Annotated in this window: 119 protein-coding genes, 1 tRNA gene and 1 other annotated feature (2 of these 121 only partly in view); of the genes, 98 read left to right on the top strand and 22 right to left on the bottom strand. The window is 37.3% G+C overall.

Annotated features, from left to right (window positions below):
- On the bottom strand, positions 1-39 hold the beginning of the coding sequence (gene rpsT, locus LS684_RS14920) for a 30S ribosomal protein S20 (RefSeq protein ID WP_233807088.1). 228 nt of this gene lie to the left of the window's left edge; the window shows 39 of its 267 coding nt (coding positions 1-39); the start codon lies at positions 37-39; its stop codon lies beyond the left edge, outside the window.
- 252 nt (positions 40-291) lie between these two features.
- Here rpsT and gpr point away from each other — a divergent pair, with 252 nt between their 5' ends.
- The 13 genes from gpr (at position 292) to deoC (ending at position 15,911) form a co-directional block, all read left to right on the top strand.
- Positions 292-1,416 (top strand): GPR endopeptidase, encoded by a 1,125-nt coding sequence (gene gpr, locus LS684_RS14915; RefSeq protein WP_233807087.1) that lies wholly within the window; start codon positions 292-294, stop codon positions 1,414-1,416.
- Between the two features lie 99 nt (positions 1,417-1,515).
- Positions 1,516-2,715 carry a stage II sporulation protein P gene (spoIIP, locus tag LS684_RS14910; protein WP_233807086.1) on the top strand — a complete coding sequence of 400 codons (1,200 nt, stop codon included), beginning with the start codon at positions 1,516-1,518 and terminating at the stop codon, positions 2,713-2,715.
- Between the two features lie 245 nt (positions 2,716-2,960).
- Complete coding sequence (locus LS684_RS14905; RefSeq protein WP_432418777.1) at positions 2,961-3,287, top strand: DUF3679 domain-containing protein; 327 nt, start codon at positions 2,961-2,963, stop codon at positions 3,285-3,287.
- A gap of 182 nt (positions 3,288-3,469) precedes the next feature.
- A complete protein-coding gene (gene lepA / locus LS684_RS14900; RefSeq protein ID WP_233807084.1) occupies positions 3,470-5,305 on the top strand; it encodes a translation elongation factor 4 in 1,836 nt (611 codons plus the stop codon).
- 174 nt (positions 5,306-5,479) lie between these two features.
- Positions 5,480-6,628 carry a radical SAM family heme chaperone HemW gene (gene hemW, locus LS684_RS14895; RefSeq protein ID WP_233807083.1) on the top strand — a complete coding sequence of 383 codons (1,149 nt, stop codon included), beginning with the start codon at positions 5,480-5,482 and terminating at the stop codon, positions 6,626-6,628.
- 135 nt (positions 6,629-6,763) lie between these two features.
- A complete protein-coding gene (hrcA, locus tag LS684_RS14890; protein WP_233807082.1) occupies positions 6,764-7,795 on the top strand; it encodes a heat-inducible transcriptional repressor HrcA in 1,032 nt (343 codons plus the stop codon).
- A 101-nt stretch (positions 7,796-7,896) separates the two neighbouring features.
- Positions 7,897-8,490 carry a nucleotide exchange factor GrpE gene (gene grpE, locus LS684_RS14885; protein WP_233807081.1) on the top strand — a complete coding sequence of 198 codons (594 nt, stop codon included), beginning with the start codon at positions 7,897-7,899 and terminating at the stop codon, positions 8,488-8,490.
- 44 nt (positions 8,491-8,534) lie between these two features.
- Positions 8,535-10,367 carry a molecular chaperone DnaK gene (dnaK, locus tag LS684_RS14880; RefSeq protein WP_233807079.1) on the top strand — a complete coding sequence of 611 codons (1,833 nt, stop codon included), beginning with the start codon at positions 8,535-8,537 and terminating at the stop codon, positions 10,365-10,367.
- Positions 10,368-10,567: 200 nt separating this feature from the next.
- The gene (gene dnaJ, locus LS684_RS14875) at positions 10,568-11,689 is read left to right on the top strand and encodes a molecular chaperone DnaJ (RefSeq protein ID WP_233807077.1); all 1,122 of its coding nucleotides are present in this window, start codon (positions 10,568-10,570) and stop codon (positions 11,687-11,689) included.
- 21 nt (positions 11,690-11,710) lie between these two features.
- Positions 11,711-12,649, top strand: a complete 939-nt coding sequence (gene prmA / locus LS684_RS14870) for a 50S ribosomal protein L11 methyltransferase (RefSeq protein ID WP_233807076.1) — start codon at positions 11,711-11,713, stop codon at positions 12,647-12,649.
- A 127-nt stretch (positions 12,650-12,776) separates the two neighbouring features.
- Positions 12,777-13,526, top strand: a complete 750-nt coding sequence (locus LS684_RS14865) for a 16S rRNA (uracil(1498)-N(3))-methyltransferase (RefSeq protein WP_233807075.1) — start codon at positions 12,777-12,779, stop codon at positions 13,524-13,526.
- 7 nt (positions 13,527-13,533) lie between these two features.
- Positions 13,534-14,883: a tRNA (N(6)-L-threonylcarbamoyladenosine(37)-C(2))-methylthiotransferase MtaB gene (gene mtaB / locus LS684_RS14860; protein WP_233807074.1), complete on the top strand. Its 1,350-nt coding sequence runs from the start codon at positions 13,534-13,536 to the stop codon at positions 14,881-14,883.
- A gap of 356 nt (positions 14,884-15,239) precedes the next feature.
- Positions 15,240-15,911, top strand: coding sequence for a deoxyribose-phosphate aldolase (deoC, locus tag LS684_RS14855; RefSeq protein WP_233807073.1), 672 nt, complete (start codon positions 15,240-15,242; stop codon positions 15,909-15,911).
- Positions 15,912-15,951: 40 nt separating this feature from the next.
- Here the strand turns inward: deoC and LS684_RS14850 are convergent, their stop codons facing one another.
- A complete protein-coding gene (locus LS684_RS14850; RefSeq protein WP_233807072.1) occupies positions 15,952-16,875 on the bottom strand; it encodes a Na/Pi symporter in 924 nt (307 codons plus the stop codon).
- 328 nt (positions 16,876-17,203) lie between these two features.
- Between LS684_RS14850 and rpsU the strand changes: the two genes are divergently transcribed.
- From rpsU to LS684_RS14715, 28 genes are all read left to right on the top strand, one after another.
- Entirely contained in the window at positions 17,204-17,377 is a 174-nt protein-coding gene (rpsU, locus tag LS684_RS14845) for a 30S ribosomal protein S21 (RefSeq protein ID WP_003152957.1), read from the top strand.
- 17 nt (positions 17,378-17,394) lie between these two features.
- Positions 17,395-17,838, top strand: coding sequence for a GatB/YqeY domain-containing protein (locus LS684_RS14840; RefSeq protein ID WP_233807071.1), 444 nt, complete (start codon positions 17,395-17,397; stop codon positions 17,836-17,838).
- A gap of 241 nt (positions 17,839-18,079) precedes the next feature.
- The gene (locus LS684_RS14835) at positions 18,080-19,390 is read left to right on the top strand and encodes an NfeD family protein (protein ID WP_233807070.1); all 1,311 of its coding nucleotides are present in this window, start codon (positions 18,080-18,082) and stop codon (positions 19,388-19,390) included.
- Positions 19,391-19,420: 30 nt separating this feature from the next.
- Positions 19,421-20,410 (top strand): flotillin-like protein FloA, encoded by a 990-nt coding sequence (floA, locus tag LS684_RS14830; protein WP_233807069.1) that lies wholly within the window; start codon positions 19,421-19,423, stop codon positions 20,408-20,410.
- Positions 20,411-20,451: 41 nt separating this feature from the next.
- Entirely contained in the window at positions 20,452-20,931 is a 480-nt protein-coding gene (locus LS684_RS14825; RefSeq protein ID WP_233807067.1) for a YqfB family membrane protein, read from the top strand.
- Between the two features lie 77 nt (positions 20,932-21,008).
- The gene (gene yqfC / locus LS684_RS14820) at positions 21,009-21,293 is read left to right on the top strand and encodes a sporulation protein YqfC (protein WP_233807065.1); all 285 of its coding nucleotides are present in this window, start codon (positions 21,009-21,011) and stop codon (positions 21,291-21,293) included.
- A 25-nt stretch (positions 21,294-21,318) separates the two neighbouring features.
- A complete protein-coding gene (gene yqfD, locus LS684_RS14815; RefSeq protein ID WP_233807064.1) occupies positions 21,319-22,512 on the top strand; it encodes a sporulation protein YqfD in 1,194 nt (397 codons plus the stop codon).
- Positions 22,509-23,468 carry a PhoH family protein gene (locus LS684_RS14810; protein ID WP_233807063.1) on the top strand — a complete coding sequence of 320 codons (960 nt, stop codon included), beginning with the start codon at positions 22,509-22,511 and terminating at the stop codon, positions 23,466-23,468. Before yqfD ends, LS684_RS14810 begins: the two co-directional genes overlap by 4 nt.
- 236 nt (positions 23,469-23,704) lie before the next feature.
- Entirely contained in the window at positions 23,705-25,888 is a 2,184-nt protein-coding gene (locus LS684_RS14805; RefSeq protein WP_233807062.1) for an HD family phosphohydrolase, read from the top strand.
- Positions 25,885-26,355, top strand: a complete 471-nt coding sequence (gene ybeY / locus LS684_RS14800; protein ID WP_233807061.1) for an rRNA maturation RNase YbeY — start codon at positions 25,885-25,887, stop codon at positions 26,353-26,355. The genes LS684_RS14805 and ybeY overlap by 4 nt, the downstream gene beginning before the upstream one ends.
- A complete protein-coding gene (locus LS684_RS14795; RefSeq protein WP_233807060.1) occupies positions 26,333-26,719 on the top strand; it encodes a diacylglycerol kinase family protein in 387 nt (128 codons plus the stop codon). The genes ybeY and LS684_RS14795 overlap by 23 nt, the downstream gene beginning before the upstream one ends.
- A gap of 358 nt (positions 26,720-27,077) precedes the next feature.
- Positions 27,078-27,476, top strand: coding sequence for a cytidine deaminase (locus LS684_RS14790; protein ID WP_233807059.1), 399 nt, complete (start codon positions 27,078-27,080; stop codon positions 27,474-27,476).
- Entirely contained in the window at positions 27,469-28,386 is a 918-nt protein-coding gene (gene era / locus LS684_RS14785) for a GTPase Era (protein ID WP_233807058.1), read from the top strand. The genes LS684_RS14790 and era overlap by 8 nt, the downstream gene beginning before the upstream one ends.
- 164 nt (positions 28,387-28,550) lie before the next feature.
- Positions 28,551-28,694, top strand: a complete 144-nt coding sequence (locus LS684_RS14780; protein WP_233807056.1) for a YqzL family protein — start codon at positions 28,551-28,553, stop codon at positions 28,692-28,694.
- 31 nt (positions 28,695-28,725) lie between these two features.
- Complete coding sequence (recO, locus tag LS684_RS14775; protein ID WP_233807054.1) at positions 28,726-29,478, top strand: DNA repair protein RecO; 753 nt, start codon at positions 28,726-28,728, stop codon at positions 29,476-29,478.
- Positions 29,479-29,524: 46 nt separating this feature from the next.
- Positions 29,525-29,696, top strand: a binding site (T-box leader).
- A 142-nt stretch (positions 29,697-29,838) separates the two neighbouring features.
- Positions 29,839-30,729 (top strand): glycine--tRNA ligase subunit alpha, encoded by an 891-nt coding sequence (gene glyQ, locus LS684_RS14770; RefSeq protein ID WP_233807052.1) that lies wholly within the window; start codon positions 29,839-29,841, stop codon positions 30,727-30,729.
- Entirely contained in the window at positions 30,722-32,794 is a 2,073-nt protein-coding gene (gene glyS, locus LS684_RS14765; protein WP_233807050.1) for a glycine--tRNA ligase subunit beta, read from the top strand. Before glyQ ends, glyS begins: the two co-directional genes overlap by 8 nt.
- A 306-nt stretch (positions 32,795-33,100) precedes the next feature.
- A complete protein-coding gene (ccpN, locus tag LS684_RS14760) occupies positions 33,101-33,736 on the top strand; it encodes a transcriptional regulator CcpN (protein ID WP_349293065.1) in 636 nt (211 codons plus the stop codon).
- Positions 33,737-33,762: 26 nt separating this feature from the next.
- Entirely contained in the window at positions 33,763-34,581 is an 819-nt protein-coding gene (locus LS684_RS14755) for a pyruvate, water dikinase regulatory protein (protein WP_233807046.1), read from the top strand.
- A 451-nt stretch (positions 34,582-35,032) separates the two neighbouring features.
- On the top strand, positions 35,033-35,503 hold the full coding sequence (locus LS684_RS14750; RefSeq protein ID WP_432418828.1) for a YaiI/YqxD family protein: 471 nt from the start codon (positions 35,033-35,035) through the stop codon (positions 35,501-35,503).
- Positions 35,504-35,543: 40 nt separating this feature from the next.
- A complete protein-coding gene (dnaG, locus tag LS684_RS14745) occupies positions 35,544-37,355 on the top strand; it encodes a DNA primase (protein WP_233807045.1) in 1,812 nt (603 codons plus the stop codon).
- A gap of 32 nt (positions 37,356-37,387) precedes the next feature.
- Positions 37,388-38,512 (top strand): RNA polymerase sigma factor RpoD, encoded by a 1,125-nt coding sequence (gene rpoD, locus LS684_RS14740; RefSeq protein WP_233807044.1) that lies wholly within the window; start codon positions 37,388-37,390, stop codon positions 38,510-38,512.
- Positions 38,513-38,641: 129 nt separating this feature from the next.
- Positions 38,642-39,169: a hypothetical protein gene (locus LS684_RS14735; protein WP_233807043.1), complete on the top strand. Its 528-nt coding sequence runs from the start codon at positions 38,642-38,644 to the stop codon at positions 39,167-39,169.
- A gap of 96 nt (positions 39,170-39,265) precedes the next feature.
- Positions 39,266-40,405, top strand: a complete 1,140-nt coding sequence (locus tag LS684_RS14730; protein ID WP_233807042.1) for an acyl-CoA dehydrogenase family protein — start codon at positions 39,266-39,268, stop codon at positions 40,403-40,405.
- A gap of 566 nt (positions 40,406-40,971) precedes the next feature.
- Positions 40,972-41,181: a group II intron maturase-specific domain-containing protein gene (locus LS684_RS24230; protein WP_349293064.1), complete on the top strand. Its 210-nt coding sequence runs from the start codon at positions 40,972-40,974 to the stop codon at positions 41,179-41,181.
- 448 nt (positions 41,182-41,629) lie between these two features.
- Positions 41,630-41,989 (top strand): cytochrome c550, encoded by a 360-nt coding sequence (gene cccA, locus LS684_RS14725; RefSeq protein WP_233807041.1) that lies wholly within the window; start codon positions 41,630-41,632, stop codon positions 41,987-41,989.
- Positions 41,990-42,121: 132 nt separating this feature from the next.
- On the top strand, positions 42,122-42,829 hold the full coding sequence (locus LS684_RS14720; protein ID WP_233807040.1) for a tRNA (adenine(22)-N(1))-methyltransferase: 708 nt from the start codon (positions 42,122-42,124) through the stop codon (positions 42,827-42,829).
- The gene (locus LS684_RS14715; protein WP_233807038.1) at positions 42,826-43,941 is read left to right on the top strand and encodes a Nif3-like dinuclear metal center hexameric protein; all 1,116 of its coding nucleotides are present in this window, start codon (positions 42,826-42,828) and stop codon (positions 43,939-43,941) included. The genes LS684_RS14720 and LS684_RS14715 overlap by 4 nt, the downstream gene beginning before the upstream one ends.
- A 50-nt stretch (positions 43,942-43,991) precedes the next feature.
- On the opposite strand, the gene LS684_RS14710 is transcribed toward LS684_RS14715, so the two are convergent.
- Both LS684_RS14710 and LS684_RS14705 read right to left on the bottom strand, forming a co-directional pair.
- A complete protein-coding gene (locus LS684_RS14710; RefSeq protein WP_233807036.1) occupies positions 43,992-44,939 on the bottom strand; it encodes a 4-hydroxy-3-methylbut-2-enyl diphosphate reductase in 948 nt (315 codons plus the stop codon).
- 255 nt (positions 44,940-45,194) lie between these two features.
- Positions 45,195-45,860, bottom strand: coding sequence for a YqfQ family protein (locus tag LS684_RS14705; protein WP_233807034.1), 666 nt, complete (start codon positions 45,858-45,860; stop codon positions 45,195-45,197).
- 495 nt (positions 45,861-46,355) lie between these two features.
- On the opposite strand from LS684_RS14705, the gene LS684_RS14700 reads away from it, so the two are divergent.
- Both LS684_RS14700 and LS684_RS14695 read left to right on the top strand, forming a co-directional pair.
- Positions 46,356-47,666, top strand: a complete 1,311-nt coding sequence (locus LS684_RS14700; RefSeq protein WP_233807033.1) for a DEAD/DEAH box helicase — start codon at positions 46,356-46,358, stop codon at positions 47,664-47,666.
- A 23-nt stretch (positions 47,667-47,689) separates the two neighbouring features.
- On the top strand, positions 47,690-48,586 hold the full coding sequence (locus tag LS684_RS14695; protein ID WP_233807032.1) for a deoxyribonuclease IV: 897 nt from the start codon (positions 47,690-47,692) through the stop codon (positions 48,584-48,586).
- A 122-nt stretch (positions 48,587-48,708) separates the two neighbouring features.
- On the opposite strand, the gene LS684_RS14690 is transcribed toward LS684_RS14695, so the two are convergent.
- Positions 48,709-48,963: a DUF2624 domain-containing protein gene (locus LS684_RS14690; protein WP_233807031.1), complete on the bottom strand. Its 255-nt coding sequence runs from the start codon at positions 48,961-48,963 to the stop codon at positions 48,709-48,711.
- A 181-nt stretch (positions 48,964-49,144) separates the two neighbouring features.
- Between LS684_RS14690 and LS684_RS14685 the strand changes: the two genes are divergently transcribed.
- The 4 genes from LS684_RS14685 to zur all read left to right on the top strand — a co-directional run bounded on the left by LS684_RS14685 (position 49,145) and on the right by zur (position 52,248).
- Positions 49,145-50,026 carry a YitT family protein gene (locus LS684_RS14685; RefSeq protein WP_233807030.1) on the top strand — a complete coding sequence of 294 codons (882 nt, stop codon included), beginning with the start codon at positions 49,145-49,147 and terminating at the stop codon, positions 50,024-50,026.
- A gap of 180 nt (positions 50,027-50,206) precedes the next feature.
- On the top strand, positions 50,207-50,980 hold the full coding sequence (locus tag LS684_RS14680) for a metal ABC transporter ATP-binding protein (RefSeq protein WP_233807029.1): 774 nt from the start codon (positions 50,207-50,209) through the stop codon (positions 50,978-50,980).
- Complete coding sequence (locus LS684_RS14675; protein WP_233807028.1) at positions 50,980-51,825, top strand: metal ABC transporter permease; 846 nt, start codon at positions 50,980-50,982, stop codon at positions 51,823-51,825. The genes LS684_RS14680 and LS684_RS14675 overlap by 1 nt, the downstream gene beginning before the upstream one ends.
- Before the next feature lie 12 nt (positions 51,826-51,837).
- Positions 51,838-52,248: a zinc uptake transcriptional repressor Zur gene (zur, locus tag LS684_RS14670; RefSeq protein ID WP_233807027.1), complete on the top strand. Its 411-nt coding sequence runs from the start codon at positions 51,838-51,840 to the stop codon at positions 52,246-52,248.
- A 326-nt stretch (positions 52,249-52,574) separates the two neighbouring features.
- Here the strand turns inward: zur and LS684_RS14665 are convergent, their stop codons facing one another.
- Positions 52,575-53,150, bottom strand: coding sequence for a 5' nucleotidase, NT5C type (locus LS684_RS14665; RefSeq protein ID WP_233807025.1), 576 nt, complete (start codon positions 53,148-53,150; stop codon positions 52,575-52,577).
- A 153-nt stretch (positions 53,151-53,303) separates the two neighbouring features.
- Between LS684_RS14665 and LS684_RS14660 the strand changes: the two genes are divergently transcribed.
- A complete protein-coding gene (locus LS684_RS14660; protein ID WP_233807023.1) occupies positions 53,304-53,663 on the top strand; it encodes a hypothetical protein in 360 nt (119 codons plus the stop codon).
- A gap of 53 nt (positions 53,664-53,716) precedes the next feature.
- On the opposite strand, the gene ispG is transcribed toward LS684_RS14660, so the two are convergent.
- Complete coding sequence (gene ispG / locus LS684_RS14655) at positions 53,717-54,799, bottom strand: flavodoxin-dependent (E)-4-hydroxy-3-methylbut-2-enyl-diphosphate synthase (RefSeq protein ID WP_233811672.1); 1,083 nt, start codon at positions 54,797-54,799, stop codon at positions 53,717-53,719.
- Positions 54,800-54,957: 158 nt separating this feature from the next.
- The gene (locus LS684_RS14650) at positions 54,958-55,275 is read right to left on the bottom strand and encodes a hypothetical protein (protein WP_233807021.1); all 318 of its coding nucleotides are present in this window, start codon (positions 55,273-55,275) and stop codon (positions 54,958-54,960) included.
- A gap of 88 nt (positions 55,276-55,363) precedes the next feature.
- Between LS684_RS14650 and LS684_RS14645 the strand changes: the two genes are divergently transcribed.
- Complete coding sequence (locus LS684_RS14645) at positions 55,364-56,572, top strand: MFS transporter (protein ID WP_233807019.1); 1,209 nt, start codon at positions 55,364-55,366, stop codon at positions 56,570-56,572.
- Between the two features lie 61 nt (positions 56,573-56,633).
- Here the strand turns inward: LS684_RS14645 and LS684_RS14640 are convergent, their stop codons facing one another.
- A complete protein-coding gene (locus LS684_RS14640; RefSeq protein ID WP_233807017.1) occupies positions 56,634-57,407 on the bottom strand; it encodes a DUF1189 domain-containing protein in 774 nt (257 codons plus the stop codon).
- 322 nt (positions 57,408-57,729) lie between these two features.
- On the opposite strand from LS684_RS14640, the gene LS684_RS14635 reads away from it, so the two are divergent.
- Both LS684_RS14635 and LS684_RS14630 read left to right on the top strand, forming a co-directional pair.
- Entirely contained in the window at positions 57,730-59,340 is a 1,611-nt protein-coding gene (locus LS684_RS14635; RefSeq protein ID WP_432418827.1) for a Na/Pi cotransporter family protein, read from the top strand.
- A gap of 141 nt (positions 59,341-59,481) precedes the next feature.
- A complete protein-coding gene (locus LS684_RS14630) occupies positions 59,482-59,964 on the top strand; it encodes a DUF456 domain-containing protein (RefSeq protein ID WP_233807015.1) in 483 nt (160 codons plus the stop codon).
- Between the two features lie 94 nt (positions 59,965-60,058).
- Here LS684_RS14630 and LS684_RS14625 read toward each other — a convergent pair whose 3' ends face one another.
- The gene (locus LS684_RS14625; RefSeq protein ID WP_233807014.1) at positions 60,059-60,748 is read right to left on the bottom strand and encodes a Crp/Fnr family transcriptional regulator; all 690 of its coding nucleotides are present in this window, start codon (positions 60,746-60,748) and stop codon (positions 60,059-60,061) included.
- A gap of 384 nt (positions 60,749-61,132) precedes the next feature.
- On the opposite strand from LS684_RS14625, the gene sodA reads away from it, so the two are divergent.
- From sodA to rpmG (LS684_RS14610), 3 genes are all read left to right on the top strand, one after another.
- Positions 61,133-61,741: a superoxide dismutase gene (gene sodA, locus LS684_RS14620; protein ID WP_233807013.1), complete on the top strand. Its 609-nt coding sequence runs from the start codon at positions 61,133-61,135 to the stop codon at positions 61,739-61,741.
- Between the two features lie 306 nt (positions 61,742-62,047).
- The gene (locus LS684_RS14615) at positions 62,048-63,235 is read left to right on the top strand and encodes a GTP-binding protein (protein WP_233807012.1); all 1,188 of its coding nucleotides are present in this window, start codon (positions 62,048-62,050) and stop codon (positions 63,233-63,235) included.
- Positions 63,236-63,257: 22 nt separating this feature from the next.
- The gene (gene rpmG, locus LS684_RS14610) at positions 63,258-63,407 is read left to right on the top strand and encodes a 50S ribosomal protein L33 (RefSeq protein WP_233807011.1); all 150 of its coding nucleotides are present in this window, start codon (positions 63,258-63,260) and stop codon (positions 63,405-63,407) included.
- A 396-nt stretch (positions 63,408-63,803) separates the two neighbouring features.
- Here rpmG (LS684_RS14610) and LS684_RS14605 read toward each other — a convergent pair whose 3' ends face one another.
- Complete coding sequence (locus LS684_RS14605) at positions 63,804-64,844, bottom strand: metal ABC transporter solute-binding protein, Zn/Mn family (RefSeq protein WP_233807010.1); 1,041 nt, start codon at positions 64,842-64,844, stop codon at positions 63,804-63,806.
- 334 nt (positions 64,845-65,178) lie between these two features.
- Here LS684_RS14605 and LS684_RS14600 point away from each other — a divergent pair, with 334 nt between their 5' ends.
- The 10 genes from LS684_RS14600 (at position 65,179) to phoU (ending at position 77,728) form a co-directional block, all read left to right on the top strand.
- On the top strand, positions 65,179-66,198 hold the full coding sequence (locus tag LS684_RS14600) for a permease (protein ID WP_233807009.1): 1,020 nt from the start codon (positions 65,179-65,181) through the stop codon (positions 66,196-66,198).
- A 2-nt stretch (positions 66,199-66,200) separates the two neighbouring features.
- Positions 66,201-67,109: a TIGR03943 family putative permease subunit gene (locus LS684_RS14595; protein WP_233807008.1), complete on the top strand. Its 909-nt coding sequence runs from the start codon at positions 66,201-66,203 to the stop codon at positions 67,107-67,109.
- Positions 67,110-67,188: 79 nt separating this feature from the next.
- A complete protein-coding gene (locus tag LS684_RS14590; protein ID WP_233807007.1) occupies positions 67,189-68,427 on the top strand; it encodes an MFS transporter in 1,239 nt (412 codons plus the stop codon).
- A gap of 244 nt (positions 68,428-68,671) precedes the next feature.
- Entirely contained in the window at positions 68,672-70,783 is a 2,112-nt protein-coding gene (locus LS684_RS14585) for a peptidoglycan D,D-transpeptidase FtsI family protein (protein ID WP_233811671.1), read from the top strand.
- Between the two features lie 297 nt (positions 70,784-71,080).
- Positions 71,081-72,934: a methyl-accepting chemotaxis protein gene (locus LS684_RS14580; RefSeq protein ID WP_233807006.1), complete on the top strand. Its 1,854-nt coding sequence runs from the start codon at positions 71,081-71,083 to the stop codon at positions 72,932-72,934.
- 309 nt (positions 72,935-73,243) lie between these two features.
- Positions 73,244-74,230, top strand: coding sequence for a PstS family phosphate ABC transporter substrate-binding protein (locus tag LS684_RS14575; RefSeq protein ID WP_233807005.1), 987 nt, complete (start codon positions 73,244-73,246; stop codon positions 74,228-74,230).
- A gap of 114 nt (positions 74,231-74,344) precedes the next feature.
- Entirely contained in the window at positions 74,345-75,253 is a 909-nt protein-coding gene (gene pstC / locus LS684_RS14570; protein WP_432418826.1) for a phosphate ABC transporter permease subunit PstC, read from the top strand.
- Complete coding sequence (gene pstA / locus LS684_RS14565) at positions 75,253-76,131, top strand: phosphate ABC transporter permease PstA (RefSeq protein ID WP_233807001.1); 879 nt, start codon at positions 75,253-75,255, stop codon at positions 76,129-76,131. Before pstC ends, pstA begins: the two co-directional genes overlap by 1 nt.
- A gap of 49 nt (positions 76,132-76,180) precedes the next feature.
- Positions 76,181-76,996 (top strand): phosphate ABC transporter ATP-binding protein PstB, encoded by an 816-nt coding sequence (gene pstB, locus LS684_RS14560; protein ID WP_233811670.1) that lies wholly within the window; start codon positions 76,181-76,183, stop codon positions 76,994-76,996.
- A 75-nt stretch (positions 76,997-77,071) separates the two neighbouring features.
- Positions 77,072-77,728 carry a phosphate signaling complex protein PhoU gene (phoU, locus tag LS684_RS14555; protein ID WP_233806999.1) on the top strand — a complete coding sequence of 219 codons (657 nt, stop codon included), beginning with the start codon at positions 77,072-77,074 and terminating at the stop codon, positions 77,726-77,728.
- Positions 77,729-77,965: 237 nt separating this feature from the next.
- Here phoU and LS684_RS14550 read toward each other — a convergent pair whose 3' ends face one another.
- Entirely contained in the window at positions 77,966-78,469 is a 504-nt protein-coding gene (locus LS684_RS14550) for an endolytic transglycosylase MltG (protein WP_233806997.1), read from the bottom strand.
- On the bottom strand, positions 78,459-78,851 hold the full coding sequence (locus LS684_RS14545) for a hypothetical protein (RefSeq protein ID WP_233806995.1): 393 nt from the start codon (positions 78,849-78,851) through the stop codon (positions 78,459-78,461). Before LS684_RS14545 ends, LS684_RS14550 begins: the two co-directional genes overlap by 11 nt.
- A gap of 350 nt (positions 78,852-79,201) precedes the next feature.
- On the opposite strand from LS684_RS14545, the gene LS684_RS14540 reads away from it, so the two are divergent.
- From LS684_RS14540 to LS684_RS14500, 9 genes are all read left to right on the top strand, one after another.
- Complete coding sequence (locus tag LS684_RS14540; RefSeq protein WP_233806993.1) at positions 79,202-79,876, top strand: DUF4912 domain-containing protein; 675 nt, start codon at positions 79,202-79,204, stop codon at positions 79,874-79,876.
- Positions 79,877-82,291 carry a glycosyltransferase gene (locus LS684_RS14535; protein WP_233806991.1) on the top strand — a complete coding sequence of 805 codons (2,415 nt, stop codon included), beginning with the start codon at positions 79,877-79,879 and terminating at the stop codon, positions 82,289-82,291.
- A gap of 50 nt (positions 82,292-82,341) precedes the next feature.
- Positions 82,342-82,974 (top strand): hypothetical protein, encoded by a 633-nt coding sequence (locus tag LS684_RS14530; RefSeq protein WP_233806989.1) that lies wholly within the window; start codon positions 82,342-82,344, stop codon positions 82,972-82,974.
- 58 nt (positions 82,975-83,032) lie between these two features.
- Complete coding sequence (rpmG, locus tag LS684_RS14525; protein WP_082197029.1) at positions 83,033-83,182, top strand: 50S ribosomal protein L33; 150 nt, start codon at positions 83,033-83,035, stop codon at positions 83,180-83,182.
- A gap of 168 nt (positions 83,183-83,350) precedes the next feature.
- Positions 83,351-83,917: a 5-formyltetrahydrofolate cyclo-ligase gene (locus LS684_RS14520; protein ID WP_233806988.1), complete on the top strand. Its 567-nt coding sequence runs from the start codon at positions 83,351-83,353 to the stop codon at positions 83,915-83,917.
- A complete protein-coding gene (locus tag LS684_RS14515) occupies positions 83,910-84,704 on the top strand; it encodes a DUF92 domain-containing protein (protein ID WP_233806987.1) in 795 nt (264 codons plus the stop codon). Before LS684_RS14520 ends, LS684_RS14515 begins: the two co-directional genes overlap by 8 nt.
- Positions 84,705-84,874: 170 nt before the next feature.
- Positions 84,875-85,822: an L-lactate dehydrogenase gene (locus LS684_RS14510; RefSeq protein WP_233806986.1), complete on the top strand. Its 948-nt coding sequence runs from the start codon at positions 84,875-84,877 to the stop codon at positions 85,820-85,822.
- A gap of 136 nt (positions 85,823-85,958) precedes the next feature.
- On the top strand, positions 85,959-86,147 hold the full coding sequence (locus LS684_RS14505; protein WP_233806985.1) for a hypothetical protein: 189 nt from the start codon (positions 85,959-85,961) through the stop codon (positions 86,145-86,147).
- Between the two features lie 154 nt (positions 86,148-86,301).
- Complete coding sequence (locus LS684_RS14500; protein WP_233806984.1) at positions 86,302-87,858, top strand: rhomboid family intramembrane serine protease; 1,557 nt, start codon at positions 86,302-86,304, stop codon at positions 87,856-87,858.
- Here LS684_RS14500 and LS684_RS14495 read toward each other — a convergent pair.
- The gene (locus LS684_RS14495; RefSeq protein ID WP_233806983.1) at positions 87,821-88,717 is read right to left on the bottom strand and encodes a hypothetical protein; all 897 of its coding nucleotides are present in this window, start codon (positions 88,715-88,717) and stop codon (positions 87,821-87,823) included. The two genes, LS684_RS14500 and LS684_RS14495, sit on opposite strands and share 38 nt — an antisense overlap.
- A 231-nt stretch (positions 88,718-88,948) precedes the next feature.
- Here LS684_RS14495 and LS684_RS14490 point away from each other — a divergent pair, with 231 nt between their 5' ends.
- From LS684_RS14490 to LS684_RS14440, 11 genes are all read left to right on the top strand, one after another.
- On the top strand, positions 88,949-90,409 hold the full coding sequence (locus LS684_RS14490) for a spore germination protein (RefSeq protein ID WP_233806982.1): 1,461 nt from the start codon (positions 88,949-88,951) through the stop codon (positions 90,407-90,409).
- A 1,077-nt stretch (positions 90,410-91,486) separates the two neighbouring features.
- On the top strand, positions 91,487-91,696 hold the full coding sequence (locus tag LS684_RS14485) for a YqgQ family protein (RefSeq protein ID WP_233806980.1): 210 nt from the start codon (positions 91,487-91,489) through the stop codon (positions 91,694-91,696).
- Between the two features lie 14 nt (positions 91,697-91,710).
- Positions 91,711-92,703, top strand: a complete 993-nt coding sequence (locus tag LS684_RS14480; protein WP_233806978.1) for an ROK family glucokinase — start codon at positions 91,711-91,713, stop codon at positions 92,701-92,703.
- Between the two features lie 515 nt (positions 92,704-93,218).
- The gene (locus LS684_RS14475) at positions 93,219-95,087 is read left to right on the top strand and encodes an LTA synthase family protein (protein ID WP_233806975.1); all 1,869 of its coding nucleotides are present in this window, start codon (positions 93,219-93,221) and stop codon (positions 95,085-95,087) included.
- A gap of 268 nt (positions 95,088-95,355) precedes the next feature.
- The gene (locus LS684_RS14470) at positions 95,356-96,543 is read left to right on the top strand and encodes a M14 family metallopeptidase (RefSeq protein ID WP_233811669.1); all 1,188 of its coding nucleotides are present in this window, start codon (positions 95,356-95,358) and stop codon (positions 96,541-96,543) included.
- 276 nt (positions 96,544-96,819) lie between these two features.
- A complete protein-coding gene (locus tag LS684_RS14465; RefSeq protein ID WP_233806973.1) occupies positions 96,820-97,980 on the top strand; it encodes a YqgU-like beta propeller domain-containing protein in 1,161 nt (386 codons plus the stop codon).
- A gap of 490 nt (positions 97,981-98,470) precedes the next feature.
- Complete coding sequence (locus LS684_RS14460; RefSeq protein WP_233806971.1) at positions 98,471-99,505, top strand: FtsX-like permease family protein; 1,035 nt, start codon at positions 98,471-98,473, stop codon at positions 99,503-99,505.
- Positions 99,506-99,512: 7 nt separating this feature from the next.
- Positions 99,513-100,211: an ABC transporter ATP-binding protein gene (locus LS684_RS14455; protein WP_233806969.1), complete on the top strand. Its 699-nt coding sequence runs from the start codon at positions 99,513-99,515 to the stop codon at positions 100,209-100,211.
- Positions 100,212-100,255: 44 nt separating this feature from the next.
- A complete protein-coding gene (locus LS684_RS14450; protein ID WP_233806967.1) occupies positions 100,256-100,936 on the top strand; it encodes a response regulator transcription factor in 681 nt (226 codons plus the stop codon).
- Complete coding sequence (locus LS684_RS14445) at positions 100,933-102,312, top strand: sensor histidine kinase (RefSeq protein ID WP_233806965.1); 1,380 nt, start codon at positions 100,933-100,935, stop codon at positions 102,310-102,312. The genes LS684_RS14450 and LS684_RS14445 overlap by 4 nt, the downstream gene beginning before the upstream one ends.
- 101 nt (positions 102,313-102,413) lie before the next feature.
- Positions 102,414-102,734 (top strand): MTH1187 family thiamine-binding protein, encoded by a 321-nt coding sequence (locus tag LS684_RS14440; protein ID WP_233806963.1) that lies wholly within the window; start codon positions 102,414-102,416, stop codon positions 102,732-102,734.
- A gap of 97 nt (positions 102,735-102,831) precedes the next feature.
- On the opposite strand, the gene LS684_RS14435 is transcribed toward LS684_RS14440, so the two are convergent.
- The 3 genes from LS684_RS14435 to LS684_RS24145 all read right to left on the bottom strand — a co-directional run bounded on the left by LS684_RS14435 (position 102,832) and on the right by LS684_RS24145 (position 103,856).
- Complete coding sequence (locus LS684_RS14435) at positions 102,832-103,005, bottom strand: DUF2759 domain-containing protein (protein ID WP_233806961.1); 174 nt, start codon at positions 103,003-103,005, stop codon at positions 102,832-102,834.
- A gap of 105 nt (positions 103,006-103,110) precedes the next feature.
- Positions 103,111-103,518 carry a hypothetical protein gene (locus LS684_RS14430; protein WP_233806959.1) on the bottom strand — a complete coding sequence of 136 codons (408 nt, stop codon included), beginning with the start codon at positions 103,516-103,518 and terminating at the stop codon, positions 103,111-103,113.
- Positions 103,519-103,724: 206 nt separating this feature from the next.
- Entirely contained in the window at positions 103,725-103,856 is a 132-nt protein-coding gene (locus LS684_RS24145) for a hypothetical protein (RefSeq protein ID WP_267930271.1), read from the bottom strand.
- Positions 103,857-103,946: 90 nt separating this feature from the next.
- Here LS684_RS24145 and LS684_RS14425 point away from each other — a divergent pair, with 90 nt between their 5' ends.
- A complete protein-coding gene (locus LS684_RS14425) occupies positions 103,947-104,105 on the top strand; it encodes a hypothetical protein (RefSeq protein ID WP_233806957.1) in 159 nt (52 codons plus the stop codon).
- A 317-nt stretch (positions 104,106-104,422) separates the two neighbouring features.
- Here the strand turns inward: LS684_RS14425 and LS684_RS14420 are convergent, their stop codons facing one another.
- Positions 104,423-104,746 carry a hypothetical protein gene (locus LS684_RS14420; protein WP_233806955.1) on the bottom strand — a complete coding sequence of 108 codons (324 nt, stop codon included), beginning with the start codon at positions 104,744-104,746 and terminating at the stop codon, positions 104,423-104,425.
- Positions 104,747-105,424: 678 nt separating this feature from the next.
- Here LS684_RS14420 and LS684_RS14415 point away from each other — a divergent pair.
- Complete coding sequence (locus LS684_RS14415; RefSeq protein ID WP_233806953.1) at positions 105,425-105,796, top strand: hypothetical protein; 372 nt, start codon at positions 105,425-105,427, stop codon at positions 105,794-105,796.
- A 336-nt stretch (positions 105,797-106,132) separates the two neighbouring features.
- Here the strand turns inward: LS684_RS14415 and LS684_RS14410 are convergent, their stop codons facing one another.
- Positions 106,133-106,393, bottom strand: coding sequence for a hypothetical protein (locus LS684_RS14410; RefSeq protein WP_233806950.1), 261 nt, complete (start codon positions 106,391-106,393; stop codon positions 106,133-106,135).
- Positions 106,394-106,476: 83 nt separating this feature from the next.
- On the opposite strand from LS684_RS14410, the gene LS684_RS14405 reads away from it, so the two are divergent.
- On the top strand, positions 106,477-107,112 hold the full coding sequence (locus LS684_RS14405) for an MBL fold metallo-hydrolase (protein WP_233806948.1): 636 nt from the start codon (positions 106,477-106,479) through the stop codon (positions 107,110-107,112).
- A 155-nt stretch (positions 107,113-107,267) separates the two neighbouring features.
- Positions 107,268-108,359: a class I SAM-dependent methyltransferase gene (locus LS684_RS14400; protein WP_233806946.1), complete on the top strand. Its 1,092-nt coding sequence runs from the start codon at positions 107,268-107,270 to the stop codon at positions 108,357-108,359.
- A 245-nt stretch (positions 108,360-108,604) separates the two neighbouring features.
- On the opposite strand, the gene LS684_RS14395 is transcribed toward LS684_RS14400, so the two are convergent.
- Positions 108,605-108,847 carry a DUF2626 domain-containing protein gene (locus LS684_RS14395; RefSeq protein WP_233806944.1) on the bottom strand — a complete coding sequence of 81 codons (243 nt, stop codon included), beginning with the start codon at positions 108,845-108,847 and terminating at the stop codon, positions 108,605-108,607.
- Between the two features lie 81 nt (positions 108,848-108,928).
- Complete coding sequence (locus LS684_RS14390) at positions 108,929-109,630, bottom strand: helix-turn-helix transcriptional regulator (RefSeq protein ID WP_233806942.1); 702 nt, start codon at positions 109,628-109,630, stop codon at positions 108,929-108,931.
- A gap of 337 nt (positions 109,631-109,967) precedes the next feature.
- Between LS684_RS14390 and LS684_RS14385 the strand changes: the two genes are divergently transcribed.
- Positions 109,968-110,348 (top strand): Spx/MgsR family RNA polymerase-binding regulatory protein, encoded by a 381-nt coding sequence (locus LS684_RS14385; RefSeq protein WP_233806940.1) that lies wholly within the window; start codon positions 109,968-109,970, stop codon positions 110,346-110,348.
- Between the two features lie 89 nt (positions 110,349-110,437).
- Here LS684_RS14385 and LS684_RS14380 read toward each other — a convergent pair.
- Positions 110,438-110,509 (bottom strand) — tRNA-Gln (locus LS684_RS14380).
- A gap of 131 nt (positions 110,510-110,640) precedes the next feature.
- On the opposite strand from LS684_RS14380, the gene comGA reads away from it, so the two are divergent.
- The 9 genes in view from comGA to LS684_RS14335 are tightly spaced (at most 43 nt apart) and all read left to right on the top strand, a layout consistent with a single transcriptional unit that may run on beyond the window.
- Positions 110,641-111,708 carry a competence type IV pilus ATPase ComGA gene (gene comGA, locus LS684_RS14375; protein ID WP_233806939.1) on the top strand — a complete coding sequence of 356 codons (1,068 nt, stop codon included), beginning with the start codon at positions 110,641-110,643 and terminating at the stop codon, positions 111,706-111,708.
- Positions 111,698-112,729 (top strand): competence type IV pilus assembly protein ComGB, encoded by a 1,032-nt coding sequence (gene comGB, locus LS684_RS14370; RefSeq protein ID WP_233806938.1) that lies wholly within the window; start codon positions 111,698-111,700, stop codon positions 112,727-112,729. The genes comGA and comGB overlap by 11 nt, the downstream gene beginning before the upstream one ends.
- Before the next feature lie 15 nt (positions 112,730-112,744).
- Positions 112,745-113,059, top strand: a complete 315-nt coding sequence (gene comGC, locus LS684_RS14365) for a competence type IV pilus major pilin ComGC (protein WP_233806937.1) — start codon at positions 112,745-112,747, stop codon at positions 113,057-113,059.
- A complete protein-coding gene (gene comGD / locus LS684_RS14360) occupies positions 113,059-113,502 on the top strand; it encodes a competence type IV pilus minor pilin ComGD (RefSeq protein WP_233806936.1) in 444 nt (147 codons plus the stop codon). The genes comGC and comGD overlap by 1 nt, the downstream gene beginning before the upstream one ends.
- A complete protein-coding gene (locus LS684_RS14355) occupies positions 113,483-113,809 on the top strand; it encodes a hypothetical protein (RefSeq protein ID WP_233806935.1) in 327 nt (108 codons plus the stop codon). Before comGD ends, LS684_RS14355 begins: the two co-directional genes overlap by 20 nt.
- 13 nt (positions 113,810-113,822) lie before the next feature.
- Entirely contained in the window at positions 113,823-114,233 is a 411-nt protein-coding gene (comGF, locus tag LS684_RS14350; protein ID WP_267930264.1) for a competence type IV pilus minor pilin ComGF, read from the top strand.
- Positions 114,230-114,607 (top strand): competence type IV pilus minor pilin ComGG, encoded by a 378-nt coding sequence (comGG, locus tag LS684_RS14345; RefSeq protein WP_233806932.1) that lies wholly within the window; start codon positions 114,230-114,232, stop codon positions 114,605-114,607. Before comGF ends, comGG begins: the two co-directional genes overlap by 4 nt.
- A gap of 17 nt (positions 114,608-114,624) precedes the next feature.
- Positions 114,625-115,122 (top strand): shikimate kinase, encoded by a 498-nt coding sequence (locus LS684_RS14340; RefSeq protein ID WP_233806930.1) that lies wholly within the window; start codon positions 114,625-114,627, stop codon positions 115,120-115,122.
- Positions 115,123-115,165: 43 nt separating this feature from the next.
- Positions 115,166-115,343: the 5' portion of a YqzE family protein gene (locus tag LS684_RS14335; protein ID WP_233806929.1), read on the top strand. 2 nt of this gene lie beyond the right edge of the window; only the first 178 of its 180 coding nucleotides appear in the window; it begins with the start codon at positions 115,166-115,168; its stop codon straddles the right edge of the window (only 1 of its three bases is visible, at position 115,343).

Genomic DNA, 115,343 nt, shown 5'->3' with positions numbered 1-115,343 from the left:
AGTTTTCACACGTTTAATAGCAGATTTGATATTTGGCATTCCGTTCACCTCCTATAAAGAATCGAGACCTTATATAAAACTCGATTTTCACTACATAACATAATTAGAGAACAAGAGATATTCTATCAAACACCTGCTCATATTGCAATACTCTCCGTGAATTTCGCGAGCTAGTTTATCAAATTTCATTATGAATGATTTTCGGATAAACAGGCAAAGATAGGAAAAAAGCGATTTATGTGCTCTGTTTGTACTTTTGGCTAACAATAATAAGAAAAATGGGGGATATTCATGGACCAACCAATCGACTTAAGCAAATACTCTGTTCGAACAGACCTAGCTATTGAAGCGAGAGAAATGGTGTTAACTGATCGAGGGAAAAATGTGCATGATACCGAAAACCTCTCGCAAATTGAAGGTGTCATAATAAAAGAAAAAGAGGAAAATGACTTAAAAATTTCGCTAGTCCAGATTACGAAAGATGGTGCTGAAGCAATGGGGAAAAAGGAAGGAAATTACCTAACCATTGAGGTACTTGGAATACGTCAGCAAAACACGGAGCTTCAGCAAAAAGTTGAGGAAGTTTTTGCAAGGGAATTCTCACATTTTATTAAGCAAAAGGGGATTGGTGAAGATGCATCTTGTTTAGTTGTAGGCTTAGGGAATTGGAATGTCACTCCTGACGCATTAGGTCCCCAAGTTTGTGAGGAAATCTTGGTGACTAGACATCTTTATCAGTTACAACCGGAGAGTGTTGAAGAAGGCTATCGGCCAGTTAGCGCTATTGTGCCGGGGGTGATGGGGATTACAGGTATTGAGACGAGCGATATAATATTTGGAATCGTCGAAAAAACAAAGCCAGACTTTGTAATTGCCATTGATGCGTTAGCTTCCCGTTCAATCGAACGGGTGAATTCAACCATCCAAATCTCAGACACAGGCATACATCCTGGATCAGGAGTAGGGAATAAACGAAAAGAACTTAGTCAAGAAACATTAGGTGTTCCTGTATTTGCAATAGGTGTCCCGACGGTTGTAGATGCAGTATCAATAACGAGTGACACCATTGACTTTATTTTAAAGCATTTTGGAAGAGAAATAAGAGAAGGAAATAAGCCTGCAAATGCACTTACTCCTGCTGGCATGACATTCGGAGAAAAGAAAAAGCTGACAGAAGAAGACCTTCCAGAAGAACATCACCGAAAAACATTTCTAGGCATGATTGGAACATTACCAGACGAAGAAAAGCGGAAATTAATCTATGAAGTCCTCTCTCCAATTGGACATAATTTAATGGTGACACCGAAAGAAGTAGACGTGTTTATGGAGGATATGTCAAATCTAATTGCAAATGGGCTCAATGCTGCTTTACATGTTGCAGTCAACCAGGACAATGCTGGTTTTTATACGAGGTAGTTTTCCTTTCTAGTAAAGATCGATAAATTGGTTTTCATCGGTTCTATCTTCTCTAGTAAATGCATATCTTTTACTAGACTTGCCAAAGAGGTGGAACCGATGAAATCTTATAAACCTACTGGGATGATGATATCCATAAAAGGGACAAGCATTGTAAAGGTACTAATTGGCTTTGCTCTGTTTCTCTTTATGATTTTTTCGATTAGCGGTGTCATTACTTCGTTAAATCCAAAATATCGAATTACATCTTCTTCTGTTAATCAAGCATCAACGAATATTTCAGGAGAAATGCTGTATCAACTGTTAGGCTGGGAAAATCATCACTTTCTACACGTAATACCGAAATCCGATGAGAAGGCCTCCCCTCCATTAACTAACTTCATATTTAAGCTCTCCACGAATGTTAACTTAGATGATCCGAGAAGCTTATTAGGAAGAGAATTACCTGGCTTTTCTTTGTTCGACGGAAAAATTTTAGTTGCGGGCGATGGGACAAATTATACGAATATGCCTATTGAATCTGCTCCCCCAGCTGAAGTATTAAAGGCAGAACAGGAAGCCTCCTTGCAAAATACAGAAGGGATTAGCGAACAAGGGGATCGTGAAAAATCATCAGACCCTAAGCCTTTAACGACTGGCGATCGTAAAGTAGTATATATCTATTTCTCACATACGAGAGAGTCATTCCTTCCATATTTAAAAGGTGTCACAGATCCAAATCTTGCCCACCATTCAAAGATGAATGTGACGAAAATTGGGGATAAGCTAAAGGAATCATTAGAAACAAAAGGAATTGGAACAACTGTAGACAAAACAGACATCATGACCACGCTAGGTCAGAAAGGATTATCGTATGGTAGCTCTTACCAAGAATCGAGAGCTGTTGTTCAAACCGCTATGTCTAATGATCGAAATTTAAATTATTTCATTGATATTCACCGCGATGCTAGAAGAAAAAAGGATACAACGATGTCAATTAATGGGCAATCTTACGCTAAATTAGCATTTGTTATAGGAGCGGAGCATAAAAACTATGAGAAAAATTTAAAATTTGCTACAGATCTTCACAATCATCTGCAAGAAAAATACCCTGGCTTAAGTAGAGGAATTATTCAGAAGCAAGGAGCATCAACGAATGGGAAATTCAACCAGGATCTATCGAGCAATGCCATACTAATTGAGTTTGGTGGGGTTGATAATACGTTTGAAGAATTAGACAGGTCAGCAGAAGCACTAGCAGATGTATTTAGTGAAATGTATTGGCAGGCAGCAGAAGTGAGTGGTACGACTAGCAATTAGGCGGAAAGACTATAAACCTTATGAAATCGGGTTTTCTTTGTTATAAATAGTATAAAATTGATCAATAGTTGATAAGCACTTTGACGTCGTTCGGCTAGCCCTTCCAGGTCATAAGCCAATTTAGAATGGAAGGCAAAAACGTCTTCTATTCTAAAGTCTTACTTACCCTAGCCTGACTAAAGCGTAGCTTTTATTTATAGAGCTTAATGATTAATTAAGATAGGTGATGAATGGTGAAGAGGTTTATGTTAAAAAGTGTATTACTCGCTGCGTTCATGTTTCTAGCTGTATTGTTTGGAATGCAATTAGCAAGTGAAGGCATTGGCAAAATGAAGGGGTATGATGATGCGAATTTTAAAGGTGCCTTTTCTTTTGAAGAAGGAGAAGAAGGGGAGCTCCAGGCGTCATTACTTGGAAATGAAGTGACTAGTCATGATTTGGAACAAAAGAAAGCGGAGCTAGAAGGAATGAAAACCTATAACTTTTTTTCGTCGGTTGGCAAAAAGCTTGCAGATACAGTGACAGCGATAACAGATCGAACGATCCAATTCATTACTGATCTAATCAATTAATCATTGAGCTTTGAAGAGTACCAATGAACGTGTTAATTTACAAATGGAGTGTTAATTTTAAATTTCACTCTCCATCAACTCTTGATAAACAATTATTAATTCTACTTTTCGTTGAATCTTCATAGGGCTACTGCTATAATCAAAAATAGTGTATACGTGCGAGTATAGTAGGAGTGAACGATATGAACAAAGAAGATAAACTATTAAGACAGTCAAAAATCCGTAATTTTTCCATCATCGCTCATATCGATCATGGTAAATCCACATTAGCTGACCGTATCTTAGAAAAGACGAATGCTCTAACAGCTCGTGAGATGAAGGATCAGTTATTAGATTCCATGGATCTAGAAAGAGAAAGAGGAATTACGATTAAATTGAACTCGGTTCAATTGAAATATAAAGCAAAGGATGGAGAGTTATATACTTTTCACCTAATTGATACTCCGGGACATGTTGACTTTACGTATGAAGTGTCTCGAAGTTTAGCGGCATGTGAAGGGGCAATTCTTGTTGTAGACGCGGCTCAAGGAATTGAGGCACAAACATTAGCCAATGTTTATTTAGCGCTAGATAACGACTTGGAGATTTTGCCTGTAATTAATAAAATTGACCTTCCAAGTGCAGATCCTGAAAGAGTACGTAAAGAAGTAGAGGATGTCATCGGGTTAGATGCATCTGAGGCCGTTTTAGCTTCTGCTAAAGCAGGAATCGGGATAGAAGAAATTTTAGAGCAAATTGTTGAGAAAGTACCTGCACCAACAGGAAATCCAGGGGCACCTTTAAAAGCCTTAATTTTTGATTCGCTTTATGATGCATACCGTGGAGTTGTTGCTTATATCCGAGTAGTCGACGGGAGTGTTAAAGTCGGAGATAAAATTAAAATGATGGCTACAGGGAAAGAATTTGAGGTAACAGAAGTAGGTGTCTTTACACCCAAAGCAGTCCCTCAAGATGAATTATCAGTTGGAGATGTTGGTTTCTTAACAGCTGCTATTAAAAATGTAGGAGATACACGCGTTGGGGATACCATTACAAATGCGAAAAACGGTGCAACTGAACCACTTCCAGGTTACCGAAAGCTGAACCCAATGGTATATTGTGGTCTATATCCAATTGATAGCTCGAAATTCAATGATCTTCGTGAAGCATTAGAAAAACTTGAATTGAACGATTCGGCTTTGCAATTTGAACCAGAAACATCTCAAGCTTTAGGTTTCGGATTCCGTTGCGGATTCTTAGGGCTGCTTCATATGGAGATTATTCAAGAGCGTATTGAGCGTGAATTTAAAATTGATTTAATTACAACCGCACCAAGTGTAATATATCATGTAATTATGACAGACGGCACTGAGATTAAAGTAGATAATCCTTCAAATATGCCTGATCCACAAAAGATCGACAGAATTGAAGAGCCATATGTCAAAGCGACAATGATGGCACCTAACGACTATGTTGGGGCTATTATGGAAATTTGCCAAGAAAAGCGTGGAAATTTCATAAATATGGAGTACTTAGATGAAACGCGTGTAAGTATTGTTTATGAAATTCCCCTTTCCGAGATCGTATATGATTTCTTTGATCAATTAAAGTCATCTACAAAAGGATATGCTTCTTTTGATTACGAGTTAATTGGATACAAAGAATCAAAACTTGTGAAAATGGACATTCTTCTAAATGCTGAAAAAGTGGATGCGCTAAGTTTTATTGTTCACAAAGATTTTGCATATGAGCGAGGCAAAATTATTGTTGAAAAGTTAAAGGAATTAATTCCTCGTCAACAATTCGAAGTGCCTATTCAGGCAGCTATAGGCCAAAAAATCGTTGCGCGTTCTACAATAAAAGCGATGCGTAAAAACGTATTGGCGAAATGTTACGGGGGAGATATTTCTCGTAAACGTAAACTATTAGAAAAGCAAAAAGAAGGTAAGAAGCGAATGAAGTCTGTTGGGTCGGTTGAAGTACCACAGGAAGCATTTATGGCAGTCTTGAAAATGGACGACAGCGCTACTAAAAAGTAAAATAGGGAGGGTTAGAGGAATTCAATTGAATTGTCTCTAACCTTTTTTTCATATATGTTTGGATCATTAATATTGGCTGAAGTACTAGAAAAAGTGCTTTGATTAATCCTTTTAAAGATATCCTTCAAGCGATATGAGAAAAGGGCGAAATTGAGTCGATTAATAGAGGTGTAAATGAAATTGAAAGCAGCATATATCCATATTCCATTTTGTGAGCATATTTGTCACTATTGTGATTTTAATAAGGTGTTTATGAAAGGGCAGCCCGTAGATGAATACCTGGATGCTCTAGAACAAGAGATTAATTTGACCTTGAAAGAATCCCCTACTTCTGGTTTACAATCAATATTTGTCGGTGGAGGTACTCCAACGGCTTTGAGTGAGTCTCAGCTTGCTCGATTGTGTGAAATCATCCAAACGAATCTTCCATATAATGGTCAGACGGAATTTACGTTTGAAGCGAATCCAGGTGATTTATCAGAGGGAAAGCTAGAGGTATTGTACAAGGCTGGAGTAAACCGTTTAAGTTTTGGGGTACAAACGTTCAACGATCAGCTACTTGAGAAAATCGGCCGATCTCACAGAGCAAAGGATGTTTTTCGCTCAGTGGAAGCTGCGAAGAAAATGGGGTTCGAAAATATTAGTCTCGATCTCATTTATAGTTTACCAGGTCAAACGGTCGAAGATTTTCTAGAAACATTGTCAACCGCATTCTCATTAGATGTTGTTCATTATTCTGCCTATTCATTAATCATTGAGCCAAAGACGGTCTTCTATAATCTAATGAGAAAAGGGAAGCTTCCTGTACCTGGTGAGGATCTGGAAGCGAAAATGTATGAACTAGTGATGAATGAAATGGCTGCAAATGGATTTCACCAATATGAAATTAGTAATTTTGCGAAAGAAGGGTTTGAAAGCAAGCATAACCTTACGTACTGGAATAATGACTTTTATTATGGTTTTGGAGCAGGAGCACATAGCTATGTGAATGGAATTAGAAAAGCTAATTATGGTCCGTTGAAAAAATATATGGAGCCTATCCTGAATGGCGATCTACCAACAATGGAAGAGCATCAAGTAACAAGAACGGATCGATTAGAAGAAGAAATGTTTCTTGGCTTACGAAAGTCAGCCGGAATCAAAGTTGCTCAATTTATGAAGAAATTTGGCGACTCGCCGTATTCTATTTTCCAAAAAGAAATATCGGAATTAACGGAATTGGGCTTGTTAAAAGCGAATGAAAACGAAATTGCATTGACAAGAAAAGGGCGATTACTTGGAAACGAAGTATTTGAGAAATTTATCGGAGTCATAGAAGAATAATATTCACTGTTAGGGAATGACAAAGATATAAGTTAGATTTCATGTATCAAATCGTTGACAGCTTGCGGTGAAATTTGATAATTTATTATTAGATTTAGCACTCATATAACAAGAGTGCTAACAGAGGTGATTATCGTGTTAACGAATCGTCAATTGTTAATTTTCCAGGTGATTGTTGATGATTTCATTCGATCTGCTCAACCAGTCGGTTCCAGAGTGTTGTCGAAAAAAGAAGAAATTACTTTCAGTTCTGCAACGATTCGAAATGAAATGGCTGATTTAGAAGAACTAGGGTTTATTGAAAAAACACACACCTCATCGGGGAGAATTCCTTCCGAGAAAGGCTATCGTTACTATGTGGATCATTTGTTATCTCCTCAAAAGTTAACGAAGAAAGAAGTTCTAACCATTAAATCTCTGTTCGCCGATAAAATATACGAACTCGAGAAAGTGGTTCAACGGTCAGCCAAAATCCTTTCAGAATTAACGAATTACACATCTATTGTCCTTGGTCCAGCAGTGAATGATCACAAGCTCAAGAAAATCCAAATTGTACCGTTAAACCATGATACGGCGATAGCGATTATTGTGACGGACACTGGACACGTCGAAAATAAGATGATCGAACTTCCTACTTCGATAAACGCAAGTGATTTAGAGAAGATGGTGAATATCTTAAATGAGCGTTTAGTAGGTGTCCCATTGGTTGATTTGAAGGGTAAAATTTACAAGGAAGTTGCACAGCTTCTTAGTCAACATATCCGAAATTATGACACTATGCTACATTCCTTTGCTGACTCACTATACATTTCCAATGAAGAGAAACTGTTCTTTGGAGGGAAAACGAATATGCTTGGCCAACCTGAATTTAATGATATTCAAAAGATTCGTGATTTATTGAATATGATTGAACAGGAAAAAGGTTTCTATGAGCTAATCCGTAAAAACCCTGCTGGGATTAACGTGAGAATTGGACGGGAAAACAATAATACCGTCATGGAAAACTGTAGTTTAATCACCGCAACCTATTCTGTTGGAGCCGAGCAGTTAGGCACCATAGCGATTTTAGGACCAACAAGGATGGAGTATTCTCGAGTGATTAGCTTGCTGCAATTCATTAGTCATGATTTAACTGATGTATTAACAAAACTGTATCAAAATAACTAACGCTGGTAATATTGATAAGGGTGGAAACCTCCATCCTTCTGGCGTTTACATAAGTATGCTAGCCCAAATAGTCTAGCAATTATTTAAGGGAGGTGAGTAAGTTGGCAGAAGAAAAAAACATCGTAAGTGAGGAACATGAAACGATCGAACAAACTTCAAATCCTGTTGAAGATGAAATGATAGAGCCAGTATTTGCAGAAAGTACAGAAGAGCCAGCTTCAAACGAAGAGGGTGAAGATGATAAGGACGCGAAAATAGCTGAATTAGAGGCGAAGCTAGAAGAAGCAGAAAATCGTTATCTTCGGTTACAAGCAGATTATGATAATTCAAGAAGAAGAGCCAAGCTCGATCTAGAAGCTACCCAAAAATATCGTGCTCAAAGCTTAATTTCAGATCTTCTTCCTGCATTAGATAACTTTGAGAGAGCTATGAAAATTGAAGCAGATAGCGATCAAGTGAAGTCTCTACTACATGGAATGGAAATGGTGTATCGCAACATTTCAGACGCCCTTCAAAAAGAAGGAGCAGAAGTAATTGAAGCGGTAGGAAAAGAGTTTGATCCTCATCTCCATCAAGCAGTTATGCAAGTGGAAGATGCAAGCTACGATTCAAACATTGTTGTGGAAGAATTTCAAAAAGGCTACAAGCTAAAGGATCGTGTCATCCGTCCATCGATGGTAAAAGTAAACCAATAAAATGAAAATTTAACATTACATAAAGTACTAGGGAGGATAAAAACATGAGCAAAATTATCGGGATTGACTTAGGAACAACAAACTCATGTGTTTCTGTTTTAGAAGGTGGAGAACCAAAAGTTATTCCAAATCCAGAAGGAAACCGCACAACTCCTTCAGTTGTTGCGTTTAAAAACGGAGAGCGACAAGTTGGAGAGGTTGCGAAGCGTCAATCGATCACTAATCCTAACACAATCATGTCAATTAAGCGTCATATGGGAACAGACTACAAAGTTGAGGTAGAAGGTAAAGAATATACACCTCAAGAAATGTCAGCAATTATTCTTCAACACTTAAAAGCATATGCTGAAGACTACTTAGGAGAAAAAGTAGAAAAAGCGGTCATTACAGTTCCTGCTTACTTCAATGATGCAGAGCGTCAAGCAACTAAAGATGCTGGGAAAATTGCTGGGCTAGAAGTGGAGCGTATTATTAATGAGCCAACTGCTGCTGCGCTAGCATACGGTCTAGATAAAACAGAAGAAGATCAAACGATTCTAGTATATGACCTAGGTGGAGGAACGTTTGACGTTTCTATTCTTGAGCTAGGCGATGGCGTTTTTGAAGTAAAATCTACTGCTGGAGACAATCGTTTAGGTGGAGATGATTTTGACCAAGTCATCATCGATTATTTAGTAGAGCAATTTAAAAAAGAAAACGGCATTGATCTTTCAAAGGATAAAATGGCTCTTCAGCGCCTAAAGGATGCGGCTGAAAAGGCGAAGAAAGACTTATCTGGTGTAACATCTACTCAAATTTCATTGCCATTTATCACTGCTGGTGAAGCTGGACCACTTCATCTAGAAGTTACTCTTTCTAGAGCGAAATTCGATGAGCTATCATCTGACCTTGTTGAAAGAACTATGGGGCCTACTCGTCAAGCATTGAAAGATGCTGGTTTATCTCCATCTGAAATTGATAAGGTAATTTTAGTTGGTGGTTCAACGCGCATTCCAGCTGTTCAAGAAGCGATTAAGAAAGAAATTGGTCAAGATCCACATAGAGGAGTAAACCCAGATGAAGTAGTAGCAATGGGTGCAGCTATCCAAGGTGGAGTTATTACAGGAGATGTTAAAGACGTAGTACTTCTAGATGTAACTCCACTCTCACTAGGTATTGAAACAATGGGCGGAGTGTTTACAAAGTTAATTGAACGGAATACAACGATTCCAACATCAAAATCTCAAGTATTCTCAACTGCTGCAGACAATCAAACAGCTGTTGATATTCACGTACTTCAAGGTGAACGTCCAATGGCAACTGATAATAAAACACTTGGTCGCTTCCAATTATCGGATATTCCACCAGCACCACGTGGAATTCCACAAATTGAAGTATCATTTGATATCGATAAAAACGGAATTGTAAACGTACGTGCAAAAGACCTTGGAACGAACAAAGAACAAGCAATTACCATTAAATCATCTACAGGATTATCAGATGAAGAAATTGAAAAAATGGTAAGAGAAGCAGAAGAAAATGCGGATGCTGATAAAAAGCGAAAAGAAGAAGTAGAACTTCGTAATGAAGCAGATCAATTAGTATTCTCTACAGAAAAGACGCTTAAAGAGCTCGAAGGTAAAGTTGAAGAAGCAGAAGTAACGAAAGCAAACGAAGCGAAAGATGCTTTAAAAGAAGCTATCGAGAAAAATGATCTTGAAGAAATTCGGGCAAAGAAGGATGCTCTTCAAGAAATCGTTACTGCTCTTACGACAAAGCTATACGAAGAAGCAGCCAAGCAAGCACAAGCAGCTCAAGGCGCAGAGGGCCAAACTGGTACAAAGCAAGAAGACAATGTAGTTGATGCAGAATACGAAGAGGTAAAAGACGACAAATAAGCTTTAACTCACAACAAAAAGTCAAAGTCAGGTCCTTCTTGGCTTTGACTTTTTACATTTACGGATCAATAATCGTTTGATTCTTTTGATACATCAAGTAGATTAGTAAGAATTTATGTAAAACATACGACAATGATTGCTTAATAATAGTTCAGGATGTTAAAATAATCTTTATGTGAAAAGATCGGGGAGTGGTAATCATGAGTAAAAGGGATTACTATGAAGTTCTAGGTGTTAGTAAAGGTGCTTCAAAAGATGAAATTAAGAAAGCATATCGTAAGCTTTCAAAACAGTACCATCCAGATATAAATAAAGAAGCAGATGCAGATGTGAAATTTAAAGAAGTGAAAGAAGCCTACGAGCATTTAAGTGATGATCAAAAGCGTGCTCATTATGACCAATTTGGACATACAGATCCGAATCAGGGCTTTGGTGGAGCAGGGGATTTTGGCGGCTTTGGCGGTTTTGAAGATATTTTTAGTACATTCTTTGGCGGCGGTGGAAGACGTCGTGATCCAAACGCACCAAGACAAGGGGCAGACCTTCAATATACAATGACACTTTCCTTTGAAGAAGCTGTCTTTGGAAAAGAAACAGATATTGAAATCCCACGCGAGGAAGAATGTGAAACATGTGATGGCTCTGGTGCAAAGCCAGGTACAAAACCAGATACATGTCAGCACTGTAACGGTTCAGGTCAATTAAATGTAGAGCAAAATACACCATTTGGTAGGATCGTAAACCGCCGTGTATGTCACCACTGTAGTGGGACAGGAAAAATGATTAAGCATAAGTGTTCGACTTGTGGTGGAACAGGCAAGGTGAAGAAACGTCGTAAAATTCATGTGAAAATCCCTGCAGGAATTGATGATGGTCAGCAGCTACGTGTGTCTGGTCAAGGTGAACCAGGAATAAATGGTGGACCTCCAGGGGACTTATATGTTGTATTCCATGTTCGTACACATGAGTTCTTCGAAAGAGACGGCGATGATATTTATTGTGAAATGCCTATTACTTTTGTTCAGGCAGCTCTTGGCGACGAAGTAGAAGTTCCTACGTTGCATGGGAAAGTGAAACTAAAGGTACCTGTTGGAACGCAAACAGGTACAAAGTTTAGATTAAAAGGCAAAGGTGTACCAAATGTAAGAGGTTATGGTGTTGGAGATCAACATATTATTGTGCGCCTTATTACACCTACGAAATTAACGGAAAAACAAAAGCAGCTTCTTCAGGAATTTGCAGAGGTTAGCGGTCAAGTTCCTCAAGGAGAGCAAGAAGAAGGTTTTTTCTCAAAAGTAAAACGGGCCTTTAAAGGCGAATAATGAAAATGGAGTTGGTAGATAGTGAAATGGTCTGAAATCAGTATTCATACAACAAATGAAGCAATTGAGCCGATTTCAAATATTTTACACGAAGCTGGAGCGAGCGGAGTTGTAATTGAGGATCCTTTGGAGTTGACAAAAGAGCGAGAGGACCAGTTTGGCGAAATCTACCAACTTAATCCCTTAGACTATCCAGAAGAGGGTGTCATTGTCAAAGCCTACTTGCCAGTTAATAGCTTTTTAGGTGAGACGGTTGATGAAATTAAAGAAGCGATAAATAGCTTAATCGTACACAATATTGATATTGGCTTGAACAAAGTGACCATCAGTGAAGTAAATGAAGAAGAATGGGCAACAGCTTGGAAAAAATATTACAATCCGGTCAAAATATCCGAGAAGTTTACAATCGTTCCTACTTGGGAAGAGTATACCCCTGTTCATAGTGATGAATTAATCATCGAATTAGATCCAGGAATGGCATTTGGGACAGGTACACATCCAACAACTGTTATGTGTATTCAAGCATTAGAAAGAACGGTAAGAAAAGACGACCAAGTTGTTGATGTTGGAACAGGATCTGGTGTATTAAGTATTGCTGCAGCCATGCTAGGGGCTTGGCATGTAGAAGCATTAGATTTAGATGAAGTGGCTGTACAATCTGCAAGATTGAACATCAAGTTAAACAAAGTGCACGAAACTGTAACTGTTTCTCAGAATAATTTATTAGATGGAATTAGTGAGCCAGCAGATGTGGTTGTAGCAAACATTTTAGCTGAAGTCATTTTACGTTTTACAGACGATGTAGCAAAAGTCGTGAAAAAGGGTGGTTACTTTATTGCATCAGGCATCATCCAACAAAAGAAACAGGATGTTAAAGATGCTATACTCGCAGCAGGATTTGAAATCGAAGAGACGATTCAAATGGAAGACTGGGTAGCCATTATTGCAAAGCACAAATAGGTTATTGGATGAAAAGGGGGCTTTATGCTGATACCCCCTTTTTGTACGTATAAAATTAACGACAAGTCCAATTTTGATCGGGAATAATGAATAAATATTCTTAAGATTAGGAAAGAAGGTGCAACGTTTGCAAAGGTATTTTGTTAATGAATGGTCTTGCGATCAGTCGCTTATCATTAAAGGAGACGATTTTCATCATATTACTCGGGTGATGAGAATGAAAGAAGGCAGTCAAATTTATTGTGTGAATTCCAAGGGGCAAAGTGCGATTTGTACAATTGCAGAAATTACCGATGAATCTGTTCTAGCAAACGTTGTAAAATGGGAAGAAGGGTCATCCGAATTACCGGTAAAGGTATCCATTGTGAGTGGTCTGCCTAAAGGGGATAAGCTAGAGCTCATTATTCAAAAGGGTACAGAATTAGGTGCCGCAATGTTTATCCCTTTTACTGCAGCTCGTTCAGTAATCAAATGGGATGAAAAAAAAGCTTCAAAGAAACTGGAGCGTTGGCAGAAGATTGCTAAGGAAGCCGCTGAGCAATCTCATCGAAATATTGTACCAGAAATTTCTCAACCTGTTGATATCAAAGGGTTGCTTGAATTAAGTAAGTCGTATTCATATAAATTAATTGCATACGAGGAAGAAGCTCGAAGCGGAGAAGGGGCTCGGCTTGCAAGTGCATTATCAGACATAGAGTCTGGTCAATCGATCTTATTTGTGTTTGGTCCAGAGGGTGGGCTTACTGAGCAAGAGGTCTCCCTATTAATGGACAATGGCTTTAAAGCTTGCGGTTTAGGCCCTAGAATTTTAAGAACTGAAACAGCTCCATTATATGTTTTGTCAGCTGTTTCATATCATACAGAACTATTGAGGTGAATAGGTAATGCCAACAGTTGCATTTCATACGTTAGGATGCAAAGTAAACCATTATGAAACAGAAGCGATTTGGCAGCTTTTCAAAAATGAAGGATACAATCGAGTTGAATTCGAATCAGCTTCTGATGTCTATATTATTAATACATGTACAGTAACGAATACAGGAGATAAAAAAAGTCGCCAAGTCATTCGAAGAGCCATTCGGAAAAATCCTGATGCGGTTATTTGTGTTACAGGTTGTTATGCACAAACTTCACCAGCTGAAATTATGGCAATTCCAGGTGTTGATATTGTAGTAGGAACTCAGGACCGTGTGAAGATGTTAGCGTATATTGAGCAATATAAGGCTGATCGTCAGCCAATTAATGGTGTAGGAAATATTATGAAAAGTCGAGTATATGAAGAGCTAGACGTCCCAGCTTTTACAGATCGTACTCGCGCATCTCTTAAAATACAAGAGGGGTGTAATAATTTCTGTACATTTTGTATCATTCCTTGGGCCCGTGGACTCATGAGATCACGTGACCCTCAAGAGGTTATTCATCAAGCTCAACAATTAGTGGATGCTGGCTATAAAGAAATTGTTCTTACGGGAATTCACACGGGTGGTTACGGTGAAGATATGAAGGATTACAATCTTGCCATGCTACTACGCGATCTAGAAGCGCAGGTGAAAGGCTTAAAGCGCCTCCGAATTTCTTCAATCGAGGCTAGCCAAATTACAGATGAAGTGATTGAGGTAATTAACGATTCAAAAGTAATCGTTCGTCATCTGCACATCCCCCTACAATCTGGGTCTAACACCGTTCTCAAGAGAATGCGCCGAAAATACACGATGGAATTTTTTGGGGAAAGACTTGATCGTTTAAAAGAAGCTTTACCTGGATTAGCTGTAACTTCAGACGTAATTGTTGGTTTCCCAGGTGAAACGGAAGCAGAATTTATGGAAACCTATGATTTTATCAAGAAACATCAATTTTCTGAGCTTCATGTATTTCCATATTCCAAACGTACCGGTACTCCAGCGGCGCGAATGGATGATCAAATTCCTGAAGATGTAAAGAATGAGAGAGTTCACCGTTTAATTGCTCTTTCTGATCAATTAGCGAAGGAATATGCATCACAATTTGAAGACGAAGTGTTAGAGGTAATTCCTGAAGAGGCATATAAGGCAGGAAGCGGTTTATATGTTGGGTATACAGACAACTATTTAAAGGTAGTCTTTCCAGCAACAGAAGAAATGGTAGGGGCGATTGTGAAAGTCAAAATAACTAAAGCAGGCTACCCTTATAATGAAGGCCAATTTGTACGCGTTGTACATGAAGAAGCTCTTGAAGAGAAAAAGACTGCAATATAATGGAATAAACAGCAAAGTGAAAAAAAGGTGCCTGGATATCCTTATCTAAGCACCTTTTTTGGTAAAAGGCTGAACCCAAAATCTCTAGGTTTCTCAATTTAATCTGCCTAGGGACAAATACGTTCCTCCCATTCGAAACAATTAGCAATAGAGAAATAGACATAGGCATCATTAGAGGCTTAAGAAGTATATTAACCAACATTTTGAAATCATTTGTCTTTTTTTACATGGAAATTAAATTATTGGTCAATCTAATAATGGAGCTTTTTACAAGGGAAAAAGCTGTTATAATTACACCTCTCATGGTATGATATAAGAGGTACGTACATCTTGTGGTTTTGAAAGGAGTAGCAATCATGGCTAACAATATTGCAAAAATGATTGATCATACACTATTAAAAGCGGATGCAACAAAGGAGCAAGTCGAAAAGCTTTGCTCCGAAGCTAATGAATATAAATTTGCTTCCGTATGCGTGAACCCTACATGGGTACAAACAGCAAGTAATCTATTAAAGGATTCTGGCGTAGACATTTGTACAGTGATAGGCTTTCCACTTGGTGCGACAACTCCTGAGACAAAAGCATTTGAAACGAAAAATGCGATCGAAAATGGAGCAACTGAAGTCGACATGGTTATTAATATTGGTGCGTTAAAAGACGGCAACGATGAACTAGTAGAACGAGATATTCGAGCAGTTGTAGAAGCGGCAAAAGGAAAAGCACTTACAAAAGTGATCATTGAAACATGTTTACTAACTGAAGAAGAAAAAGTCAGAGCGTGTGAATTATCAGTGAAAGCTGGTGCCGATTTTGTTAAAACATCTACAGGCTTTTCAACAGGTGGAGCTACTGCAGAGGATATTGCATTAATGCGTAAAACAGTCGGTCCAGATCTTGGAGTGAAGGCTTCAGGTGGAGTAAGAAGTGCAGAAGATGCTGAAAAGATGATTCAAGCAGGAGCTACTCGTATTGGAGCAAGTTCGGGTATTGCTATTGTTAAGGGCCTTACAAGCGATTCTGATTATTAATAGAACAACGAAAAGCCGATTTATAATTATTCGGCTTTTTTTATTTCCTTCCATGAACTTTTAATATAAAACTTGCAAATACTGAAGCAAACGGAAGAACTAGGATCGAGGATAATACATTAAAGAGTACACTTGTGTGTGCGAGCTGAACGGCGGGCTCTCCTGCAGTCATATAGCCCAATTGTTCTAATTGCCCAATAAATGGATAAAATAAAATGACTCCTACAACATTCAACCATATATGAGCATAAGCGGACAACTTTGCCTCTTTTCCCCCTCCGATTGATGCTAAATAAGCAGTGACGCAAGTTCCTATGTTCGAACCAAGCATGATGGCAATCCCAGTGCCTAAGTTTAATGCTCCTCCTGCAAGAAACCCCATAACAATCCCAGTTGTTGCCGTGCTTGATTGAATAAGGGCAGTCAAGATAACTCCAGTTATTATGCTAAGGAGATTGCTTGTTGAGAGAGAAAGAAGCAATGTCTCTACAATGGGGATTTTTGTAAGGGGATGAACAAGAAATTCAAATCCTTTCATCGCAGAAAATACTAATGAAATTCCTAATAAAATCAGACCAATGCTTTTGAGACTCTTATTTTTCATCCAAATTAGCAACCCTCCAGTTAAAGCAAAAGGAAAAAGCATGTTATCTATTTGAAAGGTAATAAATTCAGTTGTAAAAGTGGTACCAATATTTGTGCCAAGAATAATACCAATCGATTGATGAAAGGTTAACATACGAGCTGAAATCAACCCAATTGTTAACACCATTACTGCAGAGCTGCTTTGAAGAAGTGCGGTAATCAAAGTCCCAACTAATAACCCTTTCCATGGAGAGGATGTGAGCTTGGCGATCCATTTTTTTAAAGAGTCAGCAGATAGATTAAATAAGCCTGTTCGTAAAAGCGTCATTCCAAAAATAAATAAAAGGATGAAAAAAATAAATACGATTAAATAATGCATGTCCTCACTCCTTTCTTCTTCAACATATGAGTGTAGAGAAAATGGCATGCATGAATTTTCGTCGAGTTTCCATTGATGTAGAAATGTGTAAAATCAGTAGATGTGGGATGATGGCAAGTGATATATGCTAATTCAAGTTCTTCGACAATGGGAAATCAATTGAAAATTTCGTTAGGTTGGAGATAAATCCAATTTAATAGTGAATTTAGACTATTTCAGCTAGGGTGAATAACAGTTGACCTGCAATCACTGTTATATTATAATTGCAAAGTACATGGTTTCCATGTGATTGATGTAAGTGTGTTGTGTTCGGAGGGAGGGAAAGAGAATGTCTAAAACTGTCGTTCGTAAAAACGAATCGCTTGAAGATGCTCTACGTCGCTTCAAACGTTCAGTTTCTAAAACTGGTACTTTACAAGAAGCTAGAAAGCGCGAATTCTACGAAAAACCTAGCGTGAAGCGTAAGAAAAAATCTGAAGCTGCAAGAAAACGTAAGTTTTAAGAGAGGGTGTAACATTAATGAGTCTTCTCGAGCGTTTAAATAATGATATGAAGCAAGCGATGAAAAATAAAGAAAAAGACAAGCTCACCGTTATTCGGATGATAAAAGCTTCATTGCAAAATGAAGCAATTAAAACTGGAAACGATCTTACTGAAGATGAAGAGCTTACTGTCCTAACTCGCGAAGTAAAACAACGCAAGGACTCCCTCCATGAATTTGAAAAGGCTGATCGTCAAGATCTAGTTGAAAAAATTCGTACGGAATTAACGTATGTGGAAATATATTTGCCTAAACAGCTTTCAGAAGAAGAACTTTCAGAAATTGTGAAAGCAACTATTTCAGAAACAGGCGCAGCTTCAAAAGCTGATATGGGAAAAGTGATGGCTGCGATTATGCCTAAAGTGAAAGGTAAAGCAGACGGGTCACTTATTAATAAACTTGTACAACAACACCTTTCATAAGAGAATAATGAATAGAAAAACCGTAAGCCGATGCTTACGGTTTTTTGACCATTTAGCTAGTATTATTAGAAGTATTTATTATATTGCATCTCTCAGCTCGCATAATTAAATCGCTTTCGATAAAATAAAGATAGGAGTAACGATAATTGAAAATTAATTGAAACTTATTCTTTTGTCAATCGTAATAGAGATATTGAAGTTTTTGAAGGCCTATGATTGTATGAAAGGGGGAGAGATGAACATGAGAAAATGGTTGTCCATCTTATTATTGGGATTAGCTGCTTGTTTCTCGTTTCTACCTGCTGATGGTTCGGCTGATAATGAAGTGGTGTACGTCGTCCCAATTAAAGAAAGCGTAGAAAAAGGCTTATATGCATTCTTAAACAGAGCTGTTCATACAGCAGAGGAAGAAAGTGCTGATGCGATCATTTTTGAAGTAGACACTCCAGGTGGCTTCGTAGATGCAGCAGGGAAAATTGCCAAGCTACTCAATTCTACTGAAGTAAAAACGATTTCCTTCATTAACAACCAAGCATTATCTGCAGGAGCCTATATTTCCTTAAATACAGACGAAATTTACATGGTACCAAACTCTACAATGGGTTCTGCAGCTGTCATTGATCAAGAAGGAAATACAGCTGGAAAAAAAGCTGAATCAGCTTGGCTTGCTTCTATGAAAAGTGCGGCAAATCAAGGTGGGAGAGATCCAATATATGCCCTAGCGATGGCGGATGAGAGTATCGACTTACCTGAATATGCAGCGCCAAAAGGTAAACTTCTAACACTTACTTCAAATCAGGCATTGGAAGTAGGTTATGCAGAAGGGATTGTTAATAATCTCGATGAACTGTTATCCGATCTTGGATTTGAAAACGCAGATATCCGTAGTCTAGATGAAAGCTTCGCGGAAAAACTAGCTAGGTTTATTACTCATCCAGTAGTTGTACCAATTTTATTGTCTTTAGGAAGCTTAGGTCTTGTGCTAGAGCTATATTCTCCAGGCTTCGGGATTCCCGGGTTTATGGGATTATCTTCACTGTTATTATTTTTCTATGGGCATCTTGTTGCGGGTTTAGCTGGCTATGAGACGATTATTTTATTTATTGTAGGAATCATATTAATTATCTTAGAGTTTTTCCTTCCAGGAGGAATAGCTGCTATACTTGGATTCATAGCAATATTAGGGAGCTTATTCTTAGCAACCGACAATGTTCTTTACATGGGAATATCTATATTAATTGCAATCGGTATTTCCATATTAGCCTCTATTCTAATGATAAAGGTGTTTGGTAAAAAGATGAGTATATTTAGAAGAATTATCTTGACCGATTCTACAAGTACAGAGGGAGGCTACATTTCAAACAAAAGCCGTCTCGATTTAATTGGTTTAGAAGGAACCACATATACACCTCTTCGTCCATCTGGTACAATCCAGATCGGAGACGAACGGATCGATGCAGTAAGTGAAGGGGCATTTATTCAGAAGGATAAGAGAGTCAAAGTGATCAAGGCTGAAGGCTCTCGCATTGTTGTTCGTGAATTATCAAATTAAATAGATTATTTTTTAAAAGGAGGAATTTTCATGATCACTGCTGGAACAGCATTTATTCTAGTAGCTATCGTATTAGGTATTATTTTATTAGCTGTATTGTTTACGTTTGTACCTGTAATGCTGTGGATTTCAGCATTAGCAGCTGGTGTGAAGGTAAGTATCTTCACACTAATCGGGATGAGATTAAGACGTGTTATACCGAACAGAGTCATAAATCCATTAATTAAAGCCCATAAAGCGGGTCTAGGAGTTACAACAAACCAGTTAGAAAGTCACTATCTTGCTGGAGGAAATGTGGATCGCGTTGTCAATGCGCTTATCGCAGCTCACCGTGCCAACATTGAATTATCCTTTGAGCGATGTGCTGCAATTGACTTAGCAGGTCGTGATGTATTAGAAGCCGTACAAATGAGTGTCAACCCAAAAGTAATTGAAACGCCATTTATTGCTGGTGTAGCAATGGATGGAATTGAAGTAAAGGCAAAAGCTCGTATTACTGTTAGAGCAAATATCGAGCGACTTGTCGGTGGGGCTGGTGAAGATACTGTCATTGCTCGTGTAGGGGAAGGGATTGTTTCGACGATCGGTTCTTCTTCGAATCATAAAAAAGTACTAGAAAATCCAGATTTAATTTCTCAAACGGTACTCTCAAAAGGCCTTGATGCCGGAACAGCTTTTGAAATCTTATCGATTGATATTGCTGATGTAGATATCGGTAAAAATATTGGTGCAGAATTACAAACAGAGCAAGCGGAAGCAGATAAGAAAATTGCCCAAGCGAAGGCAGAAGAGCGTCGTGCAATGGCGGTAGCTCAAGAGCAAGAAATGAAAGCACGCGTAGAAGAAATGCGTGCAAAGGTAGTAGAAGCAGAAGCGAAGGTACCACTAGCAATGGCAGAAGCACTTCGTTCAGGGAATATTGGCGTGATGGACTATATGAATATCCAAAATATCTCTGCTGATACGGACATGAGAGGATCCATAGGGAAATTGACAGACGATAAGGAAGACCAAGAGTAAGAAAAGGTATTCTCCTATTTTAAGAAAGGAGGGATCCGATCTTGGATTTGCTTTTTGAAAATCCCTTCATAATTGTTGTCTTAATCGGGATTATTTCTTCCCTGTTTAATCGAATGAAGTCTTCAGCTGAGGAACCTAAGCGACAGCCGGTAAGGCCGGTGCAAAACCGACCAGCCCAAGCTCAATCAACAACTATGGAAGAAAAAATAGAACGTCCTTACGTTCATCGAGAAGAAAAGTCGGTAATGGTGACAGATACTCCGTTGAATGAAATTCAGGAAAAATATGCCGAAAAGAAAAAAGCAGCTGAGGAGAGGCTCAAGCAGCTTGAACAACAGAAAGCTGTTACGGAAAAACGAGCGGCTCGCATGAATAGCCAAGTAACAAGAGTTGTTCATAAGCAAAGCTCTAGAAGTGAGCGTCTTTCACCGAATAAGGAAAAGCTTGTAGATGCAGTAGTTTGGTCAGAAATTTTAGGCCCACCTCGAGCTAAAAGACCATTTCGAGGAAGGGTAAAATAACATCGTTTAAATCGTAAAAATCAGTGCTAGAACCCCCATTCATTTCATACATATGAGATGAAAGGGGGTTCTTTTTTATGGCAAAAAAGTGGGGACAGAAGGTCCGTAGCTGGATGACAAAAAACATGGAGCTTCCTCAAGATGTAGTCATGGATTTACCCCGCATAACGATGGTTGGCCAAATTCATATTTATATAGAGAACCACCGGGGACTTATTACATTTTCAGATCAGGAATTGCGTTTGCTCTTAAAGCAAGGGCAGTTACTAATAAAAGGTCAAGCCTTTGTCATAAAAACGATCTTACCTGAAGAAATCTTATTAGAAGGAAAAATTGACCAGGTTCTTTATCTAAATGAATAAATATCAGCATTTCAGGGGGAAGAAAATGAAAAACCATTGGATAGAATTCTATAAGGGGATTGTTACAGTCAAGGCATCAGGAAGAGGTACTGAACGATTTATCAATCAATTAACAAAGCATGGAATCCTTGTATGGAATGTAAAACGCCTTGGAACACATGCGATTACGTTTAAAATGAAATTAGCAGATGCAAAGCAAATTCGAAGCGTTGCAAGGAACAGCGATTGTAAAATCGAGTTCCTGCAACGGCTTGGACTTCCATTTCTAATGAAGAGACTATTAAAAAACAGCGGGTTTTTAATCGGTTTTACCCTGTTCTTTATGGTTATTTTCTTGTTATCTAATATGATTTGGGGGATTCAAATAAATGGGGCGAATCCTGCGACGGAATATAAAATTAGCAAAGAATTGGACAAGATGGGTGTGAAAGTAGGGAAGCTACAGTTTTTCGTTGACGATGCGGAATCAATTCAAAGAAAGCTGACGGATCAAATTGAGGAAATAACGTGGGTAGGTATTGACTTGCGTGGGACAACCTATCATTTACAAGTAGTCGAAAAGAATGAGCCAGAGAAACTTGAATATTATAGCCCGAGAAATCTAGTGGCAAAGAAAAAAGCTGTCATTGTTCAAATGTTTGTAGAAGAAGGACAGCCCGCTGTGAGGATTAATGACCATGTAAAGCCAGGCCAACTATTAGTGTCTGGAACCATCGGTACAGAGGACCAACCGAAGATTGTCCCAGCAAGAGGAGAAATCTTAGGGGAGACTTGGTATAAGACAGATGTAATCTTCCCGTTAAAAACAAGCTTTCATGTCTTTAATGGGAATGAAAAAAGAAGACATTTTGTGAAAATTGGTGGCTTATCCATTCCTATATGGGGTTTCGGAAAAAATGAATTTAAGCAATTTGAAACAGAGGAAAACGACAAGAAGCTTCGTTTTTTAAAGTGGGAGCTTCCCATATCGTATATTAGCAAAACAGAAAGAGAAAAAGAGGATGTAACAAAGGAGTATTCGAAAGAGGAAGGGCTTGAGATGGCAAAAAAACTTGCTAGAACGGATATAAAAAATCAGGTTAGTGACGAAGCTAAAATCAAGGGAGAAAAAGTTTTGCACCATTCTATAGACAATGGTAAAGTAAAGTTATCAATACATTTCCAAATTATTGAGGATATTGCAATTGAACAACCTATAATTCAAGGAGACTCAGAATGACAGAAGACTTAAAAACGATCAACATTCAGTTAGAAGGCCCTAACGAGGCAGTGGCTCTTTTAGGAAATTCGGATGTTAACTTGAAAATCATTGAACAAGAATTAGGTGTTTCCGTTGTCACTAGAGGAGAATCTGTAAGCGTTTCAGGAGACATCCACAAGGTAGAACTAGTAGGCAACATTCTAGACAAATTAATTTATGTGATTCGTAAAGGGATAAATATTAGTCAAAGAGATGTAGTCAACGCAGTCCAAATGGCTGAAAAAGGTACATTAGACTACTTTAAAGACCTTTATGAAGAAGAAATCGGAAAAACCGCTAAAGGGAAGTCTATTCGTGTTAAAACATTAGGGCAGCGCCACTATATTCAAGCCATTAAGAACAATGACCTAGTATTTGGGATTGGACCAGCAGGAACAGGAAAAACGTACTTAGCAGTCGTAATGGCGGTTAATGCTTTAAAGAATGGCCATGTGAAGAAAATTATTCTAACTCGTCCGGCAGTTGAAGCTGGTGAGAGTCTTGGATTTCTTCCGGGGGATTTAAAAGAAAAGGTCGATCCTTATTTACGCCCCCTTTATGATGCGCTTCACGATATATTTGGTGCAGAGCATACTCAGCGTTTAATTGAGCGAGGAACGATTGAAATTGCCCCGCTAGCATATATGCGAGGGAGAACACTCGATGATGCTTTTGTCATTCTTGATGAGGCTCAAAATACAACACATGCTCAAATGAAAATGTTTTTAACAAGACTAGGCTTTGGCTCAAAAATGGTAATTACCGGTGATCGAACGCAGGTAGACTTACCAAAAGGTGTAAAATCGGGCTTGATTGTAACTGAGGACTACCTTAAGGGTGTTGATGGGATCTCCTTCATTTATTTAGAACAAAGTGATGTAGTGCGCCATCCGTTAGTTGCAAAAATCATTCAAGCGTATGAAAATAAAGAATAAACCAAAGCCGTTTGGTCTAGAAGCCAAGCGGCTTTGTTAATGTATCGGTAAAAAAGTAAGCCTATAGCTGTCTAAATTGAAGAAAAAGGTGAAACTTGGACGGAAAACTGTTATCATTTTACATAATTATATAACAATATATATAACACCAATTGAGCATGAAGTACGATATACCAAATAAATCAGCTCAGCTTTTTGCAATTCGAATGGAATTGTGACGATTGGAGGGAGCTAACATGAAAAAAGTTCAGTCTTCTTTAACAAAGCTACGAAATTTATTAGATATTACAGTATTTAAAATCTTGTTGTTTGTATTATTAGGTGTCATATTATTTTTGGCTATGTTTAGTAATGTTAAGCCGGAAAAATTAGATATCAGTTTATTTTCGGTAGCGGAACAAACCATTCGATCCCCGATTACGATTGAGGACAAAGAGAGTACCGAGAAAAAGAAAAAGGAAGCGGGAGATCAAGTAAAAGATGTGTATGTACTGCGTAAGGAAATTGCCCAAAACCGCGTAGACCTTATTACATCCGTATTTGATTCTGTTATTGAGGTAAAAGAAGAAGTAAAAGAAAAGCGTGATGAAGATAATAAAGTAAATACTAGTGTAGAAGAGGTCAAGCAGGAAGTTAGTGAGACATCTCCAAGTGATATGCTTACGATGTTAAAAGGAAAATTAACTGAAAATGTGACGAAAGAGATTTCTGATCCTGTTTTGTCCCAGCTACTCCAAGCAAATAAAGATGAATTATCCATTGCAAAAGATTTGACAGTAACAGCCATTAATAATGTCATGAGCACCCGCATACCAGCAGATGAGGTGGAAAATGCCAAGAAGAAGCTAGAGGAAGAACTGAAATATACGAGCCTAGCTTTGAATTTAAAGAGCGCTGTCATAGATTTAGGGCGTTACGCAATTACCCAAAATGAATTCTATGATCCAGTAGCAACAGAAGAATTAAGACAACAATCTGTAGAAAGTGTTGAACCTGTCAAAATTCTTCAAGGGCAAATCATTGTGGAAGAAACTCAATTGATTAATAGAGAGGTTTATCGACAATTAGAGCTTGTAGGCATGCTAGATAACGAAAATTCCATGCAGCCATTCATCGGCCTAGCCCTCATTATTTCAATAGTTATGGCTGCCCTATATTATTATTTTTACGAAATGAATGTCCCAATAGACAAAAAGCAAAGCTATCTATTATTGTTTAGCTTAATCTTTGTTTTGTTGATTTTGCTTATGAAAGGGATCAGTTTATTTCAAGAAATCGATTACTCTGAAATTGGGTATGTCTTTCCAGCTGCCTTAGGAGCAATGCTGATAAAAATACTAATTGATGAACGATTAGCAATTCTGCTAACGATTATTATGGCGATTTGTGGAAGCATTATCTTCAATGAAGGAGTTACAGGGACGCTCCATATTACAGTGGGAATTTATATTATTTGTAGTGGGCTCGCTGGGATATTATTCTTAAGTAAACAAAATCAACGCTCAAAAATTCTCCAAGCTGGATTATTTGTTTCTGCCGTTAATCTAGTTGTAATTTTATCCTTATTGCTATTACGGAATGGTCAATATGCGCCTGTAGAATACGCTTTTTACTTTGTTGTTGCCTTTTTATCTGGGATTACTTCTGCGGTGTTAACAATCGGATTATTACCGTTCTTTGAGGCAGGCTTTGGTATTTTGTCAACTATGCGTCTAATCGAGCTTTCAAATCCAAACCATCCGCTTCTGCGAAAAATCCTAACAGAAGCACCGGGTACCTACCACCATAGTGTCATGGTAGCGAATTTAGCTGAATCAGCTTGTGAAGCAATTGGAGCGAATGGATTACTAGCAAGAGTCGGATGCTATTATCATGATATTGGCAAAACGAAACGACCGCAATTCTTTATAGAAAATCAAATGAATATTGAAAATCCACATGACCGTCTACCACCGCAAACAAGCAAGAACATAATTATTGCCCATGCTACAGACGGTGCTGAAATGCTAAGAAAATACAAGATGCCAAGAGAAATTGTAGACATTGCAGAGCAGCACCATGGAACCACATTATTAAAATACTTTTTTCACAAAGCAAAGCAGAACGGATTGGAAATTCAGGAAGCGGATTATCGATATCCTGGCCCTAAAGCACAAACGAAAGAAACGGCGATTATTGGGATAGCCGATAGTGTTGAAGCGGCTGTCCGCTCCATGTCACATCCTACAACAGAACAAATTGAAGGCCTAGTTCGTAGTATAATATCAGATCGTCTGCAAGATGGTCAGTTGAATGAATGTGACTTAACACTCAAAGAGCTGCAAACAGTGGCAGACACTCTTTGTGAAACATTGAAAGGAATCTTCCATTCCCGAATTGAATATCCAGAAATGACAAAACAGAAGGTGAAGCGCGCATGAGTTTAATGATTGATTTTATTGATGAAACAAATGAAGTAAGTGAAAGTGATATAAAAACAATTGAGCAGCTACTTCAATTTGCTGCGAAAAAACAAGAAGTTGATGAAGAAAGTGAAGTGTCTATCACATTTGTAACGAATGATCGCATTCAAGAAATTAATAAAGAGTATCGCCAAAAAGATTATGCAACAGATGTCATATCTTTTGCGATGGAAGAAATGGGAGAAGGAGAAATGGAACTTTTAGGTGTTGATATGCCCCGAGTTCTAGGCGATATTATTATCTCTACGGCAAAAGCAAACGAGCAAGCGGAAGAGTATGGGCACTCGTATTTGAGAGAACTAGGTTTCTTAACCGTTCACGGGTTTCTTCATCTTTTAGGTTACGATCATGAAACGGAAGAAGACGAGAAAGTTATGTTCGCTCGTCAAAGAGAAATATTAGATGAATTCGGATTACAAAGGTAGACGTCGACACCAACCAGGGGGCTTTTTACGATCCTTTTCATTTGCTTACGAGGGAATCAAGACGGCAATCAAAAACGAAAGAAATTTACAAATACACTTTATTGTTTCAGTGCTAGTGATTGTCTTTGGGATAATCTACTCTATCTCAATGACTGAATGGGTATTTATTTGCATGCTAATTGGTGGAGTTATCTCCTTAGAGCTATTAAATTCGGCGATTGAACGAGTAGTTGATCTCGTGACTGATGAATATCATCCATTGGCCAAGCAAGCAAAGGATATAGCTGCCGGAGCGGTTCTAATCTACGCGATCCTCTCTGTAATTGTTGGCGGAATCATTTTCATTCCACGGATCTTTTTCTAACTTCTTTACGAGGTAACACGCAAGACGCCATTTATGTGTCTTGCGTTTTTCTATAAAAGTAGTAAGTTTTTTGGAGCCCATCGTATTTTATTTGGACGGATTTATGGTGCTAAGGGAGTCTCAAACAGTATAGAACTTGGTTCCTTTATTGTGCTAGTATATATTAATTTTGGGGGAAATTTGAAAACCCTTCACAATTCCGTTAAAATATCTAAGCAATAGCAAAAACTAAAGATGTATTATTTTTAGAAAATTCAAATTTTTATTTTACAAATTCCTTACAAGCGATGATTTTAGAGCGAAATTAAGGTAAAATAAAGAAAGACGGCAGTCTTCTTTTAGAAAGGAAGAATGGTTTGTGAAAAACGATCAATTAATCGTAGAAGCAAAATTAGCAAGAGAGAGAGCGTATGTTCCTTACTCCAAATTTAAAGTTGGTGCAGCACTTTTAACTAAGAACGGTAAAGTATATCATGGGTGCAATATTGAAAATGCAGCTTACAGCATGTGTAACTGTGCAGAACGCACAGCACTATTTAAAGCATACTCAGAAGGAGATAAGGATTTCGAAATAATGGCTGTAGTAGCAGACACAGCTCGACCTGTTCCTCCATGCGGGGCATGTCGCCAAGTAATTTCCGAATTGTGCCCAAAAGACATGAAAGTGGTTTTAACGAACTTAAATGGGGAAATTAAAGAATTAACAGTAGAACAATTATTGCCAGGAGCATTTTCACCGGAGGACTTAAATGAATAACGGAAGCAATCAAGGGTTTAAATCAGGGTTTATTAGTATAATCGGCAGACCAAATGTAGGAAAGTCTACATTTCTAAACAGAGTTATTGGACAGAAAATTGCGATTATGAGTGATAAACCTCAAACAACAAGAAACAAAGTACAAGGCGTAGTAACTACAGATGATTCACAGCTTATTTTTATTGACACACCAGGAATTCATAAGCCTAAGCACAAGCTCGGTGACTTTATGATGAAAGTTGCTCAAAACACACTAAAAGGGGTCGACCTTGTATTATTCATGGTCAATGCCGAAGAAGGATATGGGCGTGGAGAGGAATTTATAGTAGAAAAATTAAAAACGGTAAATACACCTATTTTTTTAGTAATTAACAAAATAGATCAGATTCATCCAGACCAGCTTCTTACCATTATTGAATCTTATAAAGAAAAGCATGATTTTAAAGAAATCATTCCAATTTCAGCACTAGAGGGCAATAACATTGAGACTTTACTCGAGCAAATTAAAGGGTATCTTCCAGAAGGGCCACAATATTACCCAGCTGACCAAGTAACCGATCATCCGGAACGATTTATTGTATCTGAATTGATTAGAGAAAAAGCACTTCATCTAACTCGAGAAGAAATTCCTCATTCATTGGCTGTTGTAATTGACAAAATGGAGCGTCAAAAAGATAAAGAAATGGTTCATGTTATGGCAACCATTATTGTGGAGCGTGATTCTCAAAAGGGAATAGTTATTGGGAAGCAAGGGAAAATGCTCAAAGAAATCGGGAAGCGTGCAAGAATAGATATTGAAAATCTTCTTGGAACAAAAGTGTTTCTTGAAGTTTGGGTAAAGGTTCAAAAGGACTGGCGTAACAAAATGACACAACTTCGAGACTTTGGATTTAGGGAAGATGAATATTAATATGTACATCCGTCCTTGTTACAATATTAAGTAGAGATTAGAAATATGCATGATTTACATTAGCAATATTTTCGTCTCATGATTTTGCAATGACAGGCTATGATATATGTTAAGGAATTGATAATTGTTCATGCTAGTTTAAAAAATGAAAGGTGGGGTTTTCGATGTTGGATTTTACCTGGAAGGTATTTTCGCACACAGGTAACATTGACACTTATCTTCTCTTTAAGGAGCTAGAAAAGGATAATGATGAAATACCCGAAGAACAAGCAGAAAAGCTAGCAGAGGTTGATTTTCCCATCTCATAGGTTTGTCTCATAAAGGGATGGTGACCGATAGATGCTCCAAAAATGCGAAGGCATCGTGATTCGAACAATCGATTATGGTGAAACAAATAAGGTTGTTACTTTATATACTCGAGAATTTGGAAAGATAGGTGTGATGGCAAGAGGGGCTAAAAAGCCAAATAGTAGGCTCTCTGCCGTCACACAGCTCTTTACATATGGTTATTTCTTATTTCAAAAATCATCTGGCCTAGGTAGCTTGCAACAAGGAGATATAATTTCTTCTTGGAGAAGCATTCGTGAAGATATTTTCATCACTGCGTATTCAAGCTATGTTGTCGATTTAACAGATAAAGTCACAGATGATCGGAAGCCAAATCCATTCCTTTTTGAATTATTGTATCAAACATTAAATTTCATGAATGAGGGCTATGAACCTCAGATTATCTCTCATATTTATGAGATGAAGATGTTGAATCCATTAGGGCTTTATCCAGTATTAAACCAATGTGCTGCGTGTGGAAGTGCGGATGGTACATTCTCATTTTCAATTCGAGAGGGCGGTTTTATCTGTCATCGATGCTTAGACAAAGATCCGTATCATTTAAAAATTTCTCCTGCAACAGTGAAGCTGCTTCGATTGTTTTATTATTTAGACCTTTCGAGACTTGGGGAAATATCGGTAAAAGATCAGACGAAAGCAGAATTGAATAAAGTAATCAGTACATACTATGATGAATATTCGGGCTTAAATTTGAAGACTAAGAAATTTCTGAATCAAATGAATGCGTTAAATAATAAGCTATAACTTGTTGACATCTTTAAGTGATTCCGCTATGATTCAAATTAAATTAATAGTTGCATGGAAGGAAAGGAGTACTTTGCCTCTTCTATAAAAGCGACCTTAGGATAGTGTGAGCTAAGGGATAGAATGTAAAGGAAGGCGTTCTGGAGCAACGTTGCTTAACAAAGTGGCTGTTACAAACAGCAAATAGGGTGGAACCGCGGGTTACTCTCGTCCCTATGCTATCCAAAGCATAGAGACGGGAGTTTTTTGTTTTTCAAAACCTGCAGTCCACCTGATTTTTATCTTGATTGCTGTAGGAAGTGCCAGCAGCTGAGCCAAGTGAGCTCAATAAGTACAAATTACTTTGGAGGTGTTTGAAACATGAATATCCAAAACATGATTTTAACATTACAGAAACATTGGTCAGATCAAGGGTGTATCTTAATGCAAGCTTATGATGTGGAAAAAGGGGCAGGAACGATGAGCCCGTATACGTTCCTTAGAGCAATAGGGCCTGAGCCTTGGAATGTAGCATATGTGGAGCCTTCAAGAAGACCAGCAGATGGACGCTATGGAGAAAATCCAAATCGTTTGTATCAGCATCATCAATTCCAGGTTATTATGAAGCCATCGCCAGACAATATCCAAGAGCTATACTTAGATTCATTGCGTGCTCTAGGGATCAACCCATTAGAACACGATATTCGCTTTGTTGAAGATAATTGGGAAAATCCATCACTAGGGTGTGCTGGGTTAGGCTGGGAAGTATGGCTAGATGGGATGGAAATTACACAATTCACTTACTTCCAACAAGTAGGGGGGATTGAGTGTAAACCTGTATCTGTAGAAATTACGTATGGAATTGAACGGTTAGCCTCATATATTCAAGAAAAAGAGAATGTGTTTGATTTAGAATGGACAAATGGTTTTACAGTAAGAGATATATTCGGGCAACCAGAATACGAGCATTCAAAATATACATTTGAAACATCTGATACAGATATGCTCTTTACATTGTTTAATACGTACGAAAAGGAAGCTCATAGACAAATGAATGAAGGACTTGTTCATCCGGCTTATGATTATGTTCTGAAATGTTCCCATGTATTCAATCTCTTGGATGCAAAAGGGGCGATCTCCGTAACTGAAAGAACAGGCTATATCGGTCGTTGTCGAAACCTTGCGAGAACAATTGCCAAGACTTTTTATGCAGAGCGTGAGAAATTAGGTTTCCCAATACTTAATAAAGAGGAGGAAATGGGTCATGAGTAAAAAAGATCTATTACTCGAGATTGGTTTAGAAGAACTACCAGCTCGCTTTGTAACCAGCTCCATGAATCAGTTATCGGAAAAAATACAAGCTTGGCTTACAGATAACCAAATTCTGTTTGGAGAAGTTAAAGCATACTCAACTCCTAGAAGACTTGCTATTTTCGTTAAGGATGTAGCAGAAAAACAAGAAGATATCCACGAAGAAGCCAAAGGACCAGCAAGAAAAATTGCCGTTACTGAAGATGGGGAATGGACAAAAGCAGCAATTGGGTTTACACGTGGCCAGCAAATGAGTGTGGAAGATATTTATTTCAAAGAAATGAATGGCGTTGAATATGCACATGTAAAGAAATTCATTAAAGGACAAGAAACTAAACAACTTCTAGAACAATTAAAGGACATTGTGACGGGGCTTACTTTCCCAAAGAATATGCGATGGGGAAACGAAGACCTACGTTATATTAGACCTATTAAGTGGATCGTTGCATTATTTGGTCAGGAACGTATTCCCTTTAAAATTACACATGTAGAGACAGGGAATTGGAGTATGGGACATCGTTTTCTTGGTGAGAAGACGGAAATAACTGCTCCAGCTGTATACGAGGAACAGCTATTAGCACAGCATGTACTAGCGGATCCTGTAAAAAGAAAAGCTGCAATTGTTTCTCAATTAGAAAAGATTGAAGAAGAGAACAACTGGGTGATACCAATCGATGAAGACCTCCTAGAAGAAGTAACGAATTTAGTTGAGTATCCAACAGCACTTTATGGGAAGTTTGAAGAAGCGTTTTTGGAAATTCCAGAAGAAGTTCTCATAACTTCTATGAAGGAGCATCAACGTTACTTCCCAGTAAAATCAAAGGAAAATCAACTGCTTCCATACTTTGTTGCCGTTCGAAATGGCGATCATAAACACCTAGAAAAAGTGGCAAAAGGGAATGAAAAAGTGCTAAGAGCACGTTTGGCTGATGCAGCTTTCTTCTATCATGAAGATCAAAAAACGAGCATTGAGGATTCACTTAAGAAGCTTAATAAAATTGTATACCATGAAGAAATCGGAACATTATCAGAGAAAGTTACTCGAGTACGTCGCCTAACAAATGTACTTGCTGATGAACTGCAATTTTCAACAGAAGAAAAGACGGCAGCAGATCGAACAGCCGAAATTAGCAAATTTGATCTTGTTTCACATATGGTATATGAATTTCCTGAGCTTCAAGGATTTATGGGAGAAAAATATGCTCTGCAAAAGGGTGAGAATGAGCTAGTATCAAAGGCCATCAATGAACAGTATATGCCTAGAAATGCAGAGGATGACACTCCGCAATCAAACGTTGGTGCAGCGATTGCAATTGCAGAAAAACTAGATACCATCGCATCTTGCTTTGCGATTGGAATCATTCCGAGTGGTTCTCAAGATCCCTATGCTCTAAGACGTCAAGCAACAGGTATTGTTCAAACTCTACTAAATAAAAAATGGAGACTTTCACTTGAGAGTCTGATAAACCAATCATTAGACTTTGTGATAGAAGCAGGGATTCAGAAGAAAGAGAAAGTAGAACTTCAAAGAGATCTTGTTAATTTCTTTAAGCTTCGTATTAAGTATCTTCTTCAAGAGCGTGGGGTACGTTATGATCTCATTGATGCAGTATTAGGTGGAGATATTGGTGAAATCCCAGCCTTAATGAGTAAAGCAGAAGTTCTTGACATGAAGAAAAATGACCTTGAATTTAAAGAAAACATGGAAGCGTTAAGTCGAATTCTTAATATTGCAAGCAAAGCAGAAGTAGAAGGGGAAGTAGAGGTCACAAGATTCGAGAATGAGCATGAAAAAGAGCTGTATCAAAAATATTTAGATGTAAGAGAGCAATTAAGTAAAGATGTAACCGAAGAAGAATACTTTACTTTACTTGTGTCACTGAAAACACAGATTGATCGCTATTTTGAGCATACAATGGTAATGGCAGAGGATGCTAAAGTTCGTGAAAACAGACTGAATCAAATGCTTAAACTAGCTTCGTTAGTTAAAAAATTTGCAAATATTAATGAGGTTATTGTAAAGTAACACATATACGAAAGTGGGCCTGTCAACCATGACAGGCCTTTCTATCTTTTTTTGTACCTTTTCCATGAAATGGTTTCAAGAAACAGTCACAAGCATAAAAAAATTATTCTTTTCATTTATGTTAAATAGTATATAATAATTTTATAAAAGTATAACACTTTTCCGTTTGAGAACGTTCTATTCTAATGATACTAAGTGGGATGACGAATTACTTCATTCGTGTTTGTTTATGAGCAACAAGTATGATCTATCCCTTAGAGGAGCTAATTACATAATTGAAGCACGGTATTTTTTATCGTATGTTAGGTGGTGAGGACAATCGAACTAAATAAACGTCAAGAACAAATTCTTGAGATTGTAAAAGATAATGGGCCAATCACTGGGGAGCATATTGCAGACAGACTAAACCTAACGAGGGCGACCTTGAGACCTGACTTAGCTATTTTAACAATGGCAGGATATTTAGACGCACGTCCACGTGTTGGTTATTTTTATACGGGGAAAACTGGGACTCAGCTTCTGACTGAGAGGCTGCAAAAGCTGTTCGTGAAAGATTTCCAATCGATCCCAGTAGTAGTAAATGAAAATGTATCAGTATATGATGCGATTGTTACCATGTTCTTAGAGGATGTAGGAACATTATTTGTTGTAGATCAGGATTCGTTACTAGTAGGGGTTCTTTCACGAAAAGATTTACTAAGAGCAAGCATCGGCAAACAAGAGCTCACAACTTTACCAGTAAACATTATTATGACGAGAATGCCTAATATTACGATGTGTACAAGAGAAGATTTAATGATAGAAATTGCAAAGAAATTAATTGAAAAACAAATAGACGCATTGCCGGTAGTAAAAGAAACAGAAAAGGGCTTTGAGGTTGTAGGGAGAATGACAAAGACAAACTTAACAAAAGCGTTTCTTGCCCTTGCAGAAAATGATTAAGCGATCAGAGGAGATGGTGAAAGAGAATGAGTAAAATGCCAATCATCTATGTCGTGTCTGATTCGGTTGGAGAAACAGCTGAACTGGTGACAAAAGCCGCTACTAGCCAATTTGACAGCAGAGATACAACAATAAAAAGATACCCTTACGTAGAAAGTAAACAGGACATTGAAGAGGTCATTTCTTTAGCTAAATTAGACCAAGGGATGATTGCTTATACGCTTGTTAAGCCTGATATGCGTAGCTATATTAACGAATTAGCTCAAAAGGAAGGGATCATTGTTAGCGATTTAATTGGACCATTAATGGATCAAATCCAGATAATGAGCGGTTTAACTCCACGTTATGAACCAGGATTGGTACGTAAGCTAGATGAGGATTATTTTAAACGAGTAGAAGCAATTGAATTTGCAGTTAAATATGATGACGGGCGTGACCCAAGAGGGATTCTAAAGGCGGATATCGTTTTAATTGGTGTTTCTAGAACATCTAAAACGCCATTATCCCAATACTTAGCTCATAAACGTTTGAAGGTTGCTAACGTTCCTCTCGTACCAGAGGTTGACCCACCAGAGGAGCTCTTCAAGGTATCACCTGACAAATGCTTTGGCTTAAAAATTAGCCCAGAAAAACTAAATAATATCCGTCGAGAGAGATTACTTTCTCTAGGGTTAAATGATCAAGCAAGCTACGCTAACATCGATCGGATAAAAACCGAAATTGACTATTTTGATAAAATCGTTTCAAGAATAAATTGTCCGGTCATCGATGTAACAAATAAAGCAGTGGAAGAAACAGCTAATCTTATTTTAGCCACTTACTTGAAAAAGAATAAAGGACTATAGCACATGTGAGAAGATATGTGCTATTTTTCTTGTTTCAGCTATCTGTTCTCGTATTACATAATATTGTTAATGAAAAAGAAGGCTTTTTATTAGCAATGATCTATACAGATCGCTTATGCTAAAGTGAAAAATAGTTCTTCACTAAGCTGTTTTCGAATGTATGGATGCCTTTATTCAAAATGGAGAAATGTGAACTTATCCTATAGAAAATCAAAATCGCAAAAAAACCTCTAAAAACTGTCTTGAAATAAGAAAAAACAATAGCAAATCCTACTTTTATATACTATAATAAAAAATTGTGATAAAAATGTATCATATTAGGTTTAGACTAAGGCTTTAACGAATAAACTATTTATTGTCAGAAGTCAAGAAACCCAAGTAGAAAAAATTCGACAAGATTCTGAATATAAAAGTTATTTCTATGAAGAAGGAATATGCGGAGTGATGTAGAATAAGTAGTACAATAGGGAATCAAAGAATTGTAGTTGATGCCGACTCCTGTCCAGTTAAACAGGAAATTGTCGAAATCGGCAGACGGTTTTCAACAGAAATTATGATGGTTGCTTCTTATGCACATATGATGAATGAACTAACAGAAGCAACATGGAAATTTGTTGACTCGAGTCGTGAAGCAGCAGACCTTTATATTATGAATCATGTTCGAAAGGACGATGTCGTTGTAACACAAGATATTGGCCTTGCTTCTACCCTTCTGCCTAAGCAAGTTTATGTTCTATCTCCCAAGGGTATTTTATATGATGAGAAGGACATACAAACGGCTCTAGATATGCGGTATTTATCAGCAAAAGCTAGAAGGCAAGGGAAATATGGAAAAGGTCCCAAACCTTATAGCTCTCAGGATCGAGATAGGTTTGTGAATCAATTGACGAAGATTTTGTCGAATTTTGCAGGAAAATATTAAATGAACTAGAATATCTCAATGTACAGATGGAGATGTGCTCATGGCAGAGAGAATATCCGAAGAAAAAATTAATGATATTCGCCAATCTGTTGATATTGTTGACGTTGTAAGTGATTATGTACAACTGAAAAAGCAGGGGCGAAATTACTTTGGTCTATGTCCCTTCCATGGCGAAAACACACCGTCATTCTCTGTATCACCTGATAAGCAAATATACCATTGCTTCGGCTGTGGAGCTGGTGGAAATGCATTTTCCTTTTTAATGGAGCTAGAAGGCTATTCATTTGTAGAAGCTGCGTTAAAGTTGGCGGAAAAAGCCAATATTGACCTAGAGATCGAAGCCACAAGCATTGCTAAAGAAAAGTCTGTTTCAAAAGACCTTCAACAAATGATGGAGGCTCATGATCTATTAAGGAAATTTTATCATCATTTGCTTGTGAATACAAAGGATGGTCAGCATGCCCTAGAGTATTTATTAGATAGAGGATTTACGATGGAGTCCATCCAAAAATTCCAAATAGGGTATGCGTTAAATTCATGGGATTTTGTTTGCAAATTTTTAACCAAGCGAAAATTTGATCCAAATTATATGGAGAAAGCTGGTCTAATCATTAAGCGGGAACATGATGGTGCATTTTTTGATCGTTTCCGTAATCGCATCATCTTTCCTATATTTGATCGAAATGGAAAAACGATAGCATTTTCAGGAAGGTCGCTTGGGGAGGAACAGCCAAAATATTTAAATAGTCCAGAAACACCCATCTTCAATAAAAGTAAAATTCTATACAATTTTCATTTAGCAAGACCAAGCATACGCAAACATCAGCAAGCGGTTCTTTTTGAAGGGTTCGCAGATGTAATTGCAGCTGACAGAGCAGGCGTAGAAAACGGGCTTGCCACAATGGGAACCTCATTAACAGAAGAGCATGTTGCGGTGCTTAGGCGAAATGTTGAATCCGTAACCATTTGTTATGATTCCGATAGTGCAGGGATCGACGCTGCCTATCGAGCTGCGACTATGCTCACAGAAGCAGGAAGTCATGTAAGAATTGCGCTTCTTCCTGACGGATTAGACCCTGATGACTACATTAAGCAATCTGGGGGAGAGAAATTCCAGAATGATGTAATAGGGGCAAGTCAAACATTTATGTCCTTCAAGATCTTTTATCATAGAAGAGGGAAAAATCTTCAAAATGAAGGAGATAGACTCCTTTATATAGAAGAGATACTTAAAGAAATTAGCCGCTTAGAAAAGGCGGTTGAGCGAGATCACTATTTAAGGCAGTTAGCTAATGAATTTTCTTTATCGCTAGAGGCTTTAAAGCAACAACAAAAACAAGTCTATTATCAAGAAAAGAGAAACAACCAGGGACAACAAGCGAACTCTGGAAGAAAGCAATTATTTATCCCTCAACAGAATGATAAGCTTAAACCTGCGTATTTTACTGCTGAAAGAAGATTAATTGCTCATATGCTAAGAGATAGTGAGGTAGCTTACAAAGTTCAAGTGCTGCTTCAAGGAAATTCCTTTAATATAGATGAACATCAAGCGATTATGACTTATTTATTAGGTTTTTATGAGAAAGGTGAAGCCTCTGATTCAAGTGCCTTTTTAAATTTCCTCCAGGATGACAAGCTAAAAAGAATTGTTGCAGACATCGGCATGATGTCAATTAACGATGAAATTAGTGAGCAGGAGTTAAATGATTATATTAAACAGGTGTTGAATTATCAAAAACTGTTAAAAATAAAAGAAAAAGAGGCAGAACGAAAAGAAGCAGAGAGTCAAAAGGATTATTCAAGAGCAGCAGCAATTGCTATGGAAATCATACAATTGCAGAAATTACTATAGACTGTCTTTGATTTTTGGAAGGAGGGGGACATATGGCTGAAAAGTCGGCCCGTTCAAAAGAGGTTGATACAGAATTGACCGTTGAACTAGTAAAAGACCAGTTAACGGAACTGGGTAAAAAAACCGGAGTCCTTGCCTATGATGATATCGCGGAGAAGCTTTCAAGCTTTGAGTTAGATTCAGATCAGATGGATGAGTTTTACGAATTCTTAGGTGATCAAGGGGTTGAGTTAGTTGGAGATTCTGACGATGCAGACCCAAATATTAAACAATTACAAAAGAATGAAGATGAATTTGATCTAAACGATTTAAGTGTACCTCCAGGTGTTAAAATTAACGATCCTGTTCGTATGTATCTTAAAGAAATTGGTCGAGTAGACCTTCTATCAGCTGAAGAAGAAATTAATTTAGCTAAAAGGATTGAAGAAGGCGATGAAGAAGCAAAGCGACGCTTAGCAGAAGCTAACCTACGACTAGTGGTTAGTATCGCAAAACGCTATGTTGGTCGTGGAATGCTATTTTTAGACTTGATTCAAGAAGGAAACATGGGATTAATTAAAGCAGTTGAGAAATTTGATTACCGTAAAGGGTACAAATTTAGTACGTATGCAACATGGTGGATACGCCAAGCCATTACGAGAGCAATTGCTGACCAAGCAAGAACCATTCGTATACCGGTTCATATGGTAGAAACCATAAATAAATTAATCCGTGTTCAACGTCAGTTACTTCAGGACTTAGGACGTGAACCAACTCCTGAAGAAATTGGAGAAGATATGGATCTAACTCCAGATAAGGTTCGAGAAATCTTAAAGATTGCCCAAGAGCCTGTAAGTTTGGAAACGCCAATTGGAGAAGAAGATGATTCACATCTTGGAGACTTTATCGAGGACCAGGACGCGACATCTCCTTCAGAGCATGCAGCATATGAATTACTTAAAGAACAACTTGAAGATGTTTTAGATACGTTAACAGATCGTGAAGAGAATGTTTTAAGACTTCGTTTCGGATTAGATGACGGCCGCACGCGTACCCTCGAAGAAGTAGGGAAAGTCTTCGGTGTAACACGGGAACGTATCCGACAAATTGAAGCGAAAGCATTGCGTAAGCTAAGACATCCAAGTCGAAGCAAGCGCCTTAAAGACTTCCTAGAATAAGGCTTAAAGTTCTGCTGTTACAATAGAAAAGAATTGCCAGGAAATAGTTTACTTCTTACAATAGAAGTGAACTATTTTTTTTATAGCTAGTAGAACCTATTCATATTCTTAATTAGGAAGTGCCGTGTAATGAATGATCTTCGTAAACAAATTATTTTGAAAGAAATTGAATATTGGAAGGAAAACCGGATGCTTCCAGAGCATTATTGTAATTTTTTACTATCGCTATATACAGAAGGGAACCGGCAAAAGGAAACAATCATTAACAATAAGAACAAGAAGTTCTCTGTTATGCCCCTTTTGTTCTTACTCATCATTCCGCTTGCTATGTTTGTCATTTATTTTACTGAATTGTCTTACGTTTTGCAAATTGCTCTTGTCATTTTTTTAGTTGTCTTCGTCATTTTTGCTACATATTATTTTTTTAAAAAAGGTTTTTCATACCAAATCCCACTGGTTGTAGCCGCATTAACATTGTTGCTTGCGTCCGTTGAGTTCACATCGGCATCCTTTCCAAATCAGTTGAGTGTCCTATATTTAATCTTAGTATTAAATTGTTTCCTTTGGCTGTTTTCAGGCTATAAGCTGAAGCTGCTGTATTTTTCTATTTCAGGCTATCTTGGAATAGGCTTATTAATTATCTCTATTTTCATATAATAAAATATTTTTTAAAATTTTTAAATGTTGAGAAAATTAAGCATCTCCTCTTATAATAGTAATTGAAAGCGTATTCATTACTAAGGGGGATGGGGTATGAATTTTAATTTGACGCAAGAACAAGAAATGATCCTTAAAACGATTCGTGAATTTGCAAATGAAGAAGTAGAACCAGGGGCGCTTGAAAGAGATAAGACGAAGGAATTTCCAAAAGAAATATTTCTTAAGCTTGCTGATATGGGTATGATGGGACTCCCTTTTTCAGAGGAATACGGCGGGGCAGGGGCGGATACAATTAGCTTTGCCATCGTAACAGAGGAGTTAAGCCGTGCATGTGCTTCAACTGGAATTACGTATTCTGCTCATATTTCATTAGGCGGAGCACCTCTGCATTTATTTGGGACAGAAGAGCAAAAGCAAAAGTATCTTGTACCGATTTGTACGGGGGAATCATTTGGTGCTTTCGGTCTAACGGAACCGAACGCTGGCTCAGATGCAGGTGGCACGAGAACCACAGCAATTGAGAAAGATGGAGAATATATTATTAATGGAAACAAGTGCTATATTACTAATGCAAGCTATGCGAAACATTTAGCATTAACAGCAATTACTGGTGAGAACCAAGGTAAAAAAGAAATAAGTGCAATCATTGTACCAACCCATGCGAAGGGATTTACGGTTATTGATAACTATGAAAAAATGGGTCTGCACGCATCGAATACGACAGAGCTTGTGTTAGAAGACGTACGCGTTCCGACTGAGCACTTGCTCGGTAAAAAAGGAGAGGGATTTAAGCAATTTCTGATAACACTTGACGGTGGGAGAATTGGTATTGGCGCAATGGCAGTTGGGATTGCGCAGGCTGCTTATGATCGAGCTCTTCAGTATGCAAAAGAGCGCCAGCAATTCGGAAGTCCTCTATCAAAGTTCCAAGCTATTCAATTTAAACTAGCAGATATGGCCATGAAAATTGAGCTAGCTCGAAATATGGTTTACAAAGCCGCATGGTTAAAGGATCAAGGAAAATCTTTTACTAAAGAAGCAGCAATGTGTAAACTCTATGCCTCTGAAATAAGTATGCAAGTTTGTGATCAAGCTGTCCAAATTCATGGCGGGTACGGTTACATGAAAGAATATCATGTAGAGCGTTATATGCGTGATGCCAAGCTAACGGAAATTGGGGAAGGTACATCTGAGATTCAGCGAACAGTGATAGCTAGACAAATAGGCTGTTAACTAAGAATTCTTATGTCAAATAGGGGTGTTATACCTTAGAGTTGCTTATTTACAGCAAGTTGGTTGTATCGAAAGGTGGGAGACTTCTGCGGAAATAGCGTAACAAGTGAGACCTCATAGGCAATGCAGAGGAAGCTCACGGCACGCCCTGCTGAAAGGCGAAGCATCCGGAAGAGGAAATCAATCGTCCATAGGAATAAAGCAATCCTTTAAGGACGTTTTCAGTGACATCAGCGATAGCAACGGGGAGCGTCCAGGTTCGCCTATAGAAAGTGAGTGGCTGTAGAGAAAATCAACAACAAAATTTAACAGAGACGATCAAAAAGAAATGAAATTAAAACTCCCCCACCCTAATGGGGAAGTCAGACTGTAGACAACTCTACAGTCTATTTTCTTGTGTACCAGGCATGGCAACTATCTAGGTGGTGAAAGTCCACTGTGTGGGTACACATCAGCCTACCACTAAGGAAGCGCAAGGTACTTATTGTAAGATAAGGGCTGGAGGAAGCGAGGAATAAAATCTTGGCTCGACGAACAGAAATCTGATACTAAGGCTTTATAAAGGGATGAGGCTCCAAGACAAGTCAAAGTTCGAAAAGATGTGCGTACTTTGTAGAGAAGCTCTGAAAACTGACAAAGCGAAACTGGGGTGTCCCACTAGACTGTTGATATTGAAACTGAAACAAGTCATATTCGGGTGGGTAAACTACTTCAGGATAGGAAACATGAAAAAAGTAATAGATGTCGAAAAGGTTATCGGTATAAAGGATTATTAAAAGTTGTCCAAAGAGCCATCTCAAACAAAAGACTAAAGCAGAGGGGGGTTCCATCTGTTTTAGAACATTTTCTAAAAGTGCACACTGTTATATAATTTGAAACACCTTATACGTGAACCGTACGTACGGTTTTGTGAGAGGGGCGAAAATAATCATCTTTTTTCCCTCTACTCGATTAATCATTGAATGGTTAAGTTAATGATTTACGTATGCCCGCTGATTGGAGTGGATATTTTCTTTTTTCTAACAAAAATATGACAAAAAGAAGTGAGAAGAGCAACGCACTTTCTATTGTCTACGATAAATTTTGGTGGAGTTTTGTCTATTTTCCGAACTTCATGTGACAAAGTTTACTTTAGGACTTTTCCTTCCAACGTTTTTCAAGTAAAATAATAATTGTTTGTACTAATAATTACTGAAAGTTTCTTACATAAGGGAGGGTATAAGTATGAATCGTAATCCGATTATTCCGTTTGTGCTAATTATGGTTATTGGAATTGGGGCAATGTTCTTACTTTCTTTTAAAGGGTTAGGCGACATGGACGAGCTAGCTGCTGAAAAAGAGGGTGGCGAAAAGACTGAAGAAACCGCTTCAAATAATCCTGAAGACATCTATGCTACAAGCTGTATTGGATGTCATGGTGATCAATATCAAGGTGGTGTAGGTCCAGCTCTTACTGGAATTGGCGACCGTCTATCACAAGACGAAATTAAAGATATTCTTGTAAACGGTAAAGGCACTATGCCTCCAGGTTTAGCTGCAGGCCATGAAGATGCTATGGCAGAATGGTTAGCTGGTCTAAAATAATATCATTTCAATTAAGGTCCTTTACATGACGTAAAGGGCCTTTTTACGTCTTCAAGTGGGAAGTCTTTCGTTATCCTTTCATAAATGATACATTAGATAGTACGTAGACAAACTATAAAAGTGGTGAAGAAATTGAACACAGAAAAACTTTCAAAACGATTACATACCGTTGCTCAATATATACCTGATGGCTCTCGATTAGCTGATATAGGTTCCGATCATGCTTATTTGCCTTGCCATGTTGTGCAAAAAGGGAACGTTCCATCCGCGATTGCAGGTGAGGTCGTTGAAGGACCCTATCAATCCGCGTTAAAGCAGGTGGAACAAGAAGGATTGTCAGATCGAATTTCAGTTCGTAAAGGCAATGGTTTAGCGGTAATAGAAGCAGGGGAGGTGGACTGTATTACGGTTGCTGGAATGGGTGGTGGGCTCATTTCTACGATTCTTGAAGATGGGAAGGAAAAGCTTACTGGAGTTAAACGATTAGTTCTTCAGCCTAATATTAGTGCCATCTCCACTCGTCTATGGTTACGAGATAACCGTTGGCAGTTAATAGACGAAGCCATTATGATTGAAGATGGGAAAATTTATGAGGTTCTAGTGGCTGAAAAGGGCGATCCAGAAGCCCCATATACGGCTAATATAGAGACAGAGCTCTTAGTTGGACCTTTTTTAATGAAGCAAAAATCAGAGGTATTTCAACAAAAATGGACGAGTGAGATAAAAAATTGGCAACGAATACTGAGTCAGTTGGAGAGAGCAGCTAGCTCTCAAGAAAATGAAGAAAAACGTCAAGAGATTTTGCATAAAATACAGCTTGTTGAGGAGGTACTTAGATGAAGAAGGTCAATGGTCATGAAGTAATTCAACTATTTGAATCGTTCTCGCCTAAGATATATGCAATGGAAGGGGACAAAATTGGACTTCAAATCGGCAAGCTCAACCAACCGATCTCAAATGTGTTAGTAACGCTCGATGTGTTGGAGGAAGTAGTGGATGAAGCAATTGAGAAGGATGTTCAACTGATTATTGCCCACCATCCACCAATCTTTCGTCCACTTCAAAAAATCACAACGGATACGTCCTCTGGTCGCATAATTGAAAAGCTGATTAAGCATGATATCGCTGTATATGCAGCTCACACCAATCTTGATGTAGCAAAGGGAGGCGTCAATGATTTACTTGCTGAATCATTACAGCTTAAAAATGTTGAGGTACTCGTCCCTACATTTGAAACAAGGTTAAAGAAGCTAGTCGTATTCGTCCCAAGGGAAAATGCAGATCAATTAAAAGCAGCAATTGGGAACGCTGGAGCTGGTGCCATTGGAAATTACAGTCACTGCAGCTATTCTTCTGATGGAATGGGCGAGTTTATTCCGGGAAATGGTTCAAATCCGTATATTGGAGAGCGCGGCAAGCTGGAGCAAGTAGAAGAAACAAGAATTGAAACCATTTTTCCAGCTCACTTAGAGAAGAAGATCTTAACAGCTATGTTTAAGCACCATCCATACGAAGAAGTAGCATATGACGTGTATCCATTAGAGAATAAAGGCGAAGCTCTTGGTTTAGGTCGTATTGGTGACATTGATGAAATGACACTAGAGGAATTTGCAGATCATGTAAAGAAATCACTTGATGTTAAAGGTGTTCGCGTAGTCGGTAATCTATCAGACAAGGTGAAAAAAGTTGCGGTACTTGGAGGGGATGGGAATAAATACATCTCTTCAGCGAAATTCAAAGGGGCAGATGTGTATGTCACAGGTGATATGTACTTCCATGTTGCTCATGATGCCCTGATGATGGGATTAAATATCGTTGACCCAGGACATCATATAGAAAAAGTAATGAAAAAAGGGGTAGCGGAACTGCTAACCAAGATGTGTGAAGAAAAAGGCTACGAGGTTACAGTTTTTCCATCTACACTGAATACAGATCCCTTTCAATTTTTGTAAGTACGAGCGGATTATATGATGTATAACAAAAACTCGCCAAAAGGCGAGTTTTATTTTTGGGCTGTTTTGACTTTAGGTAGAATTTTATGAAGTGGAACCTTCTTCTCTCTCGTCCAAGTTGTTTCATCTTCAGGGTTAAATTGTTCAATAAATGCGATAACCTCTTTCGTAATCGGAGTTGGGGTAGAGGCTCCAGCTGTAACCGCAACTGTTTCTGCATCTTTAATCCAATCAATATCAAGCTCTGAGATATCGCCAATTCGATACGCTTTTGTACCTGCAATTTCTTGGGAAACTTGTGCTAGTCGATTGGAGTTATTACTCATCGGATCTCCAACTACGATTAGGACATCTGCTTCCCCTGCTTGTTCAGCAACTGCTTCTTGTCTAACTTGTGTTGCTAAACAAATCTCTTTATGGATCTCAGCATGGGGATATTTTTCTTGTACCTTCTCCATAATGTGAGCGACATCCCATTGGCTCATCGTTGTCTGGTTTGTAATGATAATCTTATCACTTGTTAACGATAAGGAGTCCACATCCTCTTCAGCTGAAACAAGATGGACGATATGGGGTGCAACACCCATTGCTCCTTCTGGCTCAGGATGCCCTTTTTTGCCAATGTAGACGACCTCATAGCCTTCAGCTTCTTTTTGTTTGATGAGCTCGTGCGTTTTTGTTACATCAGGACAAGTGGCATCAAGGGTGACAAGTCCTTTTTCTTTAGCTAATTGGCGCACTTCAGGAGAAATTCCGTGAGCCGTGAAAATCACAGTCCCTTTCTCAACCTGATCTAAGATTTCTTTGCGGTTACTACCGTCTAGCGTAATAATCCCTTCTTCTTCAAAAGCATCTGTTACATGTTTATTATGAACAATCATTCCAAGGATATAGATAGGTCTCGGAAGTGATTTATCTAATGCAGCATTCCTTGCGATTACCATTGCATCTACAACACCGTAGCAATAGCCACGAGGAGATATTTTAATTACTTTCATTATGGGTCCCTCCAAAGAGCCAAAATGCTCTAAAACTATGACTTTATTATATAGGACATAAAAAGAAATTACAAAATCGATATGTTTTTAGGAACGAACATTTAGGGGAGGTGGAGGATTGATTCACAATAAGTTAACATGAAAAAAGGGTCTCAATAGAATTTGAAAATGGATAAAGAATGAAAATGACTACAGGCTAACTGTAAAATGCTTTGAGTTTGTCTACAGATGAATGCTTAAACAATCAATTCAGTATTAAACATACAGCTTAGGAAGGGATTGACCTTTAGAAGGGGATGGTTTCGGAGTAACTAAAGCTGAATCCTCCGTCTTTTTTCTTCTCTGTTGAATCCCTTTTTTTGCAGCGGGTTTGTTGTTTTCTGCAGACTCTACTGGGGTGCTCTCAGAGCTAGATTCTTCCTCATCATCCGCTGCGTCAGGTAAATTTTTCAAGCTGCGATACATTTTCCACATGCTAGGTATATTTTTTACGATGGGTCCGTATTGCTGTACCATTGGCCCAAACTGCTGTGCTGTGCTAAGAACCTTTTGAGTGTTTGTTAAAAAACCATTTATAGAAGAGGGGTTTGTTAGGGATTGAAGAATTCCACCACTATTCGAAGCAGCAGCACCAGCACCTCCTAAAGCCCTTGCAGAGGGAGCAATTCCTTGTAGGCTACCTTGTGCGCCTGCAGCACCTTGAGAACCTCTTCCTAGAATTTTAGATAATAATCCGCCTAACCCTTTTTGCTGCCCAGCAGCGCCCATCATTTGCCCCATACCTGCATTATTTTGCATTAACGGCCCAAAGCTACTTCTTCCAGGCATCATCGGTCCGAACCCGCCTCCTCGGGGTTGAATGGGGGGCATCATCCGAGTAGGCACACCTCCTCTAAGAGGAATTTGTGGTCTTGGTGGCATCTGTATGCCTCCTTTCAATACATGTTTTCTAGTAATAGGGTATGCAACTAAATGGCATTTGGTTTAGGCTAGAAAAAATAAGGATGCTCTAAATAGAGAATGAAAAGAGAAAATTGAAGGATGATTGGCGAATTTGTATTTTTTTTATTATAATTACAGGATGGATATAAAAAAATGAAAAGTAGATATGTGGAGTGCTTGAAGGGAGAGTAAGGAACAACTCGACCTTTGCCTATTTTTTTACCTAAAAACCTCTTCATTTTGAAAGCTTAGGCTATTTTCTGGAAGGTTGTTGTTTTATACCAAGTAAGATGACCTTCTTCATACGAAGTCTAGCCGATTAGAGCGGAAAACTGCCCATGATTCAAAAACAACAATGAATTACGATAACGATCTTTTATAAATATTTTAGAATCACGGACGAATATATGAAATGTTAGAGGATACTAAATGAGAATAAAAAGGGTAATGCCTTTTAATAAGGAGCAATAATCTATGAATAACAAGAAATTTGAACGTTATGAATTTAAACCGTTTATTATGAAAGCAATTGAAGAGCTAGGATTTTATGAGCCAACTGAAATTCAGGAAAGACTCATTCCACCTGTACTCAAAGGCGAAAGCGCCATCGGTCAGTCACAGACAGGAACAGGTAAAACACATTCATACATTTTACCGATTCTCCAAAAGATCGATACATCTCGTGAAGAAGTACAAGCTGTTATTGCTGCGCCTACTCGTGAACTAGCCAACCAAATTTATCAAGAAATCTTAAAGGTGACTCAATATTTACCAGAAGAAGAACAGATTGTCGCCCGTTGCTATATTGGTGGAACAGATAAACAACGGACAATTGAAAAATTAAAGAAGCAACCACAGGTGGTTGTCGGTACAGCTGGAAGAATCAATGACTTAGTAAAGGAACAGGCTTTATTTGTTCATAAGGCGAATATGCTTGTCATCGATGAAGCAGACTTGATGCTGGATATGGGTTTTATTGAAGAAATTGATCAATTTGCAAGTAAGATGCCTGAGAATCTGCAAATGCTTGTATTCTCTGCCACAATCCCTGAGAAGCTTAAACCCTTCCTTAAAAAGTATATGGAAAATCCTAAATACGTACATGTAGAACCTAAGCAATTAACGGCAGCAAAAATTGAGCATTATTTAATGCCATCTCGTCATCGAAATAAAACAGAGCTTGTATATAAAGCATTATCTATCTTTAATCCGTATTTAGCTATTGTATTCACAAATACGAAGAAGATGGCTGATCAAGTGGCAGATGCCCTGATGGAAAAAGGATTGAAGGTTGGACGTATTCACGGAGATCTTGGACCAAGAGAACGTAGAAAAATGATGAAACAAATTAGGGATTTAGAATTTCAATACATTGTCGCAACAGACCTTGCTGCAAGAGGAATTGATATTCAAGGAATTAGTCATGTAATTAACTATGAGTTCCCAGCAGATCTTGACTTTTATGTTCACCGTGTTGGTAGAACGGCAAGAGCGGGCTATTCGGGAATAGCTTTAAATATCTATGATCCTTCAGATGAAGATGCATTAAACCGACTAGAGAAAATGGGGATCGAATTTAAGCATGTTGATTTGAAAAATCAAGAATTTGTGGAAATCGGAGACCGAAATAAGCGAAAGAAACGCCAAAAGCAAACAGATGAAGTAGATGAAAAAGCGAAGTCACTCGTTCGTAAACCAAATAAGGTAAAACCTGGATATAAAAAGAAAATGAAATACGAAATGGAACAAATTAAGAAGCGCCAAAGAAGATTGAAGAAAAAATAAACAGCTTAGGGGGAGGAAATGATATGTTAAAAATTGGCTCTCACGTTTCGATGAGTGGAAAAAAGATGCTGCTTGCTTCAAGTGAGGAAGCTGTATCATATGGAGCTAATACGTTCATGGTATATACGGGTGCTCCTCAAAACACAAGAAGAAAGAAAATCGAAGATCTAAACATTGAAGCAGGCAGAAAGCATATGGAGGAACATGGGATTAGCGAGATTGTTGTTCACGCTCCATATATTATTAATATTGGAAATACACAAAATCCATCTACATTTGAATTAGGAGTAAACTTCCTGAGGTCTGAAATTGAACGCACGGAAGCAATTGGAGCAAAGCAAATCGTTCTTCATCCAGGTGCTCACGTTGGTGCAGGTACAGAAGAAGGCATTAAGAAGATTGTAGAAGGACTAAATGAGGTGCTTACTGGACAGGAAAAGGTCCAAATTGCACTTGAAACAATGGCAGGTAAAGGCTCAGAATGCGGAAAATCATTTGAAGAGCTTGCGATGATTATGGATGGAGTCCACTATAATGATAAGCTTTCTGTCTGTTTTGATACATGTCATATCCATGACGCTGGATACGATATTGTGAATGATTTCGATGCTGTGATTGAGAACTTCGATAAGATTGTTGGAATTGATCGTTTAAAGGTGCTACACATTAATGACAGCAAAAATGAGCGTGGAATGAGAAAAGACCGACATGAGAATATTGGTTTCGGCCATATTGGGTTTCAGGCAATTAATTATATTGTCCATCACCCGCAGCTCATGCAAGTTCCGAAAATCTTGGAAACTCCATATGTTGGGGAAGACAAGAATAACAACAAAGCTCCTTATAAGCTTGAAATTGAAATGCTGCGTAAGCAAGAATTCAATGACAATCTTCTTGATGATGTAATGGCTGCTGAATAATCTCACTTTACGTTGATCTAGACTAGTTATCGTAATACGTGAAAGCTGCTAAGGGGGAAAAGTTGAGGCTCGCTATCCCCCCCTTGGCAAAATATATAGAAATGAAATTGTACAACTTGCTTTTACATTGTAAATTGAATGAACAAGCGGTTTACTTCCTTCGCAGTGCTTGGGCCTGCAACCTTCGCAATTTCTTTAATCACTTTTGCTCTTTCTGAATCGTTAAATATGTTAATTTGTTTACCTTTTAAGTATTTAGCGATTTGTTTTGCCTCTTCTGGATTAATGGATATTTGAAACTGTTTAGCATATTTCATTAATTCATCCGCCGTAATGGTACTAATTTTATGGTTAATAATGTTTTCGAAAATTTTCATTGTCATCACTCCCCTTTGTAAGCTTATGAAGAATGTATGGGGAATGTGACTAAAACGATACTCACAATTGAATAGTCTTGTTCCCTCTTTGTTTTCATAAACTAGTAATAATCAAATCTATGAAATCGAAAGAGTCAAAAATGGATTAACAGAGAACCCTTTAATAGGGAAGGAGAATATAATGATAAAAAAAGAACATAAAAAGGAAAATCCTCTTCATCTGATCTATCGCTTTTTCTGGATTATTATTGGAGCAGGATTAGCAGCTTTATCAATTGAATTGTTCTTAATACCTAATAATATTATTGATGGTGGAATTATCGGTGTTTCACTTATTTTAGATTACTTATTCTCAGATCATGTTCCTATTATTAATTTTGGAACGTTAGTTGTTCTATTAAACCTTCCGTTTATGTATTCCGGGTATAAGCACATTGGAAAAACCTTTATGATTTCCTCACTATTTGCAGTCATTTGCCTTGCATTCATTGAGAGTGGACTTCATCACTTTGCCCCTTTCACTAACCAACCAATCTTAGCTACCGTGTTTGGCGGATTAGTACTAGGTCTTGGGGTTGGGTTAGTCATACGCCATGGAGGATCATTAGATGGAACTGAAATTCTTGGTATTCTATTGACTAAGAAGCTGCCGTTCTCTGTTGGAGAATTTGTCATGTTTATTAACATATTTATTTTTGCTTGGGCGGCGTTTGTCTTTGGACCAGAACAAGCCATGTATTCAGTGATGGCCTATTATATTGCTTTTAAAACGATTGATACAGTTATCCAGGGACTGGATGAAACAAAGGCAGTCATCATTGTTTCTGACTTGTATGAAGAAGTATCAGATGCCATTCTTAGTCGCCTAGGACGTGGGACGACTAAGCTTAAAGGCAAGGGCGGCTACACAGACAATGATAAAGATGTTATTTACGTAGTTGTCACTCGCCTAGAAGTCACCAAGCTTAAAGCGATTGTCCATGATATTGATCCTAATGCGTTTCTTACCATCATGAATACACAAGAAACGAAAGGTGCTCGCTTTAAATCAGCTATTCATTAAATGGTTGAGACTGTAGAAGAACAATGCACTCTACAGTCTTATTTTTGTGAAAGGTCACGAAGCACCTACTACTATTCAGTAGCTATATTCTCCAATTATGCTGCTTCTGTTGTGTTTCTTGCCTAAATACGTTATACTACAATTTGTCAAATCGGAATGATTCTTATAAAGGTGATAACAATGAATCAAATTATTGAAATAAAAAATTTATCCTTTCGCTATGAAAAGGATTATGTATTAGAGAGCATTAACTTATCGGTTCCGAAAGGTGCTTTTGTAGGCATAGTAGGTCCAAATGGATCAGGTAAATCTACTTTGATGAAACTCTTATTAGGGCTGTTAAAGATACAGCAAGGTGAGATTTCCATTTTTGGAGAAGAACATAATAAATTTAAGGATTGGCACAAAATTGGGTTTGTTTCCCAAAAAGCTAACTCATTCAATACTGGTTTTCCCGCAACGGTTTATGAAGTGGTTTCAAGTGGACTTACTAAGAAAATCGGGATGTTTCGTTTTTTAAAGAAAAGCGATCATCTACAGATTCAGAAGGCACTAGATTCTGTAGGGTTATCTGATTTTAAGAATCGTAATATTGGGGAACTATCAGGAGGTCAACAGCAAAGAGTGTTCATCGCAAGGGCGCTAGTAAGTGAACCGGAGCTTCTTATTCTCGACGAACCGACAGTTGGAGTGGATGCGCAAAATGTTCAATCCTTCTATCAAATGCTGGATGATTTGAATAAAAAGCTAGGAATTACACTGTTGTTAGTAACCCATGATATTGGGACGATTACGGATAAAGTGACCCATGTTGCTTGTTTAAATAAGCATTTGCATTTTCATGGAAATACCCATGAGTTTGAAGAGCTAAAATTAAATGAGCTCTCTGATTTTTATGGCCATGATGTACATGTCCTAACACATAATCATGCCCATCATGGAGGAAGCCATTGATGATATCAGCCATTTTAGAATACGAATTTTTACAAAATGCATTTATTACTGGAATGATTATTGGGGTTATTGCTCCGCTACTTGGGGTATTTATTGTTGTAAGAAGAATGTCCTTAATTGCTGATGCTCTTAGTCATGTAACATTAGCAGGGATTGCAGCCAGTTTGTTGTTGGAAAAGAAAGTAATGGCTTTTAGTGGTATAAATCCAGTCTATATGGGAATGGCTTTCTCTGTTACAGGCTCGCTGTTTATTGAAAAGCTAAGAGGAGTTTACAAGCATTACCAAGAATTGGCGATTCCGATTATCCTATCTGGAGGTATTGGACTAGGGGTTATCTTTATATCCCTTGCTGATGGGTTTAATACTGATCTATTTAGTTACTTGTTTGGAAGTGTCAGTGCTGTAAGCAAATCAGACTTATGGATTGTTGTATTTATTAGTATACTTGTTTTTGCCATCATTATTCTTTTTTATAAAGAGCTATTCTTATTATCGTTTGATGAAGAGCATGCAAAGGCTTCAGGGATTGCTGCTAAGAGTGTTCATTTCATTTTCATTGTGATGGTTGCCCTTGTAATTGCAGCATCTATGAGAATTGTCGGGATCTTACTTGTATCCTCGTTAATGACATTACCAGTAGCAGCAAGTATTCGAATAGCAAGAGGGTTTAAACAAACCATTTTTTATTCAATTTTATTTGGTGAAACAGCCGTATTAGGGGGATTGACTTTATCCTATTACATGGATTTGGCGCCAGGAGGTACAATTGTTGTTCTTTCGGTACTTCTGTTAATCATTGCAATCTTAGCAAAACGGTTTACAATTGAAAAAGCTACCAAATAGGGGGGGATCGATATGAAAGTGGATGAAGCACTGCAGCTATTGAAAGAAAGAGGATATAAATATACTGGAAAACGAGAAGAGATGCTCCAATTTTTTGCTGATCGTAATAAGTATCTTACTGCTAAAGATGTGTTAGATTATTTGAAGGATAGTTATCCAGGTCTTAGCTTTGATACCATTTATCGTAATCTTTCCTTATTTGTTGAGTTGGGTATTTTTGAAATGACAGAGCTGTCGGGTGAAAAGCATTTTCGTTTTACGTGTGCACATGATCACCACCACCATCATTTTATTTGTTTAGATTGTGGAAAAACAAAAGAAATAGAAACATGCCCCATGAATAAGCTAGAAGAAAATTTAAAAGGTTATGATATTTCTGGCCATAAATTTGAAATTTATGGACGATGTCCCGAATGTGTTTAAGAAAGAATTATATTGAAAACTTCTGTAGGTCGTTTTCTGAGTATATCCAAAAAAGGAAGGCATCGAGGAAAGCTCCTCGATGCCTTTCGCGTCTAAAAACGTCAATCACGCTCCATGACAACTTGCGGAAAAGACGTAAGTGGCTAATCACAAGTCATATAAATTTTCCAAATCAACCCCTCAGGGAAGTAATCATTTACGATTTTAACTAAAGGCTTTAGTGCCATTAGTTAATGCTTAAGAAGGTACAAAATTTATCAATTGTTGATAAGCACTTCGACATCCAGCTCCAGTGCATAGCCCTACGTTTTTATTCGGAAATGCTCCTATTTTAATTCATCGTTTATCCAATTATTTACCCAGATTCGTGCTTCCTGCCAATTGTTAACACGGATGACTCCTTTTGGAATCGGGTCTTGGTTATATGGGGTGTTAAAAAGAAGGACTGGAATTTGACATTCCTCGTGTATGGAAACTGCGTTATCATGCTTATCTTCAAAGAAAATATCAACATTATATTTTTGAGCAGCAGCAATTTTGTCATGTGTTCCGATTAATTCAATGTGATCAAAGGTTAGTTCTTGGTTCTTAAACCACTCTTTCGTTAAGTTTAATAAGTGATTTCCACGAGCACTAATAAAATATAGCTCATGGTTATTTTTCCATTCCTTTAATACCTTTTTCGCGCCTTCTGCTAGGGGAGATTTTGAATAAATTGTTGGCTCCATTTGCTGAAACCAATTGGAAAATTCTTTGGTTGAGATTTGTACTAACGGTGTTAAATCATACTGTTTAATGTCATCAAGCGTTATATTTAAGTTAAATGAATCATTTAAATAGGGAATCATGGAGGATGGGCACGTGACCGTTCCATCTATATCAATTCCAAATCGTTTCTTCATGTTATGGCCCCTCTTCGTTTGAAATATTCATATTTATTTTATCAGAATAGAGGAAGGGATGGGAAACAAACAGATGAAAACATTGACAATCATAATTGAGCTTCATTCGACAAAAAATAAGATTGCTCCATAAATGAAAGCGAGGGATTCAATATGGCAGATCAAGAACGGACCAACGAAAAAGTTGATCTTCGTTACCTTGAGGATAACGAATCGAGAACTGCAGATTATGTAGAAGAAACCTCAGCAGAAATTGCTGCACCAATGTCCTATAATCGCCGAGCAGTGATTGAGGATGAACGTGAAACAGCAACTGCAGGGAGAGGAATGGGATTTGCTGCACTTGCATTGTCCATTCTATCCTTGTTTGTCTTACCTGTTTTGTTTGGGGCAGCAGGGATTGTTCTCGGCTTCTTAGCACATAGAAGAGGGTCCAATACTCTTGGAGCATGGGCAATTGGAATCGGAGCGGTATCCATCGTGGTTGGAATCTTTATTTTACCGTTCTTTTAAACCACTGCAGTAATGAGAAACAGGCTTGGCTAATTTGCCAAGCCTGCTTCATTTTATTTTTCTTGTTTTGCCAAATACTCTGCAGCAATAACATCAATTTCTTTTTTTAATTCTTCAACCATTGTTTCTTCGGGAACTTTTCGAACAATTTGCCCTTTACGGAACAACAGACCTTCTCCGCGTGCACCGGCAATTCCGATATCTGCTTCACGAGCTTCTCCTGGACCATTTACCGCACAACCGAGTACAGCTACTTTAATCGGTGCTTTAATTTGTTGGATATACTCTTCAACTTCATTTGCAATGCTAATAAGGTCAATTTCAATTCGGCCGCATGTAGGACATGAAATCAATGTGGCCGCATTTGAAGATAATCCAAATGATTTCAGTAGCTCTCTTGCCACCTTTACTTCTTCAACTGGATCAGCGCTTAAAGAGATGCGAAGCGTATTTCCAATCCCTTTGCTTAAGATCGCACCAAGTCCTGCTGCACTTTTGACCGTTCCAGCAAAAAGTGTACCAGATTCAGTAATTCCTAAATGTAATGGATAATCGAATGCCATTGCAGCTTTTTCATATGCTTCGATGGCAAGATTTACATCTGAAGCCTTCATTGAAACGATGATGTCATGAAAATCGAGGTCTTCTAAAATTTTGATATGATGAAGGGCACTTTCGACCATGCCATCAGCAGTTGGATAACCGTATTTCTCAAGAATCCGCTTTTCTAATGAACCGGCATTCACACCAATACGAATAGGAATCCCACGTTCTTTAGCAGCTTTAACAACGGCTTCTACTTTTTCTCGCTTCCCAATGTTACCTGGATTGATGCGGATTTTATCAGCGCCGCCTTCAATGGCTTTTAGGGCAAGCTTATAATCAAAATGAATATCTACTACAAGAGGAATATTAATGCGCTTCTTAATCTCAGAAATGGCATTAGCTGCTCGTTCGTCAGGACAAGCAACACGAACCACTTGGCATCCAGCATCCTCAAGTCTTTTAATCTCAGCAACAGTTGCTTCCACATCATGAGTTTTCGTTGTTGTCATACTTTGAATGACTAATTCATTGCTACCGCCAATGGTTAAGTCTCCTACTTTTACTTGTCGGGTTTTTGTACGATGTATAATTTCACTCAATGGTGTTACGCTCCTTTAATCAATGGAATTGGATAACCATCCTTTTTTCAATGGCCCTGTTTAACCTACTCGTATGAACAGGGATTTAGAATGCTTCTTTATTGTATCAATGAACTGCTAAAATTGACAAGAAACTAACTGTTTCCTTCCTATTCTTTTTCACGGTAATTAGGAAACTTATACGTTTCACCAGTTTGTATATGTTCAGGCTTCATTCCACCATTAAGCTTTTTAAATTCCTTTACCACATCAGCAATTGAAACAGGTATAGGCCTGTTTAGATTCTTTTCAACAATAGATAAAACGGTTTCCCCTGGCTCTACTTCTTTCGAAAAATAATCAAGTCCAACTTGTTCCTTTGCTTCTATTTTTTGCTCCTTAACTGCGGGGAGTGTTCCATGATTTAAGTCATAATAAATGACATAGACTAAAAGAACGGATAATAGGATTCCTGCTAATTGCTTCATTGGACATACCTCCTCAAGGAGTGATAACAGAGGTATATGCTTGTCCAGTAATATTTAGAACAGAATTTCAAAATAGTTAGGTGAAAAAATGAAGAATAATCACAGCCAAGTTATTTTTTTTATTGGATTGTTACCGTTTGTGATGGTCTTAGGTAATTCGATGCTCATTCCACTATTGCCAGAGATCGAACGGGATCTTGAACTAACCAATGTTGAGACAGGACTTGTATTAAGCATGTTCAGTATTCCAGCTGCAATTGTAATCCCTCTGATTGGCTTTCTCTCTGATCGGTTTGGGAGAAAAAAACTGATTCTTATTTCATTGGTTTTAGTCATAGTAGGCAGTATTATTTGTGGTTTAAGTAGTTTATTGGGCGGTCAGTCCTATCGCTTTCATTGGCTTTTAGCTGGAAGAATCGTTCAAGGTATTGGGGCAGGGGGAACAACACCGCTTGCAATGGCACTAGTAGGTGATATATTTGTAAACGATCGTAGTAGAGTATTAGGTGTTTTGGAGGTATATAATGGAATAGGGAAAGTACTTGCCCCGATACTTGGTGCCGCTTCTGCCATTTGGAATTGGTATTTTGCTTTCTTTATTTTGCCAATTATTGCAACCCTTTCTTACCTCGGCATTAGAAGGCATATTTCATCTGCCTCAAGCGAAGCAGCTACCATGTCATTTAGAGAGTACAGCCTGAAACTTTCGCTCGTATTTATCAAGAAAAGAAAATTGCTCATCCCGTTATATGTGGTTGGGGGAGTAGGGCTATTTTTGTTATTTGGCGTCCTGTATTTTTTATCCTTCCTAATTGAAGACACATATCATATTGATGGTTTTTTTAAAGGAACGGCTTTCATATTTCCTTTAGGTGCTTTGACAAGCACATCTTATTGGACTGGCAAAAGAATTCACAAAGATGCAAAGCTTATGAAGCAGCTTTTTTTCCTTGGGTATGGCCTGATGCTCGTATCTTTTTTTGCTCTTATTTTCATTAACTTCTTTTCCTGCCTTTTGTTCTTTTTAACTCTTGCATTTGGGGGGTTAGGCTTTCTATTGCCATCTATAAATACGGTAATTACGTCATCAGTTGATGATGGGGAAAGAGGCTTTGTGGTTAGTCTCTATGGTGCCATTCGGTTTTTAGGAGTAGCAATCGGTCCCATTGTTTTCGGTGTATGGATGAATGACCCAGCTCGCATGTTTATTTATTGTACGATTATCCTAGCTTGTAGCTTCTTCTATTTAGTACTATCGATATCCTTCCAAAAACAACATTTGATGAAGCTTGCATAGTGCGGGAATATTCCATTTTATTCATAAGAAAAGACTGCAGGTGGTCTGCAGTCTTAACTAATTAGTCCTTTTTCTTCGGAGCAGGTACTTCTTTAACAGCTAAGTAAAGAATCGTTAATCCAACAAACCAGTTTAGTAAAAACCCACTAGGCACATTCGTCTTTAATAGCCCCATTATCGTAAAGAAGAGTGTTGGTAATGTCACACTATAAGCAGCCATACGCCAAAGCTGGCGATAAGCTAGGTTTCTTCCGACCATATTTTTCACTAGTAAGCCTAATGCAGCTAATACAGACACTTCAATAAATTTAATCCCAGATGTAAAGATATACGTCACGAGAATAAAAATGCTGATAATGATAAACACCAGTGAATCCACTGTATCAACGAAGCTTTCAAGATCAGCTTTAGAAATCGTCATATTCGTGAACATTGTATATGGAAATTCTTGAATATCTCCAGCTGCTATTAATAAGAAATGATTTTTTAATAGGGCGATGGCATTATCGGTATTTTCAAGATCTGTTTTTTCAACTGTACCTGTAGAATCGAAAAGAATGGTAAACCCATCTTTTTTAATGGTAATCGGTGTATTTTGATCAGAAAATAATTCACCATCTTTTACTTCAAACTCCGGAATTTCATCTTCAATACTTATTTTTGTAGCTTCTATTCCATTTGATATAGCAGAACTAAAATAATAAGCAGTTGGAATAATGCTAATCAGTGTCAAGAAAAACACAAAGAGAATGGTTTTTCCAATGCCCTGAAAACGAAATTTAGCAATATCCTTAGGGGAATAGATGCTTGTTACTAATTGTTTAAAAATGTTCATGTTAACCACCCTTAGAAAGATTCCATTCTATTGTATCTTTCCATAAAGAGTTGTACAAGTTAAGTGAAAATAAATAAAGCTATTTTTCGAAAGCTAAAATAAAGCAACTATTATTTACATGTAAATGGAAAAAAGAAGCATAATGAGATGATTATTTTGTAACACAATTGTAACAAAGCGGAGAAATGTTAAGGTAATGTAAATTTCGTAAATTAGTTCTTTACTTTATATCTGTTTTTATTAATAATTGTATGGGGTTTGCAAGTTATTGTCGAATATTCTTATTAGGGGTTGAAATGTAGTGGAACTAAATGTTCAACAAATGTTGTTCGAATTTTTGGGTGGCCTTGGGATTTTCTTATATGGTATTAAAACAATGGGTGATGGCCTCCAAAAATCAGCTGGAGATAAGCTGAGAGATATCTTGGATCGGTTTACGACGAATCCGATAATGGGGGTCCTTGCCGGAATTATCGTAACCATACTCATTCAAAGTAGCTCAGCAACCACTGTAATTACAGTAGGGCTAGTAAGTGCTGGGTTTATGACTCTCCGCCAAGCAATTGGAGTAATAATGGGGGCAAATATCGGAACAACGGTAACTGCTTTTATCATCGGGATTGATATTGGTGAATATGCACTTCCGATTATTGCAGCTGGAGCAATTTTATTATTCTTCTTTAAAAATAAAAAGATACACAATCTAGGCCAAATTGTATTTGGATTTGGTGCTTTATTCTACGGACTTGAATTAATGAGTGGCGGAATGAAGCCATTAAGAAGCTTAGAAGCATTCCATGAATTAACTGTAAACATGAGCTCAAACCCAATTCTAGGTGTAGTTGTTGGAACATTATTTACTGTTATTGTACAAAGTTCAAGCGCAACAATTGGAATTCTTCAAGGTTTACACGCAGAGGACTTAATTAATTTAGAAGCTGCACTGCCAGTATTGTTTGGTGATAATATTGGGACGACAATTACAGCTGTTTTAGCTGCAATTGGAGCATCGGTTGCAGCGAGACGTGCAGCAGCTACCCATGTATTATTCAACTTGATTGGAACGACGCTATTCTTAATATTATTAAAGCCTTTTACGGCATTGATTCATACGATTCAAGATGCACTGTCATTAAATCCTGAAATGACCATTGCCTTTGCTCATGGGATTTTTAACAGTACAAATACGCTGATTCAATTACCATTTGTCGGTCTATTGGCTATTATTGTAACAAAGCTAATTCCGGGAGAAGATGCGATTGTTGAATATAAGTCAAAGCATCTAGACCCAATATTTATTGAGCAATCCCCTTCAATTGCTTTAGGACAAGCAAAAGAAGAAGTTCTACGAATGGGCCAATTTGCTGTCCGTGGATTAGAGGAAACGAAACAATTCTTAGATACAAAATCACAAAAGCATTCAGAAGCAGCTTGCCAATTAGAAGAAGCAATTAATAACCTTGATCGAAAAATAACGGATTATCTTGTGGATCTAGCGACAAGCTCATTATCCGAGCACGAATCTGAAGAACATACTACTTTAATGGATACCGTTCGTGACATTGAGCGAATCGGAGATCATTTTGAAAACATCGTAGAGTTAGCTGAATATCAAATTGCTAATAAGGTAAAAATGACGAATACAGCTATGGAAGACCTAGATGTTATGTTTAAGCTAACAATTTCAACTGTTCAAGAAGCCCTACAAGCATTAGATCAAGGGGATAAAGAAGCAGCAAAAACAGTTGTAGAAAAAGAAGAAAAAATTGATAAAATGGAAAGACAGCTTCGTAAGCAACACATTCTTCGTCTAAACGAAGGAGCATGTACAGGACAAGCTGGAATCGTATTCGTAGATATTATAAGCAACCTAGAACGTATTGGTGATCATGCAGTAAATATTGCCGAAGCCGTATTAGGTGAAGAAAAATAATGCTAAAATGAAGCAGGAGCGAATGCTCTTGCTTTTTTAGAACTTTCGCATCCATGTGTAAACTTTTTAAATGGGGGAAGGCAACAACTGTCATTTATACACAAAGTGTTTTAGAATTTTGTATAAAAAGGATGTGGTCAAATGACCTATTTATTTTGGACGCTAATTGTTTTGCTTTTCGTAGTAGCATTTGTTGGATTGGTTTTCCCAATTATTCCAAGTGTACTGTTTATTTTTGCAGGTTTTATTTTATACGGTGTTTTATTTTCTTTTGAACCATTTAATTGGCTATTTTGGCTTATTCAAGGGTTATTCGTCCTCCTCTTATTTGGCGCAGATTATGTTGCAAACATGATTGGTGTCAAGAAATACGGAGGGTCCAAAGCAGGGATATGGGGAAGTACCATTGGAATTCTCATAGGACCGTTTATTATTCCCGTTCTAGGAATTCTCATAGGACCTTTTCTAGGTGCAATCATTGCTGAGATTGTTGTACACAAAAAGCCTATTAACGAAGCAGTGAAAATCGGATTAGGTTCTGTAGTTGGATTTGTCAGCAGTGTCTTTACAAAAGGGATTATTCAAATTATTATGATTGCTTATTTTCTATGGATGGTATTATAAAAAATCACGGAAGCCAATGTTTGCTTCCGTGATTTTTTAATTTTTTCATTGAGAAATTGAAATATCAGATCTTTACTATCTGTTATTTAATCAGCTAATTAAGACCACATATTTCTAGTGGGCAATTTTGGCAATCAACTTCTCTTTTTAAATAGCTTAGATTTTTCACCGTAATTCTCTGCTGCTCATAGGTAATGACATCTTTCTCTCGTAACTCCTTTAATAATCTTTGAATAACCTCTCTAGTTCCATAGGTTAAATCTGCAAGCTCTTGATGAGTAATAGGAAAATCAATAAAAATCCCCGCATCCGTTCGAATACCATACGTGTGGCATAGACGAATAAGCATAGAATATAGTCCACCTTTTTTGCCATTCATCATTAAATCTTGGCATTTCATTTGAGCTTTTAAATAGCGGGTGCTTAACCAGGCAGTAAGAGCACTTAATGTCATCTGATCTTGCATGATAAAGTGCTCAAAATCCTCTCTTTTTATCATCAGTACTTCAACATCAGTTAATGACTTCGAATAGAAATGATATCTTGGAGTGGGAGCGAAGATTTGGTATTCAGTTAAAAGCTCTTCACCATGTAATATTTTGATGACAAATTCCTTCCCTCTCTCATGCAGTCTCCCAATAGATATACTACCCTTTAACAATAAATAAACATGGTCAACAGGATCTTTTTCTTGAAAAAGAACAGCGCCCTTTGGAAAACGATAAACAGATTCCTTATCTATAAAATGCTGAATTAATAAGCTATAAATTGATAATTCCATCATTTGGATGACTTCCTTTCCCAGTTAGCTCTCTCTTTGATTTAATAGAATTTAGGGTAGAACTGTCAATAAGTGCATGGGATTTAATGGGAGGTATACGTCGGGATAAGGGCAAAATAGCTTGGTATATTAAGAAAAAAGGACATTATGACAATTTCATGAAACTTAGTGGGTTTAGTGTGAAAAAAATAGAGGGGAATTTTATTTTTTGAAGAATATTATTTAGGAGAACGGGTATTGTAACTATGTTACGCCAAACCTTTTTGTTTGATTGATATACCTAAGTTTGGTAATCTTAAGTTAAACACTTTAGAAATATTCTTAACTAAAATAGTTTAGATTAAGAAGAATTCTAAAGAAACCAATACATAAAAGGAGGAGTTTAATATGGCATTTGAATTACCACAATTACCTTATGCTTATGACGCTCTTGAACCACACATTGACAAAGAAACAATGAATATTCATCACACAAAGCATCATAATGCTTATGTGACAAACTTAAACGGTGCATTAGAGGGAAATGAAGAGCTTCTTTCAAAATCTGTTGAAGAAGTAATTGCTAACCTAGATGCAGTTCCTGAAGCTGCACGTACTGCTGTACGCAATAATGGTGGTGGACATGCAAACCATTCATTATTCTGGTCAATTCTGTCACCAAATGGTGGGGGAGAGCCTACTGGAGATCTAGCTGAAGCAATTTCTAGCAAATTTGGCAGCTATGAAAACTTCAAAGAAGAATTCGCTAAAGCAGCAGCAACTCGCTTCGGTTCTGGCTGGGCTTGGCTAGCTGTAAATAATGGAGAATTAGAAGTAATGAGCACTCCAAACCAAGATTCTCCAATCATGGAAGGCAAAACACCAATTCTTGGACTTGATGTTTGGGAGCATGCATACTACTTAAATTATCAAAATCGTCGCCCAGACTACATCAATTCGTTCTGGAATGTTGTAAACTGGGATGAAGTTTCTAAGCTATATAGCGCTGCGAAATAATAAGCTGATAAACGGTAGGCACTCATGTGTCTGCCGTTTTTTATTTGCAAAAGCTTAAACTTAATGATATGCACAAGTTTGGAAAACTACCCAAGAGAAAAAGCTTGATTAATTTGTATTAATATTATAAAATACAAATCGTAACTATTACGATTTGTTTCGATTATTGAGGATATCGAAGTCTATATTCTAAAGGGATACTTAGCTTATCTTGTTTGTGGGAAAATCACAAAAAGAGGGTATAGGTATAAGAATTTAATCGTAATGATTATTATTATCAATCATAACGAATTGGAGTGGGCTTTTTTGCATAAGAAAATACCAGTAACTGTGTTAAGCGGTTATTTAGGATCTGGTAAGACTACATTACTAAATCACATTTTATCCAATCGAGAAAATAAGAAAATTGGTGTGATTGTAAATGATATGAGTGAAATAAATATTGATGCATCATTAGTGAAACAAGGAGGCTTTACTCGAACAGAGGAGAAGCTAGTCGAACTTCAAAACGGATGTATATGTTGTACATTAAGAGAAGATTTAATGATAGAAGTAGAGAGGTTAGCGAAATCTGGAGACCTGGATTATATCGTCATTGAATCTTCTGGAATATCTGAACCGATTCCTGTTGCTCAAACCTTTACATACATCGATGAAGAAATAGGAATTGATTTATCGGAGTACTGTAGGCTTGATACGATGGTCACAGTGGTAGATGGAAATCGCTTTTGGCATGACTTTGCTTCAGGTGAGAGTTTACTTGATCGTAAACAAGGGACAGATGAGCTAGATACAAGAGAAGTGGTAGACCTATTAATTGATCAAATTGAATTTGCCGACGTTATTTTGTTAAATAAAACCGATCTAATAGAAGAGGTAGACCGTCAAGAGCTTCAATCCATGCTTAAAAAGCTAAACTCAAATGCAAAAGTCATTCAAACAGTTCACTCTAAGGTAGAATTAAAAGAGATATTAGATACGAATTTATTTGATTTTGAAAAAGCTAGTGAAGGTGCAGGTTGGATTAAGGAACTAAATGAAGAACATATCCCAGAAACAGAAGAATACGGAATATCATCTTTTGTTTATAGAAGAAAAAGACCCTTCCATCCCGAGCGTTTAAACAATTGGTTAGAGAATTGGCCGGTCGATGTTGTAAGAGCAAAAGGGTTTTTCTGGTTAGCTACAAGAAATGATATGACGGGTCTTTTATCACAAGCGGGACCTTCTATCATGATACAGGGTGCAGGTGAATGGGTTGCAACTTATCCAAAGGCAGAAATTAAAGCTATTTTAGAAGAAGAGCCAAGACTGCAAGAACTTTGGGATGATCAGTTTGGAGATCGAATGAATGAACTTGTCATGATAGGAATTGATATGGACCAAAGCGAAGTAGAAGATTCACTAGATAATTGTTTATTAACAGATGACGAGATGAACATGGATTGGAGTTCATTTAAAGATGAACTACCACCATTTGTTGTTCAAGAATAAAAATTTAGGAGGAAATTAAATTATGAGAGTTAAAATTACATTAGCATGCACAGAGTCAGGGGATCGTAATTACATTACTACAAAAAACAAGCGAAATAATCCAGATCGCTTAGAATTGATGAAGTATAGTCCAAGATTAAAGAAATATACCCTTCATCGCGAAACGAAATAAATTTTATTGTTGAATTTTGCTCAAGACTTGGGAGACACTCAATGAGATGTGGGTTTCTCCTAAGTTTTTTTGTTTTGGAGAGGGTGATTTCCGTTCCAGGTATTTGCTTTCCGGGGGGCGTTCGCCAAGTCTCCTCGTCCTTTGTGCTATGGGGTCTTGGCTTGTAACGCTAAACTTAGGAGTCATGTGCCTCCAGCTCCAAATAACTAGTTTGGCTTTGGTAACAGGAGAAAATCTTAAGGCTACACACTAGTGAATTTTTTTTCATGAAGCGTAATTTATCATTGAAAAAGATAGCACTCTATTTATATATAAAAAAAACTAGAGGCAAACTCATACATTATCTGAGTTTGCCTCTAGTCTGATATAGCTTATATTCTTTGTCCGCTTTATCCTTTATTCAAAAGCTTTCTTTAAAGTACGGATATTGTTCTCCATGATGCTGAAATAATCTTCATTTTGTTCAATATCACCTTCTGTTCGCACGGAAAGGTTGTGTAGGTGTAATGGTTCAGCACCTATATCCTGACGAATAATTTCAGCTACTTTTGGTGTAACATTTTGTTCGAAAATAACATATTTAATTTGCTTTTCTCTAGCTATTTCAATAATATGCTCTAGATCTTTCTGTGACGGTTCATTGGATGGGGAAAGGCCTGCAACAGCAATCTGATGGATTCCATACCGTGCTTCCCAGTATCCATAGGCTGCATGTGAGACAATCATCTCTGGATCATCCACTGATTCAACGAGATCCTGAAATTCTTTATCGAGAAGAGTTAGCTTCTCTTTTAATTCGGAAAAATTACCCTCAAACTCTTCTTTTGCTTCAGGTTTTAATTCTGCTAATAAATTTTTAATATTTTCAGCGATTGTAATTGAGTGTTGAGGATCTAACCAAATATGTGGATCCACATCATGGTGATGGTGACCATCTTCGTGACCATCTTCGTGGCCTTCTTCGTGATCTTCTTCGTGACCATCTTCGTGGCCTTCTTCGTGACCATCTTCGTGACCATCTTCGTGGCCTTCTTTGTGGCCATCTACATGACCTTCTTCATGCTCAATGGCATCAATCCCATGACTTGCTTCCATTAACTGTACATTTTCGTTTGCTAATGCTTCTGATATTTTCTCTGCATATGCTTCCATTCCAAGGCCATTATAGATAAATGCATCTGCATTTGCTATAGCTATCATTTGCTTAGAGGAAGGTTCATACGTATGAGCATCTGCACCAGGTGGAAGAATCGTTTCAACCTCTACGAAGTCTCCTCCAATCTTTTTTGCGAAATCTTCAAATGGAAATAGAGAAGTATATAAAACAAGTTGATCCTTCTCATGGGTAGTAGTTGTTGTTTGATTATTATCACTACAACCTTGTAAAATAGTAAAACTCATTAAAACCATAAAAAAGAAGATATAAATTCTCTTCATAATCATCCTCCTCGTAAAATCATAAAGACATAATATCGTAATCATTCCTATTTGTAAATAAGAATGATTACGTTTTGTGTGAATAAACAGTATTTTCATAGACTGCAAGCAAGAGGATTTTGGCTTTTGTGTATGAGCTGTGGCCTTTTAAGCTGGTAACTTTTTTATAAATCAACTTGTTATGGTAGCAGGATTTATGATTTCAAGTGTAGTAAAATTGAAGGGATTTTTAAATTAAGCCTTGTACATATCTCTAAATCAAGTATCATATATATTGGTAATAAGAATGATTACGATTCATATAAACCTACTATTACGGAGGATTCATATCTTTATGTTTAAATGGTTATATTCACATGTAATTGATTTTACTGGATTAATTGTTGTGGCAATCGTTTTATATCTTGTAAGTATTAGTCAATTTGCTTCAAAGGGGTTAGCTTTTGACGTACCGAACTCCTTTCAGCAGTTGAACACCATCTTTTTAAGTATTTTAATAGAAGCGATTCCTTTTGTTTTAGTAGGAGTTTTAATAGCAGGCTTTATCCAAATCTTTATCACAGAAGATCATATTCGGCGCTGGATCCCAAAAAATAAATTTTTGGCGGTCTTAATGAGTTGTTTTGTGGGTGCGTTATTTCCTGCATGTGAATGTGGAATTGTCCCAATCGTTAGAAGGTTAATTGCAAAGGGGGTACCTCTTTATGCAGGGGTTGGCTTTCTATTGACAGGACCACTTATTAATCCGATTGTTATCCTATCAACCTTTATGGCATTTGGAAATGATCTACAAATGGCAGGCTTGCGAATGGGTGTTGGCTTTTTTGCTGCATTGGCGATTGCTGGCATAATAAGTGTGTTGTTTAAAACAAACCAGCTTAAGCATTCATCTGATATAGCCGTACAACACTCTCATTCTACACGAAAGAACCAATCATTTATTCAGAAATTAGATGGGATGCTAAAGCATTCCATTGACGAATTCTTTGATATGAGTAAGTATTTAATTATCGGGGCATTTATTGCAGCTTCGGTTCAGACGTTTGTTTCTGCTCAATCACTGTTTATTTTTGGTGATGGAGTGATTGGTTCGACGATTATCATGATGGGTCTTGCATATATCCTTTCGTTATGCTCAGAGGCGGATGCTTTTATCGGTGCATCCTTCAGGCAAATTGTTCCACCTGCATCTATTTTGGCATTTCTTGTGTATGGCCCAATGATTGATTTGAAAAACACTATTATGCTATTAAGTACATTTAAGTCACGCTTTGTTTTTGTATTACTTCTTCTGATTACGCTAATCGTTTTTGTTAGCATCCTACTTATTAGCTTTTTCGTAAGGTGGTCATAGAAATGAAAATGAATTTACAACAACTTGGTAGGTGCGTCATTATCGCTGCTTTTGGGGCTTACTTCATCATGCTCCAGGTAACAGGAGATATTAATAAATACATCAATCCGAAATATAGCTTAATGAGTAAAATTGCAGCTGGAGTATTTATTCTATTTTTCTTCGTGCAGCTTTTTCGAATTTGGGAAGAAAAAAAGCAGAATCATCATGAACACGATCATTGCTGTGACTCAGGCTGTGATCATCAGCATGATCATCAAGCCCCATTCTATAAAAGAGTTGTCAATTATTCGATTATCGTTTTTCCGTTAATTACGGGCTTTACTTTATCCCCTACCGTATTAGACGCTTCTATTGCGGAGAAAAAAGGGAGCGTTTTTACTCAATCTAAGAAAAATGTTGAAGTAGTTGATTCATCAGTCACTGAAAAGCAAACGACTGACGAATCAATAGTGGATGAAAACGAACCAATCGTAAATGAAAATTATCTAACTCAAGATGTGTATGACGATGAAATGAAGAAATTATTGGAGCTCGATCAGATTGAGATGAAGGAAGAGATTTTCTCCCCATATTATGAAACCATTAGTATGGACCCTAGCGCATTTATTGGGAAAAAAATTAAAGTGAGCGGGTTTGTATACAAAGAGGAAGGCTTTGATGCGAACCAATTAGTCATAGCAAGGTTCCTAATAACTCATTGTGTTGCAGATGCTGGAATTATAGGGTTTTTAACTGATTTTGCAGATGCTTCTCAATTAGATAAAGATACATGGATCGAACTAGAAGGAACCATTGATGTGACAGATTATCATGGCAGTAAACTTCCAATGATCAAAGTGAATGGATGGAAAATCATACAGGAACCAACCGATCCTTACATTTATCCAGTTTTAACGAAAGTGATGTAACATCCATACTAACTATAAATGAATAATCACGATGGTTTTGTCAGAAACTACCCCTTAGATAAAAAGGGGAGTTTTTTTTATGAGCCAAGCAAAAAAACTGATCGGTAACGTAGATTTAACAAGAGACTTATCGCTACTACTATTAATTGGAGGACTCTATTCAATCAGCATCGCTCTCTCCAATACGTTTGTGAACATTTACTTGTGGAAACAATCAGGTGAATTTTTAGATTTAGCCCTGTACAACTTATCGATCGTAATCCTACAACCACTTACCTTTATTTTAGCTGGGAGGTGGGCGAAGAAAATTGACCGTGTGATTGTGTTACGAATTGGTGTCTCGTTTTTAGCCGTATTTTATTTAACTGTGTTGCTTATTGGATCAAATGCATCAACATTTATTCTTTTATTAGGGGCATTGCTTGGAATGGGCTACGGATTTTACTGGCTTGCCTACAACGTGCTGACATTTGAAATTACTGAGCCTGAAACGAGAGATTTTTTTAATGGGTTTTTGGGGATTCTCACTTCCATTGGTGGGATGATAGGGCCGATTGCTGCAGGATTTATCATTTCGAAAATGTCCAATTCTACAGGGTATACCGTTGTTTTTGGTCTCTCATTGGGTCTTTTTTCATTAGCTGTATTTTTAAGCTTCTTCTTAAAAAGGCGTCCTGCAAATGGTAGCTACCTATTGAGACGCATCATAAATGAACGAAAGAATAATCATAATTGGAAGCACATAACGAATGCCCATTTTTTTCAAGGCCTTCGAGAGGGAACGTTTTTATTCGTAATATCCGTATTTGTGTTTATTTCAACCGGGAGTGAATTGGCCTTAGGTACGTTTGGGTTAGTAAATTCGGGAATTGCGTTTGTTGCCTATTATTTGGCTTCGAGACTAATTAAGAAAAAATTCAGAAAAAAAGCTATTTTAACAGGTGGACTAATCTTATTTGGATCAATATTTATCATTGTGTTCGATGTGACATACACAAGACTCCTCATTTATGCAGGAGTGATTGCGATTGCCTATCCACTCTTGTTAGTTCCATATCAATCGATGACATATGATGTGATTGGAAGAGGATGGAAAGCGGCGGAAATGAGAATTGAATACATTGTTGTACGCGAAATCTTCTTAAACTTAGGGAGAATTGTCTCCATACTCTCCTTTATTTTCACGATTACCTTCTTTAATGAAGAAGAAGCCATTCCATTTTTGTTAATCTTGTTAGGTGCTGGTCACAGCTTAATTTATCTGTTTATTCGTAGAGTTCATTTTCAGAAGGTCACAGAAAATTCATCGAATGTGTAACACATGAGTGAAAATATATATAATATGCAGTTAATTAATGTAGGAAGAAGGAACCCCTTTTTCCTTTTTTTATTTATTGAGCTTTCAAGATGAAAATTTTTCTGTCGGATATGTTCGTTTCTCAATAGAAATTCTTTGCTCTTTCCTATAAAATAAAGGGTATGGAGATGTTCGAAAAAAAGGAAGTGTAAATTCAGTGAATAAGAAGAAGAAAAAAAAGACGCATGTTCCTTTTCGTTTAAATATGCTTTTCTTTATTGTGTTCTTGCTATTTTCTGTCCTCATCCTCCGCTTAGGTGTGGTGCAGATTGTATATGGTGATGATTTCAAACGAGAAATTGAACGAACAGAGGATATCACGGTAAACAATCCGGTACCTCGCGGAAAAATGTTTGATACAAATGGAAAGATTATTGTCGACAATGTACCGAAAAATGCCATCACCTATACAAATCGCGGGGCAGATCAAGAGGAAATGCTCGAAGTGGCAGAGAAATTAGCTGGCCATATTGAAAAGGATACTGAAAAGGTACAAGTACGGGATAAAAAAGATTATTGGATAATCAAGAACCCAGAACGAGCAGATGAGAAAATCACAAAAAAAGAATGGGATCAATTTGAAGAAAAGAAACTCGATGATAAAAACATCTATAAGCTAAAGCTAGATCGGATAACAGAAGAAGAGTTAGCTGAGCTAACCCCGCAAGACTTGGAAATCCTTGCTATTTATCGTGAATTTGCAAGTGGTTATGCATTGACTCCTCAAATTGTGAAGAATGAAAATGTGACTCCAGAAGAATTTGCGGTTGTTAGTGAAAATCTTCAGGAGCTTCCTGGTGTTGACACAACGACAGATTGGGAACGTTCATACGCATTTGGGAGTACGCTAAAGACCGTTTTAGGAAAAGTAACGGACTCGGATGAAGGAATTCCAAAAGAACAGCTTGAATACTATCTTTCCCGTGATTACAGCCGAAATGACCGAGTAGGAAAAAGCTACTTAGAAATGCAATATGAAGATGTATTACATGGTCAGAAGGCGAAGGTAAAGAATGTAACAGATAAAGCCGGTAATGTGCTTAAGACAGAAGTTTTATCAGAAGGACAAAGAGGGAAGGACCTCGTCTTGACGATTGATATGGATTTGCAACTAGCAGTTGAAAAAATTCTCGAAGAAGAATTAAAAAATGCGAAAAATCAGCCTAGAACCGCACTGCTTGACCGAGCATTTGTCGTGTTAATGGATCCGTACACTGGTGAAGTGTTAACTATGGCAGGTAAAAAGATTGAAAAGGATACAGAAACCGGAAAATCTGTTATGGCTGACTATGCTTTAGGAAATATCGTATCCTCATACAATGCGGGATCTGCTGTTAAAGGAGCAACGATTTTAACTGGCTACCGCACAGGTGCGATATCTCCAAATACGTATATCTATGATACACCTATGCAAATAAAAGGCACCCCTGTAAAAAAATCTTGGAAAAACATGGGAAATATTAACGACTTAACAGCATTAAAGCAATCGTCGAACGTATATATGTTCAAAACAGCCATAGAAATTGGCGGGGGGCAATATAATTTCAATCAGCCACTAGACATCAATATTAAAGCTTTTGATACAATTCGTGACTCGTTTTCCGAATTTGGGCTCGGCGTTAGAACGGGAATCGATCTACCAAACGAATCAGTTGGATTTAAAGGCTATGATACACGACCTGGGTTTTTACTTGACTTAGTAATTGGCCAGTATGATACGTATACGCCGATGCAGCTTGCCCAGTATGTATCAACCATTGCAAACGGCGGATACCGTGTTCAGCCACGCCTAGTGAAGGAAATTCGTCAACCTTTATTAAACAATGAAGAGCTTGGACCTGTCTTAGAAGAAATTCAACCAAATGTATTAAACAAGTTGGATGTGAAGTCCGATTGGGTTGAACGGGTACAGGAAGGTTTTCGTCAAGTAATGCAAGAGCCTGGTGGAACAGCAGTTGGAACATTTGGGTCGAAGGAATACAAGCCTGCTGGGAAAACTGGAACGGCTCAAGCATTTTATGATGGACCAGAGCGCTATAAATATGATGAACCGCCAGAGGTAATGAATCTAAGCTTAGTAGGCTATGCCCCACATGACAAACCAGAAATCGCGATGGCAGTATTAGTCCCTTGGGCATATCAAGGGATGAATGGTCATACGGCTAACTATACAATTGGAAGTAGAGTATTAGATACATATTTCCAATTGAAAAAGTCACGTGAAACATCTACGACTGACCAGCAAACTTCAGTTCAAATGATTCAAAAGCCTGGAGTTGTGCAGGAAGAAGAGCAGACAGAGGAATCAGCAGAATAATGATCTATCAAGGCAGGTAAAATGGACACTAGTTCATTTTATCTGCCTCTTTTTTTGCAATTTATGACTCGTCGAAAATGTTATTACGAAGCTTTTAAGGTGAAGAACAGAGTCTAATGACTCATCCACAGAAAAAAACGATTGGCTGACTTTCACACAATCAAGTCCATATCGACAGAAGTAGTACATATATAGTAGGAAAATATCATTAGATTAATGTAACTATTACTCTATCTTTACAATACCTTAACAATTCGCTGTCATAATTAAAGCGAAAATGGGAAGGGGTGTCGATTTTTGTCTGCTTTTAAGAAATGGAAGTTTGACCGATCGAAGTTCATGAATCTGTTGAAAGTGGATAAGGTAAAAGGTAGTAAATCAAATAGAAAAAGCGCAAATGTTAACAGGAGAAATCAGCTAACTAAAGAGGTTGCTTCAACAAATCCAGATCGATTATTCAACCGTTTACTTGCCATGGTATCATTTCGAACGAGATTATTGATTCTGATTGTTTCTTTACTATTAGCCTCAGTATCATCTGTTGCCCTTATTTCTTATAATAAGTCGAAGGAAGCAACGATTACATTAATTGAACAGCGACTAGAAAAAGAAGTGATGACGATCTATGATATTGCGCAAAATTTAATGCTATTGTTTGTTGGGAAAGAAGATGCATTTGAAAAGAAAATGAATCAAGTAATTAAAAATCAGGACGCTGAATTAGCTCAAGATGGAATTTCAGGTGAGTATTTTGTTTTAAATGATAAAGGAGTAACTCCTTTTAAAGTGAGCATGAGTTCGGATTTGAATTTTACAGAGCAAGTAGTTGAAGATGTTCGCAAGAAAGACAAAGGAATTATACATAGAGAATTAAATGGAGAATTATATACGCTTGCATTTATGCCGGTACAAGAGTTTAAGGGTACATATTTAATCGCGATACCACAAAAGGAATACCTGAAAAATGTGAATGAGATGGCTAAGATTATTATCATAGCGGTAGTCATTAGTGTTTCTCTTGCATTTATCATTATCTTATTCTTAGTAAGAAGTTTAACGGAGCCATTAATTCAGCTGCGTGAAGTAATGAAGGAAGCAAGAGAGGGAAATCTTGATGTTCATGTCGAGGTGAACACTACAACACCTGAGGTAACATCGTTAATTAAAAGCTTCCATTCAATGATCGATCAAATGAAGAAGCTCCTATCAAACATTAAGAGTACGACAAATGATTTAGAGAGAACAGGTAATGAGCTTCAGTTAGTTTCTGGACAGGTAATGGAAGAGAATGAGCAATTAATCGAGGCCATACGAGTTGTTCGTGAAGGAGCTCAGCAAAGTGCGGTAAGCTCTGAAACGAATACAGATATGTATCAAGTGATGAAGGGCTCCATAAGCAATGTGTTTACGTATATGGATGAAATAATATATAAAACAGATAGCATGAATAGTTCTGCTAATGCAGGAGAAAAATCAATTACTAATATGGTTCATGCAATGCATACATTTGAAAAGGAATTTAAAGGTGTTACGGAAACAGTCAACGAAGTAAAAAATTATTCAGATGCGATTGCAAAGGTAGTTACATTAATCCAACAAATATCAGAACAGACAAAACTATTAGCATTAAATGCTGCGATTGAAGCTGCGAGAGCTGGAGAATCTGGTAAAGGCTTTGCTGTCGTTGCAAATGAGGTTCGAAAGCTCGCTGAACAAAGCTCAAGTGCTGCAGATGACATAACTCATACAATTAGAGAAATGGTTCATATATCGAATAAAGCATCATCAGAATTTGACCATACATTTGCCAATTTTCAAGAGCATCTTGAGACAGCTAATACAAGTCGTAAAGCTTTTGATGTTTTAATGGGAGAAATTGAGCATGTCGTAGGAATGATTGAAACCGTTCAAGGTGAACTTAAGGGGCTAAATGAAAGTATGCCTGAAATGGAATCAACAGCTGTAAGCTTTGTATCTGTATCACAGCAAACGTTAGCGAGTGCGGAACAAATGATGGCTGCTTCAGAGTCACAAATGATGAAAGTAAAAACAAACCGTGAAGCTGGTGAAAGACTAAAAGCTTTATCAGAGTCTTTATCCCATTTCACGGAAGAATTTCAGTTCAACCAGCATGATTCAAATAATAGCTAAGAAAAAATGGGAAGGTGATTGCACCTTTCTATTTTTCTCCTTCACCAACCACTGATCCATTTATTTATGTGAACGTATTAAAATAGATAAAATAATCCTATTAAGTTTAGGTAATAATACGTATATAAATAATGGTATGTCTAACAAATGAGTATATCGAAACAAATTAATATACCCAACATCGACAAAATGATACAGAATTCTACGGAATTTACAAAAGCTTTACATTCGATTAAAACCAAGTTAATAGACAGCCGTTATTCTAGTAAATGTAAGCAAAACACCATATCTCTTAGGGGGAATTAAGGAATGAAAAGCTTTAAGTTTTTAGCACTATCGACTATGATCGGAGCAGTGCTAGCATTCACAGCAGCTTGTGGAACAGAAGGAACTAATAACGCAGCTAATAATGGTTCTGAAGGAAATAACACGACTGAGCAAGCTGAAGAAAATAAGCAACTTCAAGGTGAAGTTAAGATCGATGGATCTTCAACAGTATATCCTATCATGGAAGCGGTAGTTGAAGAGTTCGGAATGGAACAACCTGAAGTAAAAGTTTCCGTAGCTTCTTCAGGAACTGGTGGTGGTTTTAAAGCGTTCATCGCAGGTGAAACGGATCTTAGTAACGCATCTCGTCCAATTAAAGACGAAGAAAAAGCAGCTTTAGAAGAAGCTGGTATTGCATACACAGAATTTAAATTAGCAAACGATGGATTATCAATCGTTGTAAATAAAGATAATGACTGGTTAGATTATTTAACAGTTGATGAGTTAAAGAAAATGTGGGTTGAAGACGGAACAGTTAAGAAGTGGTCTGATATTCGTTCTGAATGGCCTGCTGAAGAAATCAAATTCTACTCTCCAGGGACTGATTCTGGAACTTATGACTACTTCAATGAAATCATTCTTGAAGAAGCTCCAATTGTAGAAAAGGCTACTCTTTCTGAAGATGACAACGTTCTTGTTCAAGGTGTTACTGGTGACAAAAACGCAATTGGTTACTTCGGTTATGCTTACTATGCTGAGAACAAAGATAACTTAAAAGTTGTTCCAGTTGACAATGGAAATGGCGCAGTTGAGCCAACAAACGAAACAGTTGAAAGCGGAGAATATGCTCCACTATCTCGTCCATTATTCACTTATGTGAAAAATGAGTCAGTCAAAAAAGAAGAAATCTATGAGTTCGTTAAATATGCTTTAGAAAATGCAGCTGTTCTTTCTGAAGACGTTGGATATGTAAAACTTAAAGATGAAGAGTATACAAATGCTCTTGAAACTTTAGAAGGTCTGAAGTAAGAATGAGATCTGGTGGGAAGCACATTTGACTGTGCTTCTCACCTTGTTATGTGGATGAAAGGGGTTTTCATTTTGGCTTTGCAAAACACAAATAATTCTATCTCTGTACAAGATATGATTCAAGAGAAAAAGAAGAATAAGAACCTTGGGATGAAATTTGAAAAGTTAGTACCTTACTTATTGCTATTCACGGCGATTGTGTCGGTGTTAACTACTCTAGGAATTGTTTTTACATTAATAGTTGAAACATTTATCTTTTTCGATAAGGTAGCAATTAAAGATTTCTTAACGGATAAGAAATGGTATCCATTCTCGAAGACAGAAGCTTCTTATGGAATCATGCCACTTATTTCTGGAACATTAAAAGTAACAGCCATTGCAACACTTGTAGCGGTACCAATTGGAATTGCTACTGCCATCTTTTTGAGTGAGTATGCTTCGGATCGCACTCGCCGTATTATAAAGCCGATTCTTGAAGTTCTTGCAGGTATTCCAACAATTGTATATGGTTTCTTTGCATTAACTTTTGTTACACCTGTATTAAGAGAAATTATTCCTTCTTTGGAAATCTTCAATGCATTAAGTCCTGGTATTGTAATTGGGATTATGATTACCCCGATGATTGCATCACTATCTGAAGATGCGATGTCATCCGTGCCAAATACAATGCGTGAAGGTGCCCTTGCGTTAGGGTCGACGAAGCTAGAAGTATCATTTAAAGTCGTACTTCCTGCTGCATTATCTGGTATTATCGCATCTGTTGTATTAGCGATTTCCCGTGCAATTGGTGAAACGATGATTGTAGCTGTTGCAGGTGGATCTACTCCAAACCTTGACTGGAGTGTTACGAATTCAATCCAAACAATGACAGCTTATATCGTACAGGTAAGCCAAGGAGATGCTGGATATGGAACCACTATTTATTACAGTATCTATGCAGTTGGATTCACACTTTTCTTATTTACTTTATTGATGAATTTACTAGCACAGTTCATCTCTCGTCGTTTTAGGGAGGAATATTAATGAAACTTATTGATCACACAAAAGTTATCAATCACATGAAACCGAGATTAGCGATTAATGTATTCTATAAATCGTTATTCTTTGTAGCTACGATGTTTGGATTGCTCATTTTGGGAATTTTATTATATCGGATACTCACTCAAGGACTTGGCTATTTAGATCTACAGTTTTTACAAAGTTTGCCCTCTCGTAAGCCTGAACAGGCAGGGGTTAAGACAGCTCTTATTGGATCCATGTGGTTAATGGGAGTAGTAGCACCCGTTTCATTATTATTAGGTGTAGGAACAGCGATTTATCTTGAAGAATACGCAAAGAAAAACCGCTTTACGGAATTTATTCAAGTGAATATCTCTAATCTTGCAGGGGTTCCTTCTATTGTTTTCGGTCTTTTAGGTTTAACTGTGTTTGTTCGCGCACTTTCTTTAGGTACAAGTGTATTGGCTGCTGGGTTAACAATGAGCTTACTTGTCCTACCGGTAATCATTGTAGCGTCACAAGAATCTATCCGTGCAGTACCTAAACAACTAAGAGAGGCATCCTACGGAATGGGTGCAACGAAATGGCAAACCATTTTACGTGTTGTTATGCCAGCTGCCATTCCTGGAATTCTAACTGGTGGAATTTTAGCATTATCACGTGCGATTGGTGAAACGGCTCCTTTAGTTGTATTAGGTTTACCGCTATTCCTTGCCTTTTTACCTAAGTCTGTTTTCGATATGTTCACGGTATTACCGATGCAAATTTATAACTGGACCGGGCGTCCGCAAGAAGAGTTCCATGCAATTGCAGCAGCAGGGATCATTGTCTTACTCACATTGTTAATTGTGATGAACTCAATTGCAGTTATTATTCGAAATAAATTTCAAAAGAGATATTAGTTGATAGGTTTTATTTGGATGAAGGAGGCTTTTTTCAATGAATATGACGATGGATCAAGTGAAGACAAATAGCCAAGAGGCTAATGAGGTAAACAGTACAAAAGCACCTAAGGAAATAGTATATAAAACAAGTCAGTTAAACTTATGGTATGGGGATAATCATGCATTAAAGAATATTGATTTAGATATTTATGAAAATGAAGTTACTGCAATTATAGGACCTTCTGGTTGCGGTAAATCCACGTACATTAAAACACTAAACCGAATGATTGAATTAATTCCAAGTGTGAAGACTTCTGGTGAAATTTCTTATCGTGGAAGAAATATTTTTGATAAGGGCTATAAAGTTGAAGAACTACGTACAAAAGTAGGAATGGTATTTCAAAAGCCAAATCCATTTCCTAAGTCAATTTATGAGAACGTTGCGTACGGACCTAGAATTCATGGAATTCGCGATAAGAAAGTACTAGACCAGATCGTTGAGAGAAGCCTGAAGGGAGCAGCTATTTGGGATGAGGTAAAGGATCGTTTAAACCAAAATGCTTATGGCTTATCCGGTGGTCAGCAGCAGCGCTTATGTATTGCACGCTGCTTGGCAATCGAGCCAGATGTAATATTAATGGATGAGCCAACCTCTGCACTTGATCCCATTTCAACTTTAAAGGTTGAAGAGCTTGTTCAGGAATTAAAGAAAGATTTCAGTATCATCATAGTTACACATAACATGCAGCAGGCTGCACGTATCTCTGATAAAACGGCATTCTTCTTAAATGGTGAAGTAATTGAGTTCACCGATACGAATAAAATATTCTCTAATCCATCAGATAAGAGAACAGAAGATTATATAACTGGACGATTTGGATAATGATATTAGTAAAAATCGTACGTTTACTAAAGCGTACGATTTTTATTACTTGAACGATGAAGGGAGAAGCTACACATGTTACGAGAAAAATTCCACTTAGATCTTGAAGAGTTAATCAATATGTTAGTCGAGCTAGGTCAATTTGCTGATAATGCTTTAAAGGCTTCAATTGATGCTCTAGATACAAAAGATGTTGATAAGGCAATTGAAATAATGGAGAATGATGTAAAAGCAGATGTGATGTACGAAGAAATTAATGACTTTGCAATTTTATTAATTGCAAAGCAGCAACCAGTTGCGATTGATCTTCGCCGAATTATTGTTGCCATCAAAATTGCTACCGATATTGAGAGAATTGCGGATTACGCGGTAAATGTTGCGAAGTCGGCTATCCGTATTGGAAATGAAACTCATGTAAAGCCAATCGAACACGTGAAAGAGATGTATGTAGTTACTTCTAGAATGCTGCAACTTGCATTAGAGGCATATAAAGAAGAGGACTTGAAAAAAGCTAAGAAAGTTGCGGAAATGGATGATGAAGTGGACTCATTATATGGTCAAACGATTCAAGAGCTACTTAGATTGAATCAGGAAAAGCCAGAGTACTTAGCTCAAATTACACAACTATCATTTACTAGCCGTTATTTGGAGCGTGCAGCTGATCATGTTACAAATATAGCTGAAAGTGTATTTTACTTAGTTAAGGGTCTGCATTACGATTTGAATAACTAAATCAAAAAAGGGCAAGGCCAGTTTAGTGGCTTTGCTCCTTTTTTTACTTGAGAAAAATAAGAATTATCAATGGTTGAAAAGCGCTTCGATATCCAGCTTCAGCGACTAGCCCCTCGAGGTCATTAGCCAATTTAGAAAGGAAGGCAAAGAAGATGGACTTCCTTTCTAAACTGTCTTTCTAGCCTAGCCTGACTAAGGCGCACTAAGCTCAAGTGATAGTACGTAGCCCTTTTAAAGCTAGTCTTTTGTAATTGTTTTGGCGAGTTGCTCGTAGGACATATCATTGGTTACACTAAACGTACCCGCTTGAATTTTGGTGCTATAACCTTTGTCTTCTAGATAGGACTTAAACTCGTATTTATCCTCGATAATCTTTTCCTTAAATAGTAGTTCTACGATTTGCTCAGAAAACATCCCTGTTTCAATTACGAGCTTATACGTTTTTGTTCCCTGTTCTTTATCATCTGAAGCAGTTTTTTCTGCATTAGCATCCTTTTCTTTTGTTTTTGGTTCCGTTTCAGATACTTTTGGCTTTGCTTCTTTCGTTACATACTCTTCGAACTCTTTCTGAGTCATTACCTGGTAACCAGCATCATTAAGCAGCTCTTTTGCTTGTTCTTCTGTCAGGTTCTCTTTCTTTGTTTTTGACGTTTCCTCAAAAAATGAATAGTAACTTCCAATTACACAAGCAGTGAAAAAGACACCAAAGGCGAATGCTCTTACATTTCGCTTATTCATCATATGACCCTCTTGCTGCAAATTCTGCTAGAATCGTTTCGACTTCTTCTTTTGTTAATGAAGCCTGTGTAGAAATTTGCTCTACTGATAATCCTTGCTGCAATAGTGACCAAACTTGGTTTTTTATAATTGCATGTATTTCTCTTTTAGGAGCATCAGAAGCCTGCATTGGGACTGAAATGGGAGAAGGAACCGTTTCTTCGCTAATTAACAATTCTTCTTCTAATAACTTAATCTTCTTCTTAATTTGGTACATCTCTTGAAGCTGTGAGATTGCAATTTCGTCCATTTCCTCACGAAGTTTGTTATAAGGATCCTTTAGGAAGAAGGAGATAATAAATAGTAGGACTGAAAGTACAAGTAAGCTTAGTATAATAAAATTCATGAATTCACCTCGTAAAAAATACCTTTCTTTATTGTTCTCAACTAGACAAAAATTATTTTATCATTATAACTGACAAAATTCGATTTCTTTTCATGTAATACGAAAAAAATAGGGAATTTGTCGGTTTTAATTGTGTATTTAAGGCAGCGTTTTGTCGAAAAAGATGTATAAAAGTAGGATAAAAAAATTTTTCATTCTTATCATTCACTCCTGGCATGGCTCCCACAAAATCCGACAATTTGCGTTTATTGTGAGTAGGCATTTTCAGTGCTAACATGAAATTATATAGAAAATGAGAATATTAGACATGTCTATCGCATATACTATTAATTTGGAATTGAGGTGCCTAGATGATCGAAGATATTGTAAAGTTAAGACGAAGAGGACTTTCATTTCGGAAAATTGCAAAGGAACTTAATTCAACTGTTGGAAAGGTTCAGTACCAATGGAATAAGCATAAGCAGGCGGTGGACATAGAAGAGGGGCCTCCTGGCAAAATAGACCGTGAAATCCCACATGTGGATGGTTCTATTCTCGAACGGAAATTTTCCGTTGAAGAGGACGGACTAGTCTCCTGGCTTATCTCAAACAATCGTATGCTTGTATTTTGGAAGATTTCTAGTCGGAAAGCAGATGTAATTCAAACCTATTTTGAAAAGCCGATTTCTAAATATCTTATGGCCATTCGTACGTACGATGTTACAGACATATTTTTCAATGGAAGCAATGCACATTCCCATATGGAAACGATTCTACCAGAGAGGCAGTCATACTGGTATGTAAAAGGATTAAAGCCAAATCATTGCTATTTAATCGAGCTTGGATTAAAAATATCTGAAAACCAATTCTTTCCTATCTCGCGTTCCAACACCGTGCATGTTCCTAGAAACTCATTTGATCAAGTCGGTACTCTAGGTGCCCAACTAGAAACCTATCAGAATCATTCAGGCAATTATCCAAACTGGGTGGAGCATGTTAGTACGTATAGTTATTATGGGGGAAAAAATGAAGGGGGGAATGAATAAATGTTTCATCCGTATCTTCAGCTTGTTATTCATTCAGAGATCCCCTTTTGGACATATTTTCAAAGATCCTCTGATGAGAAAAAACAGATCTTTCAATTTACAAAGAAATTTCTGCATTTATTGCACAATCTAGATAAGCAACATACACCAGTTCCTGTGCAGCTTGCATTATCTCCAACCTATTTTGAATTATTGGAGCACCCTAGCTTCCAAGAGGAGATGACAAATTATTTAAGAATAGAAAAACACCAAGATTATGAAGCTTATAATCTTTGGATAAAGACAGAAAGCCAATTAAACCGTTATCTAGAAACTTTATGTAACAAAGAGAAAATCCAACTGGTTGCTACCGCCAGTACTAGTGCACTACTACCATATGTCATGACGAAAAAAGGCTTGGAAATTCAAGTTCAAGGTGGGATACAGATTATCGAGAAATATTTTAGCAAGCGCCCAACAGCCTTTTGGTTTCCCAATGGCATGTATGCTACGGGCTTGGATTTGTACCTTGCTAATTGCCATTTCACTCATAGCTTTATTGATGAGAGTGCGATCACATTCGCTGATCCAACACCAGAAAATCTTGGGGATAGACCTGTTAATAGCCCTCACCATTTAACTTTCTTTCCCATTCATTCCTCCCTATCACAGCTTATCAAAGAAAATCCATCACAGGGACTATTGGAAGTTAGGAAAAATGCGGACAAGATAAAAGAAAATAGCAAATCAGCTGTGTTAACGCTTTCCTTTGAGTTTGAAGAGTACTTCAAACATATGGATCAGTTTTTAAAGGAGCTGGCATATCTTGTAGACGAAAACTACTATTATCCATTCTTTGCTGAATCATTTTTAGCAAAAGAGAAAGCACTACTAGAACAAGTTCATATCTGTTCGACTGTAAATGCAAATCAATTCTCACAAGTGATGGAATGCTCGGTTGACTATTGGTCAGAGTGTTACTTTATTGAGAAAGAATTAGAGAGCCTAAGTGAAGGATATGTTGATTCAAACTCGCAATCTATTCTTATTGGATTGTACAAGGAGTGGATGTTGTTAACTGGAACATTGAGATTTCCTGAGCTACGCCACCTAGCTGAGGACCATCTGTTTGCGTATAGGAAAATGAAAGAGAGCTTTATAAAGACAGAAAAGAGGAACTGGTTAGAAGAAAGAGAACAGCAATATCCATTTCCAAACGTTTTATTAGACAGAAAAGGATATATTCCATTAATAAATGGACGAAATCGGATTCTGATTCTCAGCTGGGAGTTTCCTCCTAATGTAGTTGGTGGATTGTCTAGACATGTTCATGGGTTATCGAAAAGCCTATTGAAGTTAGGATATGAAATTCATGTAATTACAACGAAAACGGACGATTTACCGAAATTAGAGAACGGTGAGGGGTTGCATATTCACCGTGTCCATCCTCTAAATGAAAATGATCATGATTTTATTTCTTGGATAGGCGGATTGAATTTAGCCATGACTGAAAGAGCAAGTGAATTGTCGAAGGAGTATTCATTCTCCCTTATACATGCTCATGATTGGCTTGTTGGAGCAGCTGGATTAATTCTTAAAGAGCAATTAGAGTTACCTCTAATTGCTACGATTCATGCTACAGAGCACGGACGTCATGGCGGAATATATAATGATATGCAAAAGTTTATTCATGAGAAAGAGCGTCTTCTTATCACGGGTGCAGATTCTGTAATTGTCTGTAGTGAATTTATGAAAGAAGAGCTCGATCAAGTATTCGGGTCTTCTTATCAAAGCATCAGTATCATTCCAAACGGCATAGGAGGTCAACAAACAAGTGCATTTGAAAACGATATATTAAAAACGCTTCCCTTCGACCCAAGTCGAAAACTCATTTTTTCTATAGGTAGAATGGTAAAGGAAAAAGGATTCGATACCTTATTAGATGCAGCAGAAAAAATGAAATTCTTGTATTCAGATGTATACATGATTATTGCAGGTAAGGGGCCATTACTGCAACAATATCGAGACCAAGTTAGGGAACGCAATTTAACAAATGATGTATTTTTTGTAGGATATATATCTGATCACCAGCGTAGTGCATTGTTAGCCAACTGTTATATGACCGTTTTTCCTAGTAGATATGAACCTTTTGGTATTGTAGCCTTAGAGTCGATGATATTTAGAAAACCGACAATTGTTTCAAAGACTGGAGGATTAAAAGGGATTATTCAACCTCGAAAAACAGGATTGTATATGGAGCCAGGGGATGTGGATAGCTTAATTGAACAGGCATGCTTTCTATTAGAAAATCCAATAGACGCAGCTAAGATTGGGAATAACGGGAAAAAAGTGGTTGAAAACTTGTTTAGCTGGAGTCGTGTAGCTGAAGAAACGAAGCGAGTGTATGAAGAAGTCGTTCTACATCAAAAAATGTAATTTTTCGTAAAGATAAACGAAAAAAATAATATATTGAAGGTGTAACTATAATGAAAACGAAAGCTTATATCGTTGATCCGTATTCTTATTCTGAGGAACCTGTTCGATATGGTCTAAAACTTACTCCTGGTCTTTGGGTAGAGGGCAAGATGTACTGGCTAATGAATGGAATGGAAAAATTACTTCATGAAGAAGAAATTTCCATTCAAGTGAAACAAGAACAAATTCATTCGAAAGCTCGTTATTTTGATATGTATGTGACTAATCATTTATCTTTTCCAAGAAAGGTGAAATTGTTCTTTATGTATCATCATGAATTTTCTACTAGAGAGCATTTTTCGTTTATTTCTCCATCTGATAATGTGATTTTTCATTTAGCCAATAGTCAAGTGTTTCTCGTAAATGCACGTACTAGTGAAAAGCGGATGGGTCAATGTACAATCCAACCCTATTGGGATGTATCAACTGGTGCAATTTGGAGCAATAAAGAAAAGGGATTCTTGAAATATGCTCCAATGGCTAAAGGAACGTCTGCTAGTATTTGCTCGCTAGATATAGAAATTCCAGGAAATCAAACAAGAAAAGGAAGCTCCTGGATGATAGAAGGTTCATCTAAGACGGAGTTATTAAAGTTTAACCAAGCTCTTTTAAAAAACACACTAGCATTTCCTTTCAAAAAGTGATATTATAGAAAAGTCGTATGAACGAACTAGTTTGAACATAGTTTGGAGGGAAATCAACATGCGTGTGAATATTACACTAGCTTGCACAGAGTGCGGTGAACGTAACTATATTTCTACAAAGAATAAGCGTAACAATCCAGATCGTCTTGAGCTAAAAAAATATTGCTCAAGAGAAAAGCGTACTACAACACATCGCGAAACAAAATAAGCAGTGGGATTATATTCCTACTGCTTTTTTTGTATGTAAATTTATTGAAAATATCTTATGTTGTTATTATTGGGAGTATTTTGAGTTTCGATGATATCATCTATGAATTATTGGATGAAGGTATCTATCTTTGGTAGACAGAACTTTGGTAAAGGGGCGTTGTTACAAATGAATAAAAAGATACTTCGGAACCAAATGCAAGAAAGACTAAATGAGATTTCAAAGCCATTATATGAGCATCTATCTTATGAAATTGCTAGAACCTTATTTGAGACGTCTGAATGGAAGACGGCCCATACAATAGCAATTACAGTTTCGAAGCCTCCAGAGGTAGATACATATCAAATCATTCGCAAGGCTTGGGACGAGGGGAAAGAGATCGTCGTTCCGAAATGCTATCCAAATGATAAGCGAATGCTATTTCGAAAATTAACTTCCTTTAATGAGCTAGAGTCAGTGTACTTTGGACTTTTGGAGCCAATTGAAAAGTTCACAGTGGAATATGCTGCAAATGAAATTGATCTCATGATTGTTCCAGGTATTGCTTTTTCAAGAAGTGGATTTCGGTTGGGATTTGGCGGGGGATATTATGATCGGTACCTGGAAAATTACGATGGGATAACAATCTCACTAGCATTTTCATGCCAATTAGTTGATGAACTTCCAATTGAGTCACACGATCAATCAGTATCCAAGATTATTACAGAAAAAGAGTTGATTATTTCGCATGCTTGAGTGGTTGTTTGTAATTATCTTCATCTTAACGGGATCTCTGGTAGGTTATCGATTTCATTTTCTTTCAAAATCAGGAGCAATTGCAGCGATAGTGGTCGGCTTTAGTATTGCGATAGGTACAAAATGGGAAGGTTTGAGCCTTCTAGCGATCTTCTTCATCAGCTCTAGTCTTTGGTCAAAATATAAGAAGCAACAGAAAGAGAAAGTGGAAGAGAAATTAGATAAAGGGTCTAGACGTGATTGGCAGCAGGTTGTTGCAAATGGGGGGATTCCTTCCATCATGAGTCTTGCATATGCAATAACTCATGATCCATTATGGGTTATTGGGTTTACAATCGCAATAGCGAGTAGTAATTCGGATACGTGGGCATCAGAAGTGGGTCCATTAAGTAAAACCCGCCCGGTCTTAATCCGTTCCTTCCGTCGTGTTGATCGAGGAACTTCTGGGGCAGTGAGCTTGTTAGGTACGGTGGCAAGTCTATGTGGCTCCCTATTGATTGCGGGGGTAGCAGCCTATTTTTTCGAATTTAGTTTTAACGAGCTATTTATGCTAACTTTGTTTGGATTTCTTGGTAATATCATTGACACCCTATTTGGAGCTTATTTACAAGTCGTATTTCAATGCGAACAATGCGGATTAGAAACGGAGAAAACTAGACACTGTGAAAGGTACACCACATACCTTAAAGGAATACCGATCCTCAATAATGAGGCCGTGAATTTTATTTCTTCTTTAGTAGCGGTTTTTTTCGGGTGTTTATGGTTCAGTATGTATAGTTTACAATAATAAGCTCATACATATAGTTGAAACTGTAACAAAATTGCAATAAAGTTAGCGTTTTCATATAGTGAAATCACTTTGTGAAGTAGTGTACAATTTACTTATTAGGAAGAATAAATGTTTATCATTCTTTTGGGATATACTGATATGGGAATACCTTTTAGGGGGAAGCAAACATGAAGAATAAAGTAAATCGAGTTGCGTTAATTGGAACAGGATTTGTCGGTTCAAGCTATGCCTTTGCGCTGTTAAACCAAGGTGTAACGGAGGAACTCGTTTTAATTGATCTTAATAAAGAGAAATCTGAAGGGGATGCTATGGACTTAAACCATGGAATTCCATTTGCACCGTCTCCTACGAAAATTTGGTTTGGTGATTATTCAGATTGTCGAGATGCAGACCTTGTTGTCATTTGTGCAGGAGCAAATCAAAAGCCTGGCGAAACAAGACTAGACCTTGTTGAGAAGAATACTAAAATTTTTAAATCGATTGTCGATCAAATTATGGCAAATGGATTTGACGGGATTTTTCTTGTCGCAACAAATCCAGTAGACATCCTTACTTACGCAGTCTGGAAATTCTCTGGTCTCCCTAAGGAGCGAGTTATTGGTTCAGGTACGATTTTAGATACTGCTCGTTTCCGATATCTACTTGGTGACTATTTCAATGTAGATACTCGTAATGTGCATGCTTACATTATTGGAGAACATGGGGATACAGAGCTACCTGTTTGGAGCCAAGCAGACATCGCTGGAAAACCAATTTCGGGATGGACCAAGAATAAAGAAGATTTCAAACAAAAAGACTTAGATGATCTTTTCTTAAATGTTCGAGATGCAGCCTATCATATCATAAATCGAAAAGGTGCAACCTATTATGGCATTGCGATGGGATTAGTACGATTAACAAAAGCCATTCTTCAAAATGAAAATTCGGTGTTAACTGTGTCAGCCTATTTAGATGGAGAGTATGGGCATAAAGATGTGTACATTGGGGTTCCAGCAGTCGTTAATCGAAGCGGTATACGTGAAGTTGTTGAAATACAATTGAACGAAGATGAAACGCAAAAATTTGCTCATTCTGTAAAAATTCTTAAAGAAACGATGAGCCCAGTACTTAAGTAGGGTATCACAATACTAGTTTGATACGAGCATCCTCATATCTTTTGAAAAAAAAACTATCATTTCTAGATAGTTTTTTTTCTGTTTTCGGGGATATCTAGCCGTTTTTCTTCAGAAACTAATTCTAGGAGGGATGACAATGTCACGATTATGGTCATTATTACTGATCGTATTAGGTGGATTTTTCGTCTTTAAAAATCGGTATCGATTGCTAAATATCATTTTAGGAAATGGGCTTATTCGTCGCTTTTTTGTGAGTTCATTTATGAGCATTCCAGCAGTAAGGAATTCAATGGTAAAATCCGTATTTTCTGGACCGCGTCAATAGGATGAATATGAAGCTTATCATAAAAGGCCTGTAAGGGTCTTTTTTTCTTAACGAGTTCATTGATGACAAAAGGGTATTTCTTTACAACAAATACTGTTATTGCCTATAGTTATCTATATAGCTCATTAAGATGGAGAGGAAGGTAGGGGAGATATTGGACTATCAAGAGGATTATAAATTCTGGAGATTGGTTTATCAATTGATTACAGAGCATGACTATCGATTGATTCAAATGTCAACAGATCAGAAGGAAATATGGCTAGAAAAATCAGAAAATAAACAGGCACAACTTATTCGAATACTGCAAAAGGACTTAGATTGGAGCAACTGGATGCAGCGTGATATTCAGTTAACTGCTTCCAATGGGGAACGTGTCAGGAAGCAAATGATTCGAGGAGAAGTGAATGTAGTAAATATCTATGTTTCTGCCTATCCGCCAGTTGATGATTATGAATTTAGATTAGATTCAGCATATTTAACAGAAAATCAAAAGACGAACGTGCACTCATATATTATAGATAGAACGAATGTTGATCAAGAACTCGTACGAATTGGGAGTCGGCTTCAGATTGACCTAGACATTCCGATAATTACAGACCAATTCGATCAGGCGGCAGAAGCCTTAAAGCGTGACACATTATCCTATGCTGTTCAAAAAGTGAAATCTGAAAAATCGCTCTTTGAATATGGAAAGCCATTTTTTACGTATCTCTTCATTATTGTTCAAGTGGCTATGTTTTTATTACTTGAAGCAGCTGGTGGGAGTACAAACACCTCAACCTTAATCAAATATGGTGCAAAGTTTAATCCTTTGATACTTGAAGGAGAGTGGTGGCGCTTCATTACCCCGATTTTTCTACATATCGGAGTGCTTCATTTATTAATGAACACACTCGCACTATATTTCCTCGGAGTTGCCGTAGAGAAAATCTTTGGAAATTCACGATTTCTTTTCATCTATATTGTTGCAGGGCTCTTCGGTTCGCTAGCGAGCTTTTTGTTCAGTCCCAATATTTCAGCTGGAGCTAGTGGCGCCATTTTTGGGTGCTTTGGTGCCTTATTGTACTTCGGACTTATTTACCCTAAACTTTTCTTCCGAACGATGGGAATGAATGTAATCGTCGTCATTGCCATCAATTTAGTCTTTGGCTTTACGGTACCAGGAATTGATAATGCAGGCCATATTGGAGGGCTAGTAGGAGGCTTCCTTGCAACTGGAATTGTTCATTTTCCGAAGAAAAAGAAACCAATTATGCAATTGCTATTTTTGGTAGGAAGCGGACTCCTAGTAGGAGGTATTTTAGCCTATGGATTTAATCACCCGAATCAGATGGTTGATGAACAATCGATCGCAATAATGGCAAAGGAATATGTACAAATGGAAGAGTATGAAAAGGCTGAGGATCTTCTAACAGAATATATAGATGAAAATCAATCATCAACCAAAATATTGTTTCTTCTTTCATTTGCTGAAATCAAATCTGGTAACTTAACAGATGCGAAAGCGCATTTAATAAAAGTGATTGAGCTTGATACTACATTTCATGAAGCTTATTATAACTTAGCGTTAATCTATTTAGATGAGAATGATGTAGCTAATGCCAAACGGAATGTAGAAGCGGCTTTAAAGATTAATCCCGAACAAGATGACTATCGCAAGCTCCTACAAGATATTAACGAGTGGGAGAAAGATTTTGGCGGAGGACAATAGCTTCTCCATCTTTTAATTCAGAAATCACCAATAGCTCAGTTTGATTCTTTGCTATTAAAATTAAAGGGATGGTACTATCGATTGGTTCAACAATCGAACCATCCTTTTTTTTAATTCCTAGGAAATAATTCTTATAGAGGCCCTCCCATAAATTACCCATTATGGTGTTGGTTTCTTCTTTAGTAAATCCTGGATAAGATTTGTTTTTATACTGAGCTATATCGGTTAAAGGAATTTGATGATACTGATCTTCGTTAATTGAATTCTCCGTCATCATTTTTGACCAGCTGTATTCAAGTTGTTGACTCGTTATTTGGTCCAGTACACTTTTCCATTCTTTTTCCTCTTTTGAATGTGCTTCGCGAAATGAATGAAGAGGGCTGAAGGAAGAATCAATGACATATAATTCATCTGCTGATAGACTTTGAGCACTGTAAATTTTCTCAGATCCATCGACGTCGCCGTCATAATGAATTTCAGCATGGTGAAAGGAGATTGCTTCAAAGTGACTGCTTTCTTTCATGTTAATGATTTCTTCTTGTACGACCTGTTCCGTGTTCTGCTCCCATTCCCCCATCATTCTTTTTAATCTTCCATTTGCATAAAGAAAGGCTAGGTCTTGTCTTAGATAGGCATCGCGGTCTAGAGCAGAAGAAACACGCCATTTCACATCATAATCTTCCCTTTTGGAATGATCTAATAAAGATAAATTCGTATCAACTTTTTTATAGGTGACAGAGGGATCAATAGGAAAAAAAGTAATACTTTCTTCAACCTCAGCTTGGTTTTTTACTACCATAACACTGACTGCAATTGCAATTGCTATACATATTAATAAAAAAAAGTGAATTTTATTCATTATCTACCTCATTGACTTTTGACTTAATGTTTGAAAATGAAATCATCCCCTTTTTATTGGGAAATGCGGTTTATCTAACCCGATCTTACCGAAGTTTGTCCACTGTTAAAAATATATGAGCTGTTTTAGAAGAAATGCTAGTTCAGCGTATGTTTTTTTCGCTGTATGTCAAAGATGGATATGTATACGAGGAAATCTTTGGTAAAGCGAAAGTAATTGAGGTGTGTGCACATGGAAAAAGACGCAAAAGAGCTTGTCCATTCAAAAATAGAAAACAATATAGCTTATCTAAAAGAAGCCTTAGGGGTAGAAAAAAGCTTTGATGTTATCCAATTAGATGTTGAATACGCTGAGCGACAGATGGCTTTGTATCTAGTGGATGGTTTTGTGAAAGATGACATCCTTCACTACCTGATGAAAATACTATCTGGCCTAGAAGCATCTCAATTAGAAAGCGATACGCTCACGAAACTAGTTAAAACATACATCCCCTATGTGGAAGTTGAAGTGACAGATGACTTGAATACCGTGGTAGATATGGTACTCGCTGGTCCAACAGCCTTAGTAGTTGATGGTGTGGACAAGGTCATCTTAATTGATGCAAGGACATATCCAGTAAGAGGTCCACAAGAGCCTGATATTGAAAGGGTCGTACGAGGATCTCGAGATGGCTTTGTGGAAACCCTTGTTTTCAATACGGCTTTAACAAGACGTCGTGTTCGTGATCGCACGTTACGGATGGAGTATTTGCAAGTTGGTAGAAGATCGAAAACAGATATCGTTATAAGCTACATCGAAGATATTGCAGACCCAGAATTAGTTAAAAAAATAAAAGATTCGATTTCTAAAATCGATACGGATGGACTGCCGATGGCCGAAAAAACAATTGAGGAATTTATATCCGGTCGGCATTGGAATCCATATCCTATGGTGAGATATACTGAAAGACCTGATACGGCAGCAACACATTTATATGAAGGGCATGTGTGTATTATTGTAGATGGTTCTCCAAGTGTGATTATTACACCTACCACTTTTTGGCATCATCTTCAGCATGCGGAAGAATATCGGAACAAACCACTTATCGGAGCTTATTTACGATTTGTTCGATTTTTAGCAGTATGGGCATCCATTTTTATCTTACCGATGTGGTACTTATTTGCAGTGGAGCCAGGATTACTACCTGACGCATTATCCTATATTGGCCCAAATGATTCGGGTCAGATTCCATTATTTATCCAATTTCTTATGGTGGAATTGGGAATAGATATTTTACGGATGGCTGCCATCCACACCCCGTCATCACTCGCAACGGCCTTAGGTTTAGTAGCGGCATTAATGATCGGTCAGGTTGCGGTAGAAGTGGGTCTACTGACAAATGAAGTCATTTTGTATTTAGCCATTGCAGCTATTGGTACCTTCTCAACACCTAGCTACGAAATGAGCTTGGCAAACCGAATCATTCGACTTGCCCTGCTATCAGCTACAGCTATGTTTCATACGTATGGATTCGTCATCGGAACTACGCTATTAATTTTATTCCTTTCAAGGATGCAATCATTTGGTGTCCCATATTTATGGCCGTTCTTGCCATTTAACTTTCATGGTTTTAGAGACGTATTATTGCGATCCCCGATCCCATTAAAAAATAGACGCCCGAAAATCTTAAATCCACAAGATCCAGATCGATAATAGATAAACGACTGTAAACTCAACAATTTTCCACTTGAAGACAAAAGGGTATTGAAGAAAATATTCGGTGTTACAGACTGTAGACAAGCTCTAATCATTTCGAGTATTGCCTACAGTTATTTTTTTGAAAAAGAATATAAAAATAATTGAGGGTGGTTAGATTTCCGCTACGGGTGGACGCTTTCCGCGGGCGGGGCCGAGCCGAGCCGAGCCGCTTCCTTCGCTACGCTCAGTCCAGGGTCTCGACTTTCCCACTTTTCCCGCAGGAGTCGCCACCCTTCGCTCCAATCCATAAGGATTTGATCAATAAATTTGAATTAAAAACGGACACATGCATTAGTGAGACGTTCATGATGACCAGTACTCTATCTAATGCAGCCGAACAATACATTATGATTACAAGCTCAATTAGTTCCTTAAGATCAATTCCTATAAAAATTGGAAGGAGTATCCATTCGTTTTTATTCACAAAACCCTCTACTCTTGGCTCAATGTGTCAAAGTAACGATCAAGTTGCTTTGTTTACGTTGAAATACATTACAGGCTCTTTACCATAATGATTCAAATTAAGTTCTCAAATTGTAATAAAAGATTGAACGAGTAATTAGATGAAAAAGAGAAGCTTGTTTTGAGAACAACCATTAGAAGTCTTTATTATTATGTAGATGCAGGAAATGCTTGATTTAGCTTCCATAATCAGAAGAACTAATAACTTAGACATGGAGGGTTGCTCAAAAGCAGAACAATATATTGGTTGATTGGAGCGGAAGGCGCTTGACTCCTGGGGGATTAGCGTTACAGCCAAGACCCCACAGGCCGAAGGACGAGGAGGCTTGGCGAACGCCCCCCGGAAAGCAAGCGTCTGTAGCGGAAATCAACATCTTCTTACAAAATAGATAGGTATTGTTATGGGCTTTTGGCGACACCAAGAAGCAACTAATAAAACTATTGATGACTTTTCCCATGATAGTTGAAAGTTTATTAAAAGATGGTGAACCGATTGTTCCGCCTCTTGAGGTGTTGTCGGTTTTCGTCTATACTTTATGTGTAAAAAGTCTAGATTAAGAGGTTTTTTCAATGAAAAGCATATATGATATTCAACAATTCTTAAAAAAGTATGGAACCATTATCTACATAGGCGATCGTCTTGCCGACCTTGAATTAATGGAGGAAGAATTTAAAGAGCTCTATCAATCGCAGTTAATTGAAAGACAAGTCTTTCAAACAGGAATTCTAATATTAAGACAGGAAATTGCAAAGTTAAAAGATAAACAATTAAAACACTAGCAGAAGGTGAGCGCATGACAGAGCAAATGTTGATTGGTGTTGACTTAGGTGGTACAACCACAAAATTAGCATTTATGAATCATTACGGAGAGATTTCTCATAAATGGGAAATCCCAACGGATAACACAAATGAAGGAAAAAACATAACGACAAATATTGCAAAAGCGATAGACGAAAAAATTAAAGAGCTGCATCTAACTAAGAACCAATTTGTCGGAATTGGAATGGGCGCTCCTGGTCCAGTTAATCTACAAACAGGTGTTGTTTACAACACTGTTAACCTTGGTTGGAAAGATCATTACCCGTTAAAGGATCTACTCGAAATGGAAACATCCTTACCAGCCGTAATTGATAACGATGCAAATTGTGCAGCATTAGGTGAAATGTGGAAAGGTGCTGGAGACGGTGCTAAGGATCTAGTTTGTGTGACCCTCGGAACGGGTGTTGGTGGAGGCGTAATTACGAATGGAGATATTGTTCAAGGGATAAGTGGCGCAGCAGGGGAAATTGGTCACATTACTGCCATCCCAGAAGGTGGAACTCCTTGTAATTGCGGAAAAACGGGTTGTTTAGAAACAATAGCCTCAGCTACTGGAATTGTTCGTCTGGCAGTAGAGAAACTCAAGCAAGGGGTAGAGTCTGCATCAGAACTAGCTAGTATCTATTCTGAGCTTGGGCATGTATCAGCAAAGGATGTTTTTGATACGGCTAGAGAAGGTGATCCCATTTCAACGGCTGTAATTAAAGAAGTGGCTTCATATTTAGGACTTGCGTTAGCGAATATTGCAAACACACTTAATCCAGAAAAAATTGTGTTAGGTGGGGGAGTATCTAAAGCTGGGGATATCCTATTAACGCCAGTAAAGCAAAAATTTCAAACCTATGCATTCCCTCGTGTTGCTCAATCAACAGAAATTGAGTTAGCAACTTTAGGAAACGATGCAGGTGTAATTGGAGCGGCTTGGCTGATTAAACATAAAGGATCTAACTCAACTTTAAATAGCTAATGGTGAAATAAGCCAATTTAAATGGATCTTCGAGTAGGTGAAATGTCCTCCTTGAAGGTCTTTTTTTTATTGGATGAGAGGTATAAATTTATCAATTGTTGATAAGTGCTTCAATATCCAGCTCAAGGGCCTAGCCCCTTGAGGCCATAAGCCAATATTAATTGGAAGGCAAAGAACGTCTTCCATTCTTACCTGTCATACGTTCCCTGGCATGACCAAGGCGCACTACGTTTTTCTCTGGATTAATTTAACATGTATGAGCTCTAACGTTTCTAAGTCTATAGACCGATTTTTATAAAAATGGACAAACATGAAACTTTTTTATGACTTAATCGTCTAATATTATGTATGTGTTGTGTAACGGCATTATATAATTCTATAACTTTAATATTAAATGAAGTTTGATTTTTAATTAAAAAAGTATTAAGATAGTGGATGATTATTTTGTTTTTACTAAAAATGTAAAGATTTTATGAACAATCCATGTCTGTTTTATGTAACAGGAGGGCAAATAAATGGGGAAAATTAAATGGTCAAAACCATCGTTGCTTGCGATAGCAATCATATTGCTTTGGCTGAAAACTTACATCGTCTATAAAACTAGCTTTGATATTAAAATTGAAAACTGGAGACAGGAATTTATCTTATTCCTCAATCCGCTTAGCTTTCTAATGTTTGTCTTAGGGATTGGCTTATTGCTGAATGAGAAAAAGCAAAAGCGATATATCATGATCTCGAGCTTCTTCATATCAGCGATACTATTCGCTAATGTTGTTTTTTACCGATTCTTTAACGACTTCTTAACCATTCCAGTGCTCTTTCAAACGAGCAACATGGCTGACTTAGGAAGTAGTGTAAATGAACTTGTTCAAGTAAAAGATCTACTTTACTTCGTAGACTTTTTCTTCATCGCATTAGTTATGTATGTTAGACCACAGCTACTGAAATATCGCCAAATGGCCAAAACAAATCGCAGAGCCTATTTTCTTGTAGCGATTGCGATTGCCTTTTTAAACCTAGGCTTAGCTGAAACAGAACGTCCACAGTTATTAACAAGAACTTTCGACAGAGAGATGTTAGTTAAAAATATTGGAACATATAACTATCATATTTATGATGTTTTCTTACAATCAAAGTCATCTGCACAAAGGGCACTTGCTGATGGTAGTGAATTAGTTGATATCGATAACTATATTCGAGCAAACTACAAAAAGCCGAATGATGAAATGTTTGGAATTGCGAAAGATAAGAACGTGATATTAATTACGATGGAGTCTACCCAAAACTTCGTCATTAACGAGACAGTCAATGGGCAAGAGATTACTCCTTTCTTAAATGATTTTATTAAAGATAGCTATTATTTCGAGAATTTTTATCACCAAACGGGCCAAGGAAAAACATCTGATTCAGAATTCTTAGTTGAAAATTCTTTATATCCATTAAGTCGTGGAGCTGTATTCTTTACTCATTCAGGAAATGAATTTAATGCAACACCTGAAATTTTAGATAAAAATGGCTATTACACAGCATCCTTACATGCAAATAATAAAAGCTTCTGGAATCGCGATATCATGTATAAATCATTAGGTTATGAGCGTTTCTACGAGATTAACGATTATGAAGTGAATGAAGAAAATTCTGTAGGATGGGGTTTAAAGGACATTGATTTCTTTGAGCAGTCCATTCAACACTTGAAGGAAATGCCTCAACCGTTCTATTCGAAATTTATTTCATTAACTAATCACTTCCCGTTTGAATTAGGGGAGGAAGATTCATTTATCGATCCGTATACTTCGGATGATAAAACAGTAAATAATTACTTCCCGACGGTTCGCTATACTGATGAGGCATTGAAGTTGTTCGTTCAACGACTTAAGGACGAAGGACTTTATGAAGATTCGATTATTATCATTTATGGAGATCACTATGGAATTTCTGAGAACCATAATATAGCAATGGGTGAGTTTCTAGGCACAGAAGTTACACCATTTGTAAGCACTCAACTACAGCGTGTCCCATTAATCATTCATATTCCAGGTCAAGAAGGACAAACAATATCTAAGGTTGCAGGACAGATTGATCTTAAACCGACGATACTTCATTTACTAGGAATTGATACGAAAAAGAACATTGAGTTCGGTGCAGATCTATTCTCTGAAGATAAACTTGACTTTACGGTTCTTCGTGATGGCAGTTTTATCACAAAGGATTATGTATACACACGTGATATTTGTTATGACAAGCAAACAGGTGAACCAACAGATAAAAATGCATGTGAACCATACATGGAAAATGCGAAAAACGAATTAGAGTACTCAGATAAGATTGTTTACGGTGACTTATTGCGATTCTATGAAAATGCAGATTACCGGAAAAACAATTAAAGCAGAAGCCTGTGCAAAATGCACAGGCTTATTTATTTTGTTTTTTTCTTTAAGAACATGATATGGGGCATTTGCAAATTTGAAAAAAGAAAAAAATGAAAATGAGTTATTCAATTACAAGCTAAGGGAAATTACGTAAATGTAATAAGAACCTTCTCGGATATACCATGCCTATTAGAAAAAGATTTTCTCATCTTGGGGTAGGGGGGATTCGAAGCATTTTTTGTTAGAACCTTTCATACATATATGTGATGAGAGGGGGAGAATGATGAAAATCACAGTAAGGTCTGGAGACTCTCTATGGTATTATAGTCAACTATTTATGGTACCAGTGAACCTAATTATTGACTCAAATCCAAACGTGAATCCAACGTTATTACAAATTGGAACGCAGGTGAACATACCTGGTTTTATCGAACAAACATACACGATTAAGAAGGAAGATACATTTTGGAAGCTTGCCAAATCTCGAAATTTATCCATTGATGCGTTGCTTCTTCTAAATCAAGCGCTCAATCCCAATCAATTACAGGTAGGCTCAATAATCGTGCTGCCTAAACGGGTAATTACACCTGTTGTAGAGGGAAGAAAGCGGTATGATTTTGAGGCGTTAATGGAGGATCTATCTGAAATTCAAACCATTTACCCGTTTATTCGTGTTCATCCTATTGGAGAGAGCGTAATGGGGAAACCAATACAGGAAATTCGTTTGGGTAATGGAAACAAAAAGGTGCAGTTTAATGCAGCATTTCATGCAAATGAGTGGATTACAACTCCCATTTTAATGACCCTTTTAAATACATTGCTGTTGTCTTTGACGAATAGTTCAGCAATTCGAGGGCTATCCACGATGCCACTTTATAATTCAGTTGATCTATCAATTGTACCAATGGTAAACCCAGACGGTGTCAATTTAGTACTGAACGGGCCACCAGAAGAAAGAAAGGAAGCCCTCCTTAAAATTAACAAAGGAAGTATGGACTTTACCGAATGGAAGGCAAATATCAGAGGAGTCGATCTTAATAATCAATATCCTGCTAAATGGGAAATCGAGAAAGAACGAAAGGAGCCTAAATCCCCAGCACCTAGAGATTTCCCAGGAAACGCTCCATTAACAGAACCAGAAGCAATTGCGATGGCAGAGCTAGCGAGAAATCATCTCTTCGACCGTATGCTAGCATTTCATACACAAGGAGAAGAGTTTTATTGGGGATATGAAGGGTTAGAGCCACCTGAATCAAGTATGCTAGCAAAGGAATTTTCACGCGTAAGTGGCTATGAATCCATTCAATATGTGGATAGTTACGCTGGCTATAAAGATTGGTTCATTAAAGAGTTTCAAAAAGCAGGGTTCACGGTCGAACTAGGTAAAGGAATCAATCCATTGCCATTGTCACAGTTTGATGAAATATATGAAGAAGTATTAGGAATGTTCCTAGCAGCCATTTATCTATAAAAATTCCTCAAATAGTCTTGTATTTCACAAGGACACAGATTAAAATAAATGAACGGAAAGATGGAAAGAATAATATTGTCAAGTGAATGTAGTAGAGTCTATCTTGGATGGTATTTAATTTTCTTATTCGAAAAAAGCCGGTATATTCGGCTTTTTTCCTATTTATAACAGAATACATTCATACTATTTACAATCAACATAATTTTTGTAAAATAAATGAAACATTTTTGTCATATATTTCGTATAATTTAATGGGACATATGGGGGGGGAAGAGGATGCAGACGATGAAACACAGAGCTAGAAGTATTCGAGTAAATTATTTGTTTGGTTTGATTGCTGTAGTATTCTTCCTCTTTTTATCTGGATGTGCAAAAGATAAGTCTCCTTCCTTAAATGGCTATACACATCATGATTCAGATTCATTAGTAAAGCAATTCGTATCCGCATCATTTACTGGGCAAGAATTTATTGCGCCAATTAGAGTGGATCATGGAAGAATTGAAGCTATAGCAGGATGGCTGACAGATGATCAACTCGTGTACAGTACGAGCAAGCAAACGGGTGGTGTCGTTCTTACATACCAATTAACTTCAGGGAAAAGCGAAGTAATTTATGAGAGCCCGAATCCAATTGTGTCAATTAAAATTAGTCCTTCTAAGGAGAAAGTGTTAATCTATACAGCACCATCTACATACGAAGGGAAGATGGTAATTCTTAGTCGAGATGGAGAGGTACTATTTAAAGGAAATATTGCTACATATGATATATCTTTTGAATGGAACCCTTACGATGAAAATCAGCTATTAATCTCAACCTATACAGAAAACTGGGAGCATGAATCTCATCTTCTAAACATAAAAGACGAGAAGATGAATAAAGTGGAGTTGACGGAACCTTTTGCCAATTGGTTGAATCAAGAAGAACTTTTCTACTTAAATTGGCAAGATGAGTCAAGCTCATTATTTGCTCCTCTAGTGAAAAGAGGGCTAACGGGTCAAGATGAAACAGTTCTATTCGATCAGGTGTTCCGCCTTATGTCATATATCAACTTGTATACTACGATAACAGTTGATAATCAGCAATCGGACCAAGCTATTTATACGTTTTATCGTCACCCTAAAGAGAAAATAGCATCTTACACAGCTCCTCATTTAACGCGATTTTCTGATTGGCTAGTGCCATTCCACGATTACAATGAATCAAAGAATGTATTCTTCAGCTTACAACCTCTATATAGTGGAGAATCGGACACTTACGGTGGAGGTTTTCAGCTCGTTTCTTTCGATTTGGAAGCTCAAACGACTAATACTTTGATGAGTCAACTAAATAACGAGCCCATTTCATGTTCTCCTAATGGTGAAATGTGTTTATATGGAAATTATTATGAGAAGTTAATCGACTTAAAACAGCAGAAAATTATTGAATTAATGCACTAATTTAAAATAAGTATTAATGCACTAATTTAAAATAAGATCATATTTAATGTGAAAAAGAGGCTGGGACATAAGTATTTCAGTCAATGGTATATCCGGACGTTCAGGAGTTATCTCCTTTTACTAGTTCGGGTATTTTTATTTGTTCGGAAAACAAATTTTAAAAAAATAGTGGAATGGAGCGGAAGACAATCGACTGCTAAGGGAAATAGAGGTAAGGCTGAGACACCAAAGCGCAGCGAGGATGCTTAGATTCCCACCCGCGCAAACCGAGTGTCTGCAGCGCAGGTGGAACGAACTTGTTTTTACAACCTAACTATTTTCAAAAAGTCATTGTTCGTCTTTGAAAGGGAGTCCTATAGTTATGTCCCAGCCTCTTTGATGTAGAATCATAAATAGTTAATTGTCATTTTTAAATGTAATCTCCTATTCATCGTCTGTTCATATATAGGGTATAAACTATTGATATCAATAGAGTAGGAGGGAATTGGATTTGAATTTAGCTTGGAAGGAAATGAAGCAAAGTAAAACAAAATTTTTTATATTGGGCTTAATTATATTTCTAGTTAGTTTATTAACGTTCATCATTTCAGGATTAGCAAATGGATTGTCTTATGACAATGCTGCACTCATTAAAAATCTTCCAAATGGACAATTTTTAATGATGAAAGATGCAAAGGAAAATTACACCTTATCAAGAATCGATGATCGTATTCAAGGAGATATCCTCAAAGCAGAGAATCATGCAACGGCTTTCTCCATACAGATGGGGTTAATAAATGATTCGAATGGTAAGCAGCATAGCGTGGCCTTTGTAACAGCGACAGATTCTCCATTTTTTCCTAGCGTTAGGAAAGGAGAAATCATCTTGGATCGTTCAATGGAGGATGAGGGAGTAAAACGGGGAGATGCGTTAACTAATATCCAGTTCGGAGGAGCGTTTGCTGTAACTGATTTCGTAGAAGAAAGTAAGTTTAGTCATGCACCAGTAGCATTTATTCATGCTGAGGATTTCTATAAAATCAATAAAATAGATGGGATGCAATTAATATTTGTACCAGATGATGTGTCATTAAGCATCCCTTCAGAGATCCAAGCATTCCAAAACGCGGACTTTCTAAACACGCTCACAAGCTATAGAGCTGAACAATTATCATTAAATATGATTATTTGGTTTTTAGTGATTATTACTGGGATGTTGTTTGGAATCTTTTTTTACATGATGAATATTCAAAAGGTAGGCTTATATGGAATTCTTAAAGCAATTGGTGTTAGAACTAGTGACTTATTTAGGATGATGTGGACCCAGATGATATTTATTACCTTGCTTTCTATCAGCTTTTCGGTTGCAATCAGCCAGTTAATGAACAGCTTAGTTCCAAAAGGGATGCCCTATTTATTACCTGTTGAAACAACAATTGGCTTGTCTGGTATCTTCTTTACAATTGGTTTTATAGGAGCTACGGTTTCGGGATTTCAGATAAAAAAAATTGAGCCATTACATGCAATACAACAAGTAGAGGGGTGATCGGTCAATGCTAACTCTAGAAAATATAAAAAAAACCTTTAGAAATGGAGAAATCGAGGAAGAAGTTCTTAAAGGAATAGACCTTTCATTGAATAAAGGGGAAGTGACGGCATTAATGGGTGCTTCAGGGTCTGGAAAGAGCACGCTATTAACAATAGCAGCAGGACTTCAGCCTTCTTCATATGGGCAAGTTATTTTTGAAGGGGTAAACATAGTACCAATGAATAACGAACGAGTACGAGAGATACGAGCAAAGAAATTTGGATTTGTCTTTCAATTTTCTCATCTTGTCCCATTTTTAACTGTTGAAGAGCAATTATTACTAATGCTAGAGGTGTCAGAAACAAAACTTAAGAAAAAAGCGCAATATCAAGAGGTGAACAAGCTGCTTCAGCTTGTAGAAATGGAGCATCGGAGATCCGCTTATCCTTCCTCTCTATCAGGAGGAGAAAAGCAGCGAATCGCGATTGCGCGTGCATTGATTCACAAACCAATAGTTCTCTTTGCAGATGAACCTACAGCAAGCTTAGATTCTAAAAAATCAAAGGATATAATGGTATTAATACAAAAGCTGACGAAAGAGCTTCAGATTACAACACTGATGGTTACACATGATGAAGAGATGCTCATGTATACTGATCGAATAATAAAAATGAGCGATGGACAAATTTTGTCGGACCAAGTTTCATCACATCTAGCGGACTAAGATAAGGAAAAGCATTAGATGGTTATATACAGGAGAGAATTAGCATGATAAATATATTGGCTGTAGATGATGATCAACACATTCTAACGTTCATAGAGATCCATTTGTTGAAGGAAGGCTATGAAATTTTTTCTGCGAAAGACGGCATTCAAGCACTCAGTATTCTTCAAAATGTAACATGCGATTTAGCCATTATTGACGTAATGATGCCATATATGGATGGTTATGAGCTAACGAAGAAAATTCGAAAGGAATATGACATTCCCATTATTCTCTTAACAGCTAAGGATCAAATGGAAGATAAGGAGCAAGGATTCTTAGCTGGAACAGATGATTACTTAGTAAAGCCCTTTGAACCAAAGGAACTAAGCTTTAGGATAAATGCTTTGCTACGGAGGTATGTCAAGCATTCGGCTGAAGCGATTATTCAAATTGGAAATATAATTATTAATAAAAACAGCTATGAAGTCCAAGCTGGAAATCGTACGATATTTTTACCCTTAAAAGAATTTGAATTGTTGTATTTTCTTATGTCGAATGGGCATCAGGTCTTTTCAAGAGCCCATCTAATTGAGCAAATTTGGGGAATAGATTTTGATGGGGATGAACGAACGGTAGATGTTCATATTAAACGATTACGAGAGCGGTTTTCAGGGGTTACAAATGACTTCCAAATAAAAACGGTGCGTGGAGTCGGATACTCTTTAGAGGGAAATAAAGGATGAAATCACTTTATGTGAAATTTGTAGGGGTGACGATTGTCATCATGCTTGTGAGTAGTATATTAGCTTTTTTACTGTCTAATGCGTATTATCAGCAAAAATTAAAGCCATTGAATGACCAAAAAAATACGAAAATTGCCTTATCTATTTCTACATTTCTAAAGAATCATTCTGAGATCAATATCCAAGACTATTTAGAACATACTTCCACCATAGGCTATCAAGTATATCTAGTTGATTCTGATCAAAATGAGTCTTTTTTTGGGGCAGAATTTAACCAAAAAAGTCTTAAGATTTCAACGGTCGAGGAGGTTTTAAATGGACATGTATACCATGGAATTCGAAACTTTCCAAATCAAACTTTTGTTACGGGCTTTTTTGCAAATGATCTTGAAAATACCATTGGTGTACCTCTAACGTATCAAGGTAAAAACTATGCACTCTTCATTAGACCAGATATCAAGCTTCTCTTTAACGAAATGCACTATCTATTCGGTTGGATTTTGCTGTTATCCATTTTAATAAGTATATTACTCGTCATTATTGGTACTAAGTATTTAGTCCAGCCTATATCTAAACTCACAAAGGCTACTAAATTATTGGCAGACGGACAGTTTAGGGTAGATATATCTGTAAACCGCCAGGACGAATTAGGTGAACTGGCCCGTAGCTTTGTAAGCATGTCGAACAAACTAGAGAAGACGGATGAGATGAGAAAGGAGTTTATTTCAAATATCTCTCACGATATCCAATCTCCGCTTTCCAATATTCAAGGATATACGAACCTCTTGGAGAATGATTCGATAAGCAAAGAGCAAAGACAACAGTTTCTTTCTATAATAAAAGGGGAGTCGAAGAGACTCTCTATTTTAACGAAGCAACTGTTAATGCTAGCTTCCCTTGATCGAAATGAAAAAATTTTGGACAAAAGATGCGTGAATATTAGTTCGCAATTGAGAGAATTAGCTTATATGTATCAATGGGCGATAAATGAGAAAGGCATTATGTTAAGCTGCTCTTTACCAAAAGTAGAAATCGTTGGTGACCCTGCTTTACTTAATGCAGTTTGGGATAATTTGTTATCTAATGCGATAAAATACAATGACCTAAATGGGAATATTGACATTTCAATAGAGCATAATGGCGAATGGGTTTCTGTAACCTTTGAAGATACGGGAATTGGCATGAGGCCTTCCGAATTAGATAGGATTTTTGACCGCTTTTATCGAGCGGATATGGCACGTACTCGAACGGTTGAGGGCTCTGGCTTAGGATTGTCGATAGTGTCTACTATCGTTCATTTACATAATGGGAAAATGAGTGTGAAAAGTAGAGAACAGGAAGGCTCTACTTTTGTAGTAGAGCTACCGATTAAATAAGAAAGGGCTGCTTTGACAAGCAAATAAACATCATACTGGACAGCATCAGAGTCCTTTAATATGATGTTTCATATAGGAAAAATAGAAAGGCGTTGAATAGAATGGCAATCGTTGATGTAACAGTCATACCAATTGGGACGGCAACACCAAGTGTGAGCAGCTATGTAGCAGATATTCAGAGAGTATTAAAGACATATGAAGAGGGTGGAAAAATTCGCTTTCAACTAACACCGATGAATACCATAATCGAAGGGGAATTACCTGTTTTATTTGAGGTCATTCAAGCAATGCATGAAGTTCCATTTGAAAAAGGGCTAGCTCGAGTAGCGACGAATATTCGTATAGATGATCGTAGAGATATATCGCGTAAAATGGAAGAGAAGGTAGAACGAGTGAAGGATCAGTTAGGGGAACAAGAGTAAAGCAGGATTGCATACGATTAACTCCAATAAACATGAATATATAGTAAATAAAAAAGCTCAGAGGCCTCTGAGCTTTTATGCGTTATTCTGTGGTATTTTAGTGCACTGCAGGGAAACCGTGGTTAAGAACGGTCATAACTGTGAACCAGCCGAAAACAACACATGTTCCAGCTCCAAAGACAATTCCTAGAATGTTTTTGTTTTTAAGCGCAGTTAAAGTCCCATAGCCTGCTAGTAGTGTAACTAAAGCAAAGATAATCATTAATCCCATTATTACGCCCCCTTTTATGTGTAGATCAATTAGCTTCAATCAATTCATAAATCAGGTAGAATTGTACCTGTATGTAATACCTAATGTTTACATTCGTATTTTATTTTATATTTTTTTCGGCATTTTGTCGAGGTCTAAAAATGACACTTCTATGTCATATGCCGAAGCAATTCTTGGGATTAACTCTTTTAGGTGCCTATCGATAAAATAAATGGCTATTGCTCCTTCTATTGTAGTATATACTACATGCTCTTCCATTTGATAGATAGCCATTGAACTACCATCTGTTTCTCCTTTGATAATTGTAAAGGCTTCTAGCAGCTCGATATAGAGATATACATCCCCCTTACTAACAAAACCATAATCGGTGAACGACTCTCCAGGATGCCCAGGTGAGGTTTGAAAAAGAGTATGGACGTTTTCATACATATCTCCTTCCTTTAACAAATCAACTGCTATCGACCGTTCGTCTTCCTGTTCATATAGAAGAAGAGTGCCTGTTTGTTCCTTCATGCATGTATGGTTCTGTAGTAACTGAAGATATTCAGGAATTTCTAGAAGAAGGGGGTCGTCCTCTTGTTAACGAACGCAATTTTGCGTTGGTGGAGAAATCGGCATTTTTGCTTATCAAACTTATTTTTGAACACGAAACCTTTTGTTCACCTTTCAAAAACTCTTTGAAGTTCAATGTTTCTGTACGATTCACAACAGTTGTCGCATTAAGTAGAAGTCTTTTCATGTTGTTCTCTCCTTTGGTTTTTGATTTTTTGAAGGAGGATATGACATACAAGTTGTTGGGTTTTCGCTATTGTTTGTTCGTATCGTGGACCTTTAATGATTGTTACTTTCATAGGAATTCCTCCATTTGAAGGTATGGATGTTTCATCCACCCTTTTGTACTTTTTCATTATCTAACCTATTAGAAAGTGAGGTGTGTTTATATGACGCCAAGTAAAGAAGCTGCTAGAAAATTTTATGAGATTGCAGCGAAAGTAGCGTTAAGAATCGCTAAAGAAGGGGTGGAGTCAGGATTTCGCGGATTTACAACGGTAAGAATGCAAACCCAGTTATATCAAGGGTTACAGGGATTGTATCAATAGGATCTAATATTGATACTTAATATATTTTGCGTCAAATAAAGCTTGCTAGTGAGTGTCTCGTATGACTTGTCTCAAAAGTCTTATCTTTGTTAAATTCTTCATTTTTAACGCTGCAAACAGCTTACCGTTGTAAATCCGCATTTTCGGGACACTACCCCTGTAATTGAAAAAAAGCACCTTATTTAAGAATGTACATGGGTTTGCTAGGAATCTTCCTAAAAACGCATCTTCATTTCAAATAGGGTGCTATCTTCATGATCAGGTTATATTGGATTAATGAAAACTTACAATTAAATTATTTTAATACAGTATGGTAATTAATAACTAATAATTCCTATATTTAAGATAGCATTTTCTGAAATCCAAGAGCCACTTCTCTTAATACGAGTATTCTTTTTACCATTATTTGAATTGTAATAATGAACTTGAATCTCCTCTTGATTGTGTTTATAAGTCTCTTTTTCTTTTACTTTTACATAGTATGAATAGCGATAACGTGTTGCATCATACCAACCATTTAAAGAGGTTGTAAGACGTGCATTTGCAAAACTAACTCCAAGAGATCCTAATAATGTGGCAATTGCCACAATAGCAGAACCCCAAATACTCGTAATTGCTGTAGCTACTACTGAAATTGCCACATCCCTAGCGAAGTCAAACATGTACTTTTGAATAAGGGTTTTATCACTCTTACCATATAAGTATCCAGTTAAGTTTAATACACTATTATGTTTTACAGCAATAGTATGATAGGGTCTTGGAAGAGTATAGCTTGCTAAAGAAAATGTTGGTTCAGCTTCAGAAATTGTTTCTTGGGTAACTTCATCATCTACATGGTGAGGATGTAGATTATACTCTTCACTAACAGTACCCGGTTTTACGAAATCGTTTACATTATAATTTTTCTTAAGCTTTTTTTCTTTAAGTTTAACCTTACCTTTTTTAGCTTTCTTATCTTTATTATTACTTGTTTCTACTTCAAAAAGTTGGTTATACGTTATCTCATCTGAATATCCTTCACCTTCTTTGACCCTCGAAGAGTAATCTATAAGAACATTGTTAAGATAAGTGTTAACTCTAAATTCTTCATCTGTAATAACGTATTCTAACTTAGTTTCATTACCGTCTTCATCATAAAATACTTCAGTATGACCATTCTCGATGTTTGGTTCTACGACTGTTTCCTCTGCCGAAGCATTAATTGTGATGCTACTTGAGAAAATAGTAAGATTGCTGCTGTTAAAATAAGGATAAAATAATGTTTCATTTAACCACTCCTATATATATAATTTAGGTAATACCAGAAATGAGGTGAATAAATGCGAATAAGTAGATTAACTTTTTCAATACTAATAATCGTTATTCTTGGGCAAGGATTACTATTAATCTATACCTATAATCAGCCAAAAGGAACTATCTCACTCTTTCAGGATATGAATCATAGTGAATATAAAGATTTCATGGATCTACTCACTGATGAATATAAAGAAACCTTCTCTGAAGGTGAATATCAAACTCTTAAATCCATTTTAGATAAGGAAACCCCGTATGAAATGAGTGAATATTCACTCATTAAAACAAAGGAAAATTGGATTCTAGTAAAAAAGTCGCCTGATGGCAGGAACTATATTTCAAATATTAAGGTACTGAATCAAGATGGGATTGAACAACTAGAAGATATACTTGAATAGTATTTATATTCAGATGAATTAAACTACATTTCAAAGTTTAACATAGATTGCTTCATATGCAACGGAAATTTGGTTTTATTTTTCCAGATTTGTAATTTCATAGGAATCTAAATTACGTAGAACCTTGATTTAATATAAAAGGAAAGCTTATTAGTGGCCTTATGTACGTTAGCTATGAAAAAGGAATCAGAAAAATTGATAAGAATACATCGAATACAATCATCAAGTATTTAATACTTCTGTAGAGGCTTTACCGGGGTGGAGTCAGGATTTCGCGGATTGTATCAATAGGATCTAATATTGATACTTAATATATTTTGCGTCAAATAAAGCTTGCTAGTGAGTGTCTCGTATGACTTGTCTCAAAAGTCTTATCTTTGTTAAATTCTTCATTTTTAACGCTGCAAACAGCTTACCGTTGTAAATCCGCATTTTCGGGACACTACCCCAAGAACAGCAAGCTAAAAAAGATAAATAATTCGGAGGGTCCCTCTCCCCCAGGCCCCCTCTCCCTTTCCACTCGACTTCGCCTCCTTCCTTTTGTTGGCCAAAAACTACTTCAACAGGGTTGGTTTCAACTGCATAAATTTTATTCATTTCATTCTCCTCTTAATACTTGTCTATATATAGTGTAAAATAGAATCAGTTACCCATCAAATGGATTTGGAGGTGTCAAAGGGATGAACTGGGAGCAAATGCCGTTAGGGCCATTACAAACAAATTGCTATATCATATCGAATCGCGCAAAAGTATGCCTAATCGTCGACCCTGGTGGGGAAGGTGCAAGGCTTATTAATCATTTGCAAAAAAGAAACCTAAAGCCACAAGCCATTCTTCTTACGCATGCTCATTTTGATCATATTGGAGCAGTTGATGATGTTAGAAATCATTATAATATCCCTGTATATGTACATGAAAAAGAAGCTAGCTGGTTAATGGACCCAGCCTTAAATGGCTCACACTATTTTTTAACTAGCAATGCCATACAAATGAACAAAGCTGATCAGCTGTTTGTGAAGGAAGAAATGAAGACAGTTGGAGATTTCACATTTCAAATCTTATATACACCTGGACATTCCCCAGGAAGTGTTTCTTTTTATTTTTCCGAGGGAGAATTTGTCGTAGCAGGCGATGCTTTATTTAATGGGAGTATAGGACGGACAGATCTACCTGGGGGAAATCATCAGCAATTGCTAACTAGCATTCATGAGAAATTATTAAGTTTACCTGAGGATACCCATGTTTTACCTGGCCATGGACTTACAACTACGATTATCGATGAAATGGACTCAAATCCATTTCTAAATGGATTTTAAGTATCATAATAGAAAAACCCTTCTCCAATGAGAAGGGTTTTTCTGGGGGATGTTCTATTCATATAATGGGAGGGGATATAGTTAAGCTACTACCCTAACAATATAATAAAGTAAACACTATGTCAATGATGAAAAACTAATTTGTAGGTGGAAAAATGAAAAACAAAATGATGGACTATATCTATAGTCAGCCATCTAAACGAATTACCTATTCAGACTATATGGGGATGGCACTATATGACCCTGATGAGGGCTATTATATGAAAAGAAAAGAAAAGATCGGCCGTAATGGTGATTTTATTACGACTAGTAATGTTGCCGATATTTATGGTCAACTGCTTGCTAAATGGGTAGCTAAGCTTGTTGTAAAGTCAAACCTACCCCTAGCATTTTGTGAAGTTGGGGGCGGCAACGGTCGCTTTGCCAAAGCCTTCTTGCAAGAATGGAGTAAGCAATCATCTAAACAACTCAACTACTACATAGTAGAAGAAAGTCCATACCATAGAGAGTTGCAGCTTGAAGAACTGAAAGAATATATTAGTTCTGTAAAGCAGATCAGAAGCTTAGCCGAGCTCACCCCATTTAATGGGATCATTTTTTCTAATGAATTATTTGATGCGTTACCTGTGCATGTAATTGAAAAAAATGGTGAGATGTTAGAAGAAGTGATGATTACAGTTTCTGGAGCAGAATTGAGTGAAATAAACGTACCTCTTGAGAACGAGAAGATTTTGAAATACTTAGAGAATCATGAGCTGACACTATCTAATCATCAACGGATAGAAATCCCTTTAGCTATGGAAATGATGATGGAGCAAATGTCAAATGTACTGGAAACAGGCATTGTGTTAACAGTTGATTATGGGTATACAAACGAAGAATGGTGTGAGCCAGCTCGAAAGAAAGGAAGTCTTAGAGGCTATTACAAGCATCAATTAATAGAGGATGTACTTCAGAATCCTGGAGAGATGGATCTAACTAGCCATGTTCATTTTGATGCGTTCATTCAGCTAGGAGAAGAGAAAGGGCTTTCTCTAATAAAAAAACTGAGGCAGGATGAGTTTTTTCTTAAAATTGGGATATTAGAAGAGCTTCAAGAAAATTACGATCCGAATCCATTTTCAGAGAAGAGTAAGCGAAATCGAGCGATTAGGAGCTTAGTGGTCCCTTCAAGCATGAGCAATTCTTTTCATGTGATTGTTCAGCATCGCGGGCTATCGTGGTTAATGGATGACATCATTGTTTAGGAAGCGATTTGATAAATTGGGTTTTCAACAGGCGGAAGTAACTGAGCTTTTCAAAAAGGATCGATTTCACGTAGCTTTCCCAAAACAAGAGAAGCCGAGGATACTCTCCTCACACCTCGCGGCTAGCGAGTATCCTGAAGCGGAAAACTGCCCATGTTTCAAAAGCAAAATGATAAGAAAACACCTAAAATAAAAAAGCGATGAACCTATGTTCATCGCTTTTTTATTAACCATCACATTGTATCTTAGTGACCTGCACCTGGGACCATCATAAATGTTGTCCAGTACGTAAAGCCAACAAAGAAAACCGTTAAGTATGCACCAAAAACATAAATATACATACGTTCGGAAAGCTTTAAGTAGCTTAAAAGCAGGAAAAATCCTGTTTGACCGAAGAAAATTAATGATGTAGTATACATGTCGCCTAAAAAGAACATAACAGCGAAAATTCCCGTCCAGAATCCTAGCACTCTGTACATACGATCCATATGTATCCCTCCTTTTACCCTACAGTCCATCACTACATATTATAAATTAAACCTAATCCAAAAGTAAATAACAGTTTGTAGCTACTTTGTGACGGTTACCTGGTAAGAACAGGAATTACAGCCGCTTATCATATTTTCCTTCTCGATTAATTCAGCTGAATCAAACAGTGAATCAAACATCCCTTTTAAAAACTGGAAATGCATGTTGCATACGGATTCTGTATGATCTTTTGCTAATTCCTTGAATGGACAGTTGAAAATTTGGAAATAGATCTTTGAATGATCTTCATTGATTTCAAACTCAGGATAGAATCCAGCAATTGTAGCGGCATTTTTCATGATGTTTAATTTTTGTTCAAATGTCATTTCATTAGCTGAATCTGGCAAACGTTTTACTTCTTGAGTAATGATTTCACTCCCAAATTTCTTCCCTGTTGTATACAATGCTTTTTTTCCTTCCTCACCAAATGCGAGCATGGATTCAATAGCAATTTTGGAAAGAAGCTGATAGTCCCTAAATGGAAAGCTTAATTGAATGACATCATCGGATAAGCGGTAAAGTCGACTTGGTCGACCACCCTTTCCTGTTTTTTTTGTTTCTGATACTAACATGTTCACGTCTTCTAGCTTAGATAAATGAAGTCTAGCTACATTTGGATGAATGTTAAATTGGTCAGCAATTTCTTGAACTGTTACTTCTTGATGTCTGTTAGAAATGTATTGATATATGTAATAACGTGTTGGATCGGATAATACATTTGTTATTTTTAATGTTTGCTCCATTTGAGTTCACCTCGAACCGTTGAATTAGTTCCATTATAATACAGCGGAAATAGGTTAACACTGTAATCACTATAAGTTTAGAAAATGTTCACATTTAGACGAACAAATAATTAAACAAATAACTATACAAACGTTATACAAATAATGTACAATGAAGTTACTTACTAAACCACACATATTAGACTATGTTAAAGACATACCTATTAATCTTATATTTTGCTAACCGCAGTAGCTTTTTTCCGTTGAGATGTGTCCTTTGGTGCTTGATGTACGGGTAGACAGATACCTGTACAAACGTTAAACAAATTTCATTAATATGATAAGTGAGGCGATTTAAATGGAAGGGTTAACTTTCTTTACTTACCCAAGTTGTACATCTTGTCGAAAGACAAAAAAGTGGCTGACTAATCATGAAGTAAATTTTGAGGAAAGACATCTATTCAGAGAAACACCCTCTTATGAAGAACTATTGGAGATCTTATCGTTAACTACGGAGGGGTTTGATGAGTTATTGGCGAAAAGAAGTCAAAACTTTAAGGAAATTGGTGTAGATGTAAATGACTTACCGATTTCAAAGGTAGTCCAAATGATCATTGATGATCCCAAGTTACTTAGAAGACCGATTATTACCGATGGCAAAAAGCTAATCGTTGGCTATAACCCTGATGCATTGAAAAGTATTTCGAATAAAAAGAGTGTGTATAGATTAACTAGTTAAAGAAGACGATAAACAGTCTTCTTTTTTTTGACTTCATTCTATAGGAGGATGGATAGCAAGGTTAACGAATGTTGTTTGAATTTATGATACTGGGCTAGCAGGATTCGAACCTACGCATGACGGAGTCAAAGTCCGTTGCCTTACCGCTTGGCTATAGCCCAACAGATAATGTATGACTATTTTGTGAACAACAGAAAATTTTATGCAATAAATAATACAATTAAGCAGGAATTAGGAGGCGTTGGTAGAATTTCTTTTAGCAATTAAATAAAAAGGTGGTGTAAATGAAAATTTGAGCTCGATAAAAAGACTTGCGTATAAGGTTTTATCGGATGCTGTTCAGTTAAATGCATCGGACCTTCATATTATTCCTCGAGAAAACGATTCACTCATTCAGCAACGAGTTGGCAACAAACTAGTCCCTCAAATGTGTATACCAAAGGAAGAATGTGACAGATTGATTTCTCATTTAAAGTTCACTGCTTCGATGGACATTGGTGAACGAAGAAGACCTCAAAGCGGTGCCTTTACGTTAACCATTGAAGGCAAGCTTATTGGATTTAGACTCTCCACTCTTCCTGCAAAGTTTTCAGAAAGCCTCGTCATTCGAATTCTTCCACAGCAAGAACAAATCCCTTTCTTTCAAATTTCCCTTTTTCCAAACTCTTCACAAAAATTATTAGCCTTATTAAAGCATGCCCATGGACTTATTATCTTTACAGGTCCAACTGGAAGCGGAAAGACCTCGACCCTCTATTCACTGCTACATGAAACCTCCCATTTATATAACCGCAATGTGATCACATTAGAAGACCCAATCGAAAAAAATTGCGATACTGTACTTCAGGTTCAAGTGAATGAGAAAGCAGGGATGTCCTATACAACAGGCCTTAAAGCGATATTAAGACATGATCCTGATATCATTATGGTGGGGGAAATTCGAGATGCAGAAACAGCAGAGATTGCTGTACGCGCATCTTTAACCGGGCATTTAGTGTTAAGTACAATGCATGCGAGAGATGCTAAAGGAGCGATTTTTCGATTGTTGGAGTTCGGTGTTAATTGGTTAGAAATCGAACAAACCCTTGTAGCGGTAACTGCACAGCGGTTAGTGGAATTAACTTGTCCATTCTGTAAAGGGGAATGTTCACCATTTTGTTATAGCCAGCGGAAGGTAAAGCGTGCAAGTGTATTTGAACTGCTTACAGGAAGAACATTATCAGCTGTTTTGAGAGAAGCAAAAGGGATAGAAAGTAACTATCATTATCCTACTCTAAAGGATGTGATAAAAAAGGGGATTGCTTTAGGATTTATTAAAGAAACAGAATATGAACGCTGGGTATTTGAACATGAAAAGTGACAAGTGGTCTACAGAAGAGCAAGTACTGTTCTTAAAGCGAACAGGTGAATTGTTAGAACGAGGTTATCCGCTATCAGAGGCGATTGAATCCTTACTATATCATTTTCCGCAAAAAAGAAAAGATGCGATACTTTGCTGTTTAGCCGAATTAAAAGAAGGCTTCCCATTCCATCGAATTCTTTCACAACTGCAATTTAACACTAATCTCATTGGCTTTGTTTATTTTGCAGAACAACATGGGGGACTAGCCACTGCTTTTCAAGACGGTAGTGAATTGCTATTGAAAAGAGAACATGACCTCCAAAAAGTAAAGAAGCTGCTTTCGTACCCTCTTATATTAATGAGTGTTACTGCTTTTATGTTTGTATTTGTCCATAATGTATTATTGCCTCGCTTTACTTCACTCTTTCAATCTATGTCTATTCAAACAAATATGTTTACACGTTTCATCTCGTTGGTTGGGAATATACTTCCATTTATCCTAGCCATTTTTCTCCTAATTGTTCTTGGGGGGCTGCTCTATTATGTAAAATGGTTTCGCCGAGCCTCTCCGATTAGGCAAAAACTTCATTTAATGAAAATCCCATTAGTAAATTCATTTTTACGGCTTCTCTATACCCATTATTTTTCCGTTCAGCTAAGCTACCTACTTTCTTCAGGCCTTTCTATCTTTGAAGCTTTGCTTCTTTTTGAAAACAATCAAGAGCAGCCGTTTTACCGTCAAATTGGTAAGCGGATTAAAGGGAAATTAGCGACTGGGGAAAAGTTGGAAACGATTTTAAAGCAATTGACATTTTTTGAAGGGGAGCTTGTCCATATTGTAAAGCATGGACAAGAAAACGGGAAATTAGATCAGGAACTCTACTTTTATAGTAGGCATTGCCTGCATCTACTTGAATATAAGACTGAAAAAGCAATGAAAGTGATTCAGCCGATCATCTATTTATTTCTTGGGGTATTAATTGTTTCAATGTATTTAGCTGTCCTATTACCAATGTTCCATTTATTAGAAGGCATATAGAAAGGAGATTCAGTCATGAACAATGAAAAGGGGTTTACCCTAATCGAAATGATGATTGTGCTATTAATCATTTCCGTGCTTCTAATTATCACGATTCCGAATATCACTCGACACAATTCAAAAATAAATGAAAAGGGATGTGAGGCATTGGTCAACATGGTTCAAGCACAAGTTCAAGCATATGAAATGGACAACAAAGCACCACCATCAACTATTAATGATCTTATTACAAATCAGTACGTCACAAACGGGCAATCAACTTGTCCTGACGGTAGACCACTCGGTATTGATAGCGATGGGAAAGTGACGATCGGAACGAAAACTCCATAATGAAACCAAATGAAAACGGGTTTACGTTAATTGAAGCCTTAAGCGTACTTAGTATGTTTCTTCTGATGACCTCTATCTCAATTTTCTCCATTCGTTCTCTCGCTTTTACGATGGAGAAAGAATTGTTCTTCTCTCAATTCGAAGGGGACATGTTATATGCACAGGAATACGCCCTTTCGCATCAACAACAAATCCTAGTGATCTTTAGCCCTACAGAACATTATTACATTATTCGAGAAAGGAATGAAGGTCCCTACCTAGCTAAACGCTATTATTCTAAGAACATTGAAGTTCATCAAGGGTCTCTTGGGTTATCATTCGATTTTACGGCGAGAGGGAATATTAATAAATTCGGATCACTGCTCATTACGATTGGTACAGAGGAGTATAAAGTCACATTTTTTATCGGAAGGGGCCGTTTTTATGTACAAGAAGGATGGTAACGGTTTTTTCTTAGCAGAAATCTTATTGTCTTTAGCAGCCTGGCTAATGGTTGGAGGATTGATGTTTCCACTTATTATGGATCTATCGAAAAAAAACCTTCAGTTAGAGGAAGAACAAACTGCCTATTATTTGTTATATGAGGCACTAATTAAAGAAAAAGTAGAAGGAACACCTCATTTGGACGAGATGATGAAAAGAAATGGTAGAGAATATCTACTAATTTGGACAGACGAAGAGGGAAAGGTATGTGTTAAGTTTGAAAATCCATATAGACAGGAAACGTCTGTTTGTGACAGAGTACAATAATTTGGGGTTTACGATGCTAGAAATGATATTTTCGTTCTCGATTTTCTTAATTATTGCAGCCTTTCTTCCTCTGTGCTTTAAAGCTGTTTTTAAGGAGGAGCCCCTTCGAATGAATCGGCACAAAATGGAATGGGAGGTATTTGTAAATCAATTGAAGGAAGAGGTTAGACAAAGCGATGAAATTTTAGTGTTTAGCAATAAATTAATCGTAAGAAAAAATGGAGATGACGTAATTTATGAAAGATATGGGACAAATCTTAGAAGGCGTGTGAATTTTGCCGGACATGAAGTGGTTTTACAGAACATGAAATCTGCAACGTTTTCTCCTATACCAAATGGTTTCATTCTCAATGTAGAAGATACCTATCAAGAAACTTACCAAGTAGCTGTTCGATCATATTTACAGTTGGAGGGAGGAGGATGAGAGTAAATGAAAAAGGAATGATCTACCCAATAACCTATAGTCTCCTTATTGTAGTTTCTTTTTTCCTCCTTATTGTCACCGAACAATATGTAACTGAAAAAAAGATTCTAGCAGAAAACAAACAGCTATTGAAGCAAGAGTATTATATGCTGTGTTCTGTTCGAGAAATGGAAAAAATTCTTCAAAATGGGGCCGCTTCCTCCTCTGGGGAGCTCCATTTTCATGATGGAGTGGTTCAATATGAACAAGTAGCAATTACATCTGCTTTAACACAGGTTACGTTTAAACTTTATTTAGAAGCTAACATGGAAATCCTTGGGTTCGGTTATTATGATCAAGATCTCAAAAAAATGATAAAATGGGTGGAAAAGTAGGATGATGGGGGATTGAAATGAAATCAATATTTTTGATCGGTTTTATGGGAGCAGGAAAAACGACAGTAGGGAAAGCTCTGGGGGAGGAGATGAACCTCCCCGTCTTAGATACAGATGAGGAAATTGTGAAGCAAGAGAATCGATCAATTAACGAAATATTCGCTAAAGAAGGAGAGGGCTATTTTCGTCAGGTCGAATCTCAGATCTTGAAGGATCTCCCAAAGGAAAAAATGATTATAACAACGGGTGGTGGGATTATACTTCAAGGGGAAAATCGAGCTTATTTGCAGACAAATGGAACGGTTATTTATTTACATGCAAAAATCGAGGAGCTCTTGTTTAGATTACAAAATGATCAAACAAGACCACTCGTTCGAAATGGTGATAAGCAGGAGATCATCGAACGCTATCAGAAGAGGTTAGCCTTATATGAACAGACGTGTCATATTCAAATCCAAACGGAAGGAAAAAGCGTAGCCGAAATTGTGACTGAGATCAATGAATGTTTGAAATGAAAAAAACTGGACATACTTGTAAGTGTGGAAGGCAGGTGTGTCTATGAAAACAAATGACTATGTGAAATATATAACACAAACATTCGTCAAATATATAGACCAACCAAAAGATGAACGGCGAAAGCAACGGATAGAGAGAAAAGATTCAAGGGCTTCATTTTTATTTCGGTGGTTTGGCATTATTCCGTACGTATTGTTTTCATTTATGAAAAAGAAAAAAT

It is taken from the genome of Cytobacillus spongiae, assembly GCF_021390075.1.
Note: the sequence above shows the minus strand (reverse complement) of the source record. Positions and strands in the feature narration are given on the sequence as shown.

Bases quoted from the DNA above. Each gene is read 5' to 3' on its own strand.
- gpr (WP_233807087.1), top strand. From the start codon at position 292: ATGGACCAACCAATCGACTTAAGCAAATACTCTGTTCGAACAGACCTA.
- spoIIP (WP_233807086.1), top strand. From the start codon at position 1,516: ATGAAATCTTATAAACCTACTGGGATGATGATATCCATAAAAGGGACA.
- LS684_RS14905 (WP_432418777.1), top strand. From the start codon at position 2,961: ATGTTAAAAAGTGTATTACTCGCTGCGTTCATGTTTCTAGCTGTATTG.
- lepA (WP_233807084.1), top strand. From the start codon at position 3,470: ATGAACAAAGAAGATAAACTATTAAGACAGTCAAAAATCCGTAATTTT.
- hemW (WP_233807083.1), top strand. From the start codon at position 5,480: ATGAAATTGAAAGCAGCATATATCCATATTCCATTTTGTGAGCATATT.
- dnaK (WP_233807079.1), top strand. From the start codon at position 8,535: ATGAGCAAAATTATCGGGATTGACTTAGGAACAACAAACTCATGTGTT.
- dnaJ (WP_233807077.1), top strand. From the start codon at position 10,568: ATGAGTAAAAGGGATTACTATGAAGTTCTAGGTGTTAGTAAAGGTGCT.
- mtaB (WP_233807074.1), top strand. From the start codon at position 13,534: ATGCCAACAGTTGCATTTCATACGTTAGGATGCAAAGTAAACCATTAT.
- deoC (WP_233807073.1), top strand. From the start codon at position 15,240: ATGGCTAACAATATTGCAAAAATGATTGATCATACACTATTAAAAGCG.
- LS684_RS14850 (WP_233807072.1), bottom strand. From the start codon at position 16,875: ATGCATTATTTAATCGTATTTATTTTTTTCATCCTTTTATTTATTTTT.
- rpsU (WP_003152957.1), top strand. From the start codon at position 17,204: ATGTCTAAAACTGTCGTTCGTAAAAACGAATCGCTTGAAGATGCTCTA.
- LS684_RS14840 (WP_233807071.1), top strand. From the start codon at position 17,395: ATGAGTCTTCTCGAGCGTTTAAATAATGATATGAAGCAAGCGATGAAA.
- LS684_RS14835 (WP_233807070.1), top strand. From the start codon at position 18,080: ATGAGAAAATGGTTGTCCATCTTATTATTGGGATTAGCTGCTTGTTTC.
- floA (WP_233807069.1), top strand. From the start codon at position 19,421: ATGATCACTGCTGGAACAGCATTTATTCTAGTAGCTATCGTATTAGGT.
- yqfC (WP_233807065.1), top strand. From the start codon at position 21,009: ATGGCAAAAAAGTGGGGACAGAAGGTCCGTAGCTGGATGACAAAAAAC.
- yqfD (WP_233807064.1), top strand. From the start codon at position 21,319: ATGAAAAACCATTGGATAGAATTCTATAAGGGGATTGTTACAGTCAAG.
- LS684_RS14810 (WP_233807063.1), top strand. From the start codon at position 22,509: ATGACAGAAGACTTAAAAACGATCAACATTCAGTTAGAAGGCCCTAAC.
- LS684_RS14805 (WP_233807062.1), top strand. From the start codon at position 23,705: ATGAAAAAAGTTCAGTCTTCTTTAACAAAGCTACGAAATTTATTAGAT.
- ybeY (WP_233807061.1), top strand. From the start codon at position 25,885: ATGAGTTTAATGATTGATTTTATTGATGAAACAAATGAAGTAAGTGAA.
- LS684_RS14795 (WP_233807060.1), top strand. From the start codon at position 26,333: ATGAATTCGGATTACAAAGGTAGACGTCGACACCAACCAGGGGGCTTT.
- era (WP_233807058.1), top strand. From the start codon at position 27,469: ATGAATAACGGAAGCAATCAAGGGTTTAAATCAGGGTTTATTAGTATA.
- LS684_RS14780 (WP_233807056.1), top strand. From the start codon at position 28,551: ATGTTGGATTTTACCTGGAAGGTATTTTCGCACACAGGTAACATTGAC.
- recO (WP_233807054.1), top strand. From the start codon at position 28,726: ATGCTCCAAAAATGCGAAGGCATCGTGATTCGAACAATCGATTATGGT.
- glyQ (WP_233807052.1), top strand. From the start codon at position 29,839: ATGAATATCCAAAACATGATTTTAACATTACAGAAACATTGGTCAGAT.
- glyS (WP_233807050.1), top strand. From the start codon at position 30,722: ATGAGTAAAAAAGATCTATTACTCGAGATTGGTTTAGAAGAACTACCA.
- LS684_RS14755 (WP_233807046.1), top strand. From the start codon at position 33,763: ATGAGTAAAATGCCAATCATCTATGTCGTGTCTGATTCGGTTGGAGAA.
- dnaG (WP_233807045.1), top strand. From the start codon at position 35,544: ATGGCAGAGAGAATATCCGAAGAAAAAATTAATGATATTCGCCAATCT.
- rpoD (WP_233807044.1), top strand. From the start codon at position 37,388: ATGGCTGAAAAGTCGGCCCGTTCAAAAGAGGTTGATACAGAATTGACC.
- LS684_RS14735 (WP_233807043.1), top strand. From the start codon at position 38,642: ATGAATGATCTTCGTAAACAAATTATTTTGAAAGAAATTGAATATTGG.
- LS684_RS14730 (WP_233807042.1), top strand. From the start codon at position 39,266: ATGAATTTTAATTTGACGCAAGAACAAGAAATGATCCTTAAAACGATT.
- LS684_RS24230 (WP_349293064.1), top strand. From the start codon at position 40,972: ATGAGGCTCCAAGACAAGTCAAAGTTCGAAAAGATGTGCGTACTTTGT.
- cccA (WP_233807041.1), top strand. From the start codon at position 41,630: ATGAATCGTAATCCGATTATTCCGTTTGTGCTAATTATGGTTATTGGA.
- LS684_RS14715 (WP_233807038.1), top strand. From the start codon at position 42,826: ATGAAGAAGGTCAATGGTCATGAAGTAATTCAACTATTTGAATCGTTC.
- LS684_RS14710 (WP_233807036.1), bottom strand. From the start codon at position 44,939: ATGAAAGTAATTAAAATATCTCCTCGTGGCTATTGCTACGGTGTTGTA.
- LS684_RS14705 (WP_233807034.1), bottom strand. From the start codon at position 45,860: ATGCCACCAAGACCACAAATTCCTCTTAGAGGAGGTGTGCCTACTCGG.
- LS684_RS14700 (WP_233807033.1), top strand. From the start codon at position 46,356: ATGAATAACAAGAAATTTGAACGTTATGAATTTAAACCGTTTATTATG.
- LS684_RS14695 (WP_233807032.1), top strand. From the start codon at position 47,690: ATGTTAAAAATTGGCTCTCACGTTTCGATGAGTGGAAAAAAGATGCTG.
- LS684_RS14690 (WP_233807031.1), bottom strand. From the start codon at position 48,963: ATGAAAATTTTCGAAAACATTATTAACCATAAAATTAGTACCATTACG.
- LS684_RS14685 (WP_233807030.1), top strand. From the start codon at position 49,145: ATGATAAAAAAAGAACATAAAAAGGAAAATCCTCTTCATCTGATCTAT.
- LS684_RS14680 (WP_233807029.1), top strand. From the start codon at position 50,207: ATGAATCAAATTATTGAAATAAAAAATTTATCCTTTCGCTATGAAAAG.
- LS684_RS14675 (WP_233807028.1), top strand. From the start codon at position 50,980: ATGATATCAGCCATTTTAGAATACGAATTTTTACAAAATGCATTTATT.
- zur (WP_233807027.1), top strand. From the start codon at position 51,838: ATGAAAGTGGATGAAGCACTGCAGCTATTGAAAGAAAGAGGATATAAA.
- LS684_RS14665 (WP_233807025.1), bottom strand. From the start codon at position 53,150: ATGAAGAAACGATTTGGAATTGATATAGATGGAACGGTCACGTGCCCA.
- LS684_RS14660 (WP_233807023.1), top strand. From the start codon at position 53,304: ATGGCAGATCAAGAACGGACCAACGAAAAAGTTGATCTTCGTTACCTT.
- LS684_RS14650 (WP_233807021.1), bottom strand. From the start codon at position 55,275: ATGAAGCAATTAGCAGGAATCCTATTATCCGTTCTTTTAGTCTATGTC.
- LS684_RS14645 (WP_233807019.1), top strand. From the start codon at position 55,364: ATGAAGAATAATCACAGCCAAGTTATTTTTTTTATTGGATTGTTACCG.
- LS684_RS14640 (WP_233807017.1), bottom strand. From the start codon at position 57,407: ATGAACATTTTTAAACAATTAGTAACAAGCATCTATTCCCCTAAGGAT.
- LS684_RS14635 (WP_432418827.1), top strand. From the start codon at position 57,730: ATGTTGTTCGAATTTTTGGGTGGCCTTGGGATTTTCTTATATGGTATT.
- LS684_RS14630 (WP_233807015.1), top strand. From the start codon at position 59,482: ATGACCTATTTATTTTGGACGCTAATTGTTTTGCTTTTCGTAGTAGCA.
- LS684_RS14625 (WP_233807014.1), bottom strand. From the start codon at position 60,748: ATGATGGAATTATCAATTTATAGCTTATTAATTCAGCATTTTATAGAT.
- sodA (WP_233807013.1), top strand. From the start codon at position 61,133: ATGGCATTTGAATTACCACAATTACCTTATGCTTATGACGCTCTTGAA.
- rpmG (WP_233807011.1), top strand. From the start codon at position 63,258: ATGAGAGTTAAAATTACATTAGCATGCACAGAGTCAGGGGATCGTAAT.
- LS684_RS14605 (WP_233807010.1), bottom strand. From the start codon at position 64,844: ATGAAGAGAATTTATATCTTCTTTTTTATGGTTTTAATGAGTTTTACT.
- LS684_RS14600 (WP_233807009.1), top strand. From the start codon at position 65,179: ATGTTTAAATGGTTATATTCACATGTAATTGATTTTACTGGATTAATT.
- LS684_RS14595 (WP_233807008.1), top strand. From the start codon at position 66,201: ATGAAAATGAATTTACAACAACTTGGTAGGTGCGTCATTATCGCTGCT.
- LS684_RS14590 (WP_233807007.1), top strand. From the start codon at position 67,189: ATGAGCCAAGCAAAAAAACTGATCGGTAACGTAGATTTAACAAGAGAC.
- LS684_RS14585 (WP_233811671.1), top strand. From the start codon at position 68,672: ATGCTTTTCTTTATTGTGTTCTTGCTATTTTCTGTCCTCATCCTCCGC.
- LS684_RS14575 (WP_233807005.1), top strand. From the start codon at position 73,244: ATGAAAAGCTTTAAGTTTTTAGCACTATCGACTATGATCGGAGCAGTG.
- pstC (WP_432418826.1), top strand. From the start codon at position 74,345: ATGATTCAAGAGAAAAAGAAGAATAAGAACCTTGGGATGAAATTTGAA.
- pstA (WP_233807001.1), top strand. From the start codon at position 75,253: ATGAAACTTATTGATCACACAAAAGTTATCAATCACATGAAACCGAGA.
- pstB (WP_233811670.1), top strand. From the start codon at position 76,181: ATGGATCAAGTGAAGACAAATAGCCAAGAGGCTAATGAGGTAAACAGT.
- phoU (WP_233806999.1), top strand. From the start codon at position 77,072: ATGTTACGAGAAAAATTCCACTTAGATCTTGAAGAGTTAATCAATATG.
- LS684_RS14550 (WP_233806997.1), bottom strand. From the start codon at position 78,469: ATGATGAATAAGCGAAATGTAAGAGCATTCGCCTTTGGTGTCTTTTTC.
- LS684_RS14545 (WP_233806995.1), bottom strand. From the start codon at position 78,851: ATGAATTTTATTATACTAAGCTTACTTGTACTTTCAGTCCTACTATTT.
- LS684_RS14540 (WP_233806993.1), top strand. From the start codon at position 79,202: ATGATCGAAGATATTGTAAAGTTAAGACGAAGAGGACTTTCATTTCGG.
- LS684_RS14535 (WP_233806991.1), top strand. From the start codon at position 79,877: ATGTTTCATCCGTATCTTCAGCTTGTTATTCATTCAGAGATCCCCTTT.
- LS684_RS14530 (WP_233806989.1), top strand. From the start codon at position 82,342: ATGAAAACGAAAGCTTATATCGTTGATCCGTATTCTTATTCTGAGGAA.
- rpmG (WP_082197029.1), top strand. From the start codon at position 83,033: ATGCGTGTGAATATTACACTAGCTTGCACAGAGTGCGGTGAACGTAAC.
- LS684_RS14520 (WP_233806988.1), top strand. From the start codon at position 83,351: ATGAATAAAAAGATACTTCGGAACCAAATGCAAGAAAGACTAAATGAG.
- LS684_RS14515 (WP_233806987.1), top strand. From the start codon at position 83,910: ATGCTTGAGTGGTTGTTTGTAATTATCTTCATCTTAACGGGATCTCTG.
- LS684_RS14510 (WP_233806986.1), top strand. From the start codon at position 84,875: ATGAAGAATAAAGTAAATCGAGTTGCGTTAATTGGAACAGGATTTGTC.
- LS684_RS14505 (WP_233806985.1), top strand. From the start codon at position 85,959: ATGTCACGATTATGGTCATTATTACTGATCGTATTAGGTGGATTTTTC.
- LS684_RS14495 (WP_233806983.1), bottom strand. From the start codon at position 88,717: ATGAATAAAATTCACTTTTTTTTATTAATATGTATAGCAATTGCAATT.
- LS684_RS14490 (WP_233806982.1), top strand. From the start codon at position 88,949: ATGGAAAAAGACGCAAAAGAGCTTGTCCATTCAAAAATAGAAAACAAT.
- LS684_RS14485 (WP_233806980.1), top strand. From the start codon at position 91,487: ATGAAAAGCATATATGATATTCAACAATTCTTAAAAAAGTATGGAACC.
- LS684_RS14480 (WP_233806978.1), top strand. From the start codon at position 91,711: ATGACAGAGCAAATGTTGATTGGTGTTGACTTAGGTGGTACAACCACA.
- LS684_RS14475 (WP_233806975.1), top strand. From the start codon at position 93,219: ATGGGGAAAATTAAATGGTCAAAACCATCGTTGCTTGCGATAGCAATC.
- LS684_RS14470 (WP_233811669.1), top strand. From the start codon at position 95,356: ATGAAAATCACAGTAAGGTCTGGAGACTCTCTATGGTATTATAGTCAA.
- LS684_RS14465 (WP_233806973.1), top strand. From the start codon at position 96,820: ATGCAGACGATGAAACACAGAGCTAGAAGTATTCGAGTAAATTATTTG.
- LS684_RS14455 (WP_233806969.1), top strand. From the start codon at position 99,513: ATGCTAACTCTAGAAAATATAAAAAAAACCTTTAGAAATGGAGAAATC.
- LS684_RS14450 (WP_233806967.1), top strand. From the start codon at position 100,256: ATGATAAATATATTGGCTGTAGATGATGATCAACACATTCTAACGTTC.
- LS684_RS14445 (WP_233806965.1), top strand. From the start codon at position 100,933: ATGAAATCACTTTATGTGAAATTTGTAGGGGTGACGATTGTCATCATG.
- LS684_RS14440 (WP_233806963.1), top strand. From the start codon at position 102,414: ATGGCAATCGTTGATGTAACAGTCATACCAATTGGGACGGCAACACCA.
- LS684_RS14435 (WP_233806961.1), bottom strand. From the start codon at position 103,005: ATGGGATTAATGATTATCTTTGCTTTAGTTACACTACTAGCAGGCTAT.
- LS684_RS14430 (WP_233806959.1), bottom strand. From the start codon at position 103,518: ATGAAGGAACAAACAGGCACTCTTCTTCTATATGAACAGGAAGACGAA.
- LS684_RS24145 (WP_267930271.1), bottom strand. From the start codon at position 103,856: ATGAAAGTAACAATCATTAAAGGTCCACGATACGAACAAACAATAGCG.
- LS684_RS14425 (WP_233806957.1), top strand. From the start codon at position 103,947: ATGACGCCAAGTAAAGAAGCTGCTAGAAAATTTTATGAGATTGCAGCG.
- LS684_RS14415 (WP_233806953.1), top strand. From the start codon at position 105,425: ATGCGAATAAGTAGATTAACTTTTTCAATACTAATAATCGTTATTCTT.
- LS684_RS14410 (WP_233806950.1), bottom strand. From the start codon at position 106,393: ATGAATAAAATTTATGCAGTTGAAACCAACCCTGTTGAAGTAGTTTTT.
- LS684_RS14405 (WP_233806948.1), top strand. From the start codon at position 106,477: ATGAACTGGGAGCAAATGCCGTTAGGGCCATTACAAACAAATTGCTAT.
- LS684_RS14400 (WP_233806946.1), top strand. From the start codon at position 107,268: ATGAAAAACAAAATGATGGACTATATCTATAGTCAGCCATCTAAACGA.
- LS684_RS14395 (WP_233806944.1), bottom strand. From the start codon at position 108,847: ATGGATCGTATGTACAGAGTGCTAGGATTCTGGACGGGAATTTTCGCT.
- LS684_RS14390 (WP_233806942.1), bottom strand. From the start codon at position 109,630: ATGGAGCAAACATTAAAAATAACAAATGTATTATCCGATCCAACACGT.
- LS684_RS14385 (WP_233806940.1), top strand. From the start codon at position 109,968: ATGGAAGGGTTAACTTTCTTTACTTACCCAAGTTGTACATCTTGTCGA.
- comGB (WP_233806938.1), top strand. From the start codon at position 111,698: ATGAAAAGTGACAAGTGGTCTACAGAAGAGCAAGTACTGTTCTTAAAG.
- comGC (WP_233806937.1), top strand. From the start codon at position 112,745: ATGAACAATGAAAAGGGGTTTACCCTAATCGAAATGATGATTGTGCTA.
- comGD (WP_233806936.1), top strand. From the start codon at position 113,059: ATGAAACCAAATGAAAACGGGTTTACGTTAATTGAAGCCTTAAGCGTA.
- LS684_RS14355 (WP_233806935.1), top strand. From the start codon at position 113,483: ATGTACAAGAAGGATGGTAACGGTTTTTTCTTAGCAGAAATCTTATTG.
- comGF (WP_267930264.1), top strand. From the start codon at position 113,823: ATGCTAGAAATGATATTTTCGTTCTCGATTTTCTTAATTATTGCAGCC.
- comGG (WP_233806932.1), top strand. From the start codon at position 114,230: ATGAGAGTAAATGAAAAAGGAATGATCTACCCAATAACCTATAGTCTC.
- LS684_RS14340 (WP_233806930.1), top strand. From the start codon at position 114,625: ATGAAATCAATATTTTTGATCGGTTTTATGGGAGCAGGAAAAACGACA.